At 47.6% G+C, this 115,343-nt stretch carries 86 protein-coding genes and 1 tRNA gene (2 of these 87 running past the window's edge); 29 read left to right on the top strand and 58 right to left on the bottom strand.

Features of this window, described 5'->3' with window-relative positions; all coding sequences use genetic code 11:
- The 3 genes from LL912_RS24450 to LL912_RS24440 form a co-directional block, all read left to right on the top strand.
- On the top strand, positions 1-69 hold the 3' end of the coding sequence (locus tag LL912_RS24450) for a hypothetical protein (protein ID WP_235556257.1). 354 nt of this gene lie to the left of the window's left edge; the window shows 69 of its 423 coding nt (coding positions 355-423); its start codon lies beyond the left edge, outside the window; its stop codon occupies positions 67-69.
- Between the two features lie 162 nt (positions 70-231).
- Entirely contained in the window at positions 232-666 is a 435-nt protein-coding gene (locus tag LL912_RS24445) for a hypothetical protein (protein WP_235556256.1), read from the top strand.
- A 115-nt stretch (positions 667-781) separates the two neighbouring features.
- Positions 782-1,453 carry a YceI family protein gene (locus tag LL912_RS24440; RefSeq protein ID WP_235556255.1) on the top strand — a complete coding sequence of 224 codons (672 nt, stop codon included), beginning with the start codon at positions 782-784 and terminating at the stop codon, positions 1,451-1,453.
- A 265-nt stretch (positions 1,454-1,718) separates the two neighbouring features.
- Here LL912_RS24440 and LL912_RS24435 read toward each other — a convergent pair whose 3' ends face one another.
- On the bottom strand, positions 1,719-2,117 hold the full coding sequence (locus LL912_RS24435) for a hypothetical protein (RefSeq protein WP_235556254.1): 399 nt from the start codon (positions 2,115-2,117) through the stop codon (positions 1,719-1,721).
- 471 nt (positions 2,118-2,588) lie between these two features.
- On the opposite strand from LL912_RS24435, the gene LL912_RS24430 reads away from it, so the two are divergent.
- Positions 2,589-3,740 carry a serine hydrolase gene (locus LL912_RS24430; RefSeq protein ID WP_235556253.1) on the top strand — a complete coding sequence of 384 codons (1,152 nt, stop codon included), beginning with the start codon at positions 2,589-2,591 and terminating at the stop codon, positions 3,738-3,740.
- A gap of 128 nt (positions 3,741-3,868) precedes the next feature.
- On the opposite strand, the gene LL912_RS24425 is transcribed toward LL912_RS24430, so the two are convergent.
- From LL912_RS24425 to rpsA, 5 genes are all read right to left on the bottom strand, one after another.
- Positions 3,869-4,198 carry a DMT family transporter gene (locus tag LL912_RS24425; protein WP_231008162.1) on the bottom strand — a complete coding sequence of 110 codons (330 nt, stop codon included), beginning with the start codon at positions 4,196-4,198 and terminating at the stop codon, positions 3,869-3,871.
- A 130-nt stretch (positions 4,199-4,328) separates the two neighbouring features.
- A complete protein-coding gene (locus LL912_RS24420; RefSeq protein ID WP_235556252.1) occupies positions 4,329-4,892 on the bottom strand; it encodes a Crp/Fnr family transcriptional regulator in 564 nt (187 codons plus the stop codon).
- A 222-nt stretch (positions 4,893-5,114) separates the two neighbouring features.
- Entirely contained in the window at positions 5,115-5,678 is a 564-nt protein-coding gene (locus LL912_RS24415; RefSeq protein WP_235556251.1) for a hypothetical protein, read from the bottom strand.
- Between the two features lie 5 nt (positions 5,679-5,683).
- Entirely contained in the window at positions 5,684-6,151 is a 468-nt protein-coding gene (locus LL912_RS24410; RefSeq protein WP_235556250.1) for an RNA polymerase sigma factor, read from the bottom strand.
- Positions 6,152-6,326: 175 nt separating this feature from the next.
- Positions 6,327-8,261, bottom strand: coding sequence for a 30S ribosomal protein S1 (gene rpsA, locus LL912_RS24405; protein WP_235556249.1), 1,935 nt, complete (start codon positions 8,259-8,261; stop codon positions 6,327-6,329).
- Positions 8,262-8,690: 429 nt separating this feature from the next.
- Here rpsA and LL912_RS24400 point away from each other — a divergent pair, with 429 nt between their 5' ends.
- The 6 genes from LL912_RS24400 to LL912_RS24375 all read left to right on the top strand — a co-directional run bounded on the left by LL912_RS24400 (position 8,691) and on the right by LL912_RS24375 (position 14,462).
- On the top strand, positions 8,691-9,566 hold the full coding sequence (locus LL912_RS24400; protein WP_235556248.1) for a hypothetical protein: 876 nt from the start codon (positions 8,691-8,693) through the stop codon (positions 9,564-9,566).
- 59 nt (positions 9,567-9,625) lie between these two features.
- A complete protein-coding gene (locus tag LL912_RS24395; RefSeq protein WP_235556247.1) occupies positions 9,626-11,089 on the top strand; it encodes a rhomboid family intramembrane serine protease in 1,464 nt (487 codons plus the stop codon).
- 208 nt (positions 11,090-11,297) lie between these two features.
- Positions 11,298-12,074 carry a nucleotidyltransferase domain-containing protein gene (locus LL912_RS24390; RefSeq protein WP_235556246.1) on the top strand — a complete coding sequence of 259 codons (777 nt, stop codon included), beginning with the start codon at positions 11,298-11,300 and terminating at the stop codon, positions 12,072-12,074.
- A gap of 217 nt (positions 12,075-12,291) precedes the next feature.
- Positions 12,292-12,594, top strand: coding sequence for a hypothetical protein (locus tag LL912_RS26360; RefSeq protein WP_235556245.1), 303 nt, complete (start codon positions 12,292-12,294; stop codon positions 12,592-12,594).
- 117 nt (positions 12,595-12,711) lie between these two features.
- Positions 12,712-13,866, top strand: coding sequence for an epoxide hydrolase family protein (locus tag LL912_RS24380; protein WP_235556244.1), 1,155 nt, complete (start codon positions 12,712-12,714; stop codon positions 13,864-13,866).
- Positions 13,867-14,012: 146 nt separating this feature from the next.
- A complete protein-coding gene (locus tag LL912_RS24375; protein ID WP_235556243.1) occupies positions 14,013-14,462 on the top strand; it encodes a DUF1569 domain-containing protein in 450 nt (149 codons plus the stop codon).
- Positions 14,463-14,575: 113 nt separating this feature from the next.
- On the opposite strand, the gene LL912_RS24370 is transcribed toward LL912_RS24375, so the two are convergent.
- The 9 genes from LL912_RS24370 to LL912_RS24330 form a co-directional block, all read right to left on the bottom strand.
- Positions 14,576-15,043 carry a DUF983 domain-containing protein gene (locus LL912_RS24370; protein WP_235556242.1) on the bottom strand — a complete coding sequence of 156 codons (468 nt, stop codon included), beginning with the start codon at positions 15,041-15,043 and terminating at the stop codon, positions 14,576-14,578.
- A gap of 16 nt (positions 15,044-15,059) precedes the next feature.
- Positions 15,060-15,902, bottom strand: coding sequence for an AraC family transcriptional regulator (locus LL912_RS24365; protein ID WP_235556241.1), 843 nt, complete (start codon positions 15,900-15,902; stop codon positions 15,060-15,062).
- Between the two features lie 116 nt (positions 15,903-16,018).
- Positions 16,019-17,038: a LacI family DNA-binding transcriptional regulator gene (locus tag LL912_RS24360; protein ID WP_235556240.1), complete on the bottom strand. Its 1,020-nt coding sequence runs from the start codon at positions 17,036-17,038 to the stop codon at positions 16,019-16,021.
- 253 nt (positions 17,039-17,291) lie between these two features.
- Positions 17,292-18,470, bottom strand: coding sequence for a PepSY-associated TM helix domain-containing protein (locus LL912_RS24355; protein WP_235556239.1), 1,179 nt, complete (start codon positions 18,468-18,470; stop codon positions 17,292-17,294).
- A 70-nt stretch (positions 18,471-18,540) separates the two neighbouring features.
- Positions 18,541-19,050 (bottom strand): peroxiredoxin family protein, encoded by a 510-nt coding sequence (locus LL912_RS24350; protein ID WP_235556238.1) that lies wholly within the window; start codon positions 19,048-19,050, stop codon positions 18,541-18,543.
- A gap of 18 nt (positions 19,051-19,068) precedes the next feature.
- Positions 19,069-19,422 (bottom strand): heavy-metal-associated domain-containing protein, encoded by a 354-nt coding sequence (locus tag LL912_RS24345; RefSeq protein WP_235556237.1) that lies wholly within the window; start codon positions 19,420-19,422, stop codon positions 19,069-19,071.
- An 87-nt stretch (positions 19,423-19,509) separates the two neighbouring features.
- Positions 19,510-21,561 (bottom strand): putative porin, encoded by a 2,052-nt coding sequence (locus LL912_RS24340; protein ID WP_235556236.1) that lies wholly within the window; start codon positions 21,559-21,561, stop codon positions 19,510-19,512.
- Positions 21,562-21,570: 9 nt separating this feature from the next.
- Complete coding sequence (locus LL912_RS24335) at positions 21,571-22,395, bottom strand: purine-nucleoside phosphorylase (RefSeq protein WP_235556235.1); 825 nt, start codon at positions 22,393-22,395, stop codon at positions 21,571-21,573.
- Positions 22,396-22,526: 131 nt separating this feature from the next.
- Positions 22,527-22,985 (bottom strand): hypothetical protein, encoded by a 459-nt coding sequence (locus LL912_RS24330; protein ID WP_235556234.1) that lies wholly within the window; start codon positions 22,983-22,985, stop codon positions 22,527-22,529.
- 288 nt (positions 22,986-23,273) lie between these two features.
- Between LL912_RS24330 and sucC the strand changes: the two genes are divergently transcribed.
- From sucC to LL912_RS24315, 3 genes are all read left to right on the top strand, one after another.
- Complete coding sequence (sucC, locus tag LL912_RS24325; RefSeq protein WP_235556233.1) at positions 23,274-24,578, top strand: ADP-forming succinate--CoA ligase subunit beta; 1,305 nt, start codon at positions 23,274-23,276, stop codon at positions 24,576-24,578.
- A 423-nt stretch (positions 24,579-25,001) separates the two neighbouring features.
- A complete protein-coding gene (locus tag LL912_RS24320; protein ID WP_235556232.1) occupies positions 25,002-28,613 on the top strand; it encodes a SusC/RagA family TonB-linked outer membrane protein in 3,612 nt (1,203 codons plus the stop codon).
- 11 nt (positions 28,614-28,624) lie between these two features.
- The gene (locus tag LL912_RS24315; RefSeq protein WP_235556231.1) at positions 28,625-30,058 is read left to right on the top strand and encodes a SusD/RagB family nutrient-binding outer membrane lipoprotein; all 1,434 of its coding nucleotides are present in this window, start codon (positions 28,625-28,627) and stop codon (positions 30,056-30,058) included.
- Positions 30,059-30,170: 112 nt separating this feature from the next.
- On the opposite strand, the gene LL912_RS24310 is transcribed toward LL912_RS24315, so the two are convergent.
- Complete coding sequence (locus tag LL912_RS24310; protein WP_235556230.1) at positions 30,171-31,133, bottom strand: NAD-dependent epimerase/dehydratase family protein; 963 nt, start codon at positions 31,131-31,133, stop codon at positions 30,171-30,173.
- A gap of 176 nt (positions 31,134-31,309) precedes the next feature.
- Here LL912_RS24310 and kdsA point away from each other — a divergent pair, with 176 nt between their 5' ends.
- On the top strand, positions 31,310-32,137 hold the full coding sequence (gene kdsA / locus LL912_RS24305; protein WP_235556229.1) for a 3-deoxy-8-phosphooctulonate synthase: 828 nt from the start codon (positions 31,310-31,312) through the stop codon (positions 32,135-32,137).
- Positions 32,138-32,147: 10 nt separating this feature from the next.
- Positions 32,148-33,236, top strand: a complete 1,089-nt coding sequence (locus LL912_RS24300) for a calcium:proton antiporter (RefSeq protein WP_235556228.1) — start codon at positions 32,148-32,150, stop codon at positions 33,234-33,236.
- A gap of 430 nt (positions 33,237-33,666) precedes the next feature.
- Here LL912_RS24300 and LL912_RS24295 read toward each other — a convergent pair whose 3' ends face one another.
- Both LL912_RS24295 and LL912_RS24290 read right to left on the bottom strand, forming a co-directional pair.
- Positions 33,667-35,169, bottom strand: a complete 1,503-nt coding sequence (locus LL912_RS24295) for a sulfatase (protein ID WP_235556227.1) — start codon at positions 35,167-35,169, stop codon at positions 33,667-33,669.
- Positions 35,170-35,225: 56 nt separating this feature from the next.
- Entirely contained in the window at positions 35,226-36,038 is an 813-nt protein-coding gene (locus tag LL912_RS24290) for an SDR family oxidoreductase (RefSeq protein ID WP_235556226.1), read from the bottom strand.
- 216 nt (positions 36,039-36,254) lie between these two features.
- On the opposite strand from LL912_RS24290, the gene LL912_RS24285 reads away from it, so the two are divergent.
- Entirely contained in the window at positions 36,255-37,268 is a 1,014-nt protein-coding gene (locus tag LL912_RS24285) for a LacI family DNA-binding transcriptional regulator (protein WP_235556225.1), read from the top strand.
- 51 nt (positions 37,269-37,319) lie between these two features.
- On the opposite strand, the gene LL912_RS24280 is transcribed toward LL912_RS24285, so the two are convergent.
- The 10 genes from LL912_RS24280 to LL912_RS24235 form a co-directional block, all read right to left on the bottom strand.
- Entirely contained in the window at positions 37,320-37,967 is a 648-nt protein-coding gene (locus tag LL912_RS24280; RefSeq protein ID WP_235556224.1) for a LolA family protein, read from the bottom strand.
- 90 nt (positions 37,968-38,057) lie between these two features.
- Positions 38,058-40,637, bottom strand: coding sequence for a DNA translocase FtsK (locus tag LL912_RS24275; RefSeq protein WP_235556223.1), 2,580 nt, complete (start codon positions 40,635-40,637; stop codon positions 38,058-38,060).
- 299 nt (positions 40,638-40,936) lie between these two features.
- The gene (locus tag LL912_RS24270; RefSeq protein ID WP_235556222.1) at positions 40,937-41,323 is read right to left on the bottom strand and encodes a DUF423 domain-containing protein; all 387 of its coding nucleotides are present in this window, start codon (positions 41,321-41,323) and stop codon (positions 40,937-40,939) included.
- Positions 41,316-41,822, bottom strand: coding sequence for a shikimate kinase (locus LL912_RS24265; RefSeq protein WP_235556221.1), 507 nt, complete (start codon positions 41,820-41,822; stop codon positions 41,316-41,318). The genes LL912_RS24270 and LL912_RS24265 overlap by 8 nt, the downstream gene beginning before the upstream one ends.
- Before the next feature lie 454 nt (positions 41,823-42,276).
- Entirely contained in the window at positions 42,277-43,461 is a 1,185-nt protein-coding gene (locus tag LL912_RS24260; RefSeq protein WP_235556220.1) for an acyl-CoA dehydrogenase family protein, read from the bottom strand.
- A 193-nt stretch (positions 43,462-43,654) separates the two neighbouring features.
- Positions 43,655-45,790 (bottom strand): peptidyl-dipeptidase Dcp, encoded by a 2,136-nt coding sequence (gene dcp / locus LL912_RS24255; protein ID WP_235556219.1) that lies wholly within the window; start codon positions 45,788-45,790, stop codon positions 43,655-43,657.
- Positions 45,791-45,837: 47 nt separating this feature from the next.
- Positions 45,838-46,932, bottom strand: coding sequence for a hybrid sensor histidine kinase/response regulator (locus tag LL912_RS24250; protein ID WP_235556218.1), 1,095 nt, complete (start codon positions 46,930-46,932; stop codon positions 45,838-45,840).
- Positions 46,933-46,946: 14 nt separating this feature from the next.
- The gene (locus tag LL912_RS24245; protein ID WP_235556217.1) at positions 46,947-49,085 is read right to left on the bottom strand and encodes a sensor histidine kinase; all 2,139 of its coding nucleotides are present in this window, start codon (positions 49,083-49,085) and stop codon (positions 46,947-46,949) included.
- Between the two features lie 4 nt (positions 49,086-49,089).
- Positions 49,090-49,776 (bottom strand): hypothetical protein, encoded by a 687-nt coding sequence (locus LL912_RS24240; protein WP_235556216.1) that lies wholly within the window; start codon positions 49,774-49,776, stop codon positions 49,090-49,092.
- A gap of 11 nt (positions 49,777-49,787) precedes the next feature.
- A complete protein-coding gene (locus LL912_RS24235; protein WP_235556215.1) occupies positions 49,788-50,909 on the bottom strand; it encodes a ThiF family adenylyltransferase in 1,122 nt (373 codons plus the stop codon).
- Positions 50,910-50,986: 77 nt separating this feature from the next.
- Between LL912_RS24235 and LL912_RS24230 the strand changes: the two genes are divergently transcribed.
- Positions 50,987-51,457 (top strand): response regulator, encoded by a 471-nt coding sequence (locus LL912_RS24230; RefSeq protein WP_235556214.1) that lies wholly within the window; start codon positions 50,987-50,989, stop codon positions 51,455-51,457.
- A 192-nt stretch (positions 51,458-51,649) separates the two neighbouring features.
- The gene (locus tag LL912_RS24225; RefSeq protein ID WP_235556213.1) at positions 51,650-52,834 is read left to right on the top strand and encodes a hypothetical protein; all 1,185 of its coding nucleotides are present in this window, start codon (positions 51,650-51,652) and stop codon (positions 52,832-52,834) included.
- 190 nt (positions 52,835-53,024) lie between these two features.
- On the opposite strand, the gene LL912_RS24220 is transcribed toward LL912_RS24225, so the two are convergent.
- Both LL912_RS24220 and LL912_RS24215 read right to left on the bottom strand, forming a co-directional pair.
- Positions 53,025-54,740 carry a DUF4091 domain-containing protein gene (locus LL912_RS24220; RefSeq protein ID WP_235556212.1) on the bottom strand — a complete coding sequence of 572 codons (1,716 nt, stop codon included), beginning with the start codon at positions 54,738-54,740 and terminating at the stop codon, positions 53,025-53,027.
- Positions 54,741-54,983: 243 nt separating this feature from the next.
- Positions 54,984-58,070, bottom strand: a complete 3,087-nt coding sequence (locus tag LL912_RS24215; protein WP_235556211.1) for a DUF5107 domain-containing protein — start codon at positions 58,068-58,070, stop codon at positions 54,984-54,986.
- 243 nt (positions 58,071-58,313) lie between these two features.
- Between LL912_RS24215 and LL912_RS24210 the strand changes: the two genes are divergently transcribed.
- Positions 58,314-58,496, top strand: coding sequence for a hypothetical protein (locus LL912_RS24210; RefSeq protein ID WP_235556210.1), 183 nt, complete (start codon positions 58,314-58,316; stop codon positions 58,494-58,496).
- On the opposite strand, the gene istB is transcribed toward LL912_RS24210, so the two are convergent.
- From istB to LL912_RS24125, 17 genes are all read right to left on the bottom strand, one after another.
- Complete coding sequence (gene istB / locus LL912_RS24205; protein ID WP_235556209.1) at positions 58,493-59,206, bottom strand: IS21-like element helper ATPase IstB; 714 nt, start codon at positions 59,204-59,206, stop codon at positions 58,493-58,495. The two genes, LL912_RS24210 and istB, sit on opposite strands and share 4 nt — an antisense overlap.
- A 678-nt stretch (positions 59,207-59,884) precedes the next feature.
- Positions 59,885-63,196: a DUF5107 domain-containing protein gene (locus LL912_RS24200; RefSeq protein ID WP_235556208.1), complete on the bottom strand. Its 3,312-nt coding sequence runs from the start codon at positions 63,194-63,196 to the stop codon at positions 59,885-59,887.
- 43 nt (positions 63,197-63,239) lie between these two features.
- Positions 63,240-64,577: a sugar porter family MFS transporter gene (locus LL912_RS24195; protein WP_235556207.1), complete on the bottom strand. Its 1,338-nt coding sequence runs from the start codon at positions 64,575-64,577 to the stop codon at positions 63,240-63,242.
- A gap of 179 nt (positions 64,578-64,756) precedes the next feature.
- Positions 64,757-67,501, bottom strand: a complete 2,745-nt coding sequence (locus tag LL912_RS24190) for a sugar-binding domain-containing protein (RefSeq protein WP_235556206.1) — start codon at positions 67,499-67,501, stop codon at positions 64,757-64,759.
- Positions 67,502-67,725: 224 nt separating this feature from the next.
- Positions 67,726-70,497, bottom strand: coding sequence for a sugar-binding domain-containing protein (locus tag LL912_RS24185; protein WP_235556205.1), 2,772 nt, complete (start codon positions 70,495-70,497; stop codon positions 67,726-67,728).
- A 293-nt stretch (positions 70,498-70,790) separates the two neighbouring features.
- Positions 70,791-71,999, bottom strand: coding sequence for a glycoside hydrolase family 88 protein (locus LL912_RS24180; RefSeq protein WP_235556204.1), 1,209 nt, complete (start codon positions 71,997-71,999; stop codon positions 70,791-70,793).
- A gap of 88 nt (positions 72,000-72,087) precedes the next feature.
- Positions 72,088-72,798, bottom strand: coding sequence for an SGNH/GDSL hydrolase family protein (locus LL912_RS24175; protein ID WP_235556203.1), 711 nt, complete (start codon positions 72,796-72,798; stop codon positions 72,088-72,090).
- A 14-nt stretch (positions 72,799-72,812) separates the two neighbouring features.
- A complete protein-coding gene (locus LL912_RS24170; protein ID WP_235556202.1) occupies positions 72,813-74,822 on the bottom strand; it encodes a polysaccharide lyase family 8 super-sandwich domain-containing protein in 2,010 nt (669 codons plus the stop codon).
- Between the two features lie 34 nt (positions 74,823-74,856).
- The gene (locus tag LL912_RS24165; RefSeq protein WP_235556201.1) at positions 74,857-76,038 is read right to left on the bottom strand and encodes a glycoside hydrolase family protein; all 1,182 of its coding nucleotides are present in this window, start codon (positions 76,036-76,038) and stop codon (positions 74,857-74,859) included.
- A gap of 114 nt (positions 76,039-76,152) precedes the next feature.
- Entirely contained in the window at positions 76,153-78,936 is a 2,784-nt protein-coding gene (locus LL912_RS24160) for a sugar-binding domain-containing protein (protein WP_235556200.1), read from the bottom strand.
- Positions 78,937-78,958: 22 nt separating this feature from the next.
- Positions 78,959-80,494, bottom strand: coding sequence for a glycoside hydrolase (locus LL912_RS24155; protein ID WP_235556199.1), 1,536 nt, complete (start codon positions 80,492-80,494; stop codon positions 78,959-78,961).
- A gap of 90 nt (positions 80,495-80,584) precedes the next feature.
- Entirely contained in the window at positions 80,585-80,743 is a 159-nt protein-coding gene (locus LL912_RS24150; protein ID WP_235556198.1) for a hypothetical protein, read from the bottom strand.
- An 8-nt stretch (positions 80,744-80,751) separates the two neighbouring features.
- Positions 80,752-82,359 (bottom strand): hypothetical protein, encoded by a 1,608-nt coding sequence (locus tag LL912_RS24145; protein ID WP_235556197.1) that lies wholly within the window; start codon positions 82,357-82,359, stop codon positions 80,752-80,754.
- 110 nt (positions 82,360-82,469) lie between these two features.
- A complete protein-coding gene (locus LL912_RS24140; protein ID WP_235556196.1) occupies positions 82,470-84,191 on the bottom strand; it encodes a RagB/SusD family nutrient uptake outer membrane protein in 1,722 nt (573 codons plus the stop codon).
- 12 nt (positions 84,192-84,203) lie between these two features.
- A complete protein-coding gene (locus LL912_RS24135; RefSeq protein WP_235556195.1) occupies positions 84,204-87,041 on the bottom strand; it encodes a SusC/RagA family TonB-linked outer membrane protein in 2,838 nt (945 codons plus the stop codon).
- 32 nt (positions 87,042-87,073) lie between these two features.
- Positions 87,074-88,846, bottom strand: a complete 1,773-nt coding sequence (locus tag LL912_RS24130; protein WP_235556194.1) for a RagB/SusD family nutrient uptake outer membrane protein — start codon at positions 88,844-88,846, stop codon at positions 87,074-87,076.
- Between the two features lie 42 nt (positions 88,847-88,888).
- The gene (locus LL912_RS24125; protein ID WP_235556193.1) at positions 88,889-92,035 is read right to left on the bottom strand and encodes a SusC/RagA family TonB-linked outer membrane protein; all 3,147 of its coding nucleotides are present in this window, start codon (positions 92,033-92,035) and stop codon (positions 88,889-88,891) included.
- Positions 92,036-92,668: 633 nt separating this feature from the next.
- Between LL912_RS24125 and LL912_RS24120 the strand changes: the two genes are divergently transcribed.
- The 4 genes from LL912_RS24120 to LL912_RS24105 all read left to right on the top strand — a co-directional run bounded on the left by LL912_RS24120 (position 92,669) and on the right by LL912_RS24105 (position 95,123).
- A complete protein-coding gene (locus tag LL912_RS24120) occupies positions 92,669-93,559 on the top strand; it encodes an AraC family transcriptional regulator (RefSeq protein ID WP_235556192.1) in 891 nt (296 codons plus the stop codon).
- 125 nt (positions 93,560-93,684) lie between these two features.
- Positions 93,685-94,011, top strand: coding sequence for a DUF1328 domain-containing protein (locus LL912_RS26355; protein ID WP_455011050.1), 327 nt, complete (start codon positions 93,685-93,687; stop codon positions 94,009-94,011).
- A gap of 90 nt (positions 94,012-94,101) precedes the next feature.
- On the top strand, positions 94,102-94,827 hold the full coding sequence (locus LL912_RS24110) for a DUF72 domain-containing protein (protein ID WP_235556191.1): 726 nt from the start codon (positions 94,102-94,104) through the stop codon (positions 94,825-94,827).
- A 95-nt stretch (positions 94,828-94,922) separates the two neighbouring features.
- Entirely contained in the window at positions 94,923-95,123 is a 201-nt protein-coding gene (locus LL912_RS24105; RefSeq protein ID WP_235556190.1) for a hypothetical protein, read from the top strand.
- A 99-nt stretch (positions 95,124-95,222) separates the two neighbouring features.
- On the opposite strand, the gene LL912_RS24100 is transcribed toward LL912_RS24105, so the two are convergent.
- The 5 genes from LL912_RS24100 to LL912_RS24080 form a co-directional block, all read right to left on the bottom strand.
- Positions 95,223-95,311 (bottom strand) — tRNA-Ser (locus LL912_RS24100).
- A 105-nt stretch (positions 95,312-95,416) separates the two neighbouring features.
- On the bottom strand, positions 95,417-96,850 hold the full coding sequence (gene dnaA, locus LL912_RS24095; RefSeq protein ID WP_235556189.1) for a chromosomal replication initiator protein DnaA: 1,434 nt from the start codon (positions 96,848-96,850) through the stop codon (positions 95,417-95,419).
- Positions 96,851-97,279: 429 nt separating this feature from the next.
- A complete protein-coding gene (locus LL912_RS24090) occupies positions 97,280-97,948 on the bottom strand; it encodes a DsbA family protein (RefSeq protein ID WP_235556188.1) in 669 nt (222 codons plus the stop codon).
- Positions 97,949-98,444: 496 nt separating this feature from the next.
- Positions 98,445-101,039 (bottom strand): ATP-dependent chaperone ClpB, encoded by a 2,595-nt coding sequence (clpB, locus tag LL912_RS24085; RefSeq protein WP_235556187.1) that lies wholly within the window; start codon positions 101,037-101,039, stop codon positions 98,445-98,447.
- A gap of 246 nt (positions 101,040-101,285) precedes the next feature.
- Positions 101,286-102,323, bottom strand: a complete 1,038-nt coding sequence (locus LL912_RS24080) for an isoaspartyl peptidase/L-asparaginase family protein (RefSeq protein WP_235556186.1) — start codon at positions 102,321-102,323, stop codon at positions 101,286-101,288.
- A gap of 52 nt (positions 102,324-102,375) precedes the next feature.
- Between LL912_RS24080 and queG the strand changes: the two genes are divergently transcribed.
- Positions 102,376-103,305, top strand: coding sequence for a tRNA epoxyqueuosine(34) reductase QueG (gene queG / locus LL912_RS24075; RefSeq protein WP_235556185.1), 930 nt, complete (start codon positions 102,376-102,378; stop codon positions 103,303-103,305).
- A 98-nt stretch (positions 103,306-103,403) separates the two neighbouring features.
- On the opposite strand, the gene LL912_RS24070 is transcribed toward queG, so the two are convergent.
- The 5 genes from LL912_RS24070 to sppA all read right to left on the bottom strand — a co-directional run bounded on the left by LL912_RS24070 (position 103,404) and on the right by sppA (position 109,558).
- Positions 103,404-103,904 (bottom strand): SRPBCC family protein, encoded by a 501-nt coding sequence (locus LL912_RS24070; protein ID WP_235556184.1) that lies wholly within the window; start codon positions 103,902-103,904, stop codon positions 103,404-103,406.
- A gap of 59 nt (positions 103,905-103,963) precedes the next feature.
- Positions 103,964-105,073, bottom strand: coding sequence for an acyltransferase family protein (locus LL912_RS24065; protein WP_235556183.1), 1,110 nt, complete (start codon positions 105,071-105,073; stop codon positions 103,964-103,966).
- Positions 105,073-106,563, bottom strand: a complete 1,491-nt coding sequence (locus LL912_RS24060) for an MBL fold metallo-hydrolase (RefSeq protein WP_235556182.1) — start codon at positions 106,561-106,563, stop codon at positions 105,073-105,075. Before LL912_RS24060 ends, LL912_RS24065 begins: the two co-directional genes overlap by 1 nt.
- 60 nt (positions 106,564-106,623) lie before the next feature.
- Positions 106,624-107,712, bottom strand: coding sequence for an ABC transporter permease (locus LL912_RS24055; protein ID WP_235556181.1), 1,089 nt, complete (start codon positions 107,710-107,712; stop codon positions 106,624-106,626).
- A gap of 91 nt (positions 107,713-107,803) precedes the next feature.
- Complete coding sequence (sppA, locus tag LL912_RS24050) at positions 107,804-109,558, bottom strand: signal peptide peptidase SppA (RefSeq protein ID WP_235556180.1); 1,755 nt, start codon at positions 109,556-109,558, stop codon at positions 107,804-107,806.
- Positions 109,559-109,762: 204 nt separating this feature from the next.
- On the opposite strand from sppA, the gene folK reads away from it, so the two are divergent.
- The 5 genes from folK (at position 109,763) to LL912_RS24025 (ending at position 115,104) form a co-directional block, all read left to right on the top strand.
- Positions 109,763-110,242, top strand: a complete 480-nt coding sequence (gene folK / locus LL912_RS24045; protein WP_235556179.1) for a 2-amino-4-hydroxy-6-hydroxymethyldihydropteridine diphosphokinase — start codon at positions 109,763-109,765, stop codon at positions 110,240-110,242.
- A gap of 35 nt (positions 110,243-110,277) precedes the next feature.
- Positions 110,278-110,913, top strand: coding sequence for a deoxynucleoside kinase (locus LL912_RS24040; protein WP_235556178.1), 636 nt, complete (start codon positions 110,278-110,280; stop codon positions 110,911-110,913).
- A 263-nt stretch (positions 110,914-111,176) separates the two neighbouring features.
- On the top strand, positions 111,177-112,439 hold the full coding sequence (locus LL912_RS24035; protein ID WP_235556177.1) for an MFS transporter: 1,263 nt from the start codon (positions 111,177-111,179) through the stop codon (positions 112,437-112,439).
- Positions 112,440-112,748: 309 nt separating this feature from the next.
- A complete protein-coding gene (locus LL912_RS24030; RefSeq protein ID WP_235556176.1) occupies positions 112,749-113,558 on the top strand; it encodes a 3-keto-disaccharide hydrolase in 810 nt (269 codons plus the stop codon).
- A 265-nt stretch (positions 113,559-113,823) separates the two neighbouring features.
- Positions 113,824-115,104, top strand: coding sequence for a CinA family nicotinamide mononucleotide deamidase-related protein (locus LL912_RS24025; RefSeq protein ID WP_235556175.1), 1,281 nt, complete (start codon positions 113,824-113,826; stop codon positions 115,102-115,104).
- On the opposite strand, the gene LL912_RS24020 is transcribed toward LL912_RS24025, so the two are convergent.
- Positions 115,099-115,343 carry the final stretch of a 5' nucleotidase, NT5C type gene (locus LL912_RS24020; protein WP_235556174.1) on the bottom strand. Its footprint extends 271 nt past the window's final position, so 245 of the gene's 516 nt are visible here — the last part of the coding sequence; its start codon lies beyond the right edge, outside the window; it ends in the stop codon at positions 115,099-115,101. The genes LL912_RS24025 and LL912_RS24020 overlap by 6 nt on opposite strands.

The raw sequence follows: 115,343 nt of genomic DNA, 5'->3' as shown, positions 1-115,343 counted from the left end.
GTTACAGGAATTTTAGCGTGTCTGCCAACTATAATACCGAATATGGTTTTGGAGGGGGATTGGTGTTAACTTACTAGCACCTGCCGGAATGCAAAAGGCCACTCACGGATTACGCGGGTTTCCACAGATCAACCTAATATCATACTACTTCTGCGCAATTCTAAGAAATCGGTGCGCACAAACCTATGGAGCACACCCTATCATTTTTTTAAAAATAAATACCATTATAATATGAATCGCTTTACAAAAACCAATCTCATTATTTGTATAGTTCTTGCCCTGGCAGCCTGCAATAGCACATCTAAAAAGCAGGAAACAACAAGGCAGTCCCCGGCGGCTGCAACAGCGCAGGCCTTGCCGCAACCGGGAACTGCCAACTATAAAAAAGGAGACCCGGTGCCTTCCAACCTGGTATGTATGGTCAACAATGCCTTTATGAATAAAGAACAAATTGCTGTACCGTTTAATGGCAAAACCTATTATGGCTGTTGCGAAATGTGCAAAAACCGGATCCCACAGGATGCCGCCGTACGCAAGGCAACCGATCCTGCAACAGGAAAAGTAGTGGATAAAGCAGCCGCTTATATTGTGATCACCGGCGATAATGGCGAGGTTTCTTATTTTGAAAGTGCAGACACCTACAAAAAACTTGCGCAGAATCAATAAACAACCATCTTGAAACTTGGCAATTGTTATGAAATTGCCATATTTGATGTTTAAACATTGTTTTTAGAAAGAACCTTTTAATTTTGTTCCCAGTTTTTTAAAATAACACGTAAATATGAAACAAACAATCTCCATTTTTGCACTGGCGCTCACACTGGCCGCCTGTGGGGGCGCTTCAAGCGACCAAGCCAAAACCAACGAAAAACAGGAAGCTGCTGTAGCTGCAGGTAGTTCCTATGCAATTGATACCCTGGCTACTACCGTAGATTGGCGGGCAACCCACAAGGGTGGATTTGCACCCCGTTTTGGTATAATCAGTGTAAACGACGGATCGCTTTCCGTTGAAAATGGCGCCATCACTGCCGGCAATTTTACCATTAACCTGGGAGGATTAAAGGTAGACACGGCATCAGTTACCGAACCCGGTAAAAAGGCAACGGATCTTGAAGCACACCTGAAAAGTCCCGATTTTTTTGATGTGGCCAAATATCCCACCGCAAAATTCGTGATTACAAAAGTAGCCCCATATGACAGTGCCCAGCAAAAAAGCCTGTTACCAGGTGCTACCAACCTGATCAGCGGTAACCTTACCTTAAAAGACAGCACCCTGAACATCACCTTCCCGGCCCAGGTAACCGTAACCGATACAGAAGTAAATGCAACTGCAAAATTCACCATCGACCGTAGCGCATGGGGAATCAGCTATAAAACAGACGGCAGCCCCGAAAACTGGATGATCAGCAAAGACGTTGAGGTTGGGTTCAACCTGAAGGCCGCGAAGAAATAGGCAGATAACTATTTGCGGTGAAAGGCTGCGGTCAGATATTTTCACGGCGCAGTGAAAAGTTTGTAACGAAAAACTGTCAACCAAAGCCGGGTAATCAAGGAATATAGCGATCTGCATACGCCTTCTTAAAACCGGCAGACAATTTAACCCCGAACCTTTTCCACCGCTAACTACCCCCAATATTAAAAAGAGGCTGTCTTCAAATAAGCAGCCTCTTTTCTATTCCGGTAATCTCTGATAATGAAAACCCACGGTTACTTCCGTTCTATTTTTTGGTAGTACTAAAAGATCCCCCTCCATTAGCTGCATCCCCGTGCCCCCATGTGCCGGTAATTGTATGATTACTCAACGTTCCGGCAAATGACATCTTTTCATTGTAATAATCGGTTACGCTGAATGATACCTGGTCATTGGTAAGACTATAATTGCCTTTACACTGGTGTTCAGCGGGCGCCGATAAATCGCCAAAAAACAAAGTAACTTTTTTGTCTTCGCTAAATTTAATGGCAAGCGGATCGGGACCATTGTTCTTAACAATAAATGTTCCCGACCAGGTACTGTTGGCAAGAGCATCAGGGGAAGTTACATGATCTCTTTTACAGGATATGGCTGCCGCAATTAACACAAAGCTTAGTGTGATGAATAGTTGTTTTTTAAAGATCATCGTTTAAGGATTTTATAGTTTATGTATCCGGGAATACCGTTTTCAATGATGTCCCTGTTACAGAATGGGTGCAAATTATAACCATACAATGCAGGTTGCTAATGGGCTTTAACGAAATAGCTGTTTGAGTTAATAAAGCAGATCTGCCGGTTAAACAAGCCGGCTTGTTGTGCGCTCCGGTGATAAAACACGGACAGAAACATTATCGTTTAGCCTTTTCAAAGTTTACCAGGGATAGCAAAAAACAGACAGATCAAATGCACCGGCTGGCATGCCCTTTCACACGCCGCCACATCAGCTGGCGAACTTTCATTCCATAGTACTTCCTGTATATTTTAGACACAAACGCAACAGGCCTTGTAGCATCAACCTTCTGTTTCGTTAATCCCGAAGATCTATTTGTTAAGTCCTCCGGTTGCATCTTCTTCCGGTAATACATCTTTACAGGACTAAACTTAAAAATCAAGTAAAATGAAAAATGTACTAAAAAAAGCCTGGGTGGTCCTGGGACTTACAACAATGACATTTACAGCCTGCCAAAAGCCCGGCAGTATTGTGAACAAAGGATTTGACGCCGCGCTTTTTGCGAAGAACATGCGGGAAAGACTCAATGGAAAAACAGTTGGATGGTCGTTTGCCATTTCCCAGAACGGGAAAATCGTTCAATATGATGCAGACGGTTATGCACGCCTCAGCACGAACAACCCGGAAGTAAAGTACACCTATACCACCCGCCAGGCCATTGGCAGCTGCAGCAAAACCATCTCGGCGCTGGCGCTCCTGGGCGCGCTGGAAGCGAAACATCTTGATGAGTATACTTATCTTGCAGACCTGCTGCCTTCATCATGGGACATTGCCCTGGAAAACCGGAAGATCAGGGTGATGGACATGCTTACGCATAAAGCGGGTCTTACATACTTCGGCAACGACTATGCATCGCTGCGTAAAACGATGAAAACACCTACCACCGGCTTCGGTTATCTGACCCAGAAGAAATACGATAACGTCAATTACCTCCTGTGCCGTGTTTTAATTCCATGCGTAGTAAACGGCAAAGAGAGTTACGCGAACATGACCGATGAGCAGGCCGATGAAGCGGTATCCCAGGCCCATCGTGATTATGTGCGCGAAAAGATCTTCAAAGTAGCAGGGCTGCCGGACTGGCAAAAAATCAATATCGGCCCCTGGAACGCCAACGGATCCATTACTGAAGCCGCACCCGACCGCCAGATGACGATGTATTATAACTATTCCCAGCCCTTGCTCCCGGGCATCATGGCGTATACTACCTACAAGGATGCCGGTGCAGGCGGCTGGTTCATCAACACCCCGGAAATGGCGCAGGTATTGCTGACAGCCGAGGCCGGAAAATACGTATCGGGCCTGATGCTGGATAAGATGAAAGATCTGCTGATGGGCTACGATGGCTTTGTTACCGGCGAACGGGGCGATTACCACTGGAAGAACGGTTACTGGTACGATGATCAAAAGCGCGGCATTTTTACAGTAATCATGCACTTTCCCAACAATGTGCAAATTGCATGGCATACCAATTCTATCCAAACCGATATCGGAGATCCAATGGGCATAACCGGTAAAGCCTATGATAATGCGTGGCGGTAAGTGTGAAGCATCTTTTGAGCCACTGTTTTATTTATAATAAATCTTCCCGCTTTAACATCCGATCGTTCGATCGGATGTTTTGTATTTACAGGATCGGCCGCACATCATGGGCCATGGCCTGTAAAGTACTAATGCGATGAAACCACCTTCAATCCCACAATCGAAGCAATCAGGGTGGTGATAAAAAACAATCTCCAGAAGGTAGCCGGCTCCTTAAACACCAGGATGCCCATTAATGCAGCGCCCACCGCCCCAATACCCGTCCACACCGCATAAGCCGTTCCAATCGGAAGTCCCTGAATGGCTTTCATCAGCAATAACATGCTTGCGGTAAGCGCAATAAAAAAACCGGCGTACCACCAGTACATAGCGGCCCCTGTTGTTTCCTTTGCCTTGCCCAGGCAGGAAGTAAACGCCACTTCACACAAACCCGCGATGATCAGAATAATCCAGTTCATATATTTTTATTTACGGCAAAGTTCCGGCGTCTGGCCGGATTAAAATTTTACAAATGATAAATAATGGATGCACTAATGCCCGCTAATCACGCGCAGATCTGCGGGGAAAAACACCTCCAGAAAATCTCGCTCAACGGATCTCCGACCGGATCCGGCTCAGGCTTACCTGCGTAATGCCCAGGTAAGAAGCAATATGACATAAGGGAATCCGTTGCAACAGATCCGGACTATCCGTCAGCAGCTCCCTGTATCGTTGTGCAGCCGTTTTAAACTGCCGGGAGATCAGCCGCTCTTCTGTTTTGATCAGTTCCCTTTCCGCAAATTTCCGCCCCCAGTTAGCAATCTGCAGGTCTTGCTGGTATAGCTGTTGCAGCGCTGCTGTCCGCAGTTCATACAAAATACAGGGCTCCATCAGCTCAATATGTTCATACCCTGGTTTGCCCGCCACATAACTGTTCATCGATACAATGGTTTCGCCCTCGCTGCCAAACCAAAAAGTGATTTCATGGCCACCGGTATCGGCATAGGCTCTTACAATACCGCTCTTGATAAAGTAGAGATACGGTTCCACCCTTCCCGCACGCATTAGTAAATGATGCTTTTCGAACCTCACCTCCTGCACCTGACCGATGACCTTTTCACGGGTCTCCTGAGGTAACGGATATACCTGATCCAGTATTTGTGTAAGCTGCATCCCTAAAGATTGTACGTAAAAGCAACTAAATTAAACTATTTCCCGGTTCCTTTGCCGCGCCGCAAAAAGCAATATCGTTAAAACCGTACCGCTTTCCATATGGGCGGTTCCGTGGCGAAAACCTTCCCCGTTAAATCAGACCTGAACGGATCAAAAATTCCTGGCCCCGCTCAGCATTCAGTATATTTACCCGAACAACCGGCCCCAAAGCGTATCCGGTCATCAAATCAAAGTGGTTTCATCAGTAATAAAATCCATCGCCTGCTTTTCCAAATTATGAATCCGTTTCTTCCACACATTAAAGGATAACAGGATCAACTGAACCATAATCACAGAACTAAATACAAGTATCAGCCCCTTTTCTTTTGTCAAATTGATGGTGGACATAAAAAAGATAATGATGGAAACGGTGTATAAAACGGCAATGATTACAGAAAAAACAGACAGGCGTTTTAAACGCATAAGGTATTCCTGAATACCATCTTTCAAATTTGTTTTTTGTATTGGCTTCATTATGGAAACAAAGCCAATAACATCGTTGGCTATATATAAAAGCAAGCCGGTGATCAGCGCCAGGTTTGCATAAAATGGTTTTTGGCCCCCATCAAACCAATCATAATAAACAAATAAAATAAACAGCAGGGCAATCACCTCAATAATCAGCCGGGTTCGTATCTTTTTCATTGACGGATGATTGATCATTTTCGTCATTCGCAGCAGGTCTGTTTCGCTTTTGAATGCTCCCCCCGCCTGTTGCCATCCCGATTTCAGTTCTTTCAGATCCATAATATTTATTTTAGTAGTTCTTTCAGTTTATTTTTTATCCTGTTTAAGCGCACCCCTATATTATTGGTGCTCAAACCGGTTATTGTCGCAATTTCTTTATAGCTAAAATCCTCAAGGTACAGCGCTATTATGGCTTTTTCTGAGTCATTCAAAGTACGTAAGGCCAAAAACAACCGTTCGGAATACTCCGGAATCTTTTCTTCGGACGGATGGATGCCTTCGGGCAGGTCCCGGTAATAGTCAATTACTACCGATGGTTTCCGGTAGATGGTAAGCGCCGTATTCAGTGCAACCCGGTAGATCCATGAGCTTACTTTTGAAGCTCCTTTGAATGAAGGATACGATTTCCAGAGCTGATAAACGATTTCCTGGAATAGGTCTTCCTGATCCTCCCGGTTATCCCTGTACAGATTGCAAATTTTATAAATAATTTTCTGATGCTCATGGATTGCCTTTAAGATTTCTGTTTCCATGCGATCCTTATTTTTAATCAGTAGTATGATTCTTTAAAAATCCTGCCATACATTATATAGGTTGTTTATTGGGCCGAAATCTTACAGATTTATCAAAAAAAATTTAACCGCTAAAGGGCATAAAAAAAGCTGCCGGCTTTCGCGCGGCAGCTTTTCAATATCAAAACGAGCCGGATTATTCTGATTTACCAGAATTTTCCTGATCCAGTTTTTTACGGATATCCGCTAAAGCGCTCAGGTCACCCAGGGTTGCTTTTTCAACCTTGCTCTGGATATTCTTCACCGCTTTTTTGGTTTTTTCCGCTTCAGCGCGTGCATCTTTCTTCACAGATTCTCTTTCTTCGTATGCGGATTGTTCCCAAACGCGGGTATGAGACAATACAATGCGCTTTTCATTGCGATCGAATTCGATCACCATGAACGGAGCGGTTTCGTCTAAGCTTACAGACTTACCATCCTGTGTAGCCAGGTGACGGTTGGGAGCAAAACCTTCCAGGCCGTAAGGCAGCTGAACGGTAGCACCTTTATCATCTCTGCGAACGATGGTTCCTTCATGCACACTGCCGATGGCAAAAGTGTCCTGAAGGGTATTCCAGGGATCTTCCTCCAGCTGTTTGTGTCCCAGCTGTAGTTTGCGGTTTTCTTTGTCGATTCCCAGGATGATCACGTCAATATTCTCGCCCACTTTCGTATACTCACCCGGATGGTTGAAGCGTTTCAGCCAGCTCAGGTCGCTGATATGGATCATACCACCGATACCCTGTGCCAGTTCTACAAACACACCGTAGTTGGTGATGTTCTTCACTTCGCCGGTATGTTTGGTACCTTCTGCAAAACGGGTTTCGATATCGCTCCATGGGTCTTCTGTCAGTTGTTTAATAGACAGGCTCATTTTGCGGGTATCTTTATCCAGCGTTACAATCTTCGCTTCGTGCTCATCACCCAGCTTGAAGAAGTCTTTCGCATTCACAGGCGTGTTCGCCCATGTAATTTCACTTACGTGAACCAGACCTTCCACACCCGGAGTGATTTCCAGGAATGCACCGTAGTCTTCAATATTCACCACTTTACCTTTCACAGTATTGCCTTCAACAATGCCTTCAGGCAGCACATCCCATGGGTGCGGAGTCAGTTGTTTCAGACCCAGGCTGATGCGTTTTTTCTCGTCGTCGAAATCCAGTACCACCACGTTCACTTTCTGATCGATCTTCAGTACTTCGTTCGGATGAGAAATGCGTCCCCATGAAATATCGGTGATATACAGTAAACCATCCAGTCCACCCAGGTCCATAAACGCACCAAAGTCGGTGATGTTCTTAACAGTACCTTCCAGTACCTGACCTTTTTCCAGTTTACCGATGATCTCAGCACGTTGTGCTTCAATATCGCTCTCGATAAGCGCTTTGTGCGATACCACGGCATTCTTAATGGTTTCGTTGATCTTAACCACTTTAAATTCCATGGTTTTACCCACAAACTGGTCGTAATCGGTAACGGGCTTCACATCGATCTGAGAACCTGGCAGGAAGGTTTCCATACCAAATACATCTACAATCAAACCACCTTTTGTTTTTGAAGTAACCTGTCCGGTAACTACTTCACCTGTTTTGTTTACTTCCACAATACGCTCCCATGCGCGGGTAGTGCGGGCTTGCTTACGGCTCAGGTTCAGATGACCATCCCGGTCTTCTTTCTCAACGATCATCACTTCTACTTCATCACCTACTTTCAAACCCTGAAGATCGCGGAATTCATTCAGAGAGATCAAACCATCGCTTTTAAAACCGATATTCAATACCACATCTGTGTTGGTAATACCTACAACGGTACCGTTGATCAGTTCACCGTCGTTTAATTGCACGAAGGTGTTTTCATACACTTTGTCGTACTTTTCTTTTTCTTCTTTGGAGTAAGAAGAAACATTGCGTTTGTCCACGCTCCAATCGAAGTCGTCGTGCGCAGTTTCTACCGCAGCGGGTGCTTCCGCCGGTTTAGCGGCTTCTACAGGTGCAGTGGTTGTCGCTGTAGATGCTTCTTCTACCGGTTCTCCGGCAGCGCCCGCATTCTCCTGTGCATCAGCGTTTAATTGTTTAAAAAATAATTGAAACATAAATAAATCCGAAGGTTTTTAAATTCGGACTGCAAAGTTACGAAATTCCGGGGGATTCACCTAATCACTCTCAAATAGATAATTCATTGATTTTCATTTGATAAGCTTCAGTACTATGCTCAACTTCCTTGCGTCGCACCTTTGTACTGCCGTGCATGTGGCGGCTTTAAGGAACCGTGGCTACCGCAAACCGGTCGGACACCGCATCCATTAATAAAAATTATATATGAAAAAATTAACATTACCCAAAACCCTAGATGTATATTTGACAGCAGCAACCAGTTAAACAATATAATGCGACCACGAAATATTTATTACTGCTCACACTCTTAATAGCAGCAAAGCTTACACCCATTGTGAACTTAGAAACAGATGCCTATCTGATTCCGGTAATAGTTACCGCTCATTAACAATCAGAATAAAACCAAAATGAAACAACTATCCTTTTTTATCCTTCCGCTCCTCTTCAGCTTTCCGGTGGCAGGTCAGGACCTGAGTGAGATTATTTATCCAGACAAATTCAGAAACTCAAAATCTGACTTAGCGAAAAACAATATAGCTATGGAAACAATTTATGAATACAATTCACAAAAGAAAAAATTAGACTCAACAAAAGCCTGCACAATTACCTATGACAAAGAAGGCAATATCCTTAACAAACAGGATTTTTATAACAATATGCTTTCAGTAAATGAACGCTATGTATATACTGCCGACAAAAAACTCCACCAAATAATAATAGATTCTTATCCTTCAGAAGACCAGCGGATCTTTGAATACGAGTATGATAGCCTGGGAAATGAGGTAAAAGAATATATTTACAACCGGGACACCACCTCTCTGGTTACAAATGTAAAACTGTACAACAGTAAAAATCAGATCTCAAGATACTACACAAAAAAAGGCTATGACAGTTTTAGGTTAGAAAAGATTTACTATTACAATGAAGCCGACATACTAACTAAAATTGAAATATACCAATCAATGCCCCAAGTAAAGTCAATCTTTTCGTATATCGTCAACACAAATAACAATTATGAAATAGCCTACCATCAGGAACTAAGCAACAACAAAAGAAAAGAAGAATTTATTTTTGACGGATCAAACCGTTGTATCCGGTTAAACGGGTATGCGATCCAGCCAATCGTTTATATCAATGAAATTGGTGTATCAAAGCGAGAAATCAAAATAATTCCAAGAACACAAGAATTTGAATATAATATTGATGGGACGCTGTTTCGAATGACGGAAAAAGTTGGCAAAAAAACGACAACCCTTAGAAAGCATTTCTATACAAAGCATTAAAATCATGATGGCAAATAAAACCGCCTTCTATTCATTAAACCGCTATAAACAAATCGGCTATGGCAATGAGCCTTTCCCCAAAATACACACAGGATGTTTCACTTGACAATTTTTCAAGAGAACAATTTCTCGTTATCGCATTAGAAGCTGCAAAAAAACTGAACTGGAATATCGGCAACATAAGTGAAACGGGTTTTGTTGCCTATACCAAATTTTCCGCGAAGTCCTGGAGTGAAGCAATTGAGCTGACCATTGAAAACCGGGAAGCCCGGTTGAAAAGCGAATGCACCGGAAACCAGGTTGTTGACTGGGGCAAAAACAAAGAGAACATTGAAAACCTGTTATCTACAGTTAACGAAATAAAAAACGATTTCACTCCCCAAATGCTGGCTCAGCGATATGAAGAGCTGCAACCAGCCCTGACCGGAACCAGCCCAGCTGGCGGGCCGCCGCCAGTGACAAAGACAAATTTCGCAGGTTTTCTTTCCTTCTTCAAACCCACAAAGGGCTATTTCATTACACCGATCTTAATCGACCTCAATATTGTCATCTTCCTCCTCATGATTGCATCCGGCGTCAATATTCTAGTACCGGATAGCGGAAGTCTGATCAGCTGGGGTGCAAATTTCCGGCCAATAACATTAAGCGGCGAATGGTGGCGCCTGGTCACCAGCTGTTTTATCCATATTGGGATCTTCCATTTGTTCATGAACCTGTATGCCCTCCTTTACATCGGTTTGCTTTTAGAGCCCCTGCTGGGCACAACCAGGTTTGCAGCCGCCTATTTATTAACCGGTATTGCGGCCAGTGTAACAAGTTTGTGGTGGCACGATCTGACGGTCAGCGCAGGCGCATCCGGTGCAATCTTTGGGTTGTATGGCGTTTTTCTCGCATTGCTGACAACAAACCATATTGAAAAATCAGCCAGGAAAGCCTTCCTCACCAGTATCGGGGTCTTCGTAGGCTACAATTTACTCAATGGTCTCAAAGGCGGCATTGATAACGCCGCACATATTGGCGGGCTTATCAGCGGCCTCCTTATTGGCTATGCCTATTTCCCGGGGCTTAAACATACCGGCAACAAGAACCAGGAATACAAAACAACCGGCATTCTTGCTGTCTTGGTACTTTCAGTTTCCTTTTACATTTATAAAAAGCTACCAAACGACATTGGCAATTATGATGCGAAAATGAAGACATTTGTTTTGAGAGAAACAGCCGCACTGGGAATTTACAGCCTGCCGCAGCATACACCAAAGAACAAACTGCTTCTACAGATCAAGGACAGCGGTATTTATTACTGGCAGGAGAACATCAAACTGATCAATGAACTGGAGCAATTAAAGCTACCGGATGCTATTCATGACAGAAATAAAAAACTGTTAGATTACTGTGCGTTGCGAATAAAAAGCTATCAATTCATTTACAAAGCCGTGGACCAGGACACCGATAGATATAAGGACAGTATCGATTATTACAACCAGCGAATTGAAACGATTATCAATGAGCTGAAAGGACCATAAAAACGCTACTCCGGGCGGCTTCCTGAACGATCGGACTCCATCTACAAGGAATTCTTTAAAAAAAAACGCATGGCAAATAATTGAACCAACCCGATCGTAAGATATATCAGGAAACAATCCCGAGTTGAAAAAATGGACGGAGTAGCTGCGATAAAATAAGCATCAGCGAACGATCCTGAACCGATACAGACAACCCAAAAACAGAAAAATGAAACAGCAGGTTTTTGCAAACAATGCAACGGAGATATTAAAAACCGATGACCATATTATTGGACTGGCGGTTGCCGGGTCCTGGCTCACAAATGAACTGGATGAATACTCCGATCTTGATCTGATTCTGGTAACGAAGCAAAAAATTACGGACAACAAAGACCAGATGCTTGACTATGCAAAAAAGCTCGGCAATCTTTTATCCGGGTTTACAGGGGAGCATGTGGGCGAACCCAGGGTCCTGATTTGCCTCTATGACAACCCGCTCCTGCACGTTGATCTGAAATTTGTAACGCTTGAGGAATTTCACCATCGTATTGAAACACCAATGGTATTGCTCGACAAGAACAGACAACTTGAGTACGCAATTAACAACTCCGAGGCAAGGTTTCCATACCCCGACTATCAATGGATTGAAGACCGCTTCTGGATCTGGATACATTACGCCTTATTGAAAATAGGCCGGGGTGAGTACCTGGAAGCCTACGACTTTTCCGGTTTTTTAAGAATGGCGGTGCTTGGTCCTCTATTGCATGTTAAAAATAAGACCCTGCCCCGAGGTGTGAGAAAAGTCGAAACCGAATTATGTACCGCCGACCTCAACCTGCTAAAACTTACTATTCCGGCCTACAACAAACAATCCTTGTTAAATAGTTTAAGAAATGCAGTCTTACTATACAAACAATTGCGGACAGATCTTTACGGTAACAATGTACGGCTTCAAAATCAAACAGAAGTGAAAGTGATGCATTATTTCGACGAAATGGAGCGTTAAAAACAAGGAGGATTGTCGATAACAGGATGGGCGTGGCAAAAAAACCCAAACCCGGAGACAAGCAATTGATCCCCTCCTCCGCCAACAATAAAACACGGTTTTAGCGCACTATTTACAGACAAAACAAACCGGCGGAAGCGGAGCTTTTAACTTTGCAATCCAAAGCACTTTCAATAACTTTAGGTTGTCAAATATTCTTAAATTTAATATTGTCGAAATGAAAACAAAAGCATTCAGCACTGTAACTGCGCTTTCAACGGTAATAACCCTGTCGGCAGCATTACTTAGTGTGATCGGCATCGCCTTCACCGGTCTTTACCCGGGCATCTTGGTGTTATTGTTTGTGACTCTCATTCCCATTGCCTCCAGGTTTTTCGCAAAAAAGATTAACGGCAGACCTCATCATTTTCAGCAGCACTACTACACATCACTCACCGTCGTTAATTTGCTGTTGATCCTGGTTGTAGTGTGGATGGCATTCGTAATTGTGCATGACCGTGTGCTGCACGATTGTTGCTGATCGGCAGGCCTGCGTTCCTTGTTAACTTTATAGCGTACCTTTATACCGCTGATCAGTTGCGGTACGGTCCTGGGGCAGCCGACCGGCATTTACATCTAACCATATCATTCTTAATTTATGAAACAGCCATTTAAAATTGATGTTCCGCAATCTGTATTGGACGATTTGCGTAACCGCCTGGCCGCCACGCGCTGGGCCGGGGCGATGAACGATGCAGGATGGGATACCGGCACCAATAAATTGTACCTGCAGGAACTTTGCCGGTATTGGCAGAACGATTTTGACTGGAAAAAACAGGAGTCTTATCTAAACACCTTTCAGCAATTTACAACAACAATAGATGGTTCTGAAATTCATTTCATTCATGAAAGAGGGAAAGGACAGGTTTCTACACCTCTGCTATTGATACACGGCTTTCCGGATAGCTTCCTCCGCTTTGTAAAACTCATTCCCCTTTTAACGCAGGCAGATGCAAATGGGAACTCCTTTGATGTGGTAGTGCCTTCCATCCCCGGTTATGGCTTTTCCAGGCCAGCTATGGCTAACGGAATGAACCCGCAAAAAATAGCGGGGCTGTTTGCATCCCTCATGTCAAATGAATTGGGCTATAAAAATTTTTTTGTACATGGCGGCGACTGGGGCAGCACCATTGCCGAACAGCTGGCCTTACACCACACAAACAGCCTGCTGGCGCTGCATCTTACAGATATACCGTTTACAAGGATCTTAACCATCCCTGGCGGCGAATTAAGCCAGGCAGAAAAAAAATACCTCGAAGCGGGAAAACAATGGCAACAAACAGAAGGCGGATATGCCCTGCTGCAAAGTACAAAACCCCAAACCCTGGGGTATGCCCTGAACGATTCCCCGGCGGGGCTGGCAGCATGGATCATCGAAAAGTTTTACACCTGGAGCGATATAAAAGGCGATCTTGAAAACGCATATACAAAAGATGAACTGCTTGCTAATCTCACCCTATACTGGGCTACCCAAACCATCACTTCCGCAATGCGGTTGTATTACGAAACCATGAAAACCGCAATTCCGGCAACGCCGAATTCACCTTACAGCTTCCAAAAAATACCGGTTCCTGCGGCTGCAGCCATTTTCCCCAAAGACATGATCCCCGCTCCCAGGGAGTTTGCCGAACGTTTTTTTAATATTCAAAGATGGACCGAAATGCCCGAAGGCGGGCACTTTGCAGCATGGGAGCAACCTGCACTTCTGGCAAATGACATCCGGGCATTTGCCCGGTCATTAGCCCCAAACTGAATGTTGACATAACCTTTGACCGGCCCCAAAAATACCTGGAGGACGGCTTACCGGGTCCTTTCGGGGATGCCCGGGAAAAACAGCAATTTTGGAGAAGCTGAAAAATGCCATCGGCTGCATTTTTGCAGTACAAACAACCCATAAAAATGAAGTCAATATTCGATCCGGAAACAAGACAGGAAATCATTCGCAGAATTGATTCTCTTACAGAAAACGACAACCCGCAATGGGGAAAAATGACCGTTACACAAATGGTAAGGCATTGCGCACTTTGTGAAGAATATTATTACGGTAAAATAAAAATCAGCCGGTCTTTTATCGGGCGCATCTTCGGCAAGCAGGCGATCAACTCCATCTTGAAGGATGAAGATTCAACCTTCAAAAAAAATGCTCCCACCCCACCGGCATTTAGAGTAACACAACCGCTTCATGATCTCGAAAGCGAAAAGCTGAAATGGAAAACCCAGGTAGAACGTTACAGTACATTTGACCAGGAACAGTTCCTGCACTGGTTTTTTGGTATGCTAACAAAAGAGCAGCTGGGACAGTTTATTTACAAACATTCCGATCATCATCTAAAACAGTTTAATGCCTGACGGCAAGATTCCTTCCCCGGTGTGCTTTCGCTGCTCCGTAACATCCTCCGCAGCGAGGCTGCAGTAGCACATCTTACCGGATCTCCTTCCGGAAACCGGTAAGGAAGTTATCCTTAAGTACCTTGTTTCTTCACCCTCGACGGGGCATTCGCATACCATTTACGGTCATAGCGTACAAAAAAAGAAAGCCAGATACTTCGTGCCATGCGCATCAGCACGGGCTGCATACAAATAAGAAAAACGGCATTAAAAATCAGCCAGTAGATCCACCGGTCGTCATAAATACTTAACCCGATAAATACCCACCAGGCCACCAGGGTAGACACACTCAACGCCACAGCCAGTGCATAGCTTACATAACCGGCACCGAAGTAAAAACCCGTTTCCAGCTCGAAGGGTTGTTTACATACCGGGCACGCCTGGTACATGCGCATGGTCGTTTTTAACTTGTACGGGTTTTTTACCTCAAACATACTGTGCCGGCGGCACCGCGGGCATTTGGAAGCTACCACGTTTAAATAACTGGGTACTTTATCTTTTTCCTTATCAGTAGCTGCATTTATTGTAGGTACGGGTTCCATATATCTATTTATTACGTTACTTTAAAAATTGTCTCCGGAATTCGTCGGGGGTTAACCCTTCATATTTCTTAAAAAAGCGGTTGAAATAGGAGTTATCCTGAAAATTAAGCTCATAAGCGATTTCAGCTACTGTTTTATTAACATTGATCAGCAGGCGCTTCGCCTCCAGCAACACCCGGTTGCGGATCAACTCCCCTGCTGTTTGCCCCAAAAGATCTTTACAAAGCGCATTCAGATGATTGGGCGTGATGTACAACAGATCGGCATATTCTTTCGGCAGCCGGATGGATTTGTAATGTACATCAATTAACCGCCGCAAGTTATGTAAAATCATTTTCTTTTGTTCAGGAATCGCTTTGGCCGGATGACCTGCCATTTCAGTGCTCATTAATAGCAGGATCTGCAATAAAAGCACCCGGTTCATATCAGCAGGCGACTGTGCATCCAGCGCCGAACCAATCAGTTCTTCAAAAAGAGCCGGTATCTTTTCATGGAGCGGTGCCGGCAGTTGAAACACACTTTCTGCACTGATGCCGCTAAAAAAAGGGAACCGTTCCAGGTAGTAGGGGTTGTATAAAAAATCCCTGAAAAAATGATCGGGGAAATTGACTACATAACCATTAACTGCGGAGGTAAAATGCCAGCTGTGTACCTGTCCCGGAACCATACAGTATACCTGGAAAGGCCGCACTTCAAACCGGTCAAAATCGATCGTATGCGATCCTTTTCCGGAAGTAAAAAGTACCATATGATAAAAGGAATGCCGGTGTGGCCGGTGCAGGTGTTCGTAATGCTTTTCCAGATATCTAGAAAAGTGCTCGGCCTGCAATTCCGTTTGCTGTAAAGGCTCAGGGATCATGTTCCGGATGGAATAAACAGGTATTTTCTCCTTTTGCACCACGATGCAAAGGTACAGAACGGTTTTCCCGCGGCCCGGACCAAAAAGGGGTATTTATGGTACTTTTTACCGATAGTTTATTTTCCGGTGGTTTCCCGCTTTACCAGCACCGAATCCATATTGATACGTTCCGGAACATACCGGGCGGGTTTTTCGAGGGCGAGGATCAGTTGTTGTACAGCCGCCTGCCCTATTTCAAAAGCCGGCTGGGTAATCGTAGACAGCGAAGGCTTCAGCAAGTGTGCCGTAGGCATATTGCTAAAACTCAGTAATTTCAGCTTCCCCGGCATATCAATCCGGTGCTTCCGGCAAATATCATAAGCGATTAGCGCGTGAGTTTCCACAGAGGTAAATAAGGCGTCCGGCGCGTTTTTCTGCAGGAGGGTCTGTTCAATCAGTGTGGTATCATGTGCGTAATCCTTCCGGCTGGTGAGAATCCATTCCGGGCGTACCGCAATTCCTGCATCTTCCAGGGCCTTTTTGTACCCCTGCAACCGGTCAATGCCAATGGAAATTTTGTCAGAAACCTGGCAATGGGCAATGCGTTTACAGCCCTGCTCTATCAGGTAACGGGTACCATTATAGGCACTTTCATAATTATTGGTAGCAATAATGCTGCTGTTGCTAAATCCGTCAGCCACCCGGTCGAAAAATACAAGCGGCAGTCCTTTTTCCTGCAGGGCCAGTAAGTGTTCGGTATCATCAATCGGACTTGTAAGCGAGATCACCACTCCATCTACCCGGCCATTGGTCATATGCCGCACCACGTCCTTTTCATATTCCGGGTTTTCATTGGTAATATAGATCAGCACATGATACCCGCGGGCATGCGCCGTTTCCTGTATCCCCTTGATGGCAAAAATGAAAAAGTTATTGATAATGTCGGGCACAATGACCGCGATCGTTTTGCTTTTAAACTTCCGCAGGCTGCCGGCATAAGGATTGGGTTCATAATTCAACTCACGGGCCAGATCCATTACCCGTTTTTTTGTATCGGCACTGATCTCATGACTGTCGCGCAGCGCTTTTGAAACAGTGCTTATAGAAAGATGTAAAAGAGAAGCCAGTTTTTTTAAATTGATCGGTTCCGTATTCATCCCTACCCCCTTTTTTATAAATCCTTTTCAGGGATGAAGATAAGAAATTAATAATGGTAAACGCCGCTCTGCGTCGCCGCTCATCCAATAATTACGGAATCGTTGCCGGAAGCCAGCAGTAAAGTGCTAAATACTTAAACAGCAGCCGCAAGAGAACCAGAATTCAAAACAAGAACCGGTCTCAAAGCAGTACACCATGTTTAAGCCCTGCTTCCTGGCATGCACATGCTCGCATCTCCACAGTTTCAAATTTTCAAACCGCAGCCGCTACCGGCTGTGCTTTTGCCTTCAGTTTTACGGGCCTGCTCCCGGGCTTTTTCTTTTTCAGTTTGTTCAGCCAGATAATGGTGCCGGTTACCGGCAAACTGGTGGCAATCAAACAGCAGATACAATAAATGATCTTTGAAAAAAGTCCATAGATCTCACCGGTATGTATCGGCCGGATACTGGCCGCTATTTTCTGTCCCGTTGTTTTGGAGGCGAAAAGCTCTTTTTTCAGCACCGCACCGCTGTAAGCGTCGATCATAACCCGGTCCGTTGCCGCACTATTCCAGGAAGCGGCATTATTTTTTGAAACACTGAAGGCACCTGAACTGTCTGCCGGGAAACTCAAACGTGTGGTGCCGGCATAGCTAAGCTGGCTGCCGGCCACTTTTAATACTTCATCGGCAGAAAGCATTGCAGCCCCCGAAGCCATCGATTGAAGCGGCTTTTCTTTCTTTCCGCCAAATACTTCTGCACCCAGTACGGATGAAGCGCCCTTTTTGTACCAGTCAAACGACCAGCACAAACCGGTAAGCGACATGATCAGTAAAAAAATAAAGGAATAAAATCCCAGTACATTGTGCAGGTCATGATTGATGCGTTTCCATTTTCCGGAAAACAGGATTACAAAACCCTGCCTCCAGTAACGCAGCCGCCGGGGCAGCCATAAAATGATCCCCGAAAGCAGGAGCACCACAAAAATGAGGGTGGCAACACCTACCACGACGCGCCCGGTTGACTGCTCCATCAGGAGCCAGCGGTGCAGTTTCATCATAATCATAAAAAACCTGCTGCTTCCGGTTTCCGTATCGCCTGTAATGGTACCGGTATAGGGGTTTACCAATACCGTTTTTCCCCTTCCCTTTTCCTTGCCCTTAGGCTTCAGGGAGAAGGACCAGGCTTTTTCCGGCTGACCAGGAATGGTAACACCGGCAACCGGGCTTCCCTGTACTTTTTCAACAATGGCGACCAGCGCGGTTAACGGCTGTGCCTGCATGCCCGCTCTATAGTTTACAAAATATACGTCTTTATTAACACGCTCTTCTATTTCAGTGCGGAACGTATAAATGGTACCCGAAAGGCATACCAAAAAAAGTACGATTCCGCTGGCCAGTCCAAGCCAGAGATGGATGTCGTTAAAGAATTTCCTGAATTTTCCCCGTTGCATAAGCCGCAAAATTATCGGGGGTAATTCTACGGCATTTACGAAATCGGGAATTTTTTTACACAGCGCTCGTTTATTCCATACCGGCCAGTTTTTTAAGAAGACTCCGGAATCCCCGGGGATCAGCCAGCGGAAGCGCTGCTGCATCCACCGCGCGAATAGTTCCCTGTGGATCTACCAGGAACGAGGCGGGCAGGGCACTTGCATTCCACCTGCGGGCCACCCTTTTTTCTTCATCCATTGTATCGATCAGCTGCGGCCAGCCCATTTTGTCTGCAGCAATCGCACGCTCCCATTTTTCACGGTCGGTATCCACTGAAATACTGATGATTTCAAAAGGCAGCGCTTTTAACCGTGGGTACCGCTGTACCAGCTTGCGGTTCTCCACCCTGCAGGGTACACACCAGGACGCCCAAAAAACCACGAGCACGGTTTTTCCCCTATAATCGTTTAATGAAACCGGCGTTCCCTGCCGGCTGTTTAATGTAAAATGAATTGCCGGCGTTGGAGCAACCATCGTTTGGGCCATGGCGACCATCACCAGTAGCAACAACAGTCCTATGCAGACGACCCGTTTTGCCATCGGATAACAATGGGGCTATTACGGCTTAGCCGCATACGTTTTGGTACGTTCATACCGGCAACAGGCATGTAGCTTCTCGTAGGCCGCGTCGCTGCCCCTGATCTCCTGGGTATCGTACCCGGCATCGGCCACGGCCTGCTGAATTTTGCTGCTGCTGGTATTTTTTGCATTGTATTTTACATCGAGCGTTTTTGAGGGAATATCCCAAACAGCCTCGCGTGCCCCGGCCGTCTTCGCAGCTTTTTCAATCGTTTTTTTGCACATACCGCAATTGCCGGAAACGGCGATCTTTTCGGTCTTTGTTTGCGCCCCGGCTCCATAGGCTGTCAGTAACATAACCATAGCAAGGAGCAGCGATCCCATTGTTTTCATATATAATCTGTTTTAAATAAACCTGCCCTTATAAGACTGTACTGGCTTTGAACAGGTTGTATGCGTCCTTGTTCAATCCATCAGGTCTTAATTCACAAATCCCCAGAAAACGCCCAGGCGGATCAGCAGTCCGGGGTATGGATAATCTGTTGCTGCGAAATTATTATTGGTAAAACCCCAGCTGCCATCAAGATTGCGGAAGGTATTCAGATTCTCTGCCCGTACAAATGCCTTGAAGGAATTGATGCGAAAATTCAGGTAAGCTGCAATATTGGGTAATTTGTATTGCACGGTCTGGTCATCCTGGTAAAAGAATTGCCCCAGCACCGGCGAATAGCCATCGCCCTTGTAGTTGGTACGGTATTTTGCCTCCAGTCCCATGGCGATATTCAACCGGGGATACCCCAGTTTCCCTTCATAGCCGATCCGGTTCCGCGTATAGATCGTGGGAATATGCAGGGGCGCCCCCCCTACTACCTGTTGAAAATACACTTCGGTACGCCATTTCCACTGCTTGGTTTTACCGGCTTCAAACACTTTATTGACCCCGATCTGCAATATATTAAACAGGGAATTGTATTGGTTCACCTTATAATAATCGGTGTAGTAGGTATAATTAGTCATCAGGTAATAATGCCCCACAAGACCCAGTTTGATCAGGGGCTGATAAATGCTGGCATACAAATGAGTGATGTTCTCTTTTTTCAAACCCGGGTTGCCGCCCTGCATCAGGTAAAAACTGCTGATGGGGTTCTGCATGATGAAGGAAGGCGTCCGGTTCACGTTTTGGGCGCCCAGCATCAGGCTACCGATCTTTTTCCCCAGCAGGCTCTGGATGCTGGCTCCGGCTTCATAATCACCGGCGTTCATGCCTGTAAAATAAAGCTTTCCATTGAGCATCATATCCCATTTCTGGTTCTTGGTTCGATTGCGGTATTCTCCGTGCCCGAAAATGTTATAAAAATTCTTTTTCTCACGGTCACGGATCAGCTCCAGCGGGCTTTCACGTTGTAAGGTATCAAACACCCCCGACAGGTTCTGAACGGCAGCGCCCAGTTTTATAAATTGCTGGGTATTCTTGGAATCCGGAAACGTGTAAATGGAAAAATCATTTACCATTTCCTTCCAGTCGTCACGCTTTAAAAAACCGTTGTTCGCGCTCCCCCCCGACAATGCATAATATGTCTGGTAATATGCCACATCCGGAGCGGCATCCGTAAACTCGAAGGTATATTTGCTGTACCGGATCGTATGCTCTAAACGTATCCGCGGAAAAAACAATGGCACCACAGAACTGTCTGTCACCAGCGAATCTTTCCTGCCCAGGTCATATTGCTGGCGCATGAGCACATTGAAATCGGCATACCGGTTACCGGTGCTGATATTAGTGTTGAAAAAATCCGCAGAATAGCGGGTGCTGCCCCCCAGCCGAACGGGGATGTAGTCTCTTCGGGCATAATCTACGCTGTCGATGTAACTGCTGTTTACAATACCTCCGCTTTCCGTGTTCTGAAGTTTATTGGCGGCAAGAATAAAGTAGTTGTTATAGCGCTTATTGGTAGACTGTACCCAGTTGGTAACGTAGTAGCTGTTGTGGGCGGATTTTTGGTTTTGGAATATCCCCGGTGAGTTTACGAGGCGATACGAAAAATGCACGTTCCAGTTGGGGCGGATGTTTTGCGTATGCATCAGCTCGATGAATTGCTCGGAACGGGTTCCCAACAGGTAGTTCAGCTCTGAATAAGGCCGGGTAGCCGTAAAGAACCGGGCTTTCTCAACGGTATATTTGTAAATATCAAAAGCATGAAAGCCGGGGTCCCAGCCAGCCTGCATTCTTGGCTTAAAGATATAGGACTGTGCCGCATTCCCAAAGTTCCCAAGGTAATTATATTCAGCCGGAATGGGATAATACTTTGTAAAATCATTGATCGAAGAATCCATCTTATATGCCCGCAGGGTATCCAGATAGCGGTAAGTAATGGTCACGGAATCTTCGTATTTATTTCTCCGGGCCAGGCTGTCGTTACCAGACCCTGCATTTTTGATTCCCCGGAACCGGTTGCCAATACCGCCCAATGGATCCTGCGCCTGTGCGTAGATTCCCGTCACGATAAGAAACAAAAGAAAATAGAACTTCATTTATTGAATTTATGCGCGGGCCACCATTTCCGTAAATAAATGAGCCAGTTTGGGCTCCGCCGCCCTGGCTGCTTCCAGTACCTCCTCATGCGTGATCACATTTTCCTCCTCGCGGATACCCAGATCGGTAATAATGCTTACGGCAAAAACCTCCAGTCCCATATGGTTGGCTACGATGGTTTCCTGAACCGTGCTCATTCCCACCGCATCTGCCCCCAGTGTATGGATCATTTTGTATTCGGCACGTGTTTCGAATGTTGGACCGGTAACCGCGTAGTAAACCCCCTCCCTGACGGAAATACCAGCTTCCCCGCAGATTTCTTTTGCCCTTGCAATAAGGCTTTTTTTATAAGGTTCGCTCATATCCGGAAAACGCGTACCCCATTCTTCGATATTTTTTCCCACCAGTGGATTGGGGGTGCCAAAACTGATATGATCGGTAATGATCATAATATCACCCACCGAAAAACCCGGATTCACACCGCCTGCAGCATTGCTCAGCAGCAGCTGCCGTATGCCCAGCAGCTTCATTACACGAACAGGGAAAACAACTTCCTGGGGCGTATACCCTTCATAAAAATGAAACCGGCCGGCCATGGCCACTACTTTCTTCCCTGCAAGCGTGCCGAAGATCAATTTACCGGAGTGCCCTTTTACTGTTGAAACGGGAAAATTAGGAATGTCCGTATAAGGCACTTCTTTTTCCACAGTAATAGCCGCAGCAAAATTTCCAAGTCCGCTGCCCAGCACGATCCCTACCTCCGGGGCCACCGGGTATTGTGCCTTTAAAAAGGCAACAGTTTCCTGTACCTGCTCCACAATTGATTCTGACATAAATCCTGCATTAAGTGTGGGCAAATATAATGAAACTAACAGCTACACGCACGCGCCTCGTAAGAATCCCGTGTTTCTTTTAAAACTCTTAACATTCAAACCCTTAGCTGTATTTACAGCCTGCTGAAGCACTAGCCCTTGCCGCGCAGGGTGGCGATCTTTTTTTCGAGGTCCGTTATCTTATCGCTGGTCTTTGTAATGTTCCGTTGCATACTGACAACACTGGAGGTCAGTTTTTCTGCTTTATTGTGACTGGACGAAGAGTTTTTAGCCGCTTTTTTTGCCTTCCGGGCCAGCTTTTCATCCCCTGGGTTCTTTGCCATTTTCTGGGCATAGTCTTTACTCTCTGCTGCCGATTTTGCGGCGTCCTTGTTCGCCTTCTCAAGATCGGTCTGGAGTTTTACCAGTTTGTTCTGATAGTCCGCCAGGTTTAGTTTCTGCTTATTCAGCTCCGTGGTTTGTTTCAGGATCTCCTTGTGCAGTTTTAAGGTTTTAATGGAATCTGCGGAAACGGATTGTGCCTGTGTAAATGTGGTGGCTGTCAGCAATAGGGCCAGCATTAAAAGCAGCCCAGGTGTGTTTTTTTTCATTGCTCTCTTCTATTTTGTTAACGATATGCTCCCGGAACTCCGCTTTGTCAGCAGAGCAGCGTTATCTATATCAGTTATCGCTGCTTCGGGGTGCGTATTAAAGATACGGTTTTATAGGAGACGTGCCAATCTTCCGGAGGTTGCAATAGCCCAAAGATCAACTTTATCCACCCGTGGCATCCTTGCCGGCGCCCCCCCGGAAATCAAATACGGGCCGATACGGCATGCTGAAAATTTGAATGATGCCCGTTTCCGTTGAATCCTTATCTTCGTGCCAAAGTTCTTTTAATGAAATGGGTCCTAACGACTTCATCATTCCGGCATGAAGACGGAGGGGCATATTATCATACGATCATCCATAAACAAAAAAATTATTTACAGATGAATCTTCACGAATATCAGGCCAAGGAATTATTAAAAAAATACAACGTTCCCGTACAGGAAGGTTATGCATGCAGCTCCGTACAGGAGGCTGAAGAAGCATACCGGAAGATTAAAACCGATACCGGCAGCAAATTTGCGGTGGTTAAAGCACAGATCCACGCCGGCGGACGCGGGAAAGGCACCATTAAAGAAACCGGTATCAATGGAGTTAAAGTGGCCAAATCCCTGGAAGACGTGGAGGAATATGCAAAAGGCATCCTGGGCGGAACCCTGGTAACGGTTCAAACCGGACCTGCCGGGAAAGTGGTCAACAAAATTTTTGTAGGACAGGACATGTACTATGATGGCCCTTCTGAAAGACAGGAGTTTTACCTGTCCATTCTCCTGGACCGGAGCAAAGGGCAGAATGTGATCATGTACAGTACGGAAGGCGGTATGAGCATTGAAGATGTAGCACATGAAACTCCTGAAAAGATCTTTAAAGAATGGGTACATCCCTCCGGCCGTTTACTGGGATTCCAGGCACGCAAAATTGCCTTTAACCTGGGGCTGACCGGTGCTGCTTTTAAAAACTGTGTAAAGTTTGTAACCAACCTGTACGACGCATACGTTGGACTGGATTGCAGCATGCTGGAGATCAATCCGCTGTTTAAAGCCGCCGATGATAAAATCATCGCTGTTGATTGTAAGATGAACCTGGATGATAATGCCATGATGCGTCATGCAGACCTGGCTTCGCTGAGAGATATCACCGAAGAAGATCCCACAGAAGTTGAAGCCGGAAAATACAACCTGAACTTCGTAAAACTGGATGGCAACGTAGGTTGCATGGTAAACGGCGCCGGTTTGGCCATGGCCACTATGGATATGATCAAACTGAGCGGTGGTGAGCCCGCCAACTTCCTGGATGTGGGCGGTACCGCAAATGCCCAAACCGTAGAAGCCGGTTTTAAAATCATTATGAAAGACCCCGCGGTAAAAGCGATCCTGATCAATATTTTTGGAGGCATTGTGCGTTGCGACCGTGTGGCTGCCGGCGTTATCGATGCCTACAAGAACCTGGGAAATATTAACATTCCGATCATTGTGCGTTTACAAGGCACCAATGCAGAAGAAGCAAAAAAGCTCATTGATGAGAGCGGACTGAAGGTACAATCCGCCATCTTGTTGAGTGAAGCAGCAGACCTTGTGAAAAAGGCCGTAGCATAGTTTGATTTTATTTACAATTAATGAGAGCGGTTACTTTTAGAAGTGACCGTTTTTTTATGGGAGGTAGTAGAGAGAGATTCGAGAATTGAGATTTGAGAATCAGAATCGAGGTCCGGGATTGGGGCCCAGATGCAAGCGTGGGGCATACGGGGATTCATCATTCCGGTCTTATGCTCAACACTGAAATGCAAAATCGGGAAATCTGAATTCCGTGTCTCTGAACGCTAAACGCCAAACGCTGAACGCCCGTTCCTGATTCTCAAATCTCAAATCTCGATTCTTTCTCCCTCAAATTAAGCCAACTTTAACGATTGAGCAGACAATCTTTCGGGTAACGGTACGTTAAACAAAGAATAACCTCCGTCAGGATCCGTTCTCTAACCCGGACCTGATCTATTACGCTACTAAACCTGAAATTCGATTATGTTTTGCAAACCTGTATGGCTATTCATCACCTTCATTTTAGTAAACACAACGGTTCATTTGCAGGCACAAACAGTTTCCGGCATCCATGGCAAGATCATTGGCCGGTCGGGACTGGGCCTTCCAAACACAATGCTCAGGCTCATTGCTTCCGGGGATTCCGTACAATCAGATGCCGATGGACGGTTTTCAATAAAGGCCAAAAAGGGTGATTCTTTGCGGATTGAAAACGCCCTGTTTCCGCAGCCCTATACCATTGCCGTTCCAGGTTACGACAGCGTACTGATCCGCATTGAAGGTTCCCGGATCCAGGCGGGACGATGGAGCAGCCAGTCCGGGAGCCTGAAGGATACGATCACTGAAGTAACCACTGCTGCGGCAGATACTATTCCCGTAACAGGCACCGCAGCGGCAGGTGATACCGTATTTATAAAAGGACGGGTAACCAACACCAGCGGTCAGCCCCTTGCCAATGCCAGTATCACCTACCCCGATGGAAAAATCTATACCGCCGGCGAAGACGGCAGTTTTTCCATCCCCTACCGGCAAGGCGTTAAAGTGGTGTTCTCCAATGTAGGTAATCCCGACCTTCAAGTAACGTTAACCGACCCCGGAAAACCGCTGTCCGTGCGTTTGGGCGGCAAAAGATCTTCAGAAGAACTGGAACAGGTAACGGTAACGGCCATGGGCATCTCCAAAAAAAGCCGGTCGGTGGGCTATGCGGTCTCAGAGGTGAAAGGTTCTGAAATCCAGACGGCCAAGGAAATGAATTTTGTGAACAGTCTTTCCGGGCGGGTGGCCGGTGTTAACATTACCACCAACAGTGGCTCCATGGGCGGCTCCAGCAAGGTGAATATCCGGGGGCCCAAATCCATACAGGGCGATAACAATGCTTTATTTATTGTAGACGGCATTCCTTTCAGCAACCTCAATACCAACTCCTACAGCCAGCAGATCGGGGGCGGCGGCTTCGACTACGGGAACCCGGTACAGGACGTAAACCCCGACGATATCGACCAGATATCGGTATTAAAAGGCGCTGCTGCAACAGCATTGTATGGCAGCCGTGGTCAGAATGGTGTAGTACTGATCACCACTAAAAAAAGCGATCATAAAAAATTTGGTGTCAACTACAGCCTGAATATTCAAAGCGACCGCGTTTATATATTACCCAACTATCAGAACCAGTATGGCGGCGGAAGCAAGGGCAGTTTTGATACCCTGTTCTATAACAAGAACCCGGAACAATTCTTAAACAGCTCAGCCCCTGCCTACCAGGATCCGGTACAGGGCGGGTACGACCTTTACCCGGAATTTTCGGTGGATGAATCCTGGGGGCCGGCACTGGACGGCCGCCCGGTACGGCATTACTGGTCGTTTGATAAAGCGAAAGGCAACCCTGATTTTGGTCGCACCGCTCCCTGGGCGCCACAGCCGGATAATGTCCGTGATTTTTTTAAACCCGGTCTTACCATCACCAACAGCATCAGCATGGGCGGTAGTAACGACCGGGGCTCCATCCGCATTTCGCTGGCAGATACCCGTCAGCGGTTTGTGCTACCCAATTCGAAGCTGTCGCGCACCAATGCCGGCATCAACGGAACCTATAAGATATCCGAAAAGTTAATCGCAAATGCGGGCGTCCGCTATGCTTATACAGAGGCTAAAGGCCGTCCCGGAACCGGTTTCACGGGTCAGAACATGATGCTGCTGTTCAGCGAATACGGGCAGCGGCAATGGGATATGGAACGCATGAAGCATTATAAATATGCCGACGGCAGCCAGATTACCTGGAACCGGCGGTCTTTCAGTGATCCCTCGGTTGCCTTTGCCAATAACCCTTACTGGACCCGGTACGAGGAATACGAAAGCGATCGCCGGAGCCGGGTATTTGGTTCCATCGGGCTGGATTATAAAGCACTCGACTGGCTTACGTTCAGCACCAAGGTTTTTATGGATGCTTTTAACACACTCCAGGAAGAGCGTACAGCAAAGGGCTACCAGCCGGGGTCTTATCTCCGCAATACCATTGATTTCCGGGAGATGAATTACCTCGCCACGGCAAATGCCAAAAAAGACCTGGGCACCAGGCTGAACCTGGATGTAACCGTAGGCGGCAATATTATGCGGCAGGAGACCAAGCTCTTTACCGGGGCCACCCAATCCGGGCTTGCAGCTGCCGGCGTGTATACCCTGTCCAATAGCGTAGGTCCCATTATTACTTCAGATGCCTATCCGCGCAAGCAGATCAATTCCCTGTTTGGAACAGCCACCATCGGGTATAATAACAGCATCTTCCTGGAATTAACCGGGCGCAATGACTGGTCTTCGGCCTTACTCTCCGGTTCCCGCCCGCGCCCGTACTTTTATCCTTCAGCTTCGGCATCCTTTATTTTTTCAGACTGGATCCGGAATGCACCATGGCTGAACTTTGGTAAGTTCCGGGCCGGGGTTGCCCAGGTGGGCAATGATACTGATCCCTACGCGCTATTTACCGTATACCAGGCCCCTGTTCAGTTTAACGGCCAGTCGATGATTGGCGTGGACCCCACCAAACGGAACCCCAACCTGCTTCCGGAAAAAAGTACGGAAGCAGAAGCCGGTATCGAGCTCAAAATGCTGAATAACCGGTTGGGGGTCGATTTTACTTATTACGACCGCACCACCCGGAACCAGATCCTGTCGATACCCGTATCGCCCACCACTGGTTTCGGGTATTCAATAATCAATCTGGGAAAGATCAATAACAAAGGGATCGAACTACGTGTGGAAGGGACGCCCTTACAGACAAAGGGCGGTTTTACCTGGAACATTGCCGTAAACTTTTCAAAAAACAAAAACAAAGTACTGGACCTGGCGCAGAACGGAACAGAAATTACGGACCGGGTCGTGATCGGGGCCGAGCGGCGGCTTACACCTGCCGTTTCCCTGGTAGCTGTAAAAGGACAGCCCCTGGGCATGTTGTACGGGTTCGATTATGCCTACGATAACCAGGGCCGCAAGATCATTGACTCGGCGGGCACCTACCGGTTAACCGGTTCCAGTGTTCCGTTGGGGAGCGTATATCCCGATTTTGTAGGCGGCGTTTCCAATTCCTTTTCCTATAAGAACGTTTCCTTAAGAGCGCTTATTGACTTCAGTAAGGGCGGCAGGTTCTTCTCTTATACCAATATGTATGGCAAATATTCCGGGCTGCTGGAAGAAACCGTAGAAAATGGTATCCGGGAGAAAGGCATTGATGTATCGGGTGTATTGCAAAACGAAGATGGCAGTTTTACGCCCTATACGGTAAACGTACCAGCAAAGGATTATTTCCAGAATAACTTTGGGCGCAATAACAATGTACACAGCGCCAATGTATATGACGCCAGCTATATTTACCTGAGGGAGGTTACGCTTGGATATAAACTGCCGGACAGGTGGGCAGAGAAAATCAATTCCAGTAATATCACCCTGTCGCTTTACGGCCGTAATCTCTGGCTGATCAAATCCAATGCTCCCAATGTAGATCCTTCCAATATTGCCAATGGTTCCGGAAATATCCAGGGGCTGGAAGGCGGGGCGCTTCCCTCTGTACGTTCCTTTGGTTTGAATTTAAATATCGGATTTTAATCATTTGCACTATGCGTTTAAAGTTATTGACTCCCGTGCTTCTTTCCGTGGTTGTTTGGTCCTGCAGCAAGTTTGACACATTGAATACGGATCCTACCAAACCTTCCACCGCCTCACCCGCCCAATTGCTGCTGTTTGCCGAAAAGAAAGCTACAGACATCCTGTACAATACCATCACCAATAACCGGGTAGGTATGCATTATGCTCAGTACTGGTGTGGTACCGACAACAAGGCCGACAGCCGGTACAGTTCATCCGATGGTGGATCTACCAATTTATGGACCCTCTATTCAGTGGCCCTTCCGGCATTAAAAGAAATTGAGAAGGTCAACCAGGAACCCGCTGAACCGGCCGCGGCTCAAAATCAAAATGCCATTGCCGGCATCCTGCAGGTATGGATCTATCATATGCTTACAGATGCTTTTGGAAATATTCCCTACACACAGGCGGTTTCGGAAGCGCCCCTTCCCGCATATGATGATGCTGCTAGCATCTATACGGATCTGCTGGCCAAACTGAAGCACTTTGAAGCCCAGCTTAATACAGCAGCACCTTCATTTACATCCGGTGATGTGCTGTACAACGGCGATGTGTCCAAATGGAAAAAACTTGCGAATTCTCTGGTCCTTCGCATCGCCATGCGTATGAGCGCGGCAAAGCCGGCCGAGGCTAAAACCGCTATCGAAGCGGCCATACAGCGCGGCGTGATGCTTACGAATGCAGACAATGCCCTGTTTCCTTATACAAAGAATGCTGCCGATGCGTTTCCGTTTAATAATCTCGACCGCGACCCGGTACAGTTTGTAGTCAGCAAAACACTGATCGACTACCTGGTGGAACTAAAGGACCCCCGGCTGCCGCTTTTCGCAAGAACCGTAAACGGTGTGTATAAAGGATCGCCCTACGGTTCGGGCGAAAACAACGCATCAGACGCACTGGTGTATTCCCTGCCCTCATCGAAAGTGTACGCGCCAGATTTTCCCGGCATCCTTTTTACAGCTGCAGAGGCTCAGTTCCTCCTGGCAGAAGCAGCCGCACGGGGCCTGCAAACCGGGGGCAATGCACCAACCTTTTATGAGAACGGCATCCGCCTGAATATGGAGTTCTGGGGCGTGCCGGCAGGTGAAACCGCCACCTATATCCGCTCCGTTCCCTACAGCGCCTCCAACTGGAAAAACTGCATCGGCACGCAAAAATGGATCGCTTTTTATATGCAGGGCATGCAAGCCTGGCATGAGCGCGTTCGGTTGAACTTTACAAAAACCAACGGGAATCCCTTGTTTATAGCACCCGTAGCGGGTTCACTGGATCCTACCGTCAAAATGGTTCCCAACCGGATCACCTATCCTACCGGGGAAGACAATACCAATAAGGCCAACAAGGAGGCTGCCGCAAAAGCCATCGGCGGCGATACCAAGGGCACCCGACTCTGGTGGCAGCAATGATACGCCGTTTCAGGATTCATGGTTCCGGAAAATGACCTTGCACAGATCAACGGGAACAGAGATTTGAGATTGGAGTGTTGAGATTGGAATTCAGAACTTAAGATTTAAAATCTCATCCTTTAAACGCTTCCGCTTCCGGCAGGTTTTTCAGCATATCTTCCGTCATGGTGGCCAGACTGTATTCATGTTTCCATCCCCAGTCGTTGCGGGCAACGGTATCATCGATGCTTTGGGGCCAGCTGTTGGCTATTTCCTGGCGGTAATCGGGTGCATAGGTCATTTCAAACTCCGGGATATGCTTTTTGATTTCTGCGCCAATCTCTTTTGGAGAAAAGCTGATACCGGCTACATTGTAGGAAGTACGGATAGAAATCCGGTCGGCCGGTGCCTCCATCAATTCGATGGTTGCCCGGATCGCGTCCGGCATATACATCATCGGCAGGTAAGTATCTTCAGTTAAGAAGCTGGTATATTTTTTTTCCTCCAGTGCTTCATGAAAAATTTCAACGGCGTAATCGGTAGTGCCACCTCCCGGGGCCGATTTATAAGAGATCAGACCGGGATACCGGATGCTTCGCACATCCACCCCGTATTTCATATTGTAATAATTACACCAGAACTCGCCGGCATATTTGCTGATACCATAAACCGTTGTGGGCTCAATAATGGTTTGCTGCGGACAGTTTTGCTTGGGTGATGTAGGACCAAATACGGCAATCGATGAGGGCCAGTATACTTTACTGATATGCTCTTCGCGGGCAATATCCAGCACGTTTAACAGCCCCTGCATATTCAGGTGCCAGGCCAGTCCGGGGTTCTTTTCGCCGGTGGCGGATAAAATGGCTGCCAGGAGATAGATTTGTGTAATATTCTGCCGGATCACCTGCACATGCAGCATTTCCTTATTCATCACATCCAGGCTAACGTAAGGACCGGAACCTTTCAGCAGCGGATTTTCCTCTCTCAGATCCGAAGCCACCACATTATTGTTTCCGTAAATTTCCCTTAAAGCCAGGGTCAGTTCCACACCGATCTGACCGGAGGCGCCAATCACCAGGATCTTTTCTTTTGTCATGCCGCAATATTTAAAAATGCAAATATACTGGCAGATCCTTCAGGATGCAATTCCTGCGCAATCGATTGAAATCTTATTTTTTTTGTGCAAATTTAATTGTGCAACGACCGAAGGGCTTTATTGAGGACAAAAACCGGTTTTGGCCGAACACTCCCTTAGAGGCTATATTTGCAATTATGAATCAATTCTTAACGGATCTTTTTGCCGGACAGCAATACGATGCGGATCATTTTTTCCTGCTGGCGGGGCCCTGTGTGGCCGAAAGCGAACCACTGGTGATGGAAGTGGCCGAAAAAGTCTCCCGCATCTGTAGAAACCTGGGCATCCCCTATGTGTTTAAATCTTCCTACCGGAAGGCCAACCGTACCAGTATCACTTCCTTTACCGGTATTGGCGATGAAGCGGCCCTTCAATTGCTCCGACAGGTAAAAGAGCGTTTTCATATTCCTACCGTCAGCGATATCCACGCGCACGAAGAGGCGGCTGTTGCAGCGGAATACGTAGACATGCTGCAGATACCCGCCTTCCTGAGCCGTCAGACCGATCTGCTGGAGGCAGCGGCCAAAACAGGAAAAGTGGTAAATATAAAAAAAGGCCAGTTCCTAAGCGGGCCTTCCATGAAATTTGCGGTGGATAAGGTAACGCATGCCGGCAATGAAAAAGTGATCCTTACCGAACGGGGCAATACATTCGGGTACCAGGACCTGGTTGTTGACTTCCGGAATATTCCCTGGATGAAGGAACACCAGGTACCGGTGGCGATGGATTGTACGCATAGCCTGCAGCAACCCAATCAAACCAGCGGTGTTACCGGCGGTAACCCGGAACTGATCGGCACCATTGCCAAGGCGGCGATCGCTACCGGGGCCGATGGTCTCTTTATAGAAACGCACCCCAACCCGGCTGTAGCTAAAAGCGACGGAGCCAATATGCTGAAACTGGATTACCTGGAACCCCTGCTGGAGCAACTGATCCGGATCCGGAAGGCTGTTCTTTCTACTTAAACCATTCTTTATGAAGTTGAACCTGTCATTACCCGCCTGGACGTTAATTACGCCCGTTATTGCATGGATCGCCTATTTTACCATGGGCTCGATGACAGGGACCCTTCCCCTGGTCATTCTTTGTATTGTACTTATAGCCGGCGTACTGGCCGCCGTGCACCATGCCGAGGTAGTGGCCCACCGCGTAGGCGAACCCTTTGGAACCATTATTCTTGCATTAGCTGTAACCGTTATCGAGGTTTCATTACTCGTATCGCTGATGTCTTCCGGCGGTGCCAATACCGCCACACTGGCCCGGGATACGGTTTTTGCGGCCATTATGATCATCCTTACCTTCATCATTGGTATTTGTATTCTTATCGGCGGGGCTAAGTTCCGGGAACAGTTTGTAACGAAACATTCTACCACATCGGCGTTGGTAGCGCTTACGGCCATCCTGGTATTAACCCTGGTGCTGCCCAATTATACGGTTAGCCAGCCCGGCCCTCAATATACCCAGCCGCAGCTGGTGTTTGCCGCCGTGGTCAGCCTCATCATTTATGCCAGCTTTATCATGATCCAATCCATCCGCCACCGCGACTACTTTTTGCCGGCCGACCCAGAAGGAAAGGAAAATGAAGAAGTGCATGCAGCACCGCCTTCCAACCGGACGATGTTTACCAGCCTGGTTTTACTCATTGCCTGCCTGGGCGCGGTTGTATTACTGGCAAAAATGCTGTCTCCTGCTATTGAAGCGGGAGTGGCTTCTATTGGAGCACCGGCTTCGCTGGTAGGGATTATCATTGCGATGGTGGTGTTGCTGCCGGAATGTATTGCCGCGATACAGGCGGCCCGCAGAAACCGGCTGCAAACCAGCATGAACCTGGCCCTGGGCTCGGCGCTGGCCAGTATCGGACTTACAATCCCGGCCGTGGCCATTTATACCCTATTCAGTCATACTCCTGTATTGCTGGGCATTGATACCACTTCCGTGGTGTTGCTCATCCTTTCTATTTTTACAGTAATGCTGTCGCTGGTAACCGGGAAAACCAATATCCTTTACGGAGTGGTGCTGCTGGTTATTTTTGCGGCTTATTTATTCCTGACGATTTTTCCATAGCTCCGGCACCATCGGGTCCCGGATGCCCTCATAGCCCGCCCTGGTTGTAATAAAATTTTTGTGATATTTTTTTTATCACAAAATCCTTATCACAAATTTGTAATAAAAATTTTGTTGCATTTTTTCTTATTACAAATCTGTTTGCAACAAGAAAATAAGGCAGGCCGATCCGGATCAGAGCCCGGTATACAGCTGATCAACGCGAATGAATCACGCACTCCCATTTGTGCTTTTGTGGCAATGGTTCCCACAGATCAACACTGATCTTTTTCACTGATTTACGCATTTTTTTTGCTGGTTTTCGCGGATGGATCATCGACCTGCCATCTGTGCTTCTGTGGCAATCATTTTTACTGGTTTGTAAAACAACGGTAACTTTTCAACATCAAACACCGGCCGGCTATCTGCGGGCAGCTGCGCCAGCTGCGGATTATTTTTCCCGCCAGTATTGTTCTATGGATGTTTTTTTGCTTTCGATCAACGGTAATAGCCGGTTTACAACCGATGGAAATTGCGCTGCCTGGTTTCGGGTTTCATGGGGATCGGTTGTATAATCATACAACTCAATGACGGGCATCTCTTTTCGGTAATATTTTGTGAGGCGATACCGGCTGGTACGGATACTGATCCCCCGGTTAAAATAACTATAGGCAATGGAGGGTTCCGGCTTTCCGGGCCTGTGTACAAGTTCAGCGTACAATGACCGGCCATCCAATGTATCAGCAGCTACCACCCCCGCCAGCTCCAGCAAGGTAGGGTAAATATCCACCGACTGTACGATCTTGCCGGATGGAACTCCTGCGGCAGGCATCCCCGGAACACGGATCATCAGGGGACTGCGCAGCGCATATTCAGACAACGTGTGTTTTCCCCATACCCGCTCATCTCCAAGATGCCAGCCATGATCGCCCCATAATACCACGATGGTATTTTTATCCAGGCCGGTTTCCGCCAGCGCATCCAGTACCTTCCCCACCTGGGCGTCTACATAACTGACCGCAGCAAAATAGGCATGCCGCAGTTTCCGTGCATACGCATCCGATACCGGTGTTTTTAAAGCAGGTTTTTCTATTCCCTTTTTATACTGGTTAAATTCATTGCTGTTGTGCAGGCTCTTACTGTTAACAGATGCCGGCATATCCGGCGCAGCAGACAATGGCAGCGTTTGTTCATCATATTGGTCCCAGTATTTTTTAGGCGCATTAAACGGCAGATGGGGCTTAAAAAACCCTACGGCAAGCAGGAAGGGTGTACTCTGCTTTTTTAACGCCGCTAGCTGTGCTGCTGCCAGCCGGGCCGTCAGGCCATCAGGGTATGCGGTATCTGGTACGTCTTTGTCCTCGTAAGGGAATACCTCGTTTTTCATCCCCTGGCGGTTCGCTCCTCCTGCATAACCAAAAAAAGCGTTCCAGCCGGTTCCCCATTTACCGGCATCCAAATAAAAGGCATCCCAGCTGTTGGGAAGCTCCTGCTTATCTGATGCAGAAGCATTATAACCATACACCCTTCCATCGGGCGCATGACTGATCTTTCCGATTCCAATCGTTGTATACCCGTTACGCCGGAACAGCTCTACAAAAGATTCCGGTTGTGGCTTACGCGGCTCACCCGCGGTAAAAATTTCAAACGCTTCATTTGTCAGCGCCGCCGGTATTTGCGGCAAACGGCCGGTAAGCATCGCATAACGGGAGGCGCCACAGGTTGGCACATTTACATAATGATTCAGGAATACACGCCCTGTCCGGGCCAACCGGTCCATATGCGGCGTTCGCATATAACTTTTGCCATATGCACCCAGCTCCGGCCGCAGATCATCGATTGCAATAAAAAGAATGTTATAGGCTTTTACAACCGGCTTTTGCTGGCCCATTGCCGGAGCAGGTATGCCCCCCAACAATAATACATAAAAAAGGAGTGAGCGGATATGCTGCATATACCGGATTTTACATTGTCAAAAAAGAGGCCTCTCCGGCGCCCCGATGCTGCTTCCTACACGCCGCTAAAAATAGAGAATCCACCATCCACATTAATCACTGTTCCGGTTACAAACCGGGATGCATCACTCAGCAGCCAAACCAGTGCACCGGTCAGCTCCTGCGGATCTCCAAACCGCTTAAAAGGGGTATGGTGAACTACAGCAGCTCCCCGCTCGGTCATTCCGCCCTCCTGCGTTGTCAGCAGCTCGCGGTTTTGTTCGGTTAAAAAGAACCCCGGGGCAATCGCATTCATCCGCACGGCATCGCCATAGCGGTTTCCCAGCTCCATCGCAAACCATTTGGTATAGGCATCAATAGCGCTTTTGGCAAGGCTATACCCCAATACCCTTGTGATGGCCCGCTGCGAAGCCATGGAAGATATATTAACAATACTTCCACCACCATTTTCGGCGATCACTTTTCCAAATACCTGGGTAGGGAGCACGGTTCCCATTAAATTCAGATCCATCACCGCACGCAGGGCTGCCATATCCAGGTCGAAAAGACCCATATTTTTTTGGATGATGGCATTCTTCATATTGCCTCCCGCGCCGTTTACCAGGCCATCGATTCGTCCGAATGTGTTTAGAACCCGGTCACGGGCTGCTACCAGGTCCTGTTCCTTTGTAACGTCGGCGATCACTGAAAGTGCACGCCCGCCCTGCGCCGTTACCTGCATCTCCCGTTCTCGCGCTACTTTTTCGTTCCGGCCGGTAATCACCACCGTTCCGCCTGCGGCAGCAACCCCCTCAACAAAGGCCTTCCCCAAAACACCTGTAGCACCTGTAATTACAACAACTTTACCGGCAAGATCAAATGCAGTCATATTTCTTTTTTAAATCTAAGGACAAGCAAAACCGCGTTTTTTTCTAATGCGCAGCTTTTATCAACGGCGCGAATATATTATTTATACTGCCTGATTTCAATAGCCAAAATGTTAAAAGCCTGGCGATGCCATATTACAACGTTTGAAGATTTTGAGTTTTTTTTGAAAATCACATTTTTTTTCAGAACTTTTGGAAATTAACAGGGCAGATTTATTGTGAAAAAGGGCGTTACCATAAAAGACATTGCTGCAAAACTGAATATGTCCGTTTCTACGGTTTCAAAGGCTTTAAACGACAATTCCAGCATCAGTGCCATGACAAAAGAGCGGGTTGTGAAACTAGCCAACGAATGGAATTATGTTCCCAATGAAGCAGCCCGGCATTTTAAACAAAGCAAATCCTTCACCCTCGGGCTGGTCATCCCCGATCTGCTGGACCAGTTTTATGTGCTGGCCATTAATGGTGTAGAAGCCGTTGCTGGCGCCAATAAATACCAGGTAATTGTGGCCCAATCTCATGAAGATACCGCAAAGGAAGAACAGATCATTCAGAACCTGATCAGCAACCGGGTAGACGGCGTAATTATTGCCATTTCAAAAAACACCGAGAAGACTTCGCTTTTTCAACGGCTGGAGCAGACCGGCATTCCGGTTGTGTTTCTGTCGCGCTCATTAAACGATCCCGGCTTTGATGCCGTAGTTACCGATAATGCGCATGCTGCGGAACTGGCCATCGATTATCTTTTCAAAAAGCAACACCGCCGCATTGCACACCTGATGGGCCCCAAAGCCCTCGGCACCAGCCATCTCCGGCTTGAAGGCTACCGGAAAGCCCTTGAGAAACGGGGCATTCCTTACGATCCTGACCTGGTAAAGGAAATCGACTTTACCACCACGCAGACCGACAAAATGATGGCGGCGCTGTGTGCACTTCCCGATCCGCCTACCGCATTTTTTACCTTCAAAAGTTATGTAAGTCTTGATGCATTACGGTTTCTAAAACATAAATACCCGGAGCGGTTACAGTATGTGGACATTGTAGGTTTTGGAAACCTTCCGCTAATCCAGTACCTGGATCATAAGCCGAGCGCCTCCATCGATGAAAATTCCTTTGACATGGGGATTGCTGCTGCTGAATTACTGTTGAAGCATATTGAAAATACGGAAGGAGCTTCCCTTCCGGTTTCCACTCTCCGCATTCCCTGTAAACTCATCATTCACCATCCATAAAAAATGCCCCGCAACGGAGCATTCAGTTAATTATATGAGACCAAATTCTGTTTACCGGAGGTCCACCATTTCCACACCGGGATAGCTGGCCTTATTAAAGGCAAACTGTGCATCCGCCAGCGCTATATTGGGCTTCAGACTTCCGATGCTGTATACATATTTATTACCGCTCTTCTCAATAACGGTAGCACTTACCACGGTCTTGCTGGTTTTATCGATGGCCAGGTATAAACGACTAAACGGTTTGTTTCTGTCGATCGGCTGCATCAGCACTACCGATACCGGTTTGCCATTCACCTTACTGTCTGGCGCCATGGTATACATAAAATCCTTGTTGTAGAAATCGGTAAATAATTTCTGCGGGGTAATCGTACTTTCCGATTTATTGGCATTATTAACGGTTACTTCTTTAGTGGAAGGGTCGTAGTTCCACACGGTGGCGCCATCACTAATGATTTTATTACTTCCAAAAGTGATATTAAATTTATCGCCCTTCATGTTTACAGTACCGGTTTTCTTTGTCAGCACTTTCCCCACGGCGTTCTGAATCTGGTATCCAAAAGTAGCTACCACTGTTTTATAGGTTTTGAATTTTGCACTGGCCTCATCCAGGATCGCTTTTGCTTTCGGATCTCTTTGTTGCGCAAACGAACATACAGTCATTAATAAAAAAACGGCACTTACATATGCTTTCTTCATATTCTTTTTTAAATTGGTTTTGATAATTTTATACTCCTTAGACGTCAAGATTTATACCGGGTTGCGGCGTTTAACAGTTTTTAACAGATTTTAACCTAGCATATCCAGGTGTTGCTGCAGCTCTGCCTCCGTTTTTATAAGCACCTCCCGGGCCTTGCTTCCCTGGTTGGGGCCTACAATGCCGGCCTGCTCCAACTGATCCATCAGGCGTCCGGCACGGTTATATCCCAGCTTCATCCGGCGCTGCAGCAAAGAGGTAGATCCGATCTGGTTCGCCACGATGAGCCGGGCCGCATCTTCAAACAATGAATCCCGGTCATCCAGGTCAAAATCGCCGCTCTCCAGTTCTTTTTCATCAATGTATTCGGGCAGCAGGAAGGGTTGCGGGTATCCTTCCTGATAAGCAATAAAATCCACAACCTTATCTACTTCCGGTGTATCTACAAAAGCACATTGCAACCTCGAGATTTCCCCATTCAGACTAATCAACATATCTCCCTTCCCGATCAGCTGATCCGCTCCGCCGGCATCCAGGATGGTGCGGCTATCGATCTTACTACTTACCTTAAAGGCAATACGGGCCGGGAAGTTGGCCTTAATGATACCCGTGATGATGTTCACCGAAGGCCGCTGCGTGGCAATGATCAGGTGTATGCCAATGGCCCGTGCCAACTGCGCCAGGCGTGCAATGGGCATCTCCACTTCTTTGCCGGCCGTCATGATCAGGTCGGCAAACTCATCCACCACCAATACAATAAAAGGAAGAAACTGGTGCCCTTTCTCAGGGTTCAGCTTGCGTGCGGTAAACTTGGCGTTATATTCTTTAATGTTCCGGCAACCGGCATCCTTTAACAGATCGTACCGGTTATCCATTTCAATACACAGGGCATTTAGTGTATTGATTACTTTTTTAGTATCCGTGATAATGGCATCCTCCTCATTGGGCAGGCGGGCCAGGAAATGATTTACGATCTGGCTGTAAACACTTAACTCCACTTTCTTTGGATCCACCAGCACAAACTTTAATTGCGAAGGATGTTTACTGTACAGGAGCGATACCAGAATGGCATTGATCCCAACGGATTTCCCCTGCCCCGTTGCCCCCGCCATCAGCAGGTGCGGCATGGTGGCTAGGTCAACAATAAAATTTTCGTTATCGATCCGCTTTCCCAAAGCGATGGGCAATGAGAAACTGCTGTTCCGGAATTTATCAGATGCCAGCAGGGTTTTCATGCTTACGATCGTTTTACGCGCATTGGGCACTTCGATACCAATGGTACCACGCCCGGGAATAGGTGCAATGATCCGGATCCCCAGCGCTGATAAACTCAAGGCGATATCGTCTTCCAGATTTTTGATCTTGGAGATCCGCACCCCCGCCGCTGGAACGATCTCATACAGAGTAACCGTTGGTCCTACCGTGGCACTGATTTTCTGGATTTCGATATCGTAATTGGCCAGGGTTTTTATGATCTGGTTCTTATTATTCTCCAGCTCCTGCGGATCCTGTACCACTTTTTCGCTTCCGTGTGATTCCAGCAAATCGGGAGACGGTTTTTTATAATGTTTTAGATCCAGTGCAGGTTCGTATGCTTTTGTTTTTTCTGCCGGCGCGGTTACCGCAGCGGCAGGCGGAGGAGCGATGGGGCCTGAGTTGATTTCCAGTTTCAGGTCTTCATCCGAAATGGGTTTTGCAGGCTTCACCGTTTTTTCCAAAGCCGGTATTTCGAGCTCCTGTGCGGGAGGCGGATCGACTTCGGAGGTTTTTTCTTCGGCTGCTACAGATGTTGTTTTCCGGGTTTCCGGTTTTAATACCGTAATGCGTTCGTAGCCCTCCTCTTCTTCCTTGGCCTGTATAACCGGTTCTTTATTGATCAGTTTAATATCATATTTTGGCTTTTCGACCTCGGCGTCGATCACCAGCCGGGCCCCTTTTGTTTCTGTAGTACCGGTCGTTTTAGCCTCAGTCGTCATTGCTTCAGGAGCCGTCTTTTCTTCCGGAGCGGCGGCCTCTTCTTCCGGTTGCGGCCGTTTCAGCTTTTTAGGGAAGCTAAACGCAGGGTTAAACTGCCAGATAAAATAAGCAATCACGATCAATCCGAGCACCGCCCCTGCACCGATGGTACCCAACGAGCTCCGCAACCAGCCAGCAATCATATTACCTACACCGCCACCCCAACGAAACTCTTCATCGGGCAACAGGAATGCCAATATCGCCGACACCACCAGCATGCCCAGGGTTACATATTTCAGGTTTCTCCAAACCGAAAATACCCGGCGCCTCCATAAAAGATTTACGCCTACTACAAAAAAGAACGTGCAGATCAAAACGGCAGCAACTCCAAATAACCGGTAAATAAAATAATGAGCCGTTAGTGCTCCCAGTTTTCCCAGCAGGTTAAGAATCTTTACATCCGGGTCCCAAAGGATCTCGCTGCCCCGGGAGATCTGGGTAAAATCCTGTCGCCATGTAAAAAAATAGGAGATGAAGGAAATGATGAGGAAAACGGAGACCAGGAGAAAGGTGGTTCCGGCAATTTTCCAGGTACGTTCGTCTTTAGCCAACGCCCTTAGCTGAACTTTTTCTTCTTTTTCAACTTTCCAGGTTCCAGTCGTATGATGATTCCGCGCTATTGGTTTTTTATTCTTCGGTTTACTCTTAGTCGCCATAAAAGCAAAGATACTATTACTGTTTAAAGAATGAAGCATCAAGTGCTCAAACCGCAATCGGGCGGGAAATTTAGGCGGGCGGGAAATTTGGAAATTCGAAGATTTGAAAATGTAGGAATGAAGATGCCGTTCCTGTTCAATAATCATACTTCTGAAAAGATCACAGGATCCGGGAATTGGGCATCCCTCATTAAGCAGAAACGAGCCTCAGCATGAAACTTTCCCCAGGAATGTAAAATATCGAATAAAAAATATGAAATGTAGAAGTGAGATGCCGTTTCTGTTCCGACAAGCTTCAACTATTTGCTGTTGAGCACACTAAGCGTAAAAAACAACCAACCGGCAATAAAGAAAAGCCCACCAATGGGTGTGACTATACCCAATCCGCCGAGGCCCACTTTTCCTGTTGCTTTCAGGGCCGCCAAGGCATAAAGAGAGCCGGAGAACAGAAGGATTCCCACCAGGAAGGCGATACCGGCCCAGGACATTAATTTTACCGGGTACTTTTCAAAAAGAATGGCCACAAGGATCAACGCAATGGCATGGTACATCTGGTATTGTACGCCGGTTTGAAACGTAGGTACCGAATCTGGTGCAATTTGTTTTAGTTTATGTGCCCCGAAGGCACCGAGTATTACACCCAGTCCGGACAGTGCTGCACCCAGCGAGAGAAAGGCTCTATGCATCGATAATCTTTTTTATAAATTCTTCCGGCCGTATATGGCAATCGTCTACCTTTAGTTTTGCCTGATCATAATAAATGCGCCGGTCGTTATTTTTCTTAACAATATACGCCTGCAATTGTTCGTCATCCAGATCCTTTAAAAGCGGACGGTGCGCTTTTTGTTGACGCAGTCTGCCCAGCAGAATTTCAAAGGGGGTATTGAGCCACACGGTGGTCCCGTGCTGGTTCATATAATCAATGTTATTAAAATAACAGGGAGCTCCACCGCCGCAGGAAAGCAGCAGGCTGGGGTGACTGTCGGTGATCATATACAGCACTTCTTTTTCTTTCATTCTGAAGTACTCCTCTCCTTCTTCTTCAAAGATCCGGGTGATGGGCCGCCCTTCGGATGCAACAATCAGTTCATCCAGATCATAAAACGGCAATTCCAGTTTTTTACTCAGGATCTTTCCCCAATGTGTTTTCCCCGCACCCATAAAACCGATCAGATAAATACGCATAACGGAATAAATTCTAAGTCTTAAATTCTAAATACCAAATTCCAAGTTCTAAATCCTAAGCCCTAGATTCTAAGCTCCGAATTTTATATTCAAACTGCAAATATCCGGTATTCGGGGGGGATCGTGAAATATTTTGGGAGGAGATGTTAAAGAGATTAATAGTAAAATGTTTATAGTGAGTGGTTGGTGATGCCGGAATAAATTCAAAATACCAGATTCTAAAAACAAGATCCGACCGCCAAACATCAGGTCTCACGCGACCTGGTGATTGATTTTAAAGAGCAAGCACAAAAAGGCAAAGCACCAATTTCAAAACCTGGTGTAAAATATGTGCCCTATTTGTTGCCCCCGTCCGCTAAACACTAAAAAACAAGATCCAAAGATCAACCATCAAGACCTCACGCCCACTAACAGTTGATTGCTGATTGCGGACAGCTGCCAACCTTGAACTTCTTTATTTAAACGCATTGAATCCCGTAATATCCATTCCTGTAATCAGTAAATGGACATCGTGTGTGCCTTCATAGGTAATAACGCTTTCCAGGTTCATCATATGCCGCATCACCGGGTATTCGCCGGTAATGCCCATTCCGCCCAGGATCTGGCGGGCGTCCCTGCAGATCTGGGTGGCAATAGCACAGGAATTCCGTTTGGCCATACTTACCTGTTGGGGAGAAGCCTTCCCTTCGTTCATCAATACGCCCAACCGCCAGTTGAGTAACTGTGCTTTCGTGATTTCCGTGATCATTTCCGCTAGCTTTTTTTGCTGCAACTGGAATGCCGCAATGGGCTTGTCGAACTGGATGCGTTCTTTTGCATAACGCAGTGCCGTATCATAACAATCCATGGCGGCGCCGATTACGCCCCATGCAATGCCATACCGTGCTTTATTCAGGCAGCTCAGCGGCCCTTTCATACCGGTTACTCCGGGAAGGATATTGGCTTTGGGAATCCTTACATTGTCAAAAACAAGTTCCCCTGTAGCCGAGGCTCTCAGGCTCCATTTATTATGGGTTGTTGGCGTAGAAAATCCTTCCATTCCCCGTTCTACAATCACACCATGTACGATACCGGAAGGGTCCTTTGCCCAAACCACAGCCAGCTGCGAAAAGGGCGCATTGCTGATCCACATTTTGGCCCCGTTGAGAATGATATCATCTCCATCCTCCGTATAGCGGGTCACCATACTGGAAGGATCGCTTCCGTGGTCCGGCTCCGTGAGCCCGAAACAGCCCAGCCATTCCCCGCTGGCCAGTAGCGGCAGGTATTTGATTTTCTGTTCTTCGCTGCCATAGGCGAAGATGGGAAACATAACCAGCGATCCCTGAACAGATGCGGTGGAACGTACACCGCTATCGCCGCGTTCCAGTTCCTGCATCATCAGGCCGTAACTGATATAGTCTAATCCTCCGCCTCCATATTGAACCGGTACGGTTGGACCAAAGCATCCCAACGCCCCTAACTGTTTTACAATATGCTCCGGAAACCGGGCTTCCTGCGCATAGTTTTCAATGATGGGTGAAATTTCTTTTTTTACGTAGGCGCGTACCGCATCACGGATCATGCGGTGCTCATCAGTAAAAAGCGCATCCACATCAAAATAATCGGGGCTTTGAAATAAATCGGCTTTTACAGACATACAAAACGTTTGATACGCTCAAAGGTAATTGATTTTGTGTCCCCGGCACCTTACCCAGATAAATGTAAAATGTAGAATACCCAATTTAAAATGTAAAAGTAAGCGCGGAATACTTTTTCATTGATGCAAACCCCAGGGTTACAAAACGAATTCTCCTTTTACATTTAAAATTTAATATTTAATATTCTACATTTCACATCCCAGGAATCAGCCCTCTGTTTTGCAATAGCGGCGCGATATCCGGGTCCTTTCCCCTGAATGCTTTGTACAAAGCTGCAAGATCTTCCGAATTACCACGGGAAAGGATCATTTCCCGGAAACGTTGTCCGTTCTCCCGTTTTAGCCCCCCGTTTTCCTTAAACCAGGCATAGGCGTCATGATCCAGCATTTCCGCCCAGCTGTATGCATAATACCCTGCCGAATAACCGTTGGCCCATATGTGTAAAAAATATGAAGAGCGATAGCGTGGAGGAATGTAAGAAATCAGCAGACCGTTCTTTTGAAGTGCTGCCTGCTCAAATGCATCCACGTCCATAACAGCACTGTCGCGGGGAGCAAGCAGGTGCCACTGCATATCGAGTTTTGCTGCTGCCAGCAGTTCGGTCATGGCATACCCCTGGTTAAAAGTTGCTGCATTGCGGATCTTATCTACCAGCGCCTGCGGAATCGTTTCACCTGTTTTATAATTGCGGGCATAATTTTTTAGCACTGCTGAATCCAATGCCCAATGCTCATTGAACTGGGAAGGCATTTCTACAAAATCACGGGCAACACTGGTTCCGGATAAAGAAGGATAGGTTTGATTGGCGAACAGCCCATGAAGGGCATGCCCAAACTCATGGAACATCGTGGTAACATCGTCAAAGCTCAGCAACGCCGGCTGCCCTTTTACCGGTTTGGCAAAATTGCACACGTTTACGATCACCGGCTTTGTATTAAGCAACTTCGACTGGGTTACAAAATTATCCATCCAGGCGCCGCCGTTTTTGTTATCCCGCTTAAAGTAATCGCAATAAAACAAAGCCATCGCAGTGCCATCGTGGTCAAACACCTCGTAGACCTTCACATCTTCCTGGTATACAGGCAGGTCGGTCCGTTCTTTAAACGTAATGCCATATAATTGAGTGGCTGCATAAAATACGCCGTTTTTTAATACACTATCCAGTACAAAATAGGGTTTAATGGCCGATTCGTCGAGGTCGTACTTTTCCTTACGTACCTTCTCTGCATAAAAATCCCAGTCATAAGGCTCCAATCCGGTGGTATCCTTTTCCCGGAGCTTCATAGCTTTAATATCCGCTGCTTCTGCGGCTGCTTTGGCAAGTGCCGCCGGCACCAGTTTACCTAAAAATGCATTTACCGCACCGGGTGTTTTTGCCATCTGGTCCTGCAGTTTCCAGGATGCGTAATCATTAAAACCGAGGATTCTTGCCTTTTCCCGGCGGATGGCGGCGATCCGCAAAATATTTTTACGCGTATCGTTCGAATCGCCCCGCTCTGCCCGGGTCCAGGAAGCTTCAAAAAGACTTTTACGGGTATCGCGGTTGCGAAGCGATTGTAATGCAGGCTGCTGGGTGGTATTGGAAAGTGCAACGAGGTATTGCCCTTCCTGATTGGCCTTTTTTGCCGCTTCGCCGGCTGCCTGGATCTCGGCATCCGATAAACCAGCCAGTTCCTGAGGACTTTTTACCACCAGAGCTCCGGCTTTAGCTGCAGCCAGCAATTGGTTGCTGAACTTTGTGCTGAGTGTTGCTTCTTCTTCGTTCAGTTTTTTTAACTGCACCTTGCCGGAATCCGGAAGCGCAGCACCGCTCAGCACAAATTTCTGATGGTAGTATTCCACCAACCGCCTGGATTCAGGATCTAACTGAAGCTGGTTCCGCTTTTGGTAAATGGTATCAATCCGTTCATACAAACGGGTATTCATATAAATGGAGTCTGAATGAGCCGAGAGCCGGGGCGCCATTGCCTCCTGGATTTTCTGCAGCCGGTCATTGGTATTGGCACCGGTAAGGGCGTTGAAGGCACTGTTGACCCGCCGCAGCAGCAATCCCGATTTTTCAAGGGCAACCAGCGTATTTTCAAAAGTTGGAGCCGCCGGATTCCCGGCAATATGGTCTACCGCTTCCATTTCCTCCCGCATGCCTTTTTCGAAAGCCGGTTCAAAATCACTTTCCTTTATTTTATCAAATGGAATGGTATGGTACGGCAGGGTGCTTTCTTCAAATAGCGGATTTCCGGCGCTTGAAGTTTTGTCGGGGGCTTTACCAGGCATATTACAGGAACTTACAATTAAAAAAATGCAAAATACAAATAAGTGCTGCTTCATAAATTTTGTTTTAAATAAAAACGGCGGGCCTACAATAAAATGCTGTACTAATCCTTTTGCTCGGGAGTGTTGGGAATAACTACTTCAAAGGTGCTCCCGACACCTCTTTGAGAATTTACCGTTACTATACCGTTCATCTTTTCAAGCGCCTCTCTCAGGATAAAGAGTCCCAGGCCCAAACTTCCGGGTTGCGCCCCCTTAAAGAAGGGGTCAAAAATCTTTGTGGCTTCTTCCGCTTCCATGCCAATGCCATTATCAGCAATAAGGATGCGGGCTTCTTCGACACTCGTGTCGATACGGATATTGATCTTTTTATGCGGTTCTTCCGGCCGCTGGCATTTTATCGCATTGGAAAGCAGGTTGGCAATAACGATCTCTACCCGGAACAGGTCTCCGTAAAAATGCTGCGCTTCATCCACGGCAATCTCAAAAGTAATATCCTTGGTATCGTTGGAAGTGCGATACAGGTCAATCAATGAGCGCACCAATGTTTCAAAATGAATTTGTTCCTGTACCACTTTAAACCGGGCGGTTTTATAGAACTGAACGGTTTGCGATACATAATAATCCAGTTTCTGAATACAGGCATCCATTAATTTCCAGTAACCTCCGGAATCTCCGATCCTTCCTTCCATTTTTACCAGATCAAGGATGCCAGTGGCTGAAGCAATGGGTGCTCTCAGCTCGTGCGAAAGACTGTATACAAACCGGTTCAAACCGGCATTGGCTTTTTCCAGCTCGGATATCTTTTCCTGAAGATCTTTATTGGCTTTATAGTGGTCATAAGCATTCAATACACTGTTGTGGAGTTCCAGGTCATCCCAGGGCTTGGTAATGTAGCGGTAAATATCTCCCTGGTTAACAGCCTCGGCCAGCACTTCAATATCGGTATACCCGGTTAACAATACCCTTGGGATATGCGGATAACGTTCTTTTGTGATCTTAAAAAATTCAACCCCGGAAATCTCCGGCATGCGCTGGTCGGATATCAGCACATGAATTTCCTCCCGTTCCAGAATTTCCAGTGCAACGGGTACAGAAAGCGCTGTAAAGACCTTGTACCGGGTACGGAATGCGGCTTTAAAGGAGTTCAGGTTTTGCTGTTCATCATCTACATAGAGTACGTTAATTTCGGGAGTCATGGGGCATCTGTATTTTAACGAACGGGTAAACTAATTACAAAGGTAGTGCCTCTTCCTCTTTCCGTAAATACCTGAATCGTGCCATTGTGCCGTTCAATAATACCCTGCACAATGGCCAGGCCCAGCCCGGTACCGGCACCCACATCTTTTGTGGTAAAAAACGGATCAAATATTTTATTTTTCACGTCCTCCGTCATCCCCATTCCGTTATCACCGATACTCATTTTTACCATCTGATCCTCTTCCCAGGTTTTTATGGTTAATACTCCCTGCTTGCCGTCTTCATGAATGCGTTCCTGTATAGCCTGAATCGCATTGGTAACAATATTCATAATTACCTGGTTAATCTTTCCCGGCTCGCATTCGATCCTTGGGATGGTTCCCAATTCTTTTATCAGCTGAAAATTCTGCGGGAAAGTATTTTTTACCAGCAACAGGGTAGAATCAATGCCTTCATTAATATCCACGCGTTTCCAGTTGGCTTCATCTACTCTTGCAAAACTTTTTAATCCCTTTACAATTTCAGAAGTACGGCTTGCGCCTTCCTTTATACCCGAAAGCAGGATGGCAATTTCCTCATATACATACTCCAGGTCGATTTCTTTTTTATACTTTTCGATATCGAGCAATTGGGGCGGTATCTCTTTTGTGAGATCCAGCGTTTCGTACCGGCGGATCACCTTTTGCAGATCCGTTACATCTGCTTCAAGGGGACGGATATTTGAAGTTACGAAATTAATCGGATTGTTGATCTCATGGGCAATTCCTGCAGTGAGCTGGCCCAATGATGCCATTTTCTCATTTTCCACCAGTTTGGCCTGGGTATGCTGTATCTGAAGCATTGCCGCTTTTAGTTCTTCGTTGGTATGTTGCAACTCTTCTGTACGGATTCTCACTTCCTTTTCGAGGATGATGTTCTGTTCTTTTATTAATTGCTCATTTTCCCTGGAAACCCTCAGCGCCTCCTTACGGGCCAGTTCTTCCTCCCTGCGGTAGGTATTGATTTTATCGGCCAGGGCCAGAGAAAGTAATATGGCTTCTGCTGCCGACCCAATTTGCAGGGCGTAATAGGTAAGGTCATTGTAGGGAAGTAAACCGGCATTTCTCAATACGAAAATAATGACGCTGCACAAGAAGACCGTCCATGCCAATAACAGGAATTTTGCAACCCTTATTTTCCGGTAGCTGAGGTTGCTCAACATTACCAATACGTAGGCAGACCCCGCCGCTGCAACAAATTGTACAACGATCTGTGCTTCCTGCCGGAATTTCAAAACAGAAAGCACAAAAGCGATACAGTATGCCAGCTCGATGATGCGCATCCGCCGGTTTAGCTTTGCAGACAGCTGCTTAAGGTTCAGAAAATGCCGGATGAACTCTGCCGCGGCAATGCCGTTGAAGAACGGGATCCATACATTGGCATAAGCATTAATACCCGGAGCGTTGGGCCATAAAAACCGGAAGGAGTATCCCTGTAGCATGGCCTGACTTAAACCTACGAAAAGAACATAAAGGATATAATAAAAGTAACTTTTGTCGTTTGTGGAGAATAGCAGGAAAAAGTTATAAAGAAACATGGCTAAAATCAACCCGGTGTACAATCCGAAAACAAGGTCTTTCAGGGCAAGATCTTCCTGCACAGATTTAATCGTACCCACTTCTATGGGCACCAGTATCTGTTCAGACGCGTACAGTTTAATATAAACAATCCGTTCGTCTCCCTTCTCCATAGTAACATTAAACAGATAGTTTTGATTCTTATTGACCCGGCTGCTGAACGGCGCCTCCTCGGAAATGATGACCGAGTCGAGGAATGTACCATCTTTTTTTACCGTATAAAAAACGACCTCGTCCAGGGTAGGATGGTTAAGCGCCACCATCAAACGGGGAAGCTCCGTATTATTCCTGATCCTGATGCGTAACCAAAATACAGAGTGACTGACAAAAAAATTAGGCACCTGGCCTTTATAGGACTGAAAAGGCCGCCCGGTAACCCCGGGAAAACGATACTGGCCTTTGGGATCCTCCAGGTATTCAATCTGTGCATGGGTAACCAGGTATGTTTTTTTACTGTCGTCGATGCTGGTTAATTGCTGCCCCTGTGCACGGATCAAAAGAAGAGAGAAGAAAAATATAGTTATCAGCTTATACATTCTATTAGCCGGTTATATCCAGTTGATAGTCGATCATCAGTTGTCCTTTGGGGCCATCTTCCGGTGTTTGCTGCACCGGGCGCTCCAGTATACTACGGATCCGGTTCCGCTCTTTTTCATCTGCCTTTGAAAGCACCGGGCAGTCATTAATGGCCATGGCTGTAGCAATAAAATCATCTTTCGGATAAAAGAAATTTCCCTGGTTCCCCAATGATGTTTCTATTTCTGCGCCCATTCTTTTCCCCATTCGCACCGTAATGGGCGCGGCCAAAAACAGCACTTTTGTAGACTTCAGCATACAGGCAACCGCTACCCCGGCGCGGCTCATAAAAAAGCTACCGATCCCCCAGCCGACCACTTCCGTTGAGTTCCATAGACCGCAGATCTCTGAAACACCGGGTTGCCGGGCCATTGTATGGATCGACGGATCATACTTGCTGATCGCCGTTTCGATGGGCAGCGGCATTTTTCCGTCTGCCACCTGTACCCTTGCCCCGCCGTATACTTTGGTTCGTTCTTTATCTTCAGCAACGATCACAAATGTATTATCATGATACATCCAGTCCTGGTTGCTTGAAGTAATTGCAACAATACCAAAATGTAATTCAAGCAGCCGGCGGTGACCTTCGATAAAGTTCAGACACGTAACGGAGTCTGTAGTAGCTCTGAATGCTCTTATTACAATTTCCAATGGTCCGTTTCTTATTTTATTAAATCATTAAAATCAATATAATACCGACCGGAATTGTGGATCTCCGATAGTAAAATCCGTCTACAGGTGTCCGTTACCATGGCTCCGCCTAATGCAACGGAAGAAGCGAGCTGTGGCCAAGCATTGATCGTTTTTTGCATTTCACCCAGTGACATCTTCATTCTGTCGGAAATTTTTGAAAGGTCAAATATCTTGCCCAGAATAACAATTTTTTCTTCATTTGTTAATCCCTTTAATTTCGCCGTATCGATTCCTTCGTCAATGCTGCCATGAAATATGGCTCTATCCGGCTCCAGGTCAAACCGTTCCACATCGAGCATCCCCCGGTCGTTGGTATCCATTACTACCGGAATGCCCAGGGACCGTGCTTTTAAACGGCTCGAAATTTTTACATCAATACCGTCGCACTCCTCTACAAGAATATCGATTTTGCCATTTTCTAAAAAAAATGCATCCAGGTTGTGCTCCGTAATTCCTTCGGTAAAGCACAATACATCCAGAAAGGGGTCGAGTTCAGCTATTTTCCGTGCAGCCAGAACGGCCTTGTTGAGCCCTATATCCTGCACCCCAACGTTCAGCCGGTTCATATTGCTTAGTTCGATGGAGTCAAAATCGGCCAGATGCAGTGCTCCGCACACCCGTTCCATGGCCAGCGTCTGGGCAATGGTCTGTCCCACAGACAGTCCGATTACACCAATCTTTTTCGACCGCAGCAGCTCCCGCTCTTCCGGTGTAATCTTGTACGTGTTCCGGCTGGTTCTCAATGCCACAAATGCTTCCTCATCCAGCAGGTGTATCAGTTTTTTCGACCAGGGGTAGTATACCCATACCCCATATGTTTCCAATGTATGTGTGCCCAGGGTTTCCGCTATAAATGGCGCAGGATCCTCCCCCGGCTTTAACTTCGTAAAATAAGAAATCTTTATATATTCCTGGAGTTGGCTTAAAATCTGGTCGTATACTTCCAGGTCTTTTACGTTTTTTCGCAGTTGCTGGAACAATTTTTGATCCTCTTGGTTGTATATCCTGAAAAACAGGGGTCTGTAGGTTTTACCGGGATCCGATAATACCTGCAACAAGGCTGATTCTCTAGCCGTTGCGTTTTTTTCCATAAATATTAAGTAATTTTGAAGTTACACACATATAAACATAAACACAAACTTACACAAATATTAATTCCAAAGAAAGTATGGAACAAAGTCTTCAGTATTCAAACGTTTTGTATGTTGATGACGAATTGCATAACCTGAATTCTTTTAAAGCGTGTTTTAGGCGTGACTTTTCTGTTTTCACTGCGCAAACAGTTGACGAAGCCCTGCGGATTCTGAAGGAACAGGAGATCCATTTGATCGTCACCGACCAACGCATGCCGGAAACCACGGGTATCGAGTTCCTGGAGTCTATTATAAAAGACTACCCCGATGCCATCCGCATGTTGCTTACCGGTTATGCAGATATCGATGCCGTGGTGGATGCCATCAATAAAGGCCGGGTGTTCAAATATATCCAGAAACCCTGGGAAGAAGCCCTTTTAAGAACAACCATCCAGGAAGGTCTGGAACTTTACGCCCTCAACCGCGCTAATAAAAAGCTCACCGAAGAGCTGGAAGAGAACAATAAACAAATGGAATTCTTATTAAGACAATCGCTTCTTTCCTGAGTTTTTAGTACTTTTACCCCTAAACCGCTGATTCCCAATTTAAGTATACCAGGCCACCCCACCTGTTTTTGCCCTGAAAGCCAATTTTGGCTGGTTATTTGTGTTTTCACACATAACAGGAAATGGTTGTTGTTTGGCGATGTTGATCAAGGGAATCCGCTCATGAATGCTATTTTGAAACTATAAATGTACATGATGAAAAAATACGTGTTGCTGTCTGCTTTTCTGTATGCTCTCCTCTCCGCCCATGCACAGGACCCCGCCGGCGCCCAGTCGTTGAGGGATAAGGTACTGGATGATATACAGAAGAATTTTACATTAAAGACGAAAACTTTTGATTCCACAGTATCGCAGCTGGACCAAAGGATGTCGGCGCTTGATAAATCTATCAACGAGTCAAAAGACGTGAGGGACAAAGCAGATAAGCTGGTACTGCGGGTTCAGGCAGTGGAAGAAAAACAAAAAGCCATTGAACAGAATGAGCTAAATATTTTCCAGGCCAACTACCAATCTGCAATGGTCAATCTTATTTCTATGGAACGGGAGATCAAACCATTGGTGCTTTTTAATTCCACCAAGGCTTTTTTTAATTCCCTGAGCGAAACAGGCAACCCGATGAACTATGAAGGCTATACCAAATGGTATAATTCCTACGCGGCCTTTGTAAAAGAAAAAAAAGCGGAAAGCCCGGTGCTGAATGTGACCAGCAACCTGCTCAATTTTGCCAGTGGTTTTGCAAAAGGAGTTCCCGTTACAGGCCCTATAACTTCAGCGCTCTTTTCCAGTATGACCACCTATATTGACAATATCGGCAAAAAGGAAAAAGCACTGAAAGCCCAGAGTGAGGAAATGCTTACCCTTACCATGAAGATCAGCCAGTTTAATTTTGATAACAGCCAGATCGAAAATGAGTGGGAAGCCATTACCGCAGAACTGCAGGATCTGCAAAAGAAATATGATAAATCGCTGAAGGAAAACCTGGGCATCATCAAAGTATCACAGGCGGATTTTGATAATAATTTCTCCCGGCAAAATGATGCCGAAAAACGTTATCAATACCTTACACGGGTAAGGGATGAAGCCGCCCGGTTTGTAGCCAACGAAAAAAAGAACAACCCCAAGGAATGGCGCCAGGCTGCATACATCCAGATGAATGACGTACAGTCGTTAAAACAGCGGTTTGGCCAGGTTACCTTCCGGATCAGCCAGAATCTTTTAAAGTATAAAGAGCTTTTTGACAAATACCGGACCGACCCGCAGCTCGGAAGCCGGATCAAGGATCTTGAAATTAAAATGAAAGAGCTACAGGAATCCTTCGACAAAACCTTTGACCCGCTGGAGTATATTAACTCTGCGAACAGGATGTATAAGGTGTGAGCATACAGATTTGAGATTTGAGATTTTGGAATTGGGATGGATGGCTGCTGATGAAACAGGCAGCTATCCCTGTGACTTTGAGAGATCGTTTCCGGCGGATACCGGCGCGGTATTGCCTGAGACCGGGTCCTGCTGAAACCGGCAGCCGTGCAACCGCGGTTCTCAAATCTGAATTCTGGATTTCCAAAACTCACTCCAGCGCTTCCAGCAACTGTTTCCTTATTTTCCGGAAGTAACGGATACTATTATCATAATCATTAAAGTTCAGAATCAGTTCGTTCACGATGCTTTTTGCTTTTGCCGGGTCTTTCCGTTCCAGCATCTTCAGCAGCTCATAGTCGTAAATCCCATCGCGCATCGCCTCAAAACGGATGGAAGTATATAATTTTTTATACCCGGGATAAACGATGTTGGCGTCTCCTGCCGGCAGTTTACCCCGGTCGCGGGAAGCATCATCCCTTAGCGGATCCCGTCCGCCCCAATAGTTCAGTCCCCAGTGTAAATAACCGGTAGCTCCGTATTTATAGTTGATCCAGTGCAGGTAGCGTGTCTGTATCAGCGGCTGCTCAATAAACCGGTTGGCATAATTACCTCTCGGGCCCACGCAGGTATAAAACCATATTTCCCTGCCGTTCTTTTTCAGTTCCTGGTAAAACGTATAATCCTTATGATACACATCCAGTACCGGTATCCAAACATCAATACCATCTTTTAATTCTTTGGAGGTGAGCACGGCATCCATGATCTTTACACCCGGCAGGTATTTCCGTACATAATCGCTGATGGCTATATAGGAAGGCGCATTTTTTGCCGTTGGCTCATCCGAAATGTGTTGCATATATTTCCCAAGCCATCCTTTTTTTTCAAGGTGCGCTTTTAATGCCGGCAGGAACTGGTTCAGAAAATTCTGTGCGCGGCTATCACTCACCGGCAGCAATACCGAGCGCATGCCGGAAAGACTGATGGAAGGATTGGGCGCCTGTTTCAGCTTTTTTGATTCCTCATTATCCTCCAGCGGTACTTCCACAAAAAACGGATCGTCCCAGGCACCGGACCTCCAGGCCAGGTGACCGCCCTCGATTCTTTTGAGCGCTCCGGCTTTTTCAAACAACCCGGCTTCTTTATCAAAGTTGGAAAAGTCGAAAGTATATTTCCCATGCTGCAGTGTATACCTGGTGTTCCATGCCGCGTAAATACGATGCACATTCTGGTTATGCGCAGCCATTATATCCGCATGTACTTTCAGGAGCTCCCAATACAGCGGTGAATACAATGTAACCTTATGCCCCTTGTTCAGTAGTTCCAGCGATGCAGGATTAAAATGAGATGACCAGTTGCTGATCCACAAAGAGGTTTCCGGTACTTTTACCGGATATACTTTAACCGGCACTGTATGACGGAACTGTTCCTTTCGCCCATTTGCCAGCCCGCTCACGCTTACCTGTATCCTGTAAATACCGGCAGCAATGTTTGCGGGAATGGAAACCGACACCCACAACGGGTTGATCGCTCCCTGTGATAAATTCAGCAGTGTATCATCTACGATCGGATCGGGGAAATAACCTGAGATAGAGCGCAGCAGGTCTTTAGAAGCCGGGGTATAGCTCCGTCCTACCGGAACGTAGGTTACCCAACCTGTTTTTACAGTGAGTCCAGAAGCTGTGCCCTGCAAACAAACCGCGCTGGCCGATAAATTTCGCAGGGGACCGTTGGCCCTTAGGACCAGTTGTATAGAAGCGGTTTCACCAGCGGCTGCGCGAATGGTATCGTCCGTTAGCGGGGGAAAATAGGCCCGCTCCTTAAACACTTTTTCCAGTGCATCTACCTGGTAAAGACCGGCACTGGTTTGGCCCAACCCATTTAAAGATATGCCCATAGCCGCCAGGAATAGTAATTTCCGAATCATAATCTTTAATTTAACACGTTTATGTATTGAAACCATCATTTCTTTTCACAACGGTTCCACAAATAGCTGCCTGACCCTCCTCACCTGTCCAGTCGCTTTTGTAGACACTGCCTCTTGCCAGCAGATAACACTGGCACAATTGCCGGTTCGGCAGACAAACCAACAAAAAGATCGCGGCAATCTACGGAATCATCCTTCAGTGAGCCAGTGAAAAATGTGTTTGCTCCGGGCATTATCCTGCTCTTAAAACAGCCTTCTATCTTCTGTTTCCGTAATCTTTTTAACCAGCTGCCGGTAGAGGGCCAGATCCGGCTGGCCTGTATTCAACGGTTCATCCAGAAACCGTTTTCCCCATTCAACCGGGCCGGGCTCTTTTTGACCGGAGGCCCATTGGCCGAAAAGTTGTTCCGCCGCTTCTTTCCGGTTTAGCCATCCAAGCGCAGCCACCTGTACCAGGGTGTTAACCGATCCTGTGGATTTGTCTGAATCCGCAACCCGTTGCAGCAGCCGGCGTCCTCCCCGCTCGTCACTCATTGCTATTTTTGTAAGTCCCTCAAAAAATTGTTCCAGGCGGTTGTCGATCAGCTCCTCATAAGGCTTTCCCGAGCCCATGTTCCGCGGCCACGAACCAGCTTCAGTTATATACTTCAGGGCCGCTGCATATCGTTTCCGCGAAAGCATTTCCAATGCCAGTATTAACTTGGTTTCTTCATACAGCCGTCTGCCTTCCCCGGCGCCCTCAAAGGGCAATATCTGTAACCGCTGCAATACCTCGTTTGCCTGCCGGTACCGGTCATTCCGCATCAGGGACCGTACGTATAACATGCCGTTTATATAATCCCGGGGATGCTGCTGCCAATAAGGTTCTATTACCTGCAAAGCGGCTTTGTACGAGCCCCGGGAAAGATAAAACCGTGTAAGGTAATGCTTATACCGCCAACCCGTATCCACCAGGCTGGCACGTTGCAGGTCACGAAGCTGCAATGCAGCGCTTTCATGCTGCGATGCTCTTACAACATAGAGGGGTGCAAAGCTAACGGAATCGTCGATCCGATTCAGCAACCGGCACGCTTCTATCTTATTATCCTTTGCCAGTTGTAATAAGGCCAGCAGGTAAACCGGCTTCCAGCTCTTCGTTTGTGAAACAGCCCAGTCCAACACCGGCTTTGCTTCCTCGCGGAACGGGAATGCAAAATCCGGTTCTGCGACCACGGCTTCCTGCAGATAGGTGGTGCCAGCTGCCGTTCCCCGGTTCAGATAGGCCAGCCAGTAAAGAAGCTCATTGTTTTTAGGAGCCCGCAGCAACAATTTCCGGGCCTCTTCAAAACGCTCCAGCTGCATATACCAGGCGGCCAGTTCGAGATAGGTTTGATAAGGAAGTTCATTCTGAACACTGCCGGTAAAATTCTTCTCACTTTCGGGAGTCTGCTTTTCAAGAAACTTTTCAAACAACAGGAAATGGTTCAGCGGTTCTGCTTCCCGGATCCCTTTTTCTACCTCCTCATTGCTCCTCCCCGTGAGCCGGTTTAAAAGATATTGTAATTGCAGCGCTTCTACATTATACTGATTTTGATACAGTGCTTTTACAGCATATTGCATCGCCCGCTCAGGATCTTTTCGGAGCAGGCAGATCTTGCTCATCTCCGTATAAGCAGCACTCCGGAACTCCGTGGTAAGGGCGGCTACATTCAGCCCGTCTATAGCGTCATTAATCCTGCCGGTCTTTAGGGCCGCCCGTGCATAATAATAATTGGCAGCCCCATCATAGGTGTCCACGCTCAGCGCCTGTTTTGCGATATTAAACGCCGAATCGTATTGCATCCGGTTATAAAGCAGGCGCGAAAGCAGGGCAAGCGCCGGCACATAATTTTTATTTTTACTTAATGCCTGGCGCACTTTCCGTTCTGCTTCCGTATAATTCCGCAATCCTGCCAGGTCTCTTGCATATATGTAACACCCATATGCATCCTCCCAGTTAAAATCAACTGGTGCGACAAGCGGCCGCTGCAGCGGTTGATCATCCACGGACCAGGAGTAGACACCCAGATGGATGGTAGCAGCCTTCCATTGCTGTGGCAACAATTCCGTTTCCAGCTTTTTTACGGCCAGTGGTTTCAGGTCCACCCATGCCGTATACAAAGGGGTTCCGTTCTGGTCCCTTACGTACAGGGTATCCCGAACAGTTCTCAGGGGAGAGATCGTTAGCGACCCGCCGCTGACATGCACCACTCCCATTTCATTGGCATCGGTAACCCCACCCGTACCGGCAAACGGGTACCAGTATTCGGTCCATTGGTCCGTGCCGTAAGGAATAAACTGCGTTTGCTTAAACGGCGTTAAGCTGCTGGGGATGGAGTTCTGGTTAAACAGGCGTCCGCTTTGCATTTCCACATACTGTCCGTCGTTGTCGGTCAGCAATTCTTTCCAGATATCGCCCTGATCGCTCAATGCCCAGGAGAACATTTTGCGGCCCAGTTTTTCATCACTGGCGGTATAGTGCAACATTCCAAAATCATCGGCTTCCCAATGTGCGCCAAAATAGGGCTTACCGCTATTAATGATGTGTAGCGATTTGGAACCGCCGTAATCATTTTCTTTCCATTGCGCAATGGCTTTGCCTGCTATGGAATCATAGGGCCATTGAATGTGCTCTCCCGAATGGCCGATGGCCGCGGTTCCGGGATAAACCAGTTGCAGATCTGCTTTTGCTGCCACGGCGGCATTGGACCACTGATAATAGGGTTGTTCGGTGGCTGTAGGGTTGAACCAGTAAGAACGGGTTGTAAAAAAAGCCATATCCTTTTCCAGCTTTATTTCTACGTTCCACCGTGTGCGGGTAAGCAACTCGAGGTACCCGATCGTACAGCTTACGCTTCCGTCTTTACCGGTACTCAACCGGTAATCCACCGGTGTAGCCGTATTGGGTGTATGCCCGATCACCCCATAGTTAAATTCCACGCCGCCGCTGGTCCAGGGCCCACGCATAGCAATATCGCGGAACTTTACCACGTTGTTATTGTATAAAAAATAGCGTTGGTGTATTTTATCGTAGGCAGACCATATTTTGCCCCCGATTTCGGGAAATACTTCCACCCGTATGAAATCATTTTCCAGCTGTACTACTTTCCACTCCTTCTGAATGGGCGCGGCGGCAAAACCATCAAAGCGGAAATAAGGATAGATTTTGCCAAAAGAAGGTATGGGGTTTGGATCCGAGAACGGATAGGTAACATATTTTCTTTTTAGTTCGGTAATGGTTGCTTTTTGCTGGGCCACTGCGGGCAGGAAAAAACAAACCAGGATCGTCATACAGAAGCAGCTTCTTTTCATGTATCTTTTTGTCGAATTTATCGAATCTTTACCGGAGACCTTTATGCAAACGTTTGTCTTTGCTGCTTCGTTGCAGCACCCTGCCATTTTCCGGGCGTTCCGGAGCTTATTAAGCCAACAACAATTGATACGCTTTACTATTCTTCTTACAGCCTTCGCTACCCGACAGGCCGACCCGGCCAACAAAAACACCAGCTATTTCCAGAACCGCTTTAAAGATCACTGTATTTTGGTTTGATCCAAATGGCCGATCCAACAATTCAGAAAGCCTATGAGCTTTTTGTCGATTCGTTATCCATAGACAGTATTGCCACAAGAAGCAGTTGGCTGCGGGCAGTAATCGCAGCCCGGTATGGTCCGGCACCAGAAGCACAAAGCCTGAAGCTTGCTATCCGGCAACCGGTATTGGTTTCCTGCACAACCTAGGCGATCATCACACATTCAGCACTCCGGCTCTTCCGCAAGGACGTGCCGGTGAGTTCCATCCGGTGCGCCTGGTGTATAATGCGGTCGAGAATGGCATCGGCGATGGTGGGCTCTCCGATAATATCATACCATTTGCTTACAGGTACCTGTGAAGTAATGATCAATGCACTTTTACCATGCCGGTCCTCAATCACTTCCATAAGTGCTGTACGGCTTTGCGCATCGAGCGGCTGCAGGCCGAAATCATCCAGTATCAGCAATTGCTGCCGTTCGATGCGGCCGATCTCTTTATTGTAGGAATCATTGATCCTGCTCATCTTAAGCGTAGAAAACAGCCGCGAAGCATTATGGTACATCACCCTGTATCCCCGGCTGCAGGCATGGTGACCCAGCGCGGAGGCAATATAACTCTTGCCGATACCGGCGGACCCGGTAATCAGTATGCATTCGGCCCGGTCTATATAACTGCAGTCTTCAAACTTCATAATCTGGTTGCGGTCGAGATTGCGATCGTTATGATAATAAAGATCATCTATATCGGCCTTGTAGCGGAACCGGGCGTGTTTGATGCGCTGACCGATATTGCGGTTTTGACGGTCGGCCCATTCGGCCTCCACGAGCTGGGCAATCAGTTCATCGGGCGTGCCTGTACCTGATTTTCCCGCCTCCAGGCAGGCTTTTAATGCCCGGTGCATGCCCAAAAGTTTCATTTCCTTCAATTTGTTAAGTGTTGCGGCATTCATAATCTGTATTATTTAAAGGTTGATGACATCAATACGCTTGACAACAGCACATGAAAAAGCGTTAGCCCCATTCATTATTCAATAACCGTGTTTTCAAGGTTAAAGGGAAGCTCAGGATATAACCCTTCATAAAATATGGGCAGACGCTACAGCCACAACATCTTGGTCGCCCGATCATTGCCAGGCACGCGTTCCTGTTCCAGCTCCAACAAACAGGTGATCTGTCAGCGCGCAAATTCGTTATCTTTCTTTTATAGCACGTGCACTGATCTCTATCTCAAAAACATTTTCGTAGGTTTTCATTTTGCGCAATACCCGAAGACGTTTTAACACAGCCTCGGAAAAAGTAGTACCACTTTAGCTGTATTCCGCCATAAGTGTTCAGGGACAGCTGCTGATGATTCTGTTCACATGTTGCGGTCTTTGATGGTATTTGCCGTAAATACCAAACACCTGCCAGTATCCGTTTTTTAGTTGCACCAGCAGCAGGCCGGCCATTAGCTTATACGCAAAATAAGTACTTTACCTTAAAAAAAGTCATTCTTTGTTCATTTTTCCGGGTAGGTACCCGGAAAAATGAACAAACTGCAATAAAAAGCCCGGTTTTATTAACAAAACCGGGCGAAAATTTTTCGTAAAGGGCCGTTATGCAACGGGCAGCAGGTTCCGGTGCAGCACCGCACCAGTATGTGCCGGATCCAGCTCCAGCACCTGACCCAGGTATTGATCAGCCGCTGTCATATTGCCCAATCCCAGGTATCCCAGCCCCATCAGGTACCAGCAATGGATCCGGTTACGCAGGTCCAGATCATCATCAAAAATCATCAGGTCTGGCAGCGACACTGCAAAAAAATCGATCGTGACCGGGTCATTCAAATGCTTTTCCCCGTAGCTGATCAGGTTGCGGAACCGCTGTGCCGCTTCTTCCGGTCTGCCTAATTTCAGCAGCGCCATTCCCTGATAAAAGATCTTATCCGGTTGCTGATCGTTGTAGTAAATGGCGGGCGCCGGCTCTGAAAGACCTACGGCTGCTTTCTCCCAGTAAATTGTTGCGGCCTGGTTATGGCCACCGGCTTCTTCCACACATCCCAGCCAATAATTAATATCGTTCTCCTGTGCACCATACAGTTTTCCTTCTCCCAGGTTGGCCGGGTATTCCTCCGCCTTATGCAATAAACGCCCTGCTTCATCCAGGTCTTTTTTTGCCAGTGCCTGCTTGGCCAGTTCTACGTGAATCAGCACATGCTGACCGGAGGTCCGGCCTTCCCCTCCTTCCCATGGATGAAAATTACGGGACTGCAGCAGCTGGCCAGCTTCCTCAAACCGGCCCAGCAGGGAGTATAATCCAACGTATTCGATATAAAGATCGTCGCGTTCCCGCACCTGTTCGGGATACTGATTGAGGTAGGAAAGCCGCAGCTCCGGATGTATATTAAACCGTTTCTTTAACTGATCCAGCTCAAATAATACTCTTGCGTCTGATGGATCGGCCTCAAACGCCTTTTGAAATAAACGGAGGGCCGCTTCTTTTTTATCAAACTTATTGTAGTAGGCGATTCCAAGATTCCGGTTAACCGTGGCAAACCCCGGATTTATAGCCAGCGATTGTTCCCAGCAACTCCGCGCCTGGTCATACAAGCGCTTTCCATAATAATAATTACCCAGGTAATACAGGGCTTTATAATCACCGGGATTCTGTTCTACTGCAGTGGTCAGCACCGCAATGTCTTCAATGCGATTGGGAAATACGCCGTCCGGGCTCATTTCAAACGCTTTCCCGAACCAGGCTGCAGCCTGGTTATGATCGCCGGACAGATGGTCAAAATATCCCATGTAATAGTGCACCAGCGGATCCGTTGTATGATCAGCTACCCTGGATAAAAAAGCGGTTGCATCTTTATACAAACCGGCCGCGGCATATTGCAGGGCCATTTCGATGAACGAATAAGAACGGTTGCGCATCTGTTGTTGAAGCAACTGCAACTCCTTTTCAGCAGCTTCACGGTTGCCCTGCCGTTGCAGGTGCCGGCACCATTCAAACCGGGCGGCAAAATCAAATCCATCAATCGTTAATGTTTCCTGAAGCACTGCAGCAGCCTCTTCCCAGCGTTGCAGCTGCCGCAATGCCACCGCTTTTATATGCCGTGCTCTCAGGCTGTTATAATTCCGTAAAACAGATTTCTTGGCAAACCCGGCACAGGCGTCCCAGTTGTTCTGAAGCGCACTGATGTACGCCAGCTGCAGGTATGCATTATCCTGCATGGCAGCGTTCCACGTACTTTTATACAACCAGTCCGTGGCCCCTTTTAAACGCTTCCGGTACCGCAGGCAGAGCCCCAGGTTATACAACGGCTCTCCGTCATAGGGATTGGGATTCCTGGAGGTGAGTTTTTCTACCGCTGCGCGGAGGAAGGGTTCCGCGGTCTCAAACTGGCCGCGGCGCAGGTACCAGAGCCCCATTGCATTGTTGCACCGTACATCTGTAGCATCCCGTCTCAGGGCTTCGCGATAATAATCCAGCGGCGAATACGTTGCATGCCGGTACTGCTCCAGGTGTAAACCGGCCAGGTACAGCTCTTCATTGGTAGCAAGCAATTCCGGTTGCAATATGGGTTTTGCCGGATCCGGTATTGCTTCCGTGTTACGATCTACCGGAGTATACGCGATCAACAGATTTCCACCGGCGTCCAGTACTTCAGCCGTCAGTTGCCCCGCCTCAGCCGTGTGGTCAACAACCACCCGTTTTTCAAAACTTTTCCGGGGAGACAACGGCACCGTTTCTGAAAAAAGTGTATTCCCTGCCTGCATCAGCCGAACTGTTACCGATTGCTCCTTTGTTACGTATACCTGTACCGTTGCCGTATCGAAAGTGGTTTCCAGGTTCACCATGGCATCAATGGAAGCATTCTTTACATACCCAATGTTCTTGTAGGGCATAAAGTACTGTTTAAAGGTGCGCACTTCATTTGGCATGATCCAGCTGAAATCAGGCTGATTATCGGTATACACCCCGCACATCAGCTCAAAATAAGGACCGTCTTCATCGGTAAGCTGCCGGTCCCAGGCCTGGCCAAATGCCCCACAACCCCAGGTCCACTGTTTTTTACCGGGACTTACATGGTGATCGGCCACATGCATGATGCCCGCTTTTTTCTGATGATGGTATCCCCCTACAAAATTGAATGCGCTGTTAACAGCCATATAAGAAGTAGGCACAGGAATATTGGTGTAAATTGAAATATCGGTTCCCGGCGAGTAATCCACTTTATAATAGGTGCCGGTTGCGATCGGAAAGGAACTTACATCACGCTTACCGTGATCAAAAACAGCATTTACATCCGGCGGGAATACACTTTGATAATGTTCATCTACTGCAACCGCCGGGTTGGCCCACCACAAAAAAGTTTGCGGGAACGGCGTGCGGTTATACAACTTCGCTTCCAGCTCAATGTAGGCCCTATCCGGATACAAGGTAAAACCCAGGGCACACTTGGTGCCGAACATCTGCTCATACTCATTTACCCATACGGTTTTGCTGCCGTCTTTATTTTCAAGGATCTGGAAATCGGTTGCATCAAACGTGGTAGGACGGTGGTGCTGCGGCCAGTTGAATTCGATGCCGCCGCTGATCCAGGGGCCCAGCAGGCCCACCAATGCGGGTTTAATCACCCGGTTATGATACACAAAATGATAATCATTGGTTTTATCATAGGCCATCTGGATCCGTCCGCCCAGTTCCGGAAGAATCATCACCTTCAGATAATCGTTCTCCAGGTATAAAGCAGTCCACTCTTTCTCCTCCTTTTCATCGTATACTTTGTCGATCACCTGGTAGGGATACACCACGCCGCTGCTCCCCTGGTATACCCGTTTTTCCAGGAACATCGGGTTCTTGTCTGGCAGCCCGGTTTTGTAGGTAGGAATCTTCACCACTTCCTGCCATGCATGCACTTCCATAATCTTCTTTTTATAATGGTAGAAAAATAATTTAATTGTCAGATCAATGTCCGGAGAAAACCGCTTCCATTTCTTCCAGCGATTTCCCCTTGGTTTCCCTGACGCGGAATTTCAGGAACAGGAAACCCAGTAAGCATACACCCGCGTAGATATAAAAGGGCGTATAGGTCCCAAGCTTTTTTGCCAGTATGGGAAAAGTAAAAGTGAGCAGTGCATAAGACCCCCAAAGGGCCAGCACAGCGATGGAAGTAGCAGCCCCTCTTATCTTATTGGGAAAGATCTCCGAAATGAGCACCCAGGTAACCGGTGCAAGCGTCATGGCATATAAGCCGATGGCTGCCAGGAGCGACCAGGAGGCTGCGGCTGATCGTTGTTTCAGCAAGGTGGCGCTGACCAAATACAGGAGGGTTAAGCCGATGGCCCCCAGCAGCATCAGCGGCCTGCGGCCCAGCTTATCTACCTGCCACATGGCCACCAGGGTGCAGATCATATTTACCAGCCCGATAAAAACAGTTTGTTTCAACTGATCATCCTGGCTGAAGCCTACACTTTCAAAAATATTCGCCGTGTAATTAAATACCACATTGATGCCGCAAAGCTGCTGAAATACGGCGAGTCCGATGCCGATCAGTACTACAGGGAAAACAGCCCCCCTGAATACATCCTTATAGCGTACTGCGGTATCGCCGACAACCGATTTGCAGATGGCGCCCAGGGAATCGGCAGCATAATCAACGCCTCCGATTTTATTTAATATTCTTTCTGCAAGAGCAGGGTTACCCGTCTTGGCCAGCCAGCGCGGGCTTTCCGGCAACCAGCAAACTCCAAGTAAAAAAAGCGCTGCGGGTACAGCCCCCAACCCTACCATCCAGCGCCAGGCATCTGCGCCCTCATTCCGCAAACTATAGTTTACCAGGTTGGTCACAAAAATCCCGATCACAATGGTGAGCTGGTTGATGGCTACCATGCGGCCGCGCATATTGGCGGGAGCCACTTCCGCAATGTACATAGGCGATAGTACCGAAGCCATGCCAACCCCGATGCCGGCGGCAAAACGCGCTGCAATAAATACAGCACTGTTGTGTGCACCTGCCATTGCCAGGGAAGAAACAAAAAATACAGCAGCGGCCAGCATCAGCCCTTTCCGGCGCCCCCAGCGATCAGAGATCCTGCCGGCCAGCAAACATCCGGCAATACATCCCAGCGCCAGTGAAGCCGTGGCGAACCCCTCCTGTACTTCATTAAATCCGAACTGCTCTTTCAGAAACGGCAGCGCTCCCGCAATCACTGCAAAATCGAATCCAAACAAGTAACCGCCCAATGCGGAGATGAATGAAATACCCACGATATAGAAAGTATTAAACGGATACTGACTTTTCATACTGAAGCGATTTTAGAAACACAAAGATGCGCACATAAAAAGGTATATAGAATGGATATCCTTATTAAAAAAAGGATGATCTTATGAAGGCCTTACAATCCCGCGGTGTTGGATCCGGCATCCAGGCGCATTCCATAGGCGGCCGGTTCCTCTACGCTTAAAAAACAGCCGCCTCGTTATTATTTTTTCAGCAGCAGCAGTTGCTCCCGCGTCAACACGGTTTCCGGCATAAACTGCGCGCTATTCATGTACCGGATAAAGCTGTAGCGCAGCTGGCGCGCTTCAGGCCGCTGATCCAACGCGTTGGTAATATTGACAGAGGTCATCAGTAACTTTCCTTTTCCCACGCGCGCTTCGAGTACATTCGCCATTTTCCGGTTCTTAAAAAAATTATCAATCACGCGCACCACCGGCGTCATGGCTGGCAACGAGTCAATGATCATTGTTTTGGAATAAGTGATCAGATCCCACCACTGCCAATCGCTGTGGAAGGCTGTAGGAAAATGCTGCAGTGCAGGATGCCGCGGATTACAAAGAATGCCCATGGTACCGGGCTGATCCGGGAAATGCACGGGGCTCCAGAACACAGGGGCAAAGCGACCGTTCACCCCCTTCAATTCAGCCGTATCCGGATTAAACAATACGTTCCTGCCTTCCTCCAGTAAGCGCAGCGCCTCTGCAAACGAACGGGTAAAGCGCACATTGCCTGCATGTTCCTCAATCGTTGCGGGATATACCCATATCCGCCATTCGTTCTTATACGGGGTGCCCCTCAGCGACAATTCGATGGTAAGCATTCCGGCTTCCCGGATCGCATTTAATGCAAACCGTGCTTCCCCAATGTAACTGCCATTTCCAACAGGCAAATCTGCTGCGGGCCAATCTTTTTTAAACAGGATTTTTCCGGAACGATCTTTAATAAGCAGCTGCGGCCATGCCCGTTTCAACGTACCTCCGCTGAAATTGGCAACCGCTGCCGTCAGGCTAAAGACTTCGTCATTCTTATAAGCCGCCTTGTTAAAGCGAATCAGCGGCACTACAGCTGAGCTGTACATCCGGTGCGCTTCCGGGCGGACCAACTGCTTACTGTCCCAGAACGCGTCCAGGATTCCTACCAACGCCGTACCCTGCCCGGGAAAATCGTGCAGGTCCAGCAACTGGTAACCGCTGATCCCCTTTGTTTTTAATGCCCGCTCCATTTCCTCCTTGTATAGCTGCGCTGCAAAAATGCCGCTGGCCAGTGTAAACGAATCTGCAAGCTGCAACATATTTTTCTTCCGGAGATCGTTGCGAACAGCTTTAAAATTCAGCGGATCCAGTACACCGGTATATTTACGGATCTCCCTGAGATTGGGATACACGGAGTACTGTCCGATTTCATGGGTAATCAGCGGCACTGAGGCTCCCTCTACCGCTTCGGTATAATCTGTAGAAAAATCCGGCTTATGATCATTAAACACACCCTGTCCGCGTACCCATCCTTTTTTGGTATACTGCGTAATGAAGAAGTCATCTCCAGGTTCCGGCCAGCGGCCGTGGTCTTTTTGAAAGGTAAAAGTTGTGGTGGTATATAAATGCCGTTTGTCCTTTTGTTTCAATTGGGTCAATAACCGATGCAACCAGTTAAAATCGCCCTGCAATTCGTTGCCCAGCGACCATAGACAAAATGAAGGGTGGTTACCATAGGCCTCGCTGATCCGTTCCGCTTCTTTTTCGAGGAACTGATTCGCAGCCGCATCCTCACCGGCATGCAGGTTCCAGAAGGGCAGCTCCACCTGCAGGTAAAAGCCCATGGAATCGGCCACTTCAAATGCTGCCTCCGGCGGGCACCAGGAGTGAAAACGCAGGTGATTGAGTCCATAACTTTTAGCAGCGCAGAACACTTTCAACCAGCCTTCCCTCGTCATGGGCGGATGGCCGGTTAACGGAAAGATATTGCATTCGAGTGTGCCTCTTAAAAACGCAGGACGCCCGTTGATGCGCAGGGTTTGCTGATCACCGGCGATGGTCCTTAATCCAAAACGGGTTTCGTTACGGTCCAGCAATTTCCCACCTGTTGTTTGTAACGTAACAGCTACGCGGTACAGTTGCGGATCAAACTCATCCCAGAGTTTGGCAGTATTACCCAGGAATAACTCTATTTCATTTACAGATGCCCCGGGTACTATCGTAACCGGCATATTACGGGTAACCACCTGTTTGTTCCCCTGGAATACGGCTGCCTTTAAAAGGGCCTTTTGCGTGCCGGCATGATGATTCTTTAATGTTATTTTTAGCGCTACACGTTTTTGCAAAGCATCCGGGTAGGTTTGCACCGTTCCAACCGATAACCGGTCACGGGCGCTTAGCTTTATGGCACCGATAACACCGTTCCAGATAATCTGTGTTCCATCCGTATAGGCATGGGCCATATCCCTTACAGAGATATCATGTTGTTTGCGGTTGTCGATGCGAATCGTTAACAGATGTGCGCCGGGTGTAAGATAACTGCCCAGCTCAAACACATGGGGGGTGCTCAGGCTTTCTTCCGTTCCGGCCTCCTTACCGTCTACCCAAACCCGTGTGCTCCAGATCACACGCTCCAGGTATAAACGGATCATTTTATTATTCCATCCTGCGGGGATCACTACCCGCTTGCTGTACCAGGCAGCCCCGATATACGAATGTTTACGGGAAAGCATCAGCATTACCTCCTTATTCATTACATTGGTGTCTAGCTTTGTCGGATCTCCGATACCGGCATCATCCAATGTACCGGGCAATTTGACCGTACGGCCCTCATCTTTTCCGAACCATTGCTCTTCTATTCCACGATCTTCTTTATCCAACCGTACCTGCCAGGTTCCGGCCAGGGAAATGTCCTGCTGCGCGTAAACCTGCGCTGTAAAAAAAAGAAAAAGACATCCCAAAAATGTCCGCATCATTACTGGCACTATCCTGTTTGTTGATCTGATCATCGCACTACAAAGTTTTGTTTAATTGTTCCGGATACGGGGCCGCCTCCGGGCAAGCATATTCCGTATTTCAGGTTCAAACATAGCGCCTGCCTGCTGTATTTTCAATAGCTAATCTTCGGAAAAAGATAGATTTTCTGATGCCGGAAGTTAGGAAAATTCGGGCGACTGATGGAGCTGGGTTCCTTCACCCGCTACAAAATTTCTTTTAATTGACCAGCACTCAAAACTGTTGCCGGGCGGAAATGCTCAGATGCCATATACTGCAACATGCTGTAGTAGAGCTGTCTTGCAGCCGGGTATGCTTTCAGCTGATCCAGCGGCGTCATGCACACCAGCAGTTTTCCCTGGCCTACACGGCATTCAAAAATAAGACCCAGCTTATGATTGCGGTCGACATTATCAATCACCTGCACCAAGGGCCGGTAAGCGGCAGGCAGGGCATCCAGTATCAGCGGACGCGCATTTTTGACAATGGGCCACCATTGCCAGCTGGTGTAAAATTCCGTGGGAAAATGATCAAACAACGGCAATTCGGGCCAGGTGAGGATCCCTAATGTACCCGCAGACTGCGGCCGCTGTTGTTTTGCTGCGGCCTCTTTAAACACCTTCCAGTTCCAGAACTCCGTAATAAACTGTCCGCCCACTGATTTCTCCTTTATGCTTTCAAGATCCGGGAACAGCAATACGTTCGCTCCCGTCTGTAATGCATTTATCGTTTTATCATCCAGCGTTCGGGCAATTATTGCCCCCGCAGGAACGGCCAACTCCTCTTTGAATGGGTACACCCAAACGGGATAACTATTCCTGCACGCAGTGCCCTCAAGTATTACCTGCAGGTTTAGTTTTGTAGCTGCAGCAATACCGGATAACGGAAAACGGATGTTCCCCACAGGTATAATCGCTTTAGACTCTTTTCCGATCCTCCATTTTCCGCTGCCCAGCACCTGTCCCTTCGGGTTGGTTATTCTCCAGTGCACGGTCTTCCCCGAAACATGTTCCGGATTGTAATTTACTAACTGAACGTCTGCGGTGAACGACTCATCGTTTGTCCAGGTATATGTATCCATCAATACCTGAATGGTACGATCATTACAAAACTGCCGGAAGGTTTGTGGAGAGACCAGTCCTTTACTGCGCATAAAGGCATTCAGCAACCCTACCAGTGCCGTGCCCTGCCCGGGAAAATCCTGCAGGTCCAGCAACTGAAAGCCGCCGAAACCAGGTGTACCCAACGCCATTTCAATCTCCCTACGGTAAAGTTGAACGGCCAGCATGCCCGATGCCCTACAAAAGTCCGCCGCCTGGTCGCCCATTCCTGCCTTTTGCAACCGCTCGCGAAAGATCTGCAGGTTCGCCGGCTGAAGCACGCCGGTATATTGCGGAAGCTCCGTATAATCCGGATACAACTGGTATTGTCCAATCTCATGCCCGACCACCGGTAAATCCAAAGTGCGGATAGCCCCGGCGTAATTGCGCCGCGTATTCGGCTGCATGCTATTTAAAATTCCGTTAGTTCGGTCTTCGGTTGTGGCAAAACCACCCCGCACATCGAACCCACCATCAGCCGTTTCTTTACCCGTCCGCATGGTTACCCAAAAATCTTCACCTGCCCTGGGGTGCGGATCATTATAAAATGCATTGGTACCAGCCGTATATAGCCGGCGGTTATTATCGTAAGCCCGCAGTTCTTTGATCATTTTATCCGGCACTGTTTCATCCCCCGCCGGTTCATTGCCCAGTGATAACAGTACAAACGACGGATGGTTCCCATAGGCATCAAGAATGGCTTCCCCTTCCTTATAAAGAAAGCGATTCTGAAAGCTGTTTTTACTATTAAAGTTCGACCAGTTAGGTAATTCTGCCTGGATATAGATCCCTTCGATATCCGCCGCCTCAAAGGCAGCTTCGGGCGGTGTATAGGAATGAAACCGGTAATGATTGATGCCATATTGTTTTGCGATCCGGTACAGCCGCCTCCATGCTGAAACGGTCGCAGGCGGAAATCCTGTTAAGGGAAACACACAGCTTTCGTTCTTCCCTCGTAAAAAAGTGACCCGGTTGTTAATGCGGAACTGTGTGCCCTGGGGGAAGAAACTACGCAAACCGGCGTTTAGCACCATCCGGTCTGCAATGCCTCGCTTATCATACAATGTTACCGTAAGACGGTAAAGTGCCGGGTGATATTCATCCCAAAACAGGGCATCCCGGCCCAACCGATAATCCAACTCCACGCTATCAGCAATGATATTGTACCACTGTGTTTTTGCTATATGCTTTTTGCCGGTATTCCATGCCAACGCCTCTATTTTGATACGGGCCGTTTTTTTTCCCTTATACGCATTCCGCAACCGGATGCCGAGCTGGAACAACCGCTTGTTGGCATCCGGTTTTACCCGAATCTGCGCCAGTTGAAAATCACTTCGGCGCTCCAGGAAAATATTACCGATGATGCCGTTCCAGTTGGTTTGTGTATGCACGCTCAGCGCATGCGAACCACCCACCGGGAAAAGTGAAGGCGTATTATCCACGCAGATCGTCAGCGTATGCCACCCGGGCTCCGGGTAGCCGAGTTCAATGACCTGCGCGGCCGACAACAGGGTACTTTTACCTACAGGTATTCCGTCCATCCATACGGTAGTTGCCTTGGTACGTTCGAGGCAAAGTATGGCGCTCCTGTTCTTCCAGGATACAGGTATGCATACCCGCTTCTGGTACCAGGCTTTGCCGGCATAAGACCAGGTTGTATTCAGGTGCTGCGTGGTGGGCTGCGTATTCCGGATGCCTTTATGCCATTGTGCCATGGAGCCAGGCAGGATCACCGTTTCTGTAAACAAACGATCCATCCAGCGTTGTGCAATGCCTATATTTTGCGGATCCATGCAGAAACCCCAGGTGCCATTGAGAAAAATACGTTCGCGGGCGGATGGCTGGGCATGCGCACACAAGCACCATACGTTCAACAAAACAATCCCGGTTATCCGTATTTTAAAAAAAATCAGCATCCTAAAATATGACTGCCTCCTGTAAGCATCATTCGTATTTGAATATTTAAACATAGAGCCTGCGGACCGTGGTTTCAATGGCTATTCGTTAGAAGAAGATGGATTTTTTAATGTTGCATGTGCGTTTATCGCTCTTTTTATTGCCCCAGCTCCAGTGCTTATGGCTGCGGTCTTGCGTCGCCCTCTTCAACACCCCAATATAGGTCAGCTGGTGGTGAAACGCGGCGACTGTGCAACAGGAGCTGCGCTGTTTATCACAACCGGCCTTTTGTACCCAGCTTCCAATACCGCTGCAATGCTTCCGTATAATAGTAATCGGCATAGATCAGCGGCACATCAATGTCGGCATTTTTCGGATAGTTACCTACACCATGCTTCAAAAGAAAACCACCATTTTCTCCGATAGCGGCGCGGTAGGCCGGGGAGCAAAGGCTTTGCAGCATTTTTTCTGCCGCCCTTAAATAACCCCTGCTTTCTTTTCCGGATGTATACGTAGCCAGTTCCAGCAGGGCCGAACAGATAACCGCACCCGCCGAGACATCCCTTGGTGCATTGGGGATCCTCGGCGCATCAAAATCCCAATATGGTATCTTGTCCGCCGGAAGGCGTGGATGAGCTAACAGGAACTGTGCAATGTGCCGGGCCTGTTCCAGGTATTGGGGGTTACGCGTTTCGCGATAACACATCGTGTACCCGTATAACCCCCAGGCCTGACCCCGGGCCCAGGCAGAGCTGTCGGCGGCACCCTGCACCGTTTGCTTTTTTAATACATTGCCGTCTTTAGGATTATAGATCACCAGGTGGTGGGAGCTGTAGTCTGGACGGTAATGATGTTGCATAGTGGTATTGGCATGGGTCACCGCAATACGGTAAAAAGAAGAGTCGCCTGTCATTTTTGTGGCTTCAAACAGCAATTCCAGGTTCATCATATTATCAATAATCACCATAAACCGGCCGGGATCCGAATCCCAGGAACGGATGCACCCTACTTTCTCATTAAAGCGGCTTGCCAGCGACCGTGCGCTATTGACCAGTACCTCTTTATACCCCGGCTTTGGCTCCAGCCGTTCCGCATTGCCAAAGGAGCAATACATCATAAAACCCAGGTCATGCGTCGTTTTATTGTATTGTTCTTTTTCCAGTACCTGCATTTTTCGCAATGCTTCTTTGTATAAACTACTATCCTTTGTGTACTCAAAAAGATACAACAACGCACCGGGGTAAAATCCACCCACCCAGGGTTCGGAGCCGCTGGTCACCAGCTTATCATCTTTAGCGTACCAGGTAACCGGAAAGCGGTCAGCATCCAGCCGCTGCATCATTACCTTGTACTGCTGCGCTGATGCATTGATGCAACGTATCACTTCCCGTTGCAGCCTTTTCCGGGTCTTTACCGGGTGCTGTGCGTTTAATCCGCTTAATAAAAAGCAGCAGAAAAGCAACCACCCCATCCTCTTATTCATGTTATGCTGTTTTAACTTCAACAAGGTATTGGAACCATTAAGGTATTGAGTTTATCAAAGGCTTAATGGCACTTAATTTCTTAATGTTTTAAAACCATTTCATAATCCGGTCTGCGATCAGCCGGTGGCCTTTTCCATTGGGATGATTGCTTTGCGCCATATAATCGCGCAGCTGCTTTCCGTTTCGGACCTGCTCATAAAAGGCGGCATAGCTGTCGGCAAGGCCGATCTGATATTTAGCTGCCAGCTCTACCAGTTGCCGACTGAACTGGCTTAATATATTATCCTGTTTAAGAATGTCCACGGCAAGATCCGGGGAAGGCGTCATCAGGATGATCTTTATATGCTTCCTTAATGCCCGACGGATCATCTTTTCCATCGCCGCTCGGGATGCTTCCAGTCCGACTGACCGGTCGTTCAGCGCATAGTCAATAAACAATACGTCCGGGCGATGCGGCAGTACGTCCTTCTCAAATCGTTTCTGTCCCTGTACAGAATTTTCGCCTCCGATAGATGTGGTGATTACGTTGATGACCGCATTGGGATATTGCTCCTTCAACTGCTGCAGCACCTGGTGCGGATAGGCTTCCAGCGTATGCACCGCCGGGGTCTGAAAGTATCCGCTGGGCACAGAATGCCCGTGAAACACCAGGTTGATGGTACGGTTGGCGGGCCATTTCTTTTTCAATTCGGTCTTCAGCTCCTCCAGGTAGGTTTGCGGATCTGCCTGCGCCATCCCCGCTACCACTATATGCAATACAAGGAAGAACAATAATAAACGAGCCATCCTTTTTTTCATGCTTTATTTTTTATTCAATTAAAAACGACAGTTGCGGTAGTACCATCCGCCTGTAGCTGTAACTGTTGTTCTTTATTACCAATCTGTAATGTTACCATTCCGCCTTTATGCAGCGGATCACTGACATAGAGCTTTCCTTTTTTGATCACCACCAGGCAAAAGCGGTCCGTTTGCAGGTACCGTCCCTGCTCTAACAGCAGCTTACCGGGCTCATAAAATGCCGCCATTACCACGCCATCCGCAAAACGCACGGCCTGTACATCTTTATCATTCTGCAACACCTTCCAATCCGGTTTTGAAGCGAGTTTTGCCGCTTGTTCTGCGGTTGTCGCAGCGCTTAATACATAACCAAAGGAAGATCCCTGTTGTTGCCACAGCACCGGCATAAAAACATCGGCGCGCACCGTGTTTTTTGATTCCGCATTGTTGATCGCATACCAGGTACCAGACATATTTTCTGCATGCACCTCCATAACAGCCGGCTGCAGCGGAATATAGGCAAACCCTGCATGATGGATCCAGCGCACTTGGTCCAGCCGCTTTGTCCCGTTCCGTAATACCTGTTTGGGATGATTCACCGTCACCGGGCCACGCAGGCGGCATTGATCCAATGCGGTGTAAACCGGGTCAGGGACCTTATCTGTTTTTAAATCCCCAACCAGGCATACTACCTTATCCCCATAACAAGCCCAGAACTTATGCGCCGCTAACGTTTGCTTTCCCGTTGTATCTGCAATGATCACGTGCATAGCGGTTACACCGCATAATGAATCGCCCGCGCTGCCGGCAAAAGCCTGACGGTTTGCCTGGTAAGCACCTTTAAAAGCCGTTACGCCCGGCAGGTGCGACCAGTCCCAGACCGACATGAGGTCTGTATATTCTTTACCATCCCTGATAAGATAAGCATCACCGCTGTTGAGCAGCCGTCCTTTTAAATTTTCATGATTGATCGATTCGGTGGCCAGCGTGCGGGTGGAAATCGTTTTCAGAAAAAAACTAAACGCTTTCCGGTGATAGGCGGCAAAATCAGAATAGGGATAATAACGGAATCCTAGCAAGCTCGTTTTACCATTCTGAACAGCGCTTAACCGGTCCCAGTCTGCAGTTCCGGAAGGTTGTAATTCTTTCATAAACGGGATCAATGCCCGTACATCTGCACTTTCCAGTTCTCCCTTTCGGGATGCCGACCGGTCCATGGTTCCCGGCACCGTATATATCCCCCGGGCCATCCATTGCCAGCCGTTCAGCATCATACCCGTAAGCAATGCTACCTTATCTTCCGGAAAAGCAAGCTCCGTACCTTTTAACTGCCAGGCCACCCGGAGGCTCTCCAACAAAAATGCCTTTCCATACTGGTACATTTGTAAGCGGTGCCCGTGCTGCTGAAAGCTGTAATCCGGCTGAATGCCTTCTCCCGTATCTACTTTAATCTCCTTTACGATCAGGTTACGACAGCGTTGCACCAGTGCATCATCGCCGGTAAGCGCCCCGTAATGCAATCCCAGGTCGGCGCACCATACCAGGTTGCCCGCAAGATAATCTTCATGCACCCGGAGCTGGTTCAGCACTTCCAGCGCCGCATTCATCCGTTGCGGATTTAATTGTTTGCGGAGCAGGATGATGATATCGCGCATATAACGGGGAATGCCAATTTCATTGTGCCACCAGTTGGTGCTCCGGTACCGTTCCAGCAGCCAGTGATCGAGCGCCTGCTCCATCGCATGCAGCAATGGAATACTATTGCGCTCCGGCGATCCGGAAGCAGCCCAGCATAGAGCCATATCGCGGATGCGTTTCAGGTGGTCCGGCACCTTCCATGCGGCCGGTTCCTTATCATTATAGTCGATATCCGGCCAGCGCCCATCCGGTTGCAGGGTACGGATCCAGTTAGCTGTATGCTTCACAGGTAGCACACTGGTGCGTAACAGGTAGCGGCTATACCGGTCCAGTATGGTATCTGCCTGCGCTCTGGCAACCAAAGCAAACAAAAAATGAAACACAATATTTAATCCGAGCCTGCGCATATTTATTTTATGTGATCTTAAAAAGGATTGTTCGTTATTTTTTCAGTGCGCGGTAGCGCATCAAGGCTTCAAGATAATAATAGTCTGCGTAAATCAGGGGCACATCTACCTCAATATTCCCAGGTACGCCTCCCGACGCATGCTTCAGGATAAACCCACCGTTCTCCCCTGTTGCAGCACGATAGGCCGGTGAGGACAGCGATTGCAGCATGCTTTCTGCCGCGCGCTGATAGCGGCCGCTGGTCTTCGCATCCACATACTCTGCCAGCTCCAGCAATGCCGACGCCGTAATAGCAGCAGCTGAAGCATCGCGGGGAACCGGCTGATATTTTGATGGGTCATAATTCCAGGGCGGATCAAAGCCCGCCTGCCCCACGTTAAAGTCCCAGTAAGGGATCTTATCCTCTGGCAGGTTCGGATGGCCAAGGAAAAAATCCGCCATACCCTTCGCCGTTTGTAAAAAGCGGATATCCTTTGTTTCGCGGTATACCATGGTGAATCCATAGATCCCCCAGGCCTGACCACGTGACCAGGCAGAGTTATCGGAGAACCCCTGCTGGGTTTCCCGGCTCTTTACCACGCCTGTTTCCACATCATAGTCCACCACATGATAACAACTAAAATCAGGACGCACCTGGTTCTTCATGGTCATTACTGCATGTTTTATCGCCATGTCCTTATAAAGCGGCTCCCCGGTTGCTTTTGAGGCAAAGAACAACAGCTCCAGGTTCATCATATTATCGATGATTACCGGGAATTTCAGGAGCCGTTTCCCGTCCAGCGACTTTACCTGGTCCCAGGACTGAATGCAGCCTACCCGCGGATCAAAACGCCGGGCCAGCGATTGTGCGGAACGCACCAGGATGGCCTTATCTTCCGGCCGGCCAAACAGGCGGTAGGCATTGCCGAAACTGCAATACATCATAAAACCAAGATCGTGATGGGCCGTTAATGTTTTCAACAGCTCCATCTTCTTTAATTTGGTATTGGCTTCGTTCAATAAGTTAGTATCGCGTGAAAATTCATAGAGGTACAGTAACCCGCCCGGGTAAAAGCCGCTGGTCCAGGCAGCTGGTGTTACTGTTTGCAGCTTCCGGTTCTCAAAGGTCCGCGGCCATTGATCCGGCTGCAGCTGTTGTTTTAAATAGTTATACTGCTGCACGGAAGCCTGTAAGCTTTCTGTCACCATCGCCTGTACCTCCGCGCGCGATTGCAACCGGTGTTGTTTTTGAGCATGAACCGGTAATCGTATTATCCCTAACAACAGGCAGCTACTGAATAAAATTTTCTTAAAACAACACTTCATATCCTCCTTAAAATTTGTGCCGATTTATTTTTTAAACAACTGCTGCAACAATGCCGGAGCTAACTGTTCCGTTGGCGCAAAGGCCTCGCTGCTGATGTATTTTTTCAGACTGTACAATAATTGTTGTGCCACAGGACGCTGATCGAGCTGGTGTTTCAGATCGATGGCAGATACCAGTAACCGGCCTTTGCCTACCCGTGCCTCAAACAGCAGGCTGATCTTGCGGGGATTGTTCCAATCGGGGATCATCTGTACCAGGGGTTTAAATCCAAACGGAAAATGTTCCAGCACCATGGGCCTTGAATGGGCAACAAGATCCCACCACTGCCAGTCGGAATGAAATGCTGTGGGAAAGAACTGCAATGCCGGATGCGCCGGATCACAAAGGATCCCCAACAGGTTGGGCGGCATACCGGACCAGACCGTGTTCCAGGAAATACCCGAGAACCCGGGCGCGGCATCGGAGTTTATTTTTGCCGTATCAGCCAGCAGCAATACACTCCCGCCTTTCTCCAAAACTGTTGCCACTCGTGCATTCCAGCTATCTGCTACCAATACTTTACCCGGATCCACTCCCGGCTGTTTTTCCGGATATACCCATATATTCCAGTCATTGTTGCAGGTTGTGCCCTCAATGCGGATCGTAAGTTTTAATTGTACAGCCGTTTTGATCTTATCCAGCGGAACTTTGATCTCCCCCAGCGTGAACGGACTGCCCACCGGAATATCCGCCGGGGCGAAACTACCTGATGCATATACGGTACCATCCGGAAAACGGAGCGACCACTCAGCTATAGCGCCTTTCAATGCGGCACTATCGAAATTGGCGAACTGCGCTGTGGCTGTAAAGATCTGTGCATTGGTCCAGGTAAAAGCTGCGGTCCGTAATAAAGGCACCCGCGTATTCTGAAATTTCCGGAAGTCAGCTGCCGTTGTATAGGGCTTGGGATTCCAGAAAATATCCACTACACCTACCGGGGCGGTACCCTGACCGGGAAAATCATTTAACTGCAGCATATGATAGCCGCCCAGTCCGGGTGTACGCAGGTAGGATTCCACTTCTTCTTTTTTCTGGATGACCTGGAATTTGCCGGAGGCCATCATAAAATCTGCTGCCTGGTCCAGCATATTGCGCTCCCGCAGCAGCTCGCGGAACAATTCGTAGTTATACGGTTTCAGTACACCGGTATACTTGGGGATCTCCTTAAAATCGGGATACACACACCACTGACCGATTTCATGCGTGATCATCGGTACGTTGTTCTTGACCACATAATCCGAATAATCATAACGGGTATCCAGCGCCTTAACATTGAACCGGCTCTTCAGCCCTTCTTTCCAGCGATGCGGCCGGGCGCCATACAATACATGATAATCATTGGCATCAATGAGGGGATACGCAGCACTCCCGGTATAAAGCCTGCGCGGATCCAGCTGTTTCCAGTGCGTAACCTGCGCCGTCAGGAATTCCTTCACGGCCGGACCTACCAGCTCATTGCCTTCACAGAACATGATAAATGAAGGATGATTGCCATAAGCGTTTAAGATCGCTTCGCCTTCCCGGCGCAAAAAATCATTTACGGCACTGTCCTTGCCAATGGTAAACCGCCAGTCGGGGTTTTCTACCTGCAGGTAAAAGCCCAGTTCATCCGCGGCCTCAAAGGCTGCTTCCGGCGGGCACCAGGTATGAAAGCGCATCGCATTTAACCCATAATTCTTACAGGTGGTAAAGATCCGGATCCATTCCTTTTTATCCGCCGGCGGATAGCCGGTCAGCGGAAACTCCGAAGAATTCACCGTCCCCCTGATAAATGCAGGTCTTCCATTAAATATAAAACGGGTACCCCGTGTCGCCAGTTCACGCACACCAAATGTCACTTCCGCCGCATCATTATACTGCTGTGTATTTCCTGTGGCATTCAATGTCAGCTGCAACCGGTACAATGCAGGATTAAACTCATCCCATAGCTGAACCGGTGTGCCCAGCGGCACTTCCGCCCTAATGGTGATCAGGGAATCCGCTCCGGAGAAACGGAAGCTCCGTTCCGGAACCTGTTGCGGTGTTGTGGTATGCTCCACAGCACCGTTACACCGTATGGTGCCTTCGACGGGTTTACGATTGCTGTTTTGAATATCGATCTTCAACGTAACCGTTCCTTTTGCTGCATCCGGATAGGCCTGTATGCCGGCAATATGCACTTTATCAAATGCGCGCAGTTCCAGTTTACCGATAATGCCATTCCAGTTGGTTTGCGTTTCCGCGCTGACGGCGTGCGCATATTCAATATCATAGATCTTATCATTGTTGACCCGGATCCGTATTTTATTTTTCTTACCGGGTTTTATCAGCGGTGTTACCCTATACTGGTGGGGCACGGAAAGGCTTTCCCGCTTACCGGCCGGCCGGTCGTTGATCCATAGATCGGTTTGCCAGTGTGCCCGCTCCAGAAAAAGCTCCACCTCTTTGTCTTTCCATTGCTCCGGCACTTCGATCTCTTTTTCATACCAGGCAATACCCTTATATTCAAAAGCACGCGTCAAACGCAGCGAGGTCATGCCCTGCGTCTTGTATCCCTTTCCCGCCTGATCTGTAGAACCTGGTAATGTGATCGTTTCTGCCAGCGGCGGCAGCAGTTGTACCCCGTTACTGTTTACGCCGGTCTCAAAGGGATCCAATTTAAATTTCCAGACGCCTTCCAGCCCTAATGTTTTACGGGGAGCAGGTTGTGGCTGCTGTGCCCGTGTTTCAGATACGATACCCAGTAACAGGACGGTTATCCAATAAAGTACCATTCTTTTCTTCATCATCTGCTCAGAAACTTTTATATTATTACCTGTAGATTCCGGTTACAGTTGTTACTGACTTTGACGCGAGCCGCAGTTCACGCGGCTTTGACACCGAATGTTTCAGATTCTGTGTATGGTTTGTCGTATAGATGTCAAGCAGCTGATCCGCCATACCATTCAGTTGCACCACCTCTTCCCGGTCCTGCGGGTTAATCAATACCACCACCATCTTCTTTACATTGCTATCTTTATAGGCCGATACCAGGATATTTTCGCTCCCCTGTTTTCCGGATTGCGCCGTTGCGATCCGTTTCATTCCCGGCCGCACAAAACGCGCAAAATTACCGAAAGCCCAAAGTTGCTTTGAGTCCGAAACAATGCCGTCTGTTTTACAACCCGGCACATCTGTTTTACCCGAGGGCGTATTGATATATACCAGCGCATCACTGTAATCATAGGGGCTCATGGCCAGCCACCACTGCCAGGATGTGGCATTGGCAACGGTGAGGTCCTGATGGATCACTTTGGCCACATAGAGGCCATAATCGATTCCCGTATTACGCGGTGCACCACTGTACTGATTGCAGATATTACCCAGGATACCAAACTCCGTTTGCCATATTTGCAAAGGCTTCAGTTCTTCGGCCACAGCGCGCACCTGTTGCCGGGTTGCAATGGCTGCCGCGTCAGGACAGGTGGTGAAATAGCTGTGCGCTGAAATAATGCCGGCCACCTGCGGCAGATCGCCGATATAGATCGGTGTTCCCGGTTTAAAAAACTGGCGGGCCTGATCGCCGCAGCCTTCTTCATTTTTACCAAATATATAATCCCACTGCCCTGCTTCACCCACCACGATCTTTGCATTCGTATTTCCCATCTTTGGTGCGGTGGCCTTTACCAGCGCAGCGATCTCTGTATTGACGGCCTGTGTACCTTCCTGGCTGGCGCCGTCGGCCTTCCCCCATTTCCATTGGGGCTCATTTACCGGGCTCAGAAAATCGAAATTGAAATGACCCGCTACCTTTACTAAAAAATCGGCATAAGCATCCATCATTCCTTCTTTTATGTTCATCCGCGTACCACCGGTAGCATTATACGCTTTTCCGTTCTGTGTCATAAAAACAGGGGGCGTCAGCGAGAAACCCAGCGTATAGGCAACACCCCTTTTTTTTGCTGCTTCCAAAAACCACTGCTGCCCCTGTTGCCTGCTCCAATCATAAGAGCCATCGGCATTCATAAAACATTCCTCCCTCCGCCATTCGTCCTTTATATTGCTTGCAGCACCCTGTTCAAAACTTCCGCCGCCGATGTTGAAGCGCCACAGGGAAAGAGCAATACCTTCGGGACTTCCATCTTTTAAGGTATCCATGCTGAAAAGCAGGTCGGCTATTTTGTTCTTCTTCTGTTCATCCTGCCAGTTGCCCACAAATTTTGCCGTCCAGCAATCGGAAGCGCCAAAGCTGTGTATCGTTTGTTGCTCCTGTGAGGGATAAAGCGTTACAATTATTTTTCCCGGAGGAGCAGCGACGGGCGTGGTCCCCGGAGGTTTTTTATCACAGGCCCATAGCAATGATAACATATGGGTCAGTACAAAGGCACATCCGGCTTTTTTTACGATTGTTTTTATTGCTTGTTTGAATATTGATCGGTTCTTAAAATATTTCATCGATTATACATTCAGGTAATCACATTGTTTAGGATTGCGCGGCACACCATCGTCATCAAACATATGGCTCTCCCCGATGGCTCTTCCGCCTTTATCTGCATTTATATCAGCGAAACTCGTTTCCGGCCGCACGAGCGCAGGCGCATCAGCAGGAACCACCATTGCCCCTTTTAATTCCCGGTTCTAACAATCCGGAACCGCTGCAATACCAGATCATACGAAGCTTTATAGGTACCGGCGGGACTGGTGGAAAAACCCCAGTTGGCGCCGCCGGAGCTGGCACCTACCGCGCCCACCGTGGTAATCAGATCACTATAATCATCTTTCATAGCCGCACGGGCTGCCGCCAGCCGGAACCATCCCTTGCCCCATACATCCCCGCTCAAGGCCGCCAAGGGCGCATTCAGACTCATGTTTGAAGAACCACCGGTGGTTTGAAAGCTGCCGCTGAATAGATATTTATTATCAGGATCCCTTATTAACTTCGGCGACGTAGTCGCTTCCGTCCAGCCGCCCGCACTACCTGCTACAGTGGGTCCCGTTACAGCAAGATACGGCCAGGGGCTGGCATCGGACCATCCCGGGTACTTTACGGCATCTACCGGCAATGTGGGTGTATACGGTGTGGCGGTTATTGTACGCTTTGTCATATCAACACTAATATGATAATAACCCTTCTGTGTTGCCGGAAGCTTAAAGCCGGCCTCCTGCAGGTTAACGGTAAGCGTGCCCGGTGTAGCCGAGCTTGAGCCGATCACATTTCCTCCATCCAGGGTATAATTGATCCCGGCCTGGGTGCCGCCCGTATTGTTAAACGGCTTATCGTTGCCCATGAATGCGATGAACCGGATATTTTCTGCACCTGAAGCGGGATAATAGTAATCGATAAGAAAGGTGTTGGTGCCCTGTTTTTTCATCGAGTAGATGGTTCCGATTCCCCTGCAACCTCCAGCCTGATCGTATCCCTGTGCTGTTACTTCCCCTGCATGCTGCGCATCGGATAAATAAAGGCGATCTATATATCCTACACTCACCTCACCTCCCACCGTTTTTTTGTTGCCGCTCGCATCGGTGGAACGGATGACGTATTGGTACAACCCGGGCTTACCAGCCGGCAACTCGAAGGTCTTTATCAATGTATATTGTTTTTTTGCAGCATCGTCAGCAGGTACAATCTTTTCATAGAACTCCACCGGCTGGCCATCTGCCGTCTCGCCCCATAGCTTGAGCTCTATATTGTCAATTTCCAGGTCTTTGATAGTGGCTTCAACATCTACTTTAATGGGAGCAGTTGAAAAGCCGAGAAATTTGGTTACGGTCGGTTTTACCACCTGGATATCCGGCGGCAACTCGTCTGGATTATAACCCGGAATAAGATTTTCCGAAGAAAGATCTTCCACCGTTACATATTTTTTGATCAGACCTCCCCTGCTATTTGTGATCTGGAACTCCAAAACATGTTGTGTAGGGTTCACATCTTTTGGCACCAGGAAACTATCCCTTATCGAAAATACCTGCTGGTTGCTTACATCGAAAACGGTATCAAGCAACCATTCGCCATTCCGCATGCGCACTTTCTGTATGCCCTCCCCATCCTTTATAGCGGCCTGCACTGCTACCTTATAGCGGGGGCCTACCCAATGCAACCGGGCGGTAGCACCTTCCAGTTCCGGTAAGGGCAAGCTACCGCCTTCAGGAAATGTAAGCGCCTTATTGCAGGCCATAACCAACCATACCAGGTTCAAACCAAGAAAGAGTATAAGATATATTCTTTTCATGTATTACTTTTTATTGTTTTCAGCCACATGGAACAGATTGAATAATCATTCTTTTGAGTATGCAGCATTTTTAGTGGTTATTTCAAAAACAGGATATTTTGAAAATGAAGTTACCAGCCGGGACTTTGTGCAAGATTTCCTTCGCTCTTTAGTACTTCCTGTTCCGGGATGGGATACCAGTACATACGCGGCTGAAAGACCCGGTCTTCTGCTTTCCGTACCAGGTAGTTGAATGTACCTTCCGGTGTCTTTATAACCTGCATAGCCATCAGCGGCAGGTTCTCCGTCAGCTCCGCAATCTTCCATCTGCGTACATCAAAAAAGCGATGCTCTTCAAATGCCAGCTCTACCCTGCGCTCGTTACGGATACGTGCCCGCATCTCTTCTTTGGAAAGACCGGGAGGCAGCAGGGGCAGGCCAACACCGGGTCGTTGCCGCACACGATCCACCGCCGCCTTTGCTGTCATGGAATAACCACTGGCAGCTTCCGGACCATAGGCTTCATTCATAGCCTCGGCATAATCCAACAATATTTCTGCATACCGGAACAGGATCCAGGTATGAACGCTACTGGTATTTTTCTCCAGATCCAGGCCTTCGTCTATGAACTTCCGTAAGTAATATCCCGTTGTTGTAGCATTCAGTTTCCCCAAACCGTCCAGTCCACCTGCCCAGGCTTCAACGGGGCGTCCTTTAAAAGCAGTATTATTGGTAAGGATCGACATACCCAAACGTGGGTCTCTTCCGGCATAAGGATTGGTCGGGTCATAACCAGATCCGGGTTCGCCGATCATCATACCGGTGGCCTTCATTTCATAGGCGTCTACCAGGTTTTGAGACGGGCAGGTACTGCCCTGGCCGCCCTGGCTGTAGCCCACCGGGTAGTTCATCCGCTCAAAATCGTTGCGGGCCCAGCCCTGTATGGCAAAGATCACTTCTGTATTGCCATCAGCACCATTGCCCAGACGAAACAGCCCGCTATAGCTGTTATGCAAGCCATATTTACCCAGGGCAATTACATCATGCGCAGCCTTTGCTGCGGCAATCCATTTTGCAAGATCACCTGAAGGATTATTTAATGGACTGGCGGCATACAATAACAGGCGGGCCTTTAATGCCAGCGCCACCCCCTGGGTGATCCTTCCCCGCCATTTCTCGGAGGAGAAACCGACCCAGGTATCCTTTAACTGTGGATAGACACTATCACATTCAGCCTTTATAAATTCGGTACACTCTTCAAATGTTTTCCGTTTAAACAGTTTCAGTTGCGCATCAGTATAAGTAGACTTATCTACCAGCGGCACACCACCATACCGTTTGATAAGCTCGAAATAATACAGGGCGCGTAACAAGCGCACTTCTGCCCGCAACCAGGCAATGTCTTTTACATTGGCCTCATAACTGCTTTTGTTGGCAGGATCCAGCGTATCGCGGTAGATAATCTGTTTATAGTTTACCGACTGCTCCAAGAACAGGTTGGCCCTGCGGATACCCTGGTAAAAAAAACTCCAGCAATCTTCGGGGTTGGAAACGGCCGTCCAGGTGCCGGTATTGTATTTTTGGATGGCGGATGCAGGTATCGCATGATCTGCCTCATCGCAGGCAGCAGCCAACATCGCATTATCGATCCGCTGAAAACCAAAGCGATTATACAGGAATGCATATACGCCAATGCCTGCCTGCTGCATCCGGTCATAATTCACAAACACCTCATCTTCCTTGTAATTAGATTCTATCTCACGGTCTAAAAACTTTTTACAGCTGCTGTTTACCATGATCACCAGCAGCACCAGGCAGCTGATCCAAACGGGTTTTATTGTTATTGCTTTCATTCGTTGTCCGTTTTAAAATTTGACCATAATACCTGCCGACCAGGATTTTAGTACGGGATACCCTTGCCCTAGCATTTCCGGATCCACATCCACCGCCAGGTTATCCCAGGTAACCAGGTTCATTCCGCTTACAAATATTTTGGCCTGTTCCATTCCAACCTGCTTCACCAGGCTTACCGGTAACCTGTAACTCAGTTCCGCATTCCTTAACCGGATGAAATCAGCACGGCGAACCCAGAAGGTAGATGCCTGGTAGTTATTGGGATTAGCCTGAGTGGTCAGCCGCGGATAAGTGGCCGTAGTATGCGTTTGCGGTGTCCAGTGCCCTTCAACCGCCCAGTCGAGGATATTGGTATTATTTATAAACGGCTGAAATAAGTAACCGTTCAGGTATACGCTTTTATCGGCTACGCCCTGGAAGAACAGATCCACGTAAATATTTTTATACGATATGCCGGTTTGAAACCCGTAGTTAATCTCCGGATAATTTTGTTTCCCGATGGCTATCTGATCGTTAGCATCAATAATACCGTCATTGTTCTGGTCCTTATACTTCAGGTCGCCAGGAGCAACAATCGAAAATGTTTGTAAAGGGCTTGAAGCAATATCGCTTTCATCTTTAAAATAGCCGATGGCCTCAAGACCGAAATACTGACCTACCGGATGTCCCTGCCGGTAACTGTAGGCCTCCTTTTTGGGTGCTTCCCAGCTTTCTTTAATGGTATTGCGGGCATAGGAGAACTGTCCTCCAAAGTAATAATTTAAGGGCCCGGCGTCTTTCCGGTAAGCAGCTGCTATTTCGGCTCCTGCATTGTCCACCCGCGCTAAATTAGCCATCCGGCCCGAAGTATATCCCGCCAATGCAGAACCGGTAGCAGACAGATCTACCAGTATATCCTTCCTGTTTTCTTTAAATACATCTGCAGTAAGGTTTAGCCGGTTGTTGAACAGGGAAGCATCCATACCCAGGTTATAGATCATGGCCCGCTCCCAGGTAATATCCGGATTGGCCATGGCGAGCTGCACCAGTCCGTTGTACCAGCTTTGTCCCGTTCCGAAATAATAACCCTGGCTGCTGGCAACGCCCCAGTACTGGTTGTAATTAAACCGTGGTGCGCCCCTGTCGTTTCCTACACCTCCTGCGGAGGCGCGTAATTTCAGGTAGTTGATCCAGGCGGTATTTTGCAGGAACGATTCTTTATGCAGCAGCCATCCTGCCGATAATGCTGGAAAAAAGCCAAAGCGCCTGCCCGGTGCATAATTCTCCAGACCACTGTAAGAGAATACCCCCTCGACAAAATATTTGTCCTTATAACTATACATCAGGCGTCCCGCCAGGTTCTGCATGGCAAAGGGAGAAGCGTTACCCAGCACGGTATATTTGTCCTGCTGGAAGAACAGCATTCCTCCCAGCTGGTGCTTCCCGAACCGGCGTCCGTAGTCCAGTCCTCCCTGAAAGATCAGCCGGTTGTTTTCATAATCGCCACCGGTAACAACGGTAAGATCCGTATCCAGACTCCGCTGCAGGTAATACATAGAATCCTGGCCACCAGCCCCCGTTGTCCAAATGGGCTCGTAATAAGCATAGGTACGGGTCTTATCATACCGGTTCTGCAACAGGTTATCAAATAAAACGGCGCCAAACACGTTCAGGCCGCTGGTGATAAAATCCAGCTTTTGTGTAACACGAACATTCATCTGGATGTTCCGGTCGTGCCGCGACTGGTATCCCCTTTTTAACAGATCGCCCAGGGGATTGGAAGGGAAGGCGGCTGTTCCCGTAATGTTTCCTTCTGGTGTCATGGCCGGGTACAGGTTGGGCGCATAGGTGAGCATATTTTGCCAGAACGTAGCCGTAGCAACAGGAGGAAATTTCCGGTCCTGTATATTACCACCGATCCCCACTTGTGCAGAAAGTGTTTTAGTAAGGTTCACATCCAGGTTAGCGCGCAGGTTTAATTGGTTGTATCCGATATTGGCATTGTGCTCACCGTCTGTATGCGCATACAATCCCTGGTTGTTCAGGTATCCGAGCATCACAAAATATTTTGCCGTCTGGTTTCCGCCGTTAAAGCTGACTGTATAATCCTGGATGGGCGCCTGCTTCCGCAGAATCTCATCCAACCAGTTTACATCCGGGTGCCGGTAGGGATCTCGTTTCAGGCGGTAGCCCTCCAATTGTGCATCGGTATATAAAGCGGGTATACCGTCGTTTTGCAGGGCTTCATTGTACAGGCGTGCAAAATCATAGGAGGACGCCATTTGGGGCAATTGGGTTGGCGACTGTACACCATACCGCAGGCTCAGTGCAATCTGCGGTTTGTCTGAAATGGCACCTCTTTTTGTCGTTACCAGCAGTACTCCGTTCCCACCCCTTGCTCCGTACATGGCCACAGCAGCAGCATCTTTCAATACAGATACACTTTCAATTTCATCTGGCGATAAGAAGCTGATGCTATTTACCTGGATGCCGTCAACAATCAGCAAAATCCCGTTGTTCAGGCTGGTATGCTGACCGCGGATCAAAATAGAAGGATCATCAAAGCCCGGTGCAGCTCCGGTGTTCATAACCGTTAGCCCGGTAAGTTTTCCCGCCAGTGCATTGGTTAACGTTGCGGTCTGCATTTTCTTCAATGCTGAGCCGGTAACGCTTGATATAGCAGCATTGCTCTGATCTTTGGAAAGCGTGCCATAGGCTACTCTCACCGAAGAATCGGGATTTACATCATACTGAACCGATTGTGCCTGCGCTGCATTCCAGAAGAAGCCACCAAACAACAGCAATCCAATTCTGAGGCCAGATGTCGCAATCATGCAGCCTGCCCGATCTATTCCTGATTTCATTTTCATTGCATTCTTTTATGCGTGTACATTTATAACCGTTACCAACCGGGATTTTGCTGGATATATCCCAGGTTGATCTCACTGACGCGGAACGGGTACAGGTACATCTTGTCATTCCATACCCGGTCTTCAAATTTTTCCAGGCGGTAGGTGGGATTGGCGCCCCCCTTTAAACGCAATCCGTACATTCCACCCCGCATCACACCTTCATCTCCGGCAATCATCCACCGCCGTACATCAAAATAGCGGTGTTCCTCAAAAGCGAGTTCCACACCCCGCTCCCGGCGTATCTTCCTGCGCATATCTTCCTGGTTGGTGTAACTATAATCCGGCATATTTACCCGACGGCGCACTTCATTCAATGCCCAGGTGATCTGACCGGCATCTCCGTTTTGTTCGTTCAGTGCTTCCGCATAGTTGAGGTAAAACTCCGCCAGGCGGAACGTGATCCATTTAGGGGGCGGATTGGAACCGTTACTGACGCCCTTGGCAAACTTTCTCAGGAACCCCACGCCGTTGTAGGCATCCAGCAACTTGCCATGCTGCTCATAGAAATGATATACCGTTCCGGTACCTCTTGTCCATTCTTCACCGGAATAAAATACTGAAGCCTGGAACCGCGGATCGAGTTCCTTTAATTTCTGCCGGTACTGCGCATAAGGATAGTCTACACCTTCCTGCTCATTCCAAACCTGATCCGTACCGTCTGCCTTCTGATAAAACTTTGTAAAATTTAATGTAACCCCGATATTGATCGGATCCGATCCGGTGTATACAACTGTTCCCGGTGTCATAAACCGGACATAGTAGTTATTGGTGCTGGTACCCATCAATCCTGCATCCAGAATGGTTTCGTTCACACTGGGGTTGATAAAGATCTCTTCATAACGGTCAACAGGATTGCTCTTGCCTTTATACAGTTCGCACCAGCCGCTTTCATTGGCAGCCCAGTCCAGCACAGCTTTACTGGCATCTGCTGCCAGTTTCCAGCGGTTGGGATCATAGCTGGTATACCCGATCAGTTCGCGCAGTTTGGGGTCGCCCACCGGTATATAGGACTGTGCCGTATTAAACAGGGGGCTGGCAGCATATAACAGCACCCGTGCTTTTAATGCCAGTGCGGCGCCTTTGACAATACGTCCCCGATATTTGCTTTCATAGCTGCTGGGCAGATTTTTTGCCGCTTCATCGCAGCTGTTCACTATAAAGTTTACGGTTTCTGCATAAGTGCTCCGGGGTATCCGCACTTCGGGGATATCCGCCGCACTGCTTACTTTTAATACTTTGTCCACAATGGCAATACCGCCCAGCCGCTGCATCAGATCGAAATGCATCAATGCCCTTAAAAAAATGGCTTCTGCCTTCATGGAGGCCTTCTCGGTGTTGGAGAAAGGCGATTTGTCAATATTCTCAATAAAAATATTGGCGTTGCGGATGCCCTTGTAACAAAACTCACTCCGGAATTCATACCAGTAAATATCACTGGAGCCCCAGTTGCCTTTATTAAAGGCCTCTGCACCGGTGATATTGGAATAGGCATCGGCCTCATCATCCGCCGCCGCGACTATGGTGTAAGTAGCACCATAATGATAATAACCATTCTCCCCGGAAGCCCAGTAATAAGGGAATTCAAAAATAGAACAGGTCCGGTACACACTCCAGAGGAATTGTTCGGTGCGGTCCTTTGAAGCAAACACATCTTCCAGTTTGATATCGCTGCTCTCCGGCTTTTCCAGGTACTTGTTACAGGAGCTGAGCAGCAGGCATGCAATGCTCCATAAAATCAATGTATTGAAAACGATTGGTTTCATTAGTATATTTATTATGCTTCGTTTCATATGAAGACTGTTACCTTAGAATGATAGATTGATGCCGCCGTTAAACACCCGCATGGGAGGATAGGTACGGCCCCAAAGCTCGCGCGCATCCGGGTCCTTGCTGTATTTGAAATGGCTCCGGGTAAGCAGGTTATTGCCGCTTACATAGATACGCAGGCTGCTCATGCCCATACGCTTCAGGGCCTGCGACGTAAAGCGGTAACCTAGTTCCATGTTTTTCAGGCGGATATACGACGCATCCTGCACCCAAAAGCTGGAGGCCTGGTAATTGTGCTGCCGGTCCGGGGAAACCTCTACCCGTGGAAAGGAGATGGGTTCTCCGTTGGCATACCGTTCCGGCGTCCAGCGCTCCAGGTGCCATTGCTGTGCACTACCCCAGGAAGACACGAACGGATAAGCCGCGGCAGAAGCAAAGCTGGCCGATACGTGATCCGTGCTCTGTACCAGGATACTCAGATCAAGCCCTTTCCACGAGAAGCCACCTGACAGACTATAGGTAACTTCCGGCCAGTCGGAATTGCCTACCGGCCCCATATCGTCTTCATCAATGACGCCGTTTCCATCCAGGTCTTTATATTTCATATCTCCGGGTTGCAGACCGGCACCTTCCCATTTAGATTTAGGCCGGTTCGGATCATTGATTTCCTCCCAGGAGTTATAAAACCCTTCGAAGGTCAGTCCGAAATATTGCTGCATGGGTTTGCCGGTACGTCTTAAATAATCGTATTTACGGTCGGGTTCATCCTGGAAAATAATTTCATTGCGGGCAAATGCATAACTGGCTTTTGCCCAGTATTGCAGCTGGGCGGTTTGCCCGGTATAGCTGAGTTCCAGCTCATACCCGTGATTATTCACCTTGCCGATATTGGCAGGCGGCAATGTAGCAGCAACCAGTTCCGGAACGGTAGACAGGTACCAGAGGATATTGTTCCTTTTTTCTTCAAAATAATCCCCGGTAAAAGAAAGGCGGTCATCCAGGAATTTCACCTCTGCACCGATATCCAACTTCTTCGACTTTTCCCAGGTCACATCCGGGTTCCCGATGGCACCTTCATTATAAACATTGTACCGGGCAAAATCCACACCGGGGTTTCCAAATACAACAGCCTGGTTGCCTCCGTTATTCAAACTAAACGGCGGATCCAGGTACAGGTAGCGTTGCCCGCCAATTTCGTCATTCCCCACCACTCCGTAAGAACCCCGGAATTTTACAAAGCTGAGCCAGCTGTTTTTTGGGAAAAAAGCTTCATTAGAAAGTACCCAGCCAAGGGAAACGGAAGGGAAAAAGCCGTAGCGTTTACCTTCGGGAAAATTCTCCGAACCGTTATAACCCATATTCAGCTCGGTGAGATACCGGTTCTTATAATCGTACGTAACCCTTGATACCATGCCGAGGTATACATGCGGTAATTTATAAAGCAGGCTGGGCCTTACTTCGCGGGAAAAATTACCCAGTACCAGCCCCGAAACGTTGTGCCCGTTAAAACCACGTTTGTATTCTATCGCCGCTTCGGTATAAACTTTCCGCCATTTATTGGCGTCACCTACAGCCTCGGAGATACCGGTAAACGGGCCATCATCCGCGCTTTGATACAGCCGGTAACCCCCGGGAGCCTCTGCATCCTTTATAACCGTCCATTTAGGAAAATTTTTACTCTGGGTTTTATTCTTCAGGTAATAGCTGTCATAGGCACCCATAGCCCGTACACTCAGTCCTCTCGTGATACGATCCAGCTTATAGGTGATCTGGAGATTGGTATTGAGTGTGCTGGAATATTGCTCCGTCAGGAAGGCGCCGGAAGCACTTGTGGGCCCTGCGTCTCCCCAGGGGTTAAAGTTGGGCACGGCCCCCGGTAAGCCGATCACACGTTCGATGTATTTGCCATCGATAAACAAAGGACTGGTCATCGGCGGACGATTGGCCGCTTTATCAAAGGTCGCCCAGGCACCGCCGTTGGGGATACTATTGTCCGTGATCTGGTTGCCCAGCTTTACCTGAATCAGCAGATCCTGGCTCAGTTTAAAATCAAAGTTCATCCGTACATTGTACTTATCATACTTTTGTTTATAGGGAAAACCCAGGCTTTGTTCGGGCTGCTGATAACCTCCGCTCTGATTGAAATATCCCAGTGAAGTGTAATAGCGTACCTTTTCCGTTCCTCCGGAGATATTGGCATTATAGGATTGCTGGAAGGAATAAGGTTTGATCAACGCTTCGATCCAGTTCTTGCTCGGGTGAAAAACAGGATCCGCACCGGATTTGTAAAGCTCAAGGTCTTCCGGCGTAAAGGTTAATTTATCTGCGGCGATCCCCCCGTTGCGTTCGGCTTCGTTGCGCAGTACGGCATAATCGTAGGAATTAAGGTATTTGGGAAGGATCGTGGGTTGAATGGCCGCGGCATTGGCGGTAATATTTACCTGCGGCCGGCCGGCTTTTCCCTGTTTGGTAGTTATAAGAATTACCCCGTTGGCACCACGCACCCCGTAAACGGCTGTTGAGGAAGCATCTTTCAGGATGCTGATGGATTCGATTTCATTCGGATCAAGGTTATTGTAGGTATCACGCTGCACACCGTCGATAAGTATCAACGGACTTCGGCCACCCGAATTCAGGGTAGCCATACCCCGGATCAGAATTGTAGCCTTGTCGTTGCCAAACTCGCCCGATGTCTGGATAGCCTGCAACCCCGGGGCCATCCCAATCAACGCGTTACTGATTCCCGCAACTGGCGCTTTTACCAGGTCGCTTCCCGATACGGTGGCAATCGCTCCGGTAACCGTTAACTTCTTTTGTTCTCCATACCCCACTACCACCACTGCATCCATCTCTTTTTGTTCGGCGGTCAGCATTACATTGAGCGCTGATTGCTGGCCCACCGGCTGTTCCAGCGTATGATAGCCGACCAGTGAAAAAACAAGTATTGCATTGGAAACACCATCCGGAATCACCAATGAATAACGCCCCTCCTGATCCGACGAAGTTCCCACTCCAGTTTCTTTAACGGTAACGTTAACGCCCCGCAGCGGCGCTCCGGTTTGCTGATCGGTTACGATACCGGAAACCTGCCGCATTTTATAATACTCAATACCGGAACCGGCAAAGGCAGCCTGCACACCAAACGAAACAACCAGAAAAGTGGCAAATAACAATCTTAATAACATAATAGCCATTTTAATAATAAAAGCAGGAGCTGTTGCCCGGAATTATCGGGCTTCCTGCCGGGAGCATACGTTTTATCTGGATAAAAGACCAACCGTTATCTAAAAAAGCGGAAAATCGATACTCGATGCCTCCCGACGCGTATTAAGCAAATTCGTTAACGGATTTAATACGCATCCCATCTAAAACCGGTTCAGGCAACCTCGTTAGTGAACACATAGCAGCAGCGTTGCAGACGACCTGTTTTCACGCTTCCCCTTCTCTTTCACATAATGGTGTAAAATTCTAATAAAACGAGGGCCAAGGAAATAGACATTCCAGGGAAAATAATGGATTTTTTTACGCTGCCATCTTTGTCATTTATTAATTGACCACCGCGCCTGCATCCTGGTAAATCACCAGGTGAAAGACAAGGCCTGCCGCCTACGCTTCGTGTAACCACCGTTCCCTCCACCCCGTCTGCACTCATCAAATCCCGAAAGCCGGGCGCATCAATTGCGTACAACTACTATCGGAATAACAAGGAAAGCCCCGATCATTTTTACACAGAAGCAACAGCTATAAAAAAAATATAGATACATTTACATTCCTATTACCCGGGCGGTTGGTTCCGCAATAAAAAAACGGTTTGTTCCATGAAGCCAGTCAATACAAGCAGCAGCACGTTGAAAAAAATGGAAGGCTTTGCCGGCCAGCTGACCTGTATTCTGCCGCAGGCTAAAGTCCAGTTCTGTGCGCAGCATATTTTTTGCAAAAAACTTTACATCACCGATATCGGTTACTATCCCAATGCCGCACACCATGACCGCGAGCGTCCAAAAGGTTGTTCCCAGTATATTTTAATTTATTGTGTAAAAGGACGGGGCTGGTATTCCATTGAGGATAAATTATACGAAGTAAAATCCAACGAATTCTTTATTATACCGGCGGGCACCGCCCATCACTATGGCGCCCATGAAAAAGATCCCTGGAGCATTTACTGGCTCCACTTCTCCGGCGCAGATGCAGACTTCTATTACCGGCTACTTACAAAAACACAGGGAAGGGTTCCGGTAAGCGCTGTGGTCAGCACTTCACGACAGCTTATTTTCTACGACATTATCCAACATCTGGAATTAATGAACAATGCTGATAATATTATTTACAGTTGCAGCTCCGTGCATGCCTACCTTTCCTCGTTCCAGAATACGCAGATAAAATTATCCGCCAATGAGAACGACATCATCCAGCAGTGCATCACCTTTATGAAACAAAACCTTGACAAGCCCCTGCGTTTGGATGAGATCAGCACTGAGGTTGGACTTTCATCTTCCCATCTCTCCGCTTTGTTTAAAAAACAGGTCAAATCCAGTCCAATCCATTTATTCACCTCCCTGAAAATACAGAAGGCTTGCCAGATGTTGATGGATAACTCGCACAACATCAAAACCATCTCCTATAGCCTCGGCTATGAAGACCAATATCATTTTTCGAGGGTTTTCAAAAAAATCATGGGAATCTCTCCCAAACACTTTAAAAACAAATAACCTAATACAGTTTGTTGTCAACTCTCCAATGCCTCAAACAGATTAATGATGCAGCAATTGAACGCTGAGGCGGCCTTGCCTTACGTGTTGAAGTTCTTCCCCATTGCGTTAAAAATTCCCCATGTATGCGCATATTAACGAAGAGCACTCCTTTAGATGATGATGATTACAACGCCATTAAGGGTGCTGCAGTCATCCCCTGTTGGTATAGTTCTTGTTTTTCATTAAACGGGGCTTGTTCGAAGTTTGCTTTGTATAGCATTTTTTCTTACTTAAATACATTTTTTATGTTACGTTGGACCATCACATTTTTAGTTATTGCGGTTATTGCAGCAATATTGGGCTTTACAGGAGTGGCCGCGGCTTTTGCAGGCATTGCAAAAGTGCTATTCGTTATTTTCCTGATTCTTTTTATACTGTCCTTTTTTATGGGAAAAAGAAATGTCCCGTAACCCTGTTACTATAAAGAAACAAAGCATCCGCGGCATTTTAAACCATGCGCAATATTTTTCATCACCACACAGTTTTCCATTTATGTAAAGATGTATTACATTGGAACATCAGGCTATAGTTATCCTTATTGGAAAGGCAGGTTTTATCCGGATCAACTGCCGGCGTCTAAATGGCTGCAATACTATGCAACTCAATTTAACACACTCGAACTAAATCATACTTTCTACCGGTTTCCAACCGTAGCGTCCTTAATAAAATCGGCGAACCTGACACCACCTGATTTTCTGTTTTCTGTAAAAGCACCTAAGGTTATTACACATATAAAGCGACTGACGGGTGTTGCGGATACGATACAGGAATTCATGGAGGTTATACAAGCGGCGCTGGGCAACAAACTAAGCAGTGTGCTGTACCAAATGCCTCCTTCCTATACATTTTCGGAAGAACGATTAACAAATGTGGCGGAACAATTATCTCTGGATAACCGGAATGTAATTGAGTTCCGCCATGTTTCCTGGTGGCGGCAGGAAGTATTTGATCTTCTTTGCAAACACCGCATCAATTTCTGCAGTGTCAGCTATCCGGGCCTTCCCGCCGGCAATATGATTACCGGTAACTTTTTGTACCGCCGGATGCATGGTGTACCCGATTTGTTTCAGTCGTCCTATTCTGAAAAAGAACTGGTACAGCTATATCAGGAACTACCCGCAGGAAAAGACGCATTTATATTCTTCAACAATACCACTTTTGAAAGCGGGTATACCAATGCTTATTTTTTAAAGCAGTTAGCCATTCAGCATAACGCCAAGAAATAGGAATCGCCATACCGGGCATCGTCTGCAACAAAACGATTACAAGTTTCCCGGTATGGTATTTGGCAGATTCATCAAAGCACCTTAAAATATTTTATATGAAGATTCTGATACTGATGATTGCAACAGTCCTGCTGGGAAGCTGCAACACACCGTCAAAAGACGCTTCTGGTCAAACAGACAGCATAAATGGAATGGTTACAAGTCCGGATACCAACACCACCACACCAGGCACGCAGCAACACGAAGCCCACGACACCAGCACCTGGGAAGGCGCACCTAATGATTCCGGCCGGTAGTGGAAGCATTACTAAAGAAGTGAGGCTTTATATGATTGGTCTTTTTCGCTCGGATCCTTGATAAAAAAAATGCTCCCCGAAGGGAGCACCTGTTTTTTGCGGTGAGGGCGGGATTCGAACCCGCGGTACAGTTTAACCCGTACGGCAGTTTAGCAAACTACTGATTTCAGCCACTCATCCACCTCACCGGGCTGAATCCCCTTTCAGGGGTTGCAAAAATATAGAAACTCAACTATATAAACTAAAAATTGTGCGCAAATTCATGAAAAATATCTCAAAAAAAATCTGACAGCTTACATGGCAGCCAGTTGCACTTTCTGGTGCAATTCCAATACATTTTCACGAAAAACGGCGTCAGTATCCATCAGGTCTTTTACTGTCTGACAGGAGTGAATCACCGTTGTATGATCCCTTCCTCCAAAATGCTCCCCAATGGTTTTCAGACTATTCTTGGTAAACGACTTGGCAAGGTACATCGTGATCTGGCGGGCCTGTACAATTTCCCGTTTACGGGTTTTTTGCAGCAATTTGTCGTAGGGCACGTTAAAATAATCGCAAACCATTTTCTGAATGGTATCGATGGTAATTTCCTTACTGGAAGATTTGATGAAGTTGCGCAATACCTTTTTGGCCAGATCCAGGTCTATTTCCCTCCGGTTGAGAGAAGATTGGGCCAGCAATGAGATCAGCGCGCCCTCCAGCTCCCGTACATTACTGTTAATATTATAGGCAATGTATTTCACCACTTCCTTGGGCATTTCCAGCCCATCGGCCTTCATCTTCCGTTCCAGGATCTCGATACGGGTTTCATAATCAGGAATCTGGAGATCTGCGCTCAGCCCCCACCTGAAGCGGCTCAGCAGGCGTTCCTGTACCCCTTCCAGGTCCTTGGGCGACTTATCAGAAGTAAGGATCAGCTGTTTTCCTGACTGATGCAGGTGATTGAAGATGGCAAAAAATGCATCCTGTGATTTTTCGGCCTTGCTAAAGAACTGTACATCATCCACGATCAGCACGTCGATCAGCTGATAAAAATGAATAAAATCATTGATCGCATTGTTCCGGCTATGATCCATAAACTGGTTAATAAATTTTTCGGAACTTACATACAGAACGATCTTATTGGGATGCGTTTTCTTTACCTCATTGCCAATGGCCTGCACCAGATGGGTTTTTCCCAGTCCTACCCCCCCATATACCACCAGCGGATTGAACGAGTTGGCCCCGGGTTTTTCTGCCACCGTTTTACCGGCGCGGCGGGCCACACGGTTACAGTCGCCCTCAATATAAGCATCAAACGTATAGTTGACGTTCAACTGGGGGTCAATCTGCATTTTTTTAATGCCGGGGATGACAAAAGGATTCTTTACAGGATTATTGATCACGAGCGGAAAATCCATTTCGTTATTGGAATAGGTTTTATACCCCGTTCCTGTAACATCCATCGTCAGCGGTTTATTCTTACTGTTTCCGCTGTCGACCATGATGCGATATTCAAGGCGGGCTTCTTTCCCCAACTCACGCTTCAATGTCTTTGCCAATAAATTTACGTAATGTTCTTCAAGATACTCAAAAAAGAATTGGCTGGGGACCTGGATCACCAGCACATTATTTTTTAATGAAATTGCTTTAATCGGTTCAAACCAGGTTTTATAGTGCTGCCACTCCACAATGTCTTTAATAATCTTTAAACAATTCGACCAGATTTTTTCGACATTTTTCTCCATCAGAAGTTACCAAGTTTATTGATGCATTTACGATAATGTTTCTCCTAAAAGTCCAGCAAAAAACCATCTTCTCATAACGATAAAAAAAGTTTCGCGGGACAGCGAATATCCACATTTATTCAACATAAAAAAAATTTAATCTTCTATTTTTTTTACGTATCGCACAAAAAAGATTTTTTCCGATTGTTTCTTGAATTTTTTTCAATTAAACCACTAAAAATATAAATAACCCCGCTTCGATAAAACGGAACAGGCACCCATGGCTTGCTTAACAATTAAGCTGCAGCAGCAACTGCCAAAAAGGCTGAAACCCTTTACTGTAAAGGGTTTCAGCCTTTTAATGTTCTTTTTCACTATTCCGCTCTCCCTGGAAGCTCTATACCGGTACCGGCATTGAAGGACAGCAAAGCGCTGAATACAGCAAAAAAATTATTTAGCTTTCGTCTTTGTTTTTACGGGCGCTTTTGCAACCGTTTTCGCAGGTGCTTTGGGCGCTGTATTCGACTCTGCTTTAGGCTCTGACTTGGGCTTTGCCTTGGCTTTATCAACAGGCTTTTTCTTAGCCCCTTTAAGGGCCTCATCAATGGCCTGGCTAAGGAGTGCATAGGTTGCTTTTCCTTTTACCATTTGACCGTTTACAAAAAAAGTAGGCACTTCTTTTACGCCCAGGTCGATGCCATATTTCAGATCATCCTGAACCTGCCATCCATAGGTGCCGTTTACCAGCTCTTCTAAAAAATTTTTATTGTTTACACCCGCTTCTTTGGAATGTAATTTTAAACTGGTGGTGCCCAGGTTTCTTCTATTTTGAAACAGCACATTGTGCATTTCCCAAAACTTACCTTCCTGCGCGGCGGCAATTGCAGACTCGGCTGCTTTCAAACTTCTCTGATGAATTCTTGTTTGAGGAAAGTGACGAAAATTAAGTTTTACTTTGCCTTCGTAATTTTCTAAAATCTGTTTTACGATTTCATTGGCCCGGGCACACTCCTCACTTTCATATTCTCCAAATTCCATCAATACTACAGGCGCTTCTTTCTTGCCCACAAATATGTCCTTCGGCTCAATAATTTCTTCAGATTCTTTCTTCAGACTCATACAATTTTAAAATTTTTCTGGTTTGGAAGGGCGGCGTGATTTTTAAACTTTTAAAAATCAATACATAAATACAACAAATATCTCAAAAAAGCGGTTGAAGATAATTTTTTTTTTCTGGTTACAAACTTTTTCTTTGAGGGAAGAAATAACCATACACAACAATATGATTATCAACACATAAAAACTCAGATCGAATTCATTTTTTTCAGCACTGTTTTCCGGCCGCGGGCCATTCCCTAAAAGCAATATAAACAACCACGCGCAGGCGCGACCAATCGTTCGTTCGCAGCCGGGCTCCGGCAGTTGTCTAAAAAAAATGAAGGTGTCTCAAAAGTCCGTCATTTCGAGCGTAACGTAGTGAAGCCGAGAAATCTCCTATATTTAATTTCCTAATGAGATTTCTCCTCCCGATAGCAATCGGGACCGCTTTGCTTCAGTCGAAATGACGGTTTTGGAGTTTTGAGACACCCTCATCTGTTCTTCTTCCTGTTAGAATTTATTTTTCATTCCTAAAAACCACGGTATTATCAAATACATCTACCAATACCGGTTTGGTCCGGTCAAGATCACCCTGCAGGATCCGTTTGCTCAACTGATTGACGATTTCCTTTTGGATCAGCCGTTTCAGCGGCCGCGCTCCAAACTGTGGATCGTACCCCTGATCTGCCAAAAATTCCAGCGCATAATTGCTAAATTCCAGCTGAATGCCATTCTGAGCCACCAGTTTCTTCAACGCTTCCAGCTGTATCTTTACAATATCCACAATGTCTTTTTTCAGCAACGGGTGGAACATGATAATCTCATCAACCCGGTTCAGGAACTCGGGGCGGATGGTTTCTCTTAATAAACTCATCACCTCCGTTTTTGCTTTTTCGGTTGCTTCATCTATATTCTTCTCGCTTACATCGTCAAATGCATGCTGTATAATATGACTACCGATATTGCTGGTCATAATGATGATGGTATTCTTAAAGTTCACCACGCGCCCCTTGTTGTCGGTCAGGCGCCCGTCGTCCAATACCTGCAGCAATACATTCCACACATCCGGATGTGCTTTTTCAATCTCATCCAGCAGCACCACGCTGTACGGTTTCCGCCGCACCGCTTCGGTTAGCTGCCCCCCTTCATCATATCCTACATAACCGGGAGGTGCTCCCACCAAACGGCTAACCGTATGTTTTTCCTGGTACTCGCTCATATCGATGCGGGTCATCATACTTTCATCATCAAAAAGAAATTCCGCCAGCGCTTTTGCCAGTTCTGTTTTCCCCACACCGGTGGTCCCCAGGAAAATAAAAGAACCGATCGGTTTGCGCGGGTCCTGTAAACCGGCCCGGCTTCTGCGTACGGCATCGGCTACTGCAATAATCGCTTCATCCTGGCCTACCACCCGCTGATGCAGGTGCGCTTCCAGGTTCAGCAGCCGTTCTTTATCACTCTGCATCATCTTGGTTACCGGGATGCCGGTAGCCTTGGCAATGCTTTCCGCAATATCCTCCGCATCCACTTCTTCTTTCAGCAAACGGCTTTCCGCAGTATCATTTAGTTCTTTGGTAAACCGAACAATATTGGCCTCTTCTTCCTTTATTTTGCCATACCGGATCTCCGCCACCCGGCCGTAATCGCCGTTGCGTTCTGCTTTTTCCGCTTCCACCTTATAGTCTTCAATCTTCGCTTTACCGGCCTGTATCTTTTCCACCAGTTCTTTTTCTTCCTGCCATTTAGCTTTGAGCGTATCTCGTTCTACAGACAGGTTGGCAATATCTGTATTGAGTTGCTTTAATTTTTCATCGTCATTTTCACGCTTAATCGCCTCCCGTTCTATCTCCAGCTGGCGGATATGCCGGTTCAACCGGTCCAGCTCCTCCGGCATGGAGTTCATTTCCAGGCGCAGTTTGGCGGCACTCTCATCCACCAGGTCAATGGCCTTATCCGGCAGGTAACGATCGGTAATATACCGGTGCGACAATTCCACAGCCGCAATGATGGCCTCATCTTTAATGCGTACGTGGTGGTGGGTTTCATATTTGTCTTTTAACCCGCGTAAAATAGAAATGGCATCATCTACGGATGGCTCATCTACAATGACCTTTTGAAAACGCCGTTCCAGTGCCTTATCTTTCTCAAAAAACTTTTGATATTCGTTTAATGTAGTAGCGCCCACGGCTCTCAGCTCTCCACGTGCCAGGGCCGGTTTCAGGATATTGGCAGCATCCATCGCTCCTTCCCCGCCACCGGCGCCCACAAGGGTGTGAATCTCATCAATAAACAAAATAATCTCCCCGTCGCTTCCGCTCACTTCTTTTACCACTCCTTTCAACCGCTCTTCAAATTCGCCCTTGTACTTAGCCCCGGCAATCAGCAACCCCATATCCAGTGCATAAATCACTTTTGATTTCAGGTTTTCCGGCACATCGCCATTGATGATCCGGTGTGCCAATCCTTCCACAATTGCAGTTTTACCTACACCCGGTTCTCCTACAAGGATCGGATTATTCTTGGTACGACGGCTTAAAATATGGAGGGTACGACGGATTTCTTCGTCACGACCAATAACAGGGTCCAGCTTTCCCTGGCGGGCCAACTCATTCAGGTTCTTTGCATATTTATTCAATGCATTGAATTCCTGCGACTGTGTTTGAGACGAAACAGTTTCCCCCTTTCGCAGATCCTTGATTGCGATGACGAGGCCCTTCTCCGTCAGGCCGGCGTCTTTCAGCAGTTTTGCCGTAGCATCGCTGCCCTGTACGATGGCCAGTAACAGGTGCTCTGGAGTAATAAATTCGTCGTTGAATTGTTTTAAAGAGGCTCCGGCCCTTAACACCACATTATTGGCGTCGCGGCTGATCTGCTGCGCCGGCTCGCCATTGGTAACCGGCAATTTTTTGATGAGCTCATCCAGCTTGTTATGTACCAAGTTCAGGGTTACGTTGTTTTTCTTCAACAGAAACTCCACCGGCGAATCTTCCTGTTCCAGCAATGCCTTTAAAATATGCTCTACTTCTATATTCGGATTTTTAGCATTAAAGGCCAACTGTTGGGCCTGTTGAAATGCCTCTGCTGCTTTAATTGTAAAATTTCCCAGATTCATAATTTGTATTGTTAGTGATCACAAATTGCTGATTTTGGATTCTGAATGCCGCGCACCCAGGATCAGCTCTTGTGACCGGTATTAAGATAGCAAATCAAAATCCAAGCCGTTTTTTATGGAAATTTTGTCAGGAAAACAACTTTCAAACTGACTATAATGCAGTCAAAATAAATGTTTTATGAAATTTTAGCAGGAATCTCACAGGTCGGCTACCGCCGCCGTTTTTGATACCGCCTATTTAAAATTTTAGTCCTTATAAATATAGATTTCTGTTTTACCATCGTTTGTAATGGCCGCACGGTACATACCGGCTGTATTAAAAGGCATCGCCGCATTCCCGTTCTGGTCCAGGGCAATTAAACCGCCATCTCCGCCCAATGCGCCAATCTTTTTCATGACGGCTTCGCCTGCTGCTGCAACCGGCATGTTTTGATACTCCATCAGGGCCGACAGATCGTAGGCAGCAACGCTGCGTATAAAATACTCACCCCAGCCGGTACAGGAAACAGCAGCCGTCTGGTTCTTTGCATAGGTGCCGGCGCCAATCACCGGGCTGTCACCAATCCTTCCAAATTTTTTATTGGTCATACCGCCGGTGGAAGTGCCTGCCGCCAGGTTCCCTTCCTGATCCAAAGCTACAGCACCTACTGTTCCCAATTTATAATCGGGGTAGCCGGTACCCTGGTAACTATGATCCGGTTTGCTCTTCCGGGCATCTTCCCGGATCGCTCTCTGTAATCCCTGCCAGCGTTCCTCTGTATAAAAATACCGGGGATCTACGATCGTTAATCCGCATTCTCTTGCAAAAAGTTCGGCTCCCCTTCCAGCCATCATTACGTGTTCCGACCGCTCCATTACCGCTTTTGCCGCGTCAATAGGATTTTTGATGACGGTTACGCCTGCCACGGCGCCGGCCTTTCCTGTTTTACCATCCATAATGGAAGCATCCAGTTCATTTTTGCCATCGTGGGTAAATACGGCGCCCCTTCCGGCGTTGAACAACGAATCATCTTCCAGCACGCGGATTGCAGCCTGCACGGCCTCCGGCGCCGGCCGACCCGACTTTATTGCTGTATATCCTGCCTTCAGGGCCTTCTCCAGCGCCAGCCGATAGTTTTTTTCTTTCGCCGGCGACATTTTTTCACGCAGGATGGTGCCGGCCCCGCCGTGAATCAGCAGCACATACCGGCCCTGGTTCAATAACTCCTGGCCATTTACCAGCTGCCCGCCTGCCGCACACAGGAAACACACAGCCAGCAGCACAAACATCTGCGTCCTCTTCATAAACCTGTTTTAACCAAACAAATTTAACGGTTAATTTAATAATTTTACCCCGGTGAATCCGATCGTACAGCATACACAGCTTATTAAACAATACAGCAGGAAACTGGGCTTTGACTACTGCGGTATCGCAAAAGCGGTACAGCTGGACGAGGATGCCCGCAAGCTGGAACAATGGCTGTCAAAAGGAATGCATGGCCGGATGCAGTACATGGAAAATCATTTTGATCTGAGAGTTAATCCTGCAAAGCTGGTGCCTGGAGCCCAATCCGTTATCACGCTGCTGATGAATTATTACCCGCCGCAGTTACAGCAAACCGACGGCCCACGGGTTTCGAAATATGCATACGGCCAGGATTATCATGAGGTGATCCGGGCAAGGCTGAACGCCCTGTTACAATATATCCGGGAACAGATTGGTGAAGTGAACGGACGGGGCTTTGTAGACTCTGCCCCGGTGCTTGAACGAACCTGGGCCCGGAGAAGCGGGCTGGGATGGATTGGAAAAAACGGTAACCTGCTGGTGAAGGGTGCCGGATCTTTCTATTTTATCGCTACGCTTATTACAGATCTTCCATTAGAATATGATGATCCTTACAGCAACGATTTCTGCGGTAGCTGTACCAAATGCCTCGACGCCTGCCCCACCGGAGCCATCCTTCCCGGCAAAGTGGTAGATGGCAGCAAATGCATTTCCTATTTTACCATTGAATTAAAAGAAGCGCTGATACCGGATGAAGTAAAAGGACAGTTTCAGGATTGGGTATTTGGCTGTGATGCCTGCCAGGATGTGTGCCCCTGGAACCGGTTCAGTACACCTCACCAGCAGGAAGCGTTTATGCCGCTGCCGGAGATCCTGAATTTGTCCACCAGGGAATGGGAACAATTTTCAGAAGAGCAATTCCGCAAGGTGTTCAAACATTCTCCTATCAAACGTACCAAGCTCAAGGGTCTTCAGCGCAACCTGGAGTTTATTAAAAACTAGAAGATTTCTGCCACAAAGGCTCTAGGACGCTGAGAAACGCGAGGGACTCTATTTCCATTCTTTATGCTACTTTATGCCTTCGGCCTTTGTGGTTCCGGCTATTTGTGTGCCTGTTCTTTTAATTGCCTTAATCCCTGTTCCATGATGCGGCCATAGGAACCATCGAGCAGCAGACCCGAGAAGCGCTCCCAGGGATACCATTTAAAGTCAAACTCCATATAATTCTGAAGGGTCAGTGAATCTGAATGCGCATAGCGGATCAGTTTCCAGCTATTGCGCACCGGTTGTTCTCCTTTCTTCATCAGGACCGTTACCAGCGAATCGGTACGATTGATCACCCGCAGTTGAACATTCTTTACGGTAGCCCCGGTCACGCTGCCGTTTACTACCACGGTGTCTTTCAGTTCGAGTGTGTCAAACCCCGGGTACCAGTTTTTCCATTTCGCCAGATCACTCACCTGGTTCAGCACAGCGTCATCTCCCGCATACAGGTTCACTGCCCTGGATACCCGCACATGCGAAGGCAATAAGAGCGTTACCCCCGTAATGGCCAGTAAAAGGATCGCCACACTGAAAATCAAAAGTTTTATATATTTCATGTACTAAAAATCAATGCGCTGAAATAGTAGATTTATCCGGCAATATTAGCGATAAAAAATCAAACCTTTTGTTGATCACGTTGAGCTGTTTTTAGTTTCCATTTCATAAAAGGCTTTTCAACAACAACAAAATAAGTCGCACCTGCCAGGCCCACCGCCAGCAAACAAAGCAGCAGCTTTATAAAAAAATCGGCGTAGAAATTATCAAAAAAAGGAGTCAGCAGCCGCAATCTATTCATAACAAAAACCATTACAGGGTAATGTATCATGTAAATTGAATAACACATCCCCCCTATAATAGCAATGGACGGAACCGACAATATTTTTACCCAGACTTTTGAATGGATGACAGTTAAAAAAAAGGCCATTAACAGGAAAGGAAGGATCATCGCCTCCCGGGTAACCGTGCTTGTCCAGAAAAGCAAAAAGAAAACAGTTGCCAGCAGGTCGAATACAACACTGCCCTGTCTTCGCGTGGTAAGATAAATATCAAGCACAAAAAAACCGGCCAGAAAGAATTGGAGGTAATTTATAATACTTAAAAAGGGCATCCTATACAAGCTGTTGAACACAGAAAACACCAGTATGGCTGCAAGCAGTATAAGGCGCCTGTATAAGGGTTTTAGCTTAAATACCGCTACCAAAAGCGGAGCCAACAGATAAAACTGCACTTCGATTTCAAGCGACCAGAAAACAAAATTTAAAAACGAATGCGATTTATACACAATATCGTGCACATAAAAAAAAGAAGCAACATAATGGGGAAACAGGGCTTCAAAACTGAAATTGTGCAGTAGGTACACATTCAGAATAAACAGAAGTGTCAGCAACAAAAGGTAAGGTGGCTCTAAACGGGTCAGGCGTCTCAGGTAATAATTCTTAAGTCCCCGAAGTGGCATTTTCCCCATATATCCCCTGGCAAAAGGCATTCCCAGAATAAACCCGCTGATCATAAAAAAAAGCAACACCGACGTATCTGCATTTCCAATGATGCTTGCCAGGTGTATGTTCTTATAAAGCGCTGTATCCGAAATCTTAAAAGCATGTGCTTCATAAAAATCAACCGTGTGTACCAATACTACAGGAAGGATGGCAAAAAAACGCAGCCCGTCTATAAATGGCAAATATCGCGTAGCACTCGTAACCCGGCGCAATTTATCGAAAAGCATTATTTCAAATTACAGGCTTTACAAACGGCGCATTTTCCCTTATTCAGCCACAGATCCCTTTCAGAAAGCACAGGATCTGAGTGATCGATCACCTTGTCTCTCCTGCCCATCGCCTTATAAATCAGATTTTTTCTTTTTATGGCATCCGACAATAAATACCGGGCGGCCCGCAAAGGAGTACGTTTTAAATACTCTTTTGTATTGGGATACCGGCTGAGCAGGCGTACACAATAGTTTTCAATTTCATAGCGTATGGCATCCGCATGATACACATAAATCTCGGCGCCATATCCGATGATGATGGCATCGCCTCCCCATTCATGGTCCATGGAGTGGTTCAATACCTGGCTACCGACATCAATCAGCAAATTAATATCCCCCTGAGGCTGTTGCTGCCAGCTGAATGTGGGAGTTTCTCCTCTGAAATCGATGGTAAGCACCGGATCATCCGGCATATCCGTTACCCTAACAGCGAACCGGATACGCTTCCGGATATCGGTTGGTATAATATATGCTTTCTCTACAATATGGCGCTTTAGCTTTTCCTTCAGCGCCGCAGACTGGCCGGCCGCCATGCTTTTTCTTGTGCGCTTCTCCTCAATTTCTTTTTTATAATCGTTATCTACCGTATCCAGTAGCTGCCTGGCAACAGCATGATATCTTGACCGTTTAAAGAAGTTGCAGCCTTCAAACACGTCACCGGGATATGCTTCGATAATCTTTGTATCGCAATCCGGATGCTCCTGCTCAAATAAGGGTGCTATCTCATAACGGGGGAATTTAGCCCGATTGATCCATCGTTGATGGTCATCTAAAAGAATAAAATCGCTTGCAAACGGCACAGCCATCCTGGGCCGGAGGCCGGCAACAATCTTACAAAAATTATTTACAAAAAAGCGCTCCCTTGTTTGGGCGATCTCCTCGTCGTCTTTCGTTTCAAAGTGCACGGTGTTCGGAAAATACGAGGCCCCGCCATAGCTGGAAAATACATAATCGGGTGCCGGCCATCGTTGTTTTATTTTTTTTAGAAAATAACCGATCATCGATTGGGAGGCCGAAGGCAGGGCATCGTTAATATTCACCAGGACGGTATCCCCGCTTTCAATCACCATCACATTATCCAGATTATTGGCCAGGTAGGTCACCTTTACCTGCCCGTCTAATACAATTGTCCGCTCATTAAACGCCTCCTTTACATGTGTAAATCCCAGGTCATTAAAAAAGGTCTTTGTTCCTCCGTACCAGGAATAGGGATAAAGAATTGCAGCCTGTTTATTGATCATTTGCAGGCTCCCCGCATGCAAATGATCTTCGTGTCCGTGCGAATACAAAACATAATTGGCATCAGCAATTAACTCCGGATGGGTCGCCTTTGGAAATAAATGCCACTGGTTACAATATGCCGTATCTTTTACCCAGGGATCGGTAACTAGTTTTAGCCCGTTTACTTCAATAAGCAGTGTAGCATGACTAATATAGGTAATTTTCATTTTGTACTATTCCTGCTACGAATATACAATAATATCCCATCGTGGTACCGTTCCAAAACCCTATTCCCACCGCATAATTCGAGACACAATGAAATAAATTACTATAATCCAGATCCCCAGGTATCCCAGCTCTTTCCAGCAGTCGTAAAGATGCAACCCTTCAAAAGACACCTTGCGCATGGCATCGTTAAATTGCGTCAACGGTAACAGTTCACAAAGCTGCTGCATCCATTTCGGGAATACATCAACAGGAAAAAAGGTTCCGGAAAGCAATATCTGGGGAAATCCAAAAACATTGATCATTAGTGGGATAACCGTATCATTTTTTGCAATGCTGCTAATGATCAGGCCCACGCCCATCAGCAGGAATAACATCACTATGGAAAGCAGCAGCATCTCCACAAACGTGAGTGCCCCGTGTACCAGGGTGAAGCGTAAGAAGAAATGGCCAAACAGGATCAGCACCACCACATTGATGAGTTGGAAAGAAAGGCGGCTGACCCCGATCCCGATCAGGATATTGAGCTTTTTTACCGGTGATGCATAGAATCGCTTTAAGACCAGTTGCTCCCTGAGGTTAAAAAAGACAAAGGCGATACCAAATAAGGTGGAAAATAATACTGAAAAGCCCAGCTGCCCCGGCAGCACAAAGTCGATGGAACGGTATTTCTTTCCAGGCACGATTTCCGTCCGGATGGTGTAGTCCTTTTTTATACGTGCCGCGTTCAACTGCATGCGAAGCGCTGCATAGTCGATCGTTCGAATCAGGGCCGGCAAGGCCGCCGCTCCTGCTTCGCTGGTCCGGATCAATACCTGCGCCCCTGCGGTATTGCCGGTGCTCCTGATCCGCAATACCGCATCGAGTTTCCCCCTGGTAAGGTCGGCGTTGCGGGTCACCGTATCTTTATAAGATACTACCCTCATAAAACCGCTGTTCATCAGGCTGTCTAAAAAAACACCGGTGGTATCACCCAGCGGATCAATCGCCACGCTTCTTGCAGCTGGAGGCCTGTCGGTAAATGCGCCAAAAATCAGGATAAATACAATGGGAAACAGCAAACTGAAAAAAAGTGAGGAAGGCTGACTGAATATGGCTTTAAAACTTGCCTTTGTGATGGCCCAGAGGGCCCGCGACTGACGATACTTCATTTTATCTCTTTAATGTCCGGTATTGACTCCAATACTTGGGATGCTTTTTTTATTTTCCTATTCACTATTGCCCAATCACGATTCCAACCGCCTACCGGATAAAAAATTCAAATGGCAGCCGGGCCTGTACGCTGTTGGTCAGTTGCTTTACAGCTTTCAGTTGTTGGTAGACTTTTGCAGATTCAGGTCCCAGCTCCTGTTTCACCATTGTTTCAGCACTGTTGCTCTTACTAAAACCGAGGATCCGCTCCAGTAAATTGCCGTACCTGGGATACTCCTTCACTTCAAACTCTTTCAGTCCCGCCTTTTTTGCGGCGGCATTGATTGCATCCTGCAAGCCTCCGTAGCTGTCTACCAGCCCGATCTCTTGGGCCCGTAAGCCCGTCCATACACGCCCCTGGGCAATGGTTTCAATATAAGCAGTGTCTTTTTTACGGCCTTCCGCCACGCGTTGTTTAAACTGGTCGTAAACCCGTTCAATGCTGCCCTGCACAATCTTTTTTTCCTGTTCCGTCATCGGGTGGTCAATGGAACCTGCATTAGCCAGCGGGCCGGTGCTCACGCCATCAAAGGTTACACCCAACTTATTTTTGAGAAATGCGCTCATATCGGGTATTACGCCAAATACACCAATCGATCCGGTAAGCGTACCTGGCAATGCAAAAATGCTGTCTGCGGCACAGGACATATAATAACCGCCGGATGCGGCTACATCTCCAAAGCTCACCATCAAGGGCTTTGCAGCTCTCGCCAGTTTCATTTCCCGCCAGATATGATCGCTGGCCAGCGCACTGCCGCCTCCGGAATTTACGCGAACCACAACGGCTTTAATGGAAGGGTCCAAGCGGGCCTTCCGCAACAGGTCTACATACACACCGTCGCTGATTACCCCTTCATCTTCTTTTCCGTCTACAATATTACCCGTGGCATAGATCAGTGCTATTTTTTCGCCGCTTCCTCCCAGGTCTTTATTTACCTGGGCATACTGGCCGATACTTACAAAATTAATCTTGTCCGTACTGTCTATTTTCAGCTGCCGCTTGATCTCTGACTGCAGCTCATCATCATAACGAACACCATCGATCAGCTTACGTTCCATGGCTACCTGAGGCGTAACGATTGCCCCCTCATTGGCCCACTGGTGTAAAGCAGCCGTATCCAGTTTTCGCGCCGCTGCAGTCTTTTGCAAAAAATCCGCATAGAGATCGTTTAGCCAAACGCTTGTTTGTAACTGGTTGGCTTCCGTCATCTTCTCTGCACGCAACGGCTCCGTGGCACTTTTAAATTTCCCTGCGTAAAAGATCTGCGGATTGATCTGCAGCCGGTCCAGCGCACCTTTCAAAAACAGATAGCTCACCCGGTACCCTACCCATTCAAAATCCCCGGAAGGGCTTACATATATCTTATTGGCAATATTGGCCACCGCATAGGCCTTCTGGGTCATGGTATTCCCAAATGCAATGATTTCCTTCCCGGAGCTTTTAAAATCCGCCAACGCGGTCCGGATCTCATCGCTGGAGGCAAAACCGTTGGCATTTCCGTTTGCTTCCAGATAGATGGCCTTGATCCGGTCGTCTGTTTTAGCCTTCCTGATCAGCCGGATCACATCATATAAAGCCGGGGTCTCTTCCAGCGACTTTGCCTGTACGATGGAAGACACATCCCTGGAAGGCAGCTCTGTATATACCTCCCCCAGGTTAATTTTCAGTACCGATGGATCTGTAATGACCGGCATCGAACTGGAAACAGCACTGCTGGCCATCCCCATAAAAAAGAAAAAACCAATGGCACAAAAAACCAGGAGCGCCAGGAAGGAAGCCAGGAATATTTTAAAAAAGGAACGCATTCTAGTTATTTTTTAAATGAGGTCTTCTTTTGATAAGATGTCAAAATTAAAGATATTTGACGTGTAGAAGGCAGAACCTTTTATTACCCGCGCAAAACAGGCGAAACAGGCTAAGGCTGGTGATGGCAACACAGCACTGTGTAAGCTTTGCGGTCATGCAAAAAGGCAGCATAAAAAATCATCTTCCACATTTGTACATCCAGGATGAACCATGCATATTTATTGATAGGAGGCAATCTGGGCGACCGCTCCGCCCATCTGGCACAGGCCCGTGTCCTGATCCGTGAGTATATCGGTCCTATCGGGAGGGCCTCTTCCATTTACGAAACCGCCGCGTGGGGAATGGTGCATCAACCTGATTTTTACAACCAGGCCCTCGAGGTTTCCACCGCATTGCAGCCGGAGCCGCTGATGCAAACCATCCTGAGGATCGAATCGGAAATGGGACGGGTCCGGAATGAACGATATGGCCCGCGGGTAATCGATATCGACATTTTATTATATAATCATCTTATTTGTACCTTACCCCTGGTGACCCTGCCCCATCCCCGGATGCAGGAACGCCGGTTTGTATTGGCACCGCTGCATGAGATCGCTCCGGAAGTACAGCACCCGGTGCTGCACCAAACCATCCGGCAGTTGCTTGCGGCGGTAAGTGATGACTCCCCCGTAAAAAAAATATAAGGTTTCAAAATTGTGCTTACTTTGCAGCCGGTTACATGCAGTACGATTTTATTACCATCGAGGGAAATATTGGAGCAGGGAAAACAACCCTTGCAACAGCATTGAGCAAAGCATACAATGCACGCCTGGTGCTGGAAGCATTTGCCGACAACCCCTTTCTGCCGAAATTTTATGAAAATCCGCAGCAATTTGCCTTCCCGCTGGAGCTGTTCTTTATGGCAGAGCGGTATAAACAATTACAGGAACTGCTCGCTCAAAAAAATATGTTCCAGCAACTCACGATCAGTGACTACCTGTTTACAAAATCCCTGCTCTTTGCCCGGGTTACCCTTTCCGATGATGAGTACAAGCTTTATCAACGCCTGTTTGAGATCATACAGCAACAACTGATACAGCCGCAGGTGCTGATCTACCTGCATGCTCCCATACGGAAATTACAGGAAAACATAAAAAAAAGGCAGCGCAGCTACGAGCAAAAAATTCCGGACGAATACCTGCAGCGCATCCAGGAAACCTACCTGCCGTATATTAAGCAGCTGCCCCTGCCCATTTTATTTGTAGATGCCACTCATGCGGATTTTATTACCACCGACCGGCATCTCAACATCATTATGAATGCGCTGGACCAAACTTATCCTCCCGGGCTGCACCCTGTCTCGCTGGAGCCCTGAGCCGGAAGGGCTGGTTTAAGGTTTCACGTTCAACGTTTCATGCGTGCCCGCCGTGACGGGTTAGATTTCGTTGCTGCTGGTGTGAGATGCTGGATACTAGACACTACATTAAATGCCTGTTGTCTAATATCGATCGTCTAAATCTGTAGAATTATCAATCGGAGAGCATACACGGAGCAGTAACGGTATCTTCACATTTACATTTAAAATTTATTATTGGATATTTTACATTCCCCGAAGGGGTAGCTACCTTTGCACCCTCCATGGAAAATGAACAACAACCTGTGGTTCAGGTAACCGATGACCCCTTTGGGGCAGTACGCATTCCTGAATACAGGCATCTGATGACCGGACGTTTTTTGTTTGTGTGTGCCATGCGCATGATCACCACCGTTGTGGGTTGGTGGATTTATAAACTCACCAAGGATCCCGCAGCCATTGGGTGGATCGGACTTTCAGAAGTGATCCCTGCATTATCCCTGGCCCTATATTCCGGCCATAAAGTGGATATCAGCGATAAAAAAAAATTACTGCTGCAATCGATCACCGGTTATTTCCTGGCGGCCTGTTTTCTTTTATTTCTTTCTACTAATGCGGCACAGCATTCCCTGCATATCCGGCACATCACCTGGTTTATCTATGGCACCTTCTTTTTTACCGGCATCCTACGTTCCTTTGCCGGCCCTTCCCTGAATTCAATGATCGCCAATATTGTTCCCCGGCACCTGCTTCAGAACGCCACTACCTGGAGCCAGGGCACCTGGCTTTCCGCTTCCGTTACAGGGCATGCTGTGGGTGGTTTCTTAATTGCACTGGCCGGTATTACCAACACGTTTATCGTCATTGCCACGCTCATCTTTATCGCCCTGCTTACACTAACACGGCTGAAGCCCAAACCGCCCTTTAAAGGCAACGTGGAAAAGAAAACCTGGGAAAGCGTGGAAGAAGGCCTGCGTTTTGTGTTTCGTACCAAGGCCTTGTTAGCTGCGATGGCGCTGGATATGTTTGCCGTGCTGTTCGGAGGCGCGGTTGCCATGATCCCGGTGTTCGCTTCCGATATTTTGAAGATCGGCCCCATGGGCTATGGCTGGCTCAATGCCGCTTCCGACATCGGATCCATCATCATTGTGCTAACCCTTACCTTTTTTCCCATGAAAAAGGCCCAGGGCAAAAAAATGCTGATCGCCGTTGCGGGTTATGGCATTTGCATCATTTTATTCGGGCTCTCCAAATGGTTCCTCCTTTCATTTGTTGCACTGCTCGTATCCGGCATCCTCGACGGCATCAGTGTGGTGGTCCGGGGCACGGTAATGCAGTTATTAACGCCGGATCATATGCGTGGCCGGGTAAGCAGTGTAAGCAGTATGTTTGTGACCAGCAGTAACGAACTCGGTCAGTTCGAAAGTGGTATGATGTCCCGCGCGTTGGGGGTTATCCCCTCGGTTGTATTTGGCGGGGGGATGACCCTCGTTGTGGTGATTACGGCCTGGTTGAAAGCACCTACCCTCAGGAAATTTGAATACTGATTTTTATATACCCGCCAGCAGTACGCTGCCCAGCTTTACTTGTGTCACTCACTTCAGCGCCGGTGCATCACCCGGCAGCTACGTTTCAGTTGGTTATCAACGATCATTATGCGCTTATACTGTTGAAATTTGTTTTTTGTCTTTTCATTTTCAGGTTTTGGCTCTCTGATCGCTTCCGAAGGAAGGTTTATCTGTCAGCAATGGCGGCTTCATTCCCACCTTTTTACATTCCCAGATTTCCAAATTCCCTCGCAACAGAAAACCACCCCTGCTTTTTATACAATTTCCTATCTTTATTCAAACCATTTTATGTGCTCCAAACAGTATTTATCCGTAGTTCTTTTTTCCTTTACCGCAGTGTTTTTTTTCCACGGCTGCACCAGCGCACGCCGCACTGCGGAGCAAGATGGCTGGATCAGCCTGTTCAATGGTAAAAATCTCGACAACTGGATCGTAAAGATCCAGCACCATGAAACCGGTGATAACTACGCCAACACCTTCCGGGCAGAAGACGGCATGATTAAAGTGCGGTACGATGGTTATGATTATTTTAATGAACGTTACGGGCATTTGTATTATAAAACACCGTTATCCCATTACCATCTGAAATTTGAATACCGGTTCCAGCCGCAATCGGAATGGAGAACTGATGCGCCGGAGTACACCATTGAAAACAGCGGCATCATGTATCACTCCCAGGATCCGCGTACCATGCCAAAGGAACAGGACTGGCCCATCTCTATTGAAATGCAGCTGCTCGCAGGCCTGGCAGACGGGCAGCCCAGGACAACCGGCAATATGTGCTCACCAGGTACCCATATTTTTTACCAGGGAAAACTGGATACCCGGCATTGCATCAACTCCTCTTCCAAAACCTATCCGCCCGGTGTTTGGGTAAAAGGCGAACTGATCGTGCATGGCGACTCCCTGATCACGCACATCATCGAAGGCGACACCGTAATGCAATATTCCAAACCCCAGATTGGTGGTCCCGTAGTGAACCGCTATACGCCCGGACAGAAAATCGACGGTAAGCCGCTTACCTCCGGTTATATTGCCTTGCAAAGCGAAGGGCAGCCCATCGATTTCAGGAATATCCGGTTAAAAGAATTAAAATAAGCCCCGGAAAACCGGGTTCCGATCCGGTCAGACAGGCCATCCGCGCCATCTCGGGCCAGGACCATCTCCGACATCCCCGTTCAAGACCATCCGTGCTATCCCCAACCAGGCCCCTCGTCATCCCCGCCAGGATCATCTCCGTCATCCCGACCGAAGCGGAGGGATCTCTGCAGGCTGCCAAACACAGGCCTCAGAGCCAATCAGGCAATTTTTAATCCGGTAACAGAAGAATAAGGATATTTGCGCACTAAATGCTCAGCAATTTATGAACGCGTCTATTATTACAATCGGGGATGAATTATTGATCGGACAAACCATCGACACCAACAGCGCCTTTATTGCGCAGGAATTTAATAAAGTAGGCATCTGGGTCAAAAGACGGGTGGCCGTGGGTGATACAGCAGAAGATATTGAGCTTGCGCTGAACGAGGAATCGAACCAGGCACAGATCATTATCCTCACCGGTGGACTGGGTCCAACGGCGGATGATATTACCAAACCGCTTTTGAACCATTATTTCGGCGGAAAAATGGTCATTGATCCCGGTGTGGCACAACATATCGAATACCTGTTCCGGGAGGTGTACCGCCGGCCCGGCCCCATTGCCGAACGCAACAAAAAGCAGGCTGAAGTGCCCGATGTAGCCAAGGTATTGCACAATGCCCGCGGTTCTGCACCGGGCATGTGGTTCGAAAAAAATGTGAACGGCCGGAACGTAGTCTTTGTTTCTTTGCCCGGTGTACCTCATGAGATGAAAGGACTATTGGTGGGGGAAGTAATTCCCCGTTTGCTGAAATATTTTAAATTCCCGTTTATTATTCACCACACGGCACTTACAGCCGGTATGGGCGAGTCGATGGTGGCTGAGCGGTTGCTGGATTTTGAAGCTGCGCTGCCCCGGCATATAAAGCTCGCATACCTGCCCAGCTACGGAATGGTAAAACTGCGTCTTACCGCGCAGGGCCAGCATGAAGCGCAACTGGCCGAGCAGATCCGTTTCCAGTTCGACCAGATGACAGCACTACTGGATGATATTATTGTTTCGAAAGAAGATGAACCCATTGAAAAGATCATCGGCCACTTGTTGCTGCGCCAGAAAAAAACAATAGCCACCGCTGAAAGCTGTACCGGCGGTAATATAGCGCACTGGATCACCCGGATACCGGGAGCATCCGCTTATTATATCGGAAGTATCGTATCTTATTCCAATCTCGTTAAAGAAGCCCTGCTGGGTGTGCCGTCTGAAACACTGCGCACGCAAGGCGCCGTAAGCAGCGAAACGGTTACCGCCATGGTAAAGGGTGCTTTACAGCAGCTGGGCGCCGACTATGCGGTAGCAACCTCCGGTATTGCCGGCCCCGACGGGGGCACGCCCACCAAGCCCGTGGGCACCATCTGGATCGCCGCAGGGAACCAGGACCGCGTTGTTACCAAATTATTACAACTCCGGTTCGACCGTGAACAAAATATCGAGATCACCACGATGCAGGCGCTTTTATTATTGCGCAAAGTGATCCTCGGCCAGGAAGTAGCGCCTGCTTTATAGTAAGACCAGTTGTACTTCCTGCCAGTTTGCTACGCGCTGATGTTTTCCGGGATCCTTTTTCATATTATGGGGTTGAGAAAACAACAGGGTCTTCCCGTTAAAATGATCCAGGTTTTTAAAATGATCATCCAGCATGATATCACCTTGAACAATTTTCTTGGAACCACAAAGTACCAGTTGCTCCCAGATCAAAAACGGAAAATGCTGTTGCAGCCATTGATATTTTTCATACAGGCTGA

The organism is Niabella agricola (assembly GCF_021538615.1).
GTDB lineage: Bacteria > Bacteroidota > Bacteroidia > Chitinophagales > Chitinophagaceae > Niabella > Niabella agricola.
This window is presented reverse-complemented; position numbering and strand designations above follow the sequence as displayed.

Bases quoted from the DNA above. Each gene is read 5' to 3' on its own strand.
- LL912_RS24155 (WP_235556199.1), bottom strand. From the start codon at position 80,494: ATGTTATCATTGCTATGGGCCTGTGATAAAAAACCTCCGGGGACCACG.
- LL912_RS24135 (WP_235556195.1), bottom strand. From the start codon at position 87,041: ATGAAAATGAAATCAGGAATAGATCGGGCAGGCTGCATGATTGCGACA.
- LL912_RS24110 (WP_235556191.1), top strand. From the start codon at position 94,102: ATGTATTACATTGGAACATCAGGCTATAGTTATCCTTATTGGAAAGGC.
- LL912_RS24435 (WP_235556254.1), bottom strand. From the start codon at position 2,117: ATGATCTTTAAAAAACAACTATTCATCACACTAAGCTTTGTGTTAATT.
- LL912_RS24360 (WP_235556240.1), bottom strand. From the start codon at position 17,038: ATGAATACGGAACCGATCAATTTAAAAAAACTGGCTTCTCTTTTACAT.
- LL912_RS24390 (WP_235556246.1), top strand. From the start codon at position 11,298: ATGAAACAGCAGGTTTTTGCAAACAATGCAACGGAGATATTAAAAACC.
- LL912_RS26360 (WP_235556245.1), top strand. From the start codon at position 12,292: ATGAAAACAAAAGCATTCAGCACTGTAACTGCGCTTTCAACGGTAATA.
- LL912_RS24425 (WP_231008162.1), bottom strand. From the start codon at position 4,198: ATGAACTGGATTATTCTGATCATCGCGGGTTTGTGTGAAGTGGCGTTT.
- LL912_RS24175 (WP_235556203.1), bottom strand. From the start codon at position 72,798: ATGAAAAAAAGGATGGCTCGTTTATTATTGTTCTTCCTTGTATTGCAT.
- sppA (WP_235556180.1), bottom strand. From the start codon at position 109,558: ATGCGTTCCTTTTTTAAAATATTCCTGGCTTCCTTCCTGGCGCTCCTG.
- LL912_RS24090 (WP_235556188.1), bottom strand. From the start codon at position 97,948: ATGAGTCTGAAGAAAGAATCTGAAGAAATTATTGAGCCGAAGGACATA.
- LL912_RS24080 (WP_235556186.1), bottom strand. From the start codon at position 102,323: ATGAAGAGGACGCAGATGTTTGTGCTGCTGGCTGTGTGTTTCCTGTGT.
- LL912_RS24225 (WP_235556213.1), top strand. From the start codon at position 51,650: ATGATGAAAAAATACGTGTTGCTGTCTGCTTTTCTGTATGCTCTCCTC.
- kdsA (WP_235556229.1), top strand. From the start codon at position 31,310: ATGAATCAATTCTTAACGGATCTTTTTGCCGGACAGCAATACGATGCG.
- LL912_RS24365 (WP_235556241.1), bottom strand. From the start codon at position 15,902: ATGATCCCTGAGCCTTTACAGCAAACGGAATTGCAGGCCGAGCACTTT.
- LL912_RS24270 (WP_235556222.1), bottom strand. From the start codon at position 41,323: ATGCATAGAGCCTTTCTCTCGCTGGGTGCAGCACTGTCCGGACTGGGT.
- LL912_RS24315 (WP_235556231.1), top strand. From the start codon at position 28,625: ATGCGTTTAAAGTTATTGACTCCCGTGCTTCTTTCCGTGGTTGTTTGG.
- LL912_RS24105 (WP_235556190.1), top strand. From the start codon at position 94,923: ATGAAGATTCTGATACTGATGATTGCAACAGTCCTGCTGGGAAGCTGC.
- LL912_RS24420 (WP_235556252.1), bottom strand. From the start codon at position 4,892: ATGCAGCTTACACAAATACTGGATCAGGTATATCCGTTACCTCAGGAG.
- LL912_RS24265 (WP_235556221.1), bottom strand. From the start codon at position 41,822: ATGCGTATTTATCTGATCGGTTTTATGGGTGCGGGGAAAACACATTGG.
- LL912_RS24125 (WP_235556193.1), bottom strand. From the start codon at position 92,035: ATGTTATTAAGATTGTTATTTGCCACTTTTCTGGTTGTTTCGTTTGGT.
- LL912_RS24340 (WP_235556236.1), bottom strand. From the start codon at position 21,561: ATGAAGTTCTATTTTCTTTTGTTTCTTATCGTGACGGGAATCTACGCA.
- LL912_RS24415 (WP_235556251.1), bottom strand. From the start codon at position 5,678: ATGGATCTGAAAGAACTGAAATCGGGATGGCAACAGGCGGGGGGAGCA.
- LL912_RS24190 (WP_235556206.1), bottom strand. From the start codon at position 67,501: ATGATGCGGACATTTTTGGGATGTCTTTTTCTTTTTTTTACAGCGCAG.
- folK (WP_235556179.1), top strand. From the start codon at position 109,763: ATGAACCATGCATATTTATTGATAGGAGGCAATCTGGGCGACCGCTCC.
- LL912_RS24280 (WP_235556224.1), bottom strand. From the start codon at position 37,967: ATGAAGAAAGCATATGTAAGTGCCGTTTTTTTATTAATGACTGTATGT.
- LL912_RS24310 (WP_235556230.1), bottom strand. From the start codon at position 31,133: ATGACAAAAGAAAAGATCCTGGTGATTGGCGCCTCCGGTCAGATCGGT.
- LL912_RS24370 (WP_235556242.1), bottom strand. From the start codon at position 15,043: ATGGAACCCGTACCTACAATAAATGCAGCTACTGATAAGGAAAAAGAT.
- LL912_RS24220 (WP_235556212.1), bottom strand. From the start codon at position 54,740: ATGATTCGGAAATTACTATTCCTGGCGGCTATGGGCATATCTTTAAAT.
- LL912_RS24140 (WP_235556196.1), bottom strand. From the start codon at position 84,191: ATGAAAGCAATAACAATAAAACCCGTTTGGATCAGCTGCCTGGTGCTG.
- LL912_RS24445 (WP_235556256.1), top strand. From the start codon at position 232: ATGAATCGCTTTACAAAAACCAATCTCATTATTTGTATAGTTCTTGCC.
- LL912_RS24440 (WP_235556255.1), top strand. From the start codon at position 782: ATGAAACAAACAATCTCCATTTTTGCACTGGCGCTCACACTGGCCGCC.
- LL912_RS24200 (WP_235556208.1), bottom strand. From the start codon at position 63,196: ATGGAAGTGCATGCATGGCAGGAAGTGGTGAAGATTCCTACCTACAAA.
- LL912_RS24295 (WP_235556227.1), bottom strand. From the start codon at position 35,169: ATGCAGCATATCCGCTCACTCCTTTTTTATGTATTATTGTTGGGGGGC.
- LL912_RS24210 (WP_235556210.1), top strand. From the start codon at position 58,314: ATGGCCGATCCAACAATTCAGAAAGCCTATGAGCTTTTTGTCGATTCG.
- LL912_RS24025 (WP_235556175.1), top strand. From the start codon at position 113,824: ATGAACGCGTCTATTATTACAATCGGGGATGAATTATTGATCGGACAA.
- LL912_RS24055 (WP_235556181.1), bottom strand. From the start codon at position 107,712: ATGAAGTATCGTCAGTCGCGGGCCCTCTGGGCCATCACAAAGGCAAGT.
- rpsA (WP_235556249.1), bottom strand. From the start codon at position 8,261: ATGTTTCAATTATTTTTTAAACAATTAAACGCTGATGCACAGGAGAAT.
- LL912_RS24030 (WP_235556176.1), top strand. From the start codon at position 112,749: ATGTGCTCCAAACAGTATTTATCCGTAGTTCTTTTTTCCTTTACCGCA.
- LL912_RS24040 (WP_235556178.1), top strand. From the start codon at position 110,278: ATGCAGTACGATTTTATTACCATCGAGGGAAATATTGGAGCAGGGAAA.
- LL912_RS24060 (WP_235556182.1), bottom strand. From the start codon at position 106,563: ATGAAAATTACCTATATTAGTCATGCTACACTGCTTATTGAAGTAAAC.
- LL912_RS24380 (WP_235556244.1), top strand. From the start codon at position 12,712: ATGAAACAGCCATTTAAAATTGATGTTCCGCAATCTGTATTGGACGAT.
- LL912_RS24035 (WP_235556177.1), top strand. From the start codon at position 111,177: ATGGAAAATGAACAACAACCTGTGGTTCAGGTAACCGATGACCCCTTT.
- clpB (WP_235556187.1), bottom strand. From the start codon at position 101,039: ATGAATCTGGGAAATTTTACAATTAAAGCAGCAGAGGCATTTCAACAG.
- LL912_RS24245 (WP_235556217.1), bottom strand. From the start codon at position 49,085: ATGTATAAGCTGATAACTATATTTTTCTTCTCTCTTCTTTTGATCCGT.
- istB (WP_235556209.1), bottom strand. From the start codon at position 59,206: ATGAAACTTTTGGGCATGCACCGGGCATTAAAAGCCTGCCTGGAGGCG.
- LL912_RS24355 (WP_235556239.1), bottom strand. From the start codon at position 18,470: ATGCAACGGGGAAAATTCAGGAAATTCTTTAACGACATCCATCTCTGG.
- LL912_RS24300 (WP_235556228.1), top strand. From the start codon at position 32,148: ATGAAGTTGAACCTGTCATTACCCGCCTGGACGTTAATTACGCCCGTT.
- LL912_RS24230 (WP_235556214.1), top strand. From the start codon at position 50,987: ATGGAACAAAGTCTTCAGTATTCAAACGTTTTGTATGTTGATGACGAA.
- LL912_RS24345 (WP_235556237.1), bottom strand. From the start codon at position 19,422: ATGAAAACAATGGGATCGCTGCTCCTTGCTATGGTTATGTTACTGACA.
- sucC (WP_235556233.1), top strand. From the start codon at position 23,274: ATGAAATGGGTCCTAACGACTTCATCATTCCGGCATGAAGACGGAGGG.
- LL912_RS24430 (WP_235556253.1), top strand. From the start codon at position 2,589: ATGAAAAATGTACTAAAAAAAGCCTGGGTGGTCCTGGGACTTACAACA.
- LL912_RS24320 (WP_235556232.1), top strand. From the start codon at position 25,002: ATGTTTTGCAAACCTGTATGGCTATTCATCACCTTCATTTTAGTAAAC.
- LL912_RS24260 (WP_235556220.1), bottom strand. From the start codon at position 43,461: ATGTCTGTAAAAGCCGATTTATTTCAAAGCCCCGATTATTTTGATGTG.
- LL912_RS24170 (WP_235556202.1), bottom strand. From the start codon at position 74,822: ATGCGCAGGCTCGGATTAAATATTGTGTTTCATTTTTTGTTTGCTTTG.
- LL912_RS24215 (WP_235556211.1), bottom strand. From the start codon at position 58,070: ATGAAAAGAAGCTGCTTCTGTATGACGATCCTGGTTTGTTTTTTCCTG.
- LL912_RS24275 (WP_235556223.1), bottom strand. From the start codon at position 40,637: ATGGCGACTAAGAGTAAACCGAAGAATAAAAAACCAATAGCGCGGAAT.
- LL912_RS24335 (WP_235556235.1), bottom strand. From the start codon at position 22,395: ATGTCAGAATCAATTGTGGAGCAGGTACAGGAAACTGTTGCCTTTTTA.
- LL912_RS24235 (WP_235556215.1), bottom strand. From the start codon at position 50,909: ATGGAAAAAAACGCAACGGCTAGAGAATCAGCCTTGTTGCAGGTATTA.
- LL912_RS24120 (WP_235556192.1), top strand. From the start codon at position 92,669: ATGAAGCCAGTCAATACAAGCAGCAGCACGTTGAAAAAAATGGAAGGC.
- LL912_RS24410 (WP_235556250.1), bottom strand. From the start codon at position 6,151: ATGGAAACAGAAATCTTAAAGGCAATCCATGAGCATCAGAAAATTATT.
- LL912_RS24400 (WP_235556248.1), top strand. From the start codon at position 8,691: ATGAAACAACTATCCTTTTTTATCCTTCCGCTCCTCTTCAGCTTTCCG.
- LL912_RS24350 (WP_235556238.1), bottom strand. From the start codon at position 19,050: ATGGCAAAACGGGTCGTCTGCATAGGACTGTTGTTGCTACTGGTGATG.
- LL912_RS24180 (WP_235556204.1), bottom strand. From the start codon at position 71,999: ATGAATAAGAGGATGGGGTGGTTGCTTTTCTGCTGCTTTTTATTAAGC.
- LL912_RS24395 (WP_235556247.1), top strand. From the start codon at position 9,626: ATGGCAATGAGCCTTTCCCCAAAATACACACAGGATGTTTCACTTGAC.
- LL912_RS24145 (WP_235556197.1), bottom strand. From the start codon at position 82,359: ATGAAAAGAATATATCTTATACTCTTTCTTGGTTTGAACCTGGTATGG.
- LL912_RS24250 (WP_235556218.1), bottom strand. From the start codon at position 46,932: ATGACTCCCGAAATTAACGTACTCTATGTAGATGATGAACAGCAAAAC.
- LL912_RS24070 (WP_235556184.1), bottom strand. From the start codon at position 103,904: ATGAAATATATAAAACTTTTGATTTTCAGTGTGGCGATCCTTTTACTG.
- LL912_RS24130 (WP_235556194.1), bottom strand. From the start codon at position 88,846: ATGAAACCAATCGTTTTCAATACATTGATTTTATGGAGCATTGCATGC.
- LL912_RS24330 (WP_235556234.1), bottom strand. From the start codon at position 22,985: ATGAAAAAAAACACACCTGGGCTGCTTTTAATGCTGGCCCTATTGCTG.
- LL912_RS24375 (WP_235556243.1), top strand. From the start codon at position 14,013: ATGAAGTCAATATTCGATCCGGAAACAAGACAGGAAATCATTCGCAGA.
- LL912_RS24065 (WP_235556183.1), bottom strand. From the start codon at position 105,073: ATGCTTTTCGATAAATTGCGCCGGGTTACGAGTGCTACGCGATATTTG.
- LL912_RS26355 (WP_455011050.1), top strand. From the start codon at position 93,685: ATGCGCATATTAACGAAGAGCACTCCTTTAGATGATGATGATTACAAC.
- LL912_RS24290 (WP_235556226.1), bottom strand. From the start codon at position 36,038: ATGACTGCATTTGATCTTGCCGGTAAAGTTGTTGTAATTACAGGTGCT.
- dnaA (WP_235556189.1), bottom strand. From the start codon at position 96,850: ATGGAGAAAAATGTCGAAAAAATCTGGTCGAATTGTTTAAAGATTATT.
- dcp (WP_235556219.1), bottom strand. From the start codon at position 45,790: ATGAAGCAGCACTTATTTGTATTTTGCATTTTTTTAATTGTAAGTTCC.
- LL912_RS24150 (WP_235556198.1), bottom strand. From the start codon at position 80,743: ATGGTGGTTCCTGCTGATGCGCCTGCGCTCGTGCGGCCGGAAACGAGT.
- LL912_RS24160 (WP_235556200.1), bottom strand. From the start codon at position 78,936: ATGATGAAGAAAAGAATGGTACTTTATTGGATAACCGTCCTGTTACTG.
- LL912_RS24195 (WP_235556207.1), bottom strand. From the start codon at position 64,577: ATGAAAAGTCAGTATCCGTTTAATACTTTCTATATCGTGGGTATTTCA.